Here is a 115,343-nt window from a genome sequence, read left to right on the forward strand (position 1 = left end):
ATCGCCGGCCGAGGGCCCGGCGAGTGCGGAACAGCCGAATCCCGCCGGGTCGGCCACCGCGGCCCGGCGGGCGGCGAGCAGCACGCCGCGACCGGACACCATCCCGCCGAGGTGCCCTCGGCCACCGCATTCGCAGGGCAGGGCGTCCTCCCGGGGGTCGACGCGCCAGTGCCCGATCTCGCCGCCGTGCCCGGAGTCCGAGATCAGCACCTCCCCGTTGCGGAACACCTTGTGCCCGATTCCCGAACTGACCGTGATCAGGCAGAAGGGCTCCGGCTCGGCGGCCGCGTAGCGCCAGGCGGCGGCGGTGAGGTCATTGGCCACGACGACCGGCACGCTCAGCCGCCGGGTCAGGATGTCCGCGATGGGCAGCGGGGCCGCGGCTCCGCCCCACAGCGTGGGCCCGGCCAGCACGGTGCCGCCCTTCGTCATCGGCCCGGCGAACGAGACGCCCACCGCGCTCGCCTCCGCTCCTTCGGGGGAGCCGAGGTAGTCCTCCAGTTCCCGGGTGAGCTGTCCCACCACCCGGTCCTGCAACGTCTGGGCGGGTAACTCCCGGTAGCGGTCCAGTCCTTCGGTCGCCACACGGCGGACCGACTCGGCCGATCCCGCCCCTTCGGCGATGCGGCCGATCCGCAGCGTCGTACCACCCAGATCGGCGACGACGTACGCGCGCCGGACACCGGCCGCCCCGGACACCGCGGTCATGAGGCGACACCTCCGAGTGCCGGATCCGGGTCGCACTGCTGCACGGTCCCGTCCTCCAGGACGATGGCCCCCTCCAGTCGGGCGCCCTCGGGGACCATCGTCCCGGGCAGCAGCACGCAGTCCCGCACGCTCGCCCCGGCCCCGACCGTGACGCCGGGATACACGACGCTCCGCTCCACGAGGCCGGCGTTGACCAGGTCGACGGGGACGATGCTGAAGCGGATGGCTCCCCCGTCCGCGACGTACCGCCGTGTCACCGCCGGACGAACGGTGAGCGGCAGCTCGGCGAGGGCCATGGTCGGATGCTCGCCCAGCAGGCCGCGATGGGCTCGGTGGTAGCGGTCGACGGTGCCGATGTCCTCCCAGTAGCCGGTGACCTCGTAGCCCCGGATCCGCTCTCCGGCGGCCAGCATCGCCGGGATGACGTCACGGCTGATGTCGTGCTGCCAGTCCGTGCCGTCCAGCTGCTCGAGGTAACGGCGCAGCGTGCGCGCGTCGAACACGCAGAAGGCGGCGAACACCAGGTCGCTGGTCGGCTCCGGCGGCTTCTCGACGAATCCGGTGAGGTTCCCGGCGGCGTCGAAGTCCACCATCCCGAACAGGTGCACGTAGCGGCGCTCGATGCGCTGGTACGACACGGTCAGCGCGGCCCGGTCGGCGCGGTGCCGGCGGAGCATGTCGCCGTAGTCGAACCGGTAGACGTGGTCGGCGTGCAGCACCAGCACCTCGGACGGGTCCTCGCCGAAGACGTGGTCGGCCTTCCTGATCAGCGCGTCGGCCGTGCCGCGCTCGCTCGGCCAGGTGCGGTCGGGCAGCGCTTCGGGTACCCCCGCCGGGGTCTGCCGGTAGACCTCGTCGTACGGCCCGAAGTGCACCCGGAAGTCCCGCGGGCTGCCGTTCCACACCGTGTGCAGGTCGTCCATGAGGTGCCGCTCCTCGTACTGCGACAGCAGCAGCGTCTCCCGGAAACCGGAGCGGCGGAGGTTGGCGAGACTGAAGTCGATCAGGCGGCTGGTGCCGCCGAAGGGGACCAGCGGCTTCAGCCGGCCGCGGCCGAGAGGACCCATGCGGCGGCCTTCACCGCCGGCCAGCAGAACCGCGCGGACGCCGTCCATGTCAGGCTCCTCGGTTTCCGGAGGCCATGGCCAGCGCATCGGCGCCCCCGCTGAGGTCGAGCAGCATTGCCAGCGCCTCGTCCAGCTCCGTACGGCTGACGTCATCGACGAAGCGGGCGTGGCCGATCCCGTCGGGCAGCGGGAGCAGTTGCTTGCCGTCGCGGTGCTTGACGGTGTCGGCGAGCCCCCGCGCCATGAGTTCCGGCGTGCAGACGGGGTGCCAGGTCGGCAGGATCAGGCTGTTCATGACGCGCACGATCCGCTCCAGGTCGCTACGGTCGAGCAGGCCCCGCTGGTGGGCGATGACGGCACTGAACGCCATGTCGATGCAGACGGCCTCGCCGTGCAGCAACTCCGGCAGCGCCGCCATCTCGATCGCTGGCGAGAAGGAGTGCCCGAAGTCGACCAGCCTGCGTAACTCGTGCTCCCAGAGATTGGGCTGGAGTTCTTCGAGCATGCTGTGGATCGCCCGGCCCACCACGTCCTCCGCGCCCCGTCCGCCGTCGGCGGAGCCGGCGGACTGCATGCGCTCGTCGACGAGGCGCGGGCCGTGCGCCGCGAGCTGCTCGAACAGCACCAGGTCCTTGACCATGGCCATCTTCAGGATCTCGGCGAGCCCGTTGCTCAGGTGCCGGGGGCCCAGGGTGGCCAGGAACTCCCGGTCGACCAGAGTGACGGCGGAGGGGTGGTACGTCCCCAGGCGGTTCTTGTGCTGGCGGAAGTTGACCCCGGTCTTGGCACCGATACCGGCGTCGACCATGCCGATGAGGGTGGTGGGCACCCGCGCGTAGGGAGTCGAGCGACGGTACAGGCTCGCGGCCAGTCCGACCAGGTCGGTCAGGACGCCGCCGCCGATGGCGATGACCGGCTCGCGCCGACGGGATATCCCGAAGGAGTCCATCGCGTCGACGATCTCGAAGACCGTTTCCATGCTCTTCACGGACTCGTGCGCGTCGACGACGTGTACCTCGTGCTCGACTCCCTGGTGAGCGAAGTACGCACCGATCCGCGCGCCGTACAGCGCGTGCACGGTGGCATCGACCACCAAGAGGCGGCGTCCGGGTCGTGCCTCCTCGGTGACGCCCGCCGTGGCCAGGGCCGGGTTCGACGGGTCGAGCAGCCCCGGGCTCACCATGACTTCGTAGGTCACGGCCTTGCTCGTGCTGACCTGCCAGGTGTGGTGCGGCGGCTCCGCAGTGCTGTGGAGGCGGGGGCGTACCGTCTGAGGCGTCGAATTGGGCTGGACTGTCATGTCGTCAAGCCTTTCCTCGCACCAGGACATGGCGATGCCGGTCCTGGTACCGGTGGGTTGGCCCGGCCCGCACCGCTCCACGGCGAACGGTGGCCGGCAGGGCCCGTGGCGAACTCGTTGACGCGTCCGGCGAAGCCGGTGAGGAGCTACCCGGCGTCGGTGTCCGCGGAAGGCGACCGGACCGCGCGCCTTCCGACGGGACGCCACCAGGACAGGGTGACGCTGTCGATGTCGAGGCACGTCGGCGTGGCCATCGACTTCCGCGCGTGCTGGAATGCCGTCATGGTGGCCCCGATGTCATCCGACGTGATGCTGAATACCGCGAGATGACTTCCGTCACCGAGAAACTGCGAACCCTCGCTGCCGATAAGGGCGAATCTCTGGGCGGTGACGAAGTCGGGGACCTGTAGCACCTCATCTAGGTGGAAATCGTCGTACCAACGATGGTATTCGGCCTCACTGCCCGGCTTGGGCCGGGTATAGACGGCCAGAAGATAGCTTGCCAATGTGCCTTCCACGGGATTTCCGGTAGTTCATTGCCCTCTACAATGAGTGGCGGACAATGCGTCAGCCGTGGGCCTTTCGCATTCCGGACGGCGGGTGTAACCGATGACGCTTGGATCTTTGACCCTGAATGATTCAAGACGGTACGAGAGCAGTCAGTCAAGGGACGGGGTGATACGTTTCAGTCAGACGATCGGGTCACACCAGTAACAGACGTCGCTCATCACCGCCGCGTACACCAACTCTGTGGGACGAAAGGCATGGCCGGCTCTCCGGGAGAATGGCCGACATGTTCCCTCCCGATGTCGGAGAGGCCGGAGTATGGCGCCGCTTTCCTGGGCGAAGCCGAGGTGGGCGCGCAGCGGTGTGAGTACTGTGGCCGCATTGCGGGTTAACGACGGAAGGACAAGGGATGCGACGGGCCGATGCGCGCCGTTTACGGCCCGAGCCGGAAGGGCGGGATGCCGGGGCACCGGAGCGGGTGGGCTCCAGAATGGCCTACCGGAATCCCTGGATGACGGTCCGTGAGGATGTGCTGCGCCGCCCGGACGGCTCCGACGGCATCTACGGAGTGGTGGACAAGCCAGACTTCGTCCTCGTCCTCCCGCTCGAACTGGACGGCTTTTATATCGTGGAGCAGTACCGGTATCCGGTGGGTGGCAGATTCTGGGAGTTCCCCCAGGGATCCCGGACGGAGCAGGACCCCGACCGGCCGGACGACGCCGCTGCCCTGGCCCGGGCCGAACTCCGTGAGGAGACCGGTCTGGTGGCTCGCTCGCTGACCTGGCTGGGTCGCTTGCACGTCGCACACGGCTACTCCTCCCAGGGCTGCAATGTCTTCCTCGCCGAGGACCTCACGCAGCGCTCCCCCGAGCGGGAGGCCACCGAGGCCGACATGATCCAACGCTGGGTGAGCGGGGCGGAGCTGGACGAGATGATCGCGGTAGGCGATTTCGTCGACGGGCCGTCGCTGGCCGCTCTGACCCTCCTGCGACGACACCTGGGGGGCACAGGGCACGGACGGTGACCGCACGGGCCTCCAGGCCCGGGGCCGCCCCCGGGCTGCGCCGGTTCACCGCCGCGTACACCGGCGTGCTGACCGCGCCGGGAGCGCCGCCTCTGGTCTTCTGGTCCCTCGTCGGACGGTTCGCGTTCGCCGGCTCCAACCTGGCCCTGCTGACCTATGTCGCGGCGGTCAGGCGTTCGTTCGTCGCCGGTGTCCTGGTGGCCGTGAGCCTGGCCGGTACCGCGGTCGCCGGGCTGGCACAGGGACGGCTCATCGACCGGTTCGGCCCAAGGCGCCCGCTCAACGCGGCCGGACAGGCACGGAGCGGGCCGCTGACGGTGCGGTACGGCTACCGCACGGCGTTCCTGGCCTGCACGGGTGTCCTGCTGCTCTGCGCCGCCGTGACGGCCGGCCGCCGATGGAGCAAGGCCGGATGAGCGGGCGGTGGCCATCGGCCGGGACCGGCTTCGACCTGTCAGGTGGTCCGCGAGCTCCGGGAGGCGTCCCGGACGGCACTGTACATGCCTCGCCGAGGCCGTCTCAGGGCTGCCGCGGTCGGGGCTGCCTGGCGGTCAAGCTTCGGGCACCCCATGTGAGAGGTGCCCCCGGAGCTCAGTGCAGGTCCGGGAGGGAGTCAGGCCGACTTGCGCATGACGAGACGCGTAGGCGTGACCACGGACGACCCGGTGCGGCCGCCGTCTGCCAGGAGCGGTGCGTCCGACGTCCGGTCGAACAGCAGTCGGGCCATCAACCGTCCCATCCCCTCGATGTCCTGGTGCACCGTCGTGTGCGCCGGATCAGCCGCCTCGGCGATGGGCGTCAGGTCGCGGAAACCGACGACGGCCACGTCGTCCGGTACGCGGCGCCCCCGCTCCCGGAGCACCCGCAGGGCACCGGGGGCCATCGTCCGAGGCGACGAACACCGCGTCCAGATCGGGGCACCGATCCATGAGGACGGCCACGGCCTCGGCCCCGCCCTGCACGTGAAGTCGCCCTCGGCGATGAGCCGGGGCGGGAACGCCGGTCCGCGGCCCGCGAGTCTCGGGGCAGCCTCAGCGGTCGAGGATGGCGTCGATCTCGCGCAGGTCGTCGGCGGTGAGCGGGCCGCAGTCGAGCGTGGCGGCGTTCTCCTCGACCTGTGCGACGGTACGGAAGCCGGGGATGGGGACGCTGTGCGGGCTGTGCGCCCAGATCCACGCCAGGGCGCCCTGGACCAGGGACCGACCGTCCGAGGTGAGGATGTCCCGGACGGCCTCGCGGCGCTTGAGCCACTCGTCGCCGGGGTGACCGTCGCCACCCGCCGCGCGATCACCGCACTCAACCAGCTCGGCTACACCGTCGCCCTCAACCTGCTGAAAGGCGCCGCCTGACCAGCCAGAGCCAGGACACCCGGCGACCACCACGACCACCGGGCACTCAGACCTGCCCACACTCGCACTGACCTGCTGCTATTGACGCGCAAGAGCCCGAATTCGCCACTCCAGGCCCGGCGAATTACGTCGAACCCGGGTTGTTCTGCGGGGTGTGATGCAGGGGCAGGTCACGCAAGCCGGTGGACCGGGCTACACCTGGGGCTGCGCCCGAAGCCCGTGACGGAGTTCGAGTTGGGCGATCGGCTGGCTGGCAGGGTGCTCATGAAGGTGATCCGCATGCCGCCCTCATCCGTGGTCCTCAACTGGATCCTGGGATGTGGTCGTTCCTTGCGGACGATGAGCCACATGCCTTTCGGTCAGCCGTCCAGCAGTTGGCGCTAGGAAGATGCGCGGGGCACCAGTTCCGTCCGCAGTACCACGTGCCGACGTTCCAATCCCCGGGAGGCGGCCGGGCGGCGGTCGGCGATCTCCGCGAGGAGGAGAGCGATCATCGCGCGGCCCATCTCATCGATGGGCTGGCGGACGCTGGTGAGCGGCGGTTCCATGTGGCGGGCGATAGCCGAGTCGTCGTACCCGACCAGCGCGACGTCGTCGGGGATACGCCGGCCCGCCTCGCGCAGCACCTGGCAGGCGGCCGCCGCCATCACGTCCGACCCGGCGAAGACCGCGTCGAGGCCGGGTTCGCGTTCAAGAAGTCTCGTCATCGCCCGGCGGCCGCCCTCCTCGGTGAAGTGGCCGGGCTCGACGAGGAGCTCGTCCGCGGTGCGGCCTGCATCGAGCAGGGCTTCGCGATAGCCGTCGAGACGGCGCTGGGCGCCATACACGTCCAGGCGACCGGTGATGTGCGCTATCTTCCGGCGGCCGCGGGCGAGCAGGTGCTCGACGGCCGAGCGACCGCCGCCGTAGTTATCGGAGTCCACCGAGGTCAGCGCCTCCGTCGCCGAACGCGGGCCGCTGATCACGGCCGGGATCCCCAACTGGGTCACCAGGTCGGGCAGCGGGTCGTCGGCGTGCACGGACACCAGCAGCACCCCGTCCACCAAGTGCGCGGCCAGATACTGGGCGAGCCGACGCCGTTCGCGGTCGCTTCCCGCGAAGATCAGCAGCAACTGCAACTCGGCGTCGGAGAGTTCGGCACCTACGCCGCTGAGCATCTCGGAGAAGTACGGCTCCGCGAAGAACCGGGTCTCCGGCTCGGGGACGACCAGGGCGATGGCACCGGCGCGGTTGGCGGCGAGGGCGCGCGCGGCCGTGTTCGGGACAAAGCCGAGCTCCGCTATCGCGGCCTCGACGGCGGCCCGGGTGCCGTCGCTGACCCGCGGTGACCCGTTGATCACCCGCGAGACCGTCCCCCGCCCAACCCCAGCCCGGGCGGCGACATCCCTGAGGGTGGGCCGACCACCACTACGCCCCCGCACTCCGTGGCTTGCCATGGGCTCCGCCCTTCTCACCGACGTTCCTGTGCCGACCTGGAATTTAACAGTGCGGAGTATCGGGGTGGCCCGGCTCTCGGGGCCGCCGCCCCGGGCCCGAACGGCCTCGTCTGCGGATGCAGGCACGTCGAAATCACCGAAGTGGCGCCCTCCGCGCGTTCCGGTCACCAACTCCGGTCAGCTAACAGCCGGATAACTGAACACACCCCTCCGCGCCCGCACCCTTGACACCCCGTCTCGAACCGACGAACCTTCAACACATCACCGGTGGGAGCGCTCCCACAGTACCTGACACATACACATCCCGCACGTTCCCCGCCCGAGCCGCAGCGAGAAACAGACGGACACAGCAGTGCAGTTGGCCGAGGGTCGGCACGTCAGGGCGCAACAGGAGGACGTAAATGCAAGCACGTACCCGAACCGCCACACGGAAGGCGGTCGTCCTGACGGCCATCATGTCGTTGGGCGGAGCGTTGCTGGCCGGCTGTGCCGACGACAGTGGTGGCGGCAGCGACGACACCAGCGGTGGCGGCAGCGGCAAGACGACGATCTCCATGGGCCTCTTCGGCACGCAGGGCTTCAAGGAAGCCGGCCTGTACGCCGAGTACGAGAAGCTCCACCCGAACATCACGATCACGGAGAACGTCACCGAGCGGAACGAGAACTACTACCCCGCGCTGGTCAACCACCTCACCACCAACAGCGGCCTGCAGGACGTGCAGGCCGTCGAGGTCGGCAACATCGCCGAGGTCGTGCAGACCCAGGCGAGCAAGCTGGAGGACCTCTCCAAGATCTCGGGCGTGGACCAGAACAACTGGCTGAGCTGGAAGTGGCAGCAGGCCACCACCAAGGACGGGCAGACCGTCGGGCTCGGCACCGACATCGGGCCGATGGCGATCTGCTACCGCAAGGACCTCTTCCAGAAGGCCGGTCTGCCCACCGACCGGACGGCGGTCGGCAAACTGTGGGCGGGCGACTGGAGTAAGCTGGTCACCGTGGGTGAGCAGTACAAGAAGAAGGCCCCCTCGGGCACCTACTTCATGGACTCCCCCGGCGGTCTGCTCAACGCGATCCTCTCCAGCCTCAAGGAGAAGTTCTACGACTCCTCCGGCAATGTCGTCTACAAGACGAACCCGGCCGTCAAGACGAGCTTCGACCTGACGGCCAAGGCCGCCGCGGAGGGGCTGGTCCAGTCGCAGACCCAGTTCCAGCCGTCATGGAACCAGACGATCGCTAACAGCAAGTTCGCCGCGATGGCCTGCCCGCCGTGGATGCTCGGCTACCTCAAGGGCCAGTCGAAGGCCGACGCGGCCGGCAAGTGGGACGTCGCGGTCGCGCCGCAGGCCGGCAACTGGGGCGGCACCTTCCTGACCGTGCCGAAGAGCGGCAAGCATGTGAAGGAGGCGGAGCAGCTGGTTGCCTGGCTCACCGCCCCGGCCCAGCAGGCCAAGCTCTTCAGCGTGCAGGGCAGCTTCCCGAGCGCACCGGCCGCCTACGATCTGTCCTCGGTCAAGAACGCCAAGAACGCCATGACCGGTGACGCTCCGATCGGCCAGATCTTCGCCGAGGCCGCCAAGTCCATCCCGCAGCAGCCCATCGGCCCGAAGGACCAGATCATCGGCGCCGGGCTGGGTGACAACGGCGTGATCCTCGTGACAAAGGGCAAGTCCGCGGCCGAGGCCTGGCAGACGGCCACCAAGACGATCGACAACAACCTGGAGAAGTGACCGGTATGTCCCGGCACGACACCGCCGCGTCCCCGGTTCAGGACCGGGGCGCGGCCCCCGGCCGCGGCCCTGCGGCACCCGCGCCACCGGCGGACGAGACGCACCGGACGAGACTGTCCCGGCGCTGGCAGCGGGACATGCGCTGGAGCCCGTACGCCTTCGTCTCCCCGTTCTTCCTGCTCTTCGCCGCGTTCGGCCTGTTCCCGCTGATCTACACCGGCTGGGCCTCGCTGCACACGGTGGAACTGACCGCGCCCACCGACATGCAGTGGGCGGGCCTGCACAACTACACCCGGATCTTCGACGACGACTTCTTCTGGAACGCGGCGAAGAACACCCTGACCATCGGCATCATCTCGACCGTCCCGCAATTGCTCATGGCGATGGGGCTCGCCCACCTCCTCAACTACAAACTGCGCGGCTCCACCTTCTTCCGGGTGGCCATGCTGGCGCCGTACGCCACCTCGATCGCCGCGGCCTCTCTGGTGTTCGTGCTGCTCTTCGGCCGTGACTACGGCGTGATCAACTGGGCGCTGCACTTCGTCGGCGTCGACAAGGTCGACTGGCAGAACGACAAGTGGTCCTCCCAGATCGCGGTGTCGTCGGTGGTCATCTGGCGCTGGACCGGCTACAACGCCCTGATCTACCTGGCGGCGATGCAGGCGATCCCGCAGGACCTCTACGAGTCGGCGGCGCTCGACGGCGCCAACCGCTGGCAGCAGTTCTTCCATGTGACGGTGCCGCAGCTGCGGCCGACCATCCTGTTCACCACCGTGGTGTCGACGATCGGCGCGAGCCAGCTGTTCGGCGAGCCGCTGATGTTCGACTCCATCAAGGGCGCCTCCGGCGGTACCGACCACCAGTTCCAGACGCTGGGCCTGTACCTGTACGAGCAGGGCTGGGTCAACCAGCACCTGGGCCGGGCCTCCGCGATCGCCTGGACGATGTTCCTGATTCTCATTCTGATCGGGGTCGTCAACTACGTCATCTCGCGCCGGCTGCGCGCCAGCAGTTAGGAGAAACAGCCGTGACGACGACCCTGACGAACTCCTCCGGTGACGCGCCGCCCAAGACCGCGCGTGTACGGCGGTCCAAGGCGGCGCGGGCCGGCGGGCAGCTGCACGCGGGGCCCGCCGCGTACGCGGTGCTGGTGCTGTTCACCCTCGGCTCACTGTTCCCACTGGTGTGGACGGCGATCGCCGCGTCCCGCGACAACAACCGGCTGGCGCAGACCCCGCCGCCGTTCTGGTTCGGCTCGAACCTGATGCACAACCTGCGGATCGCCTGGACCGACGCCAACCTGGGCAAGGCCTTCCTCAACACGACGATCGTGGCGGGGGTGTCGGCGACGACCATCGTGTTCCTGTCCACCGTCGCCGGGTTCGCCTTCGCCAAGCTGCGGTTCCGGGGCCGTAACGGCCTGATGCTGGTGGTGATCGGCACGATGATGGTGCCGCCGCAGCTCAGCATCATCCCGCTGTACATGATGGTGGCGAAGCTGAACTGGTCCGACCAGCTGCAGGCGGTGATCCTGCCGTCGCTGGTCAGCGCGTTCGGGGTGTTCTTCATGCGGCAGTACCTGCTGCAGGCGCTCCCGGACGAGCTGATCGAGGCGGCCCGGGTGGACGGCGCGAGCAGTTGGCGTGTGGTGTGGCACGTGGTGTTCCCGGCGGCGCGGCCGGCGATGGCCGTGCTCGGCATGCTGATGTTCGTGCAGTCGTGGAACGACTTCCTGTGGCCGTTCCTGGTGCTGTCCCAGAACGGCAATCCCACCGTGCAGGTCGCCATCGCGGGGCTGGGCCGCGGCTTCACCCCGGACCAGTCCCTGATCATGGCGGGCGCTCTGCTCGGTACACTGCCGCTGCTGCTGGTCTTCGCGATCTTCGGCAAGCAGATCGTCGGCGGCATCATGCAGGGCGCGGTCAAGGGCTGAGCCCGTTCCAGGGCCGGGGCAGTGTGGCCCCGGCCCTCTCCTTCGTCCACTTCCCCATCCCGTCCGTCGGTTTCCTCGACCCCTAATGGGAGCGCTTCCATGTCTGAGTCCGCACAGCCAGCGACCCCGGTGGCCTTTCCCCCCGCCTTCCTTTGGGGCGCCGCGACCTCGGCGTACCAGATCGAGGGGGCGGTACGGGAGGACGGCCGCACCCCCTCGATCTGGGACACCTTCAGCCATACGCCGGGCAAGACCGCCGACGGCGACCACGGTGACATCGCGGTCGACCACTACCACCGCTACCGCGAAGACGTGGCGCTGATGGCCGAACTCGGCCTGACCGCCTACCGGTTCTCGGTCTCCTGGCCGCGCGTCCAGCCGACCGGCCGCGGCCCGGCCGTCCAGGTCGGCCTGGACTTCTACCGCCGGCTGGTGGACGAACTGCTGGCGCACGGCGTCAAGCCCGCGGTCACCCTCTACCACTGGGACCTGCCGCAGGAGCTGGAGGACGCGGGCGGCTGGCCGGAGCGGGACACCGCCCTGCGCTTCGCCGAGTACGCGCGGATCGTCGGCGAGGCGCTGGGCGATCGGGTCGAGCAGTGGGTCACTCTCAACGAGCCCTGGTGCAGCGCCTTCCTGGGCTACGGATCCGGAGTGCACGCTCCGGGCCGTACCGACCCGGTGGCCGCGCTGCGCGCGGCACACCATCTCAACCTGGCGCACGGCCTGGGCACGGCGGCACTGCGCTCGGTGATGCCGACCCGCAACCAGGTGGCCGTCAGCCTAAACTCCTCGGTCATACGGCCCATTTCACAGCGCCCCGCCGACCTGGCCGCGGCCCGCCGGATCGACGACCTGGCCAACGGCGTCTTCCACGGCCCGCTGCTGCACGGGGCGTATCCGGCCACTCTGCTGACGGCGACCTCGGCGGTCACCGACTGGTCGTACGTCCTCGACGGTGATCTGCGCGCGATCAAGCAGCCACTGGATGCGCTCGGGCTCAACTACTACACACCAACGCTGGTGTCGGCGGTGGACGGGGCGCCGGACGGCCCGCGCGCCGACGGCCACGGGGCGAGCTCCTTCTCGCCGTGGCCGGGGGCGGACGACGTGGCGTTCCACCAGACGCCGGGTGAGCGGACCGAGATGGGCTGGACCGTCGACCCGACCGGCCTGCACGAACTGATCATGCGTTACACGCAGGAGGCTCCGGGGCTGCCGCTGTACATCACGGAGAACGGCGCGGCGTACGAGGACAAGGCGGACGCCGAAGGCCGGGTGCACGACCCGGAGCGCATCGCCTACCTGCACGGCCACCTGGCGGCGGTGCACCGGGCGATCACCGACGGGGCGGACGTCCGCGGGTACTACCTGTGGTCCCTGATGGACAACTTCGAGTGGGCGTACGGCTATGCCAAGCGGTTCGGCATGGTGCACGTGGACTACGGGACACTGGAGCGAACCCCCAAGTCGAGCGCCTACTGGTACGGGCAGGTGGCCCGCACGGGGACACTGTCGGGGGTGCCGGTGGCGCCAACGGTGTGATCCAGCGGCGTTCCGGGAGACGGCCGGGGGGCGCCTCCCGGAACGCCCCGCTGCCCAGGATGCCTGGGACACTGCGAGGAGCACCTGCACGGTGTGGTCGGTTGGGCTGCGCGGGTCGAGGAAGCGGTAGCGGTGGGCGCTCGGGCCTTGGCTGGTGAAGGCTAGTAGAGTGTCGCAGCTAATTTCTGATCTCGGCGATGTTGAGCCATGACCCGTGCTTGGGCGTGTGGTGGATCTCGAGGCGCTGAGCCAGGGCGAAGGCCTCTTCTGGTTCGAATGCCTCGTACAGTGAGGCGACGCCGTGGGTGTTCAGGTTGTCCATCACCAGCACAACGGTCTCGGCGTCGGGGTAGTCCACGCTCAGCAGCTGCTTGACCTGGCCGGCCCAGTCGATCCGGGTCCGCTGGAGCAGTGCCTGAACCCGACGCCAACCGCGTAAGGGTTCGACCCGCACGAAGATGGAACACGTGCCGCAGCGGATGTACTCGCTGTCCTGGCAGGCGTCGTGACCAGGGCGGGCCGGGAGCGGGTCGCGGGCATGGTCGAGGAGTTGGTAGGGCTTCTCGTCCATGCACACCACTGGACGTGCCGGGTCATAGGGCCGGCCATAGACGGCCAGCACGTCTTCCATCCGGGCCGCGAACTCCGCGTTCGCTCGTGGTGGGATGGTCCAGCACTTCTTCAGGTGAGGGCGCAGTTCCGTTTTTTTAAGATCCGCCCGATGGTGGAGTGGTCCAGATCGGGGATGTCCTCGGCCAGTGCGACGTGTTTCTCCAGCAGCCGCTGCGACCACCGGGCATACCCCTGGGGAGGCTGGGAGCACGCCATCGCGATCAGCCGGGCTTCGACCTCACCCGTCACCGGCGAGGGCACCGGCGGCAGGTCCCGCTTCTTCCGCGCGATCGTGGCGTAAACATCGCCACCGGTCTCGGCGAAACGCTTGGCGACCAGCCGCAACGTCTCGCCGGAGACGCCGAGCCGGGCCGCTATCACCTCCTTTGAATCCACCTCACCCACCGAGGTGTCCAACGCAAGCAGCACTCGCGCACGCATGATCATCGAGGCCCCGCGAACACCCGTCGTGGTCACCCGGACCAACTCCTCGCGGTCCTGCGCGGTCAACCTGACCGGCCTCTTCTTCTGCGAACCCACGACAACCGTCCTGTCTGGCCAAAGGGAAGGAATCTGCCAGACACCAGTTGCCCACTTCGGGTCGCTGCGTACCTTGCCGAGCACGCGCCAAGCCCCTCAACAGTCTCTGACTGCGGGTCAGGGGCGGTTGGGGGGGCGGCCTCGTAGCCGGTGATCACCGCCGGGTAGTCGTCCGGACCACTGTCCTCGATGCCGACGAAGCCCAGGTCGGCAGTCACGCCGAGCCCGGGCCTCGCACAGTTGAGTGGTGGGGCTGCCGTGCCGGCAAGCGGTGATCTCTGAGGCGGGTCCGGGCCGACACCGGCAGCAGAACCGGAGCCGCGGAACATGACGCCCACCCCGGCATCGGCCTCGAGATCGTCCAGTGCGGCGCGCCGACCCTCGTCCCGCCCCCCAGCGCGCCGCGGGCGGAGGCGGAGGCGGGAGGCGGGGGCGCGCACCAGCGCGGCTGTGCACGCCCGTCGCGGGACGGGTCAGGATTCAGGGGACGCTCCAGCCGATGTCGGCTACCTCCAGCAGGACCGTGCCCTCGGTGTACAGCATGAACGGCACGTCCACGTGCGCCAAGTCCATGCCGGCGGCGAACAGCGTGGTGAGCGGCGCCGACACGCTGGTCCACTCCCCCGGCGTCGCCTCGCGCAGCGACGGCGCCAGGTTCACGCCGGGCTGGGCCGGATAGTCGTCATGGCAGGCGAGGTAGAGCGGGGCCGAAGGCGGCTCCAGCACCCGTACGCGGAAGCGCACGTGCGCTCCGGCCTCCAGATGGCCGCGCAGGTCCTCCGGGGTGCCGGTGGGCGACTCCGCGTAGACGAAGGCCGGGTAGCCGGCGAAGCGCAGCCGCAGTCCGGTGCCCGTCTCGGCGGGTACCGGGTCCGCGTGCACGATCAGGCACCGTGTCGGCCCGCTCAACGCCAGGTCCACGCGCGACCACGTGTTGTGGCCGCCGATGCGCAGCCGGTACGGGCTGCCCGCCGCGTCCAGGATGCGCAGTGGACCGTCCGCCGGGGGCGGCGGCGGGGCCTGCCGGAGCACGTCCAACGGCAGCGGACCGGTGTCGGGCACCGGGTCGTGCAGGGAGAGTCCATGGCCGACGGGGAACAGCGGGGTGTGCCGGCCCTCCGGCGGCGTCTCCTGCTCGGGGACGCGGTAGTCGGGCAGGTGGGGCGGGACGCGGTTGACAGCCGCGGAGTCCCGGGTGCGCGGCCATGACGACGGCAGCCGGCCCTGGAAGTCGTACGCGGGCGCGCCCTCGGCCGGGGCGAACAGGACGTCGGTGATGCCCTCCGCGTACGGGCCGGGCAGCCAGGCCGCGACGAAGGCGTCCGAGAGGTTGATCTCCTCCGTGCAGTACAGGGGCCGGCCGGTGAAGAAGACGCCGACGGCGGGCAAACCGGCGCTCTTCAGCCGGCGCAGCACCTCCACGTCGCGGGCGTAGGACAGCTTGAGGTCGGCGTAGCCGAGGGAGCGCCACGGTTTGAGGGTGCCGCGCATCTCGGCGTAGGAGTCCTCGCCCATCACGACCACTGCCACGTCGAAGTCGGAGGGGTCGGCGTGGACCAGGGCCGGGTCGACGGTGCAGCGTTCGCTGCCGACGATCGCGCGGACCGCGTCCGCCAGCGTGACGCCGCCGGGCAGGTCGGCGTGGTCCAGACCATCGCCCTGCCAGGTCAGTGTCCAGCCGCCGCACTGCTTGCTGAGGTCGTCGGCGCCGCTGCCGGTGACCAGCACCCGCGCGGTGCGGGACAGCGGCAGCGTCCCCGGCGTGTTCTTCAGGAGTACCAGTGACTTGCGAGCCGCCTCCCGGGACAGCGTCCGGTGCTCGGCGCAGCCGACGACCGACGTCTCCGCGCGGGCGAGGGCACGTTCGCGCGGGCAGGGTTTCTCCCACAGCCCGGCGCGCATCTTCGCCCGCAGCACGCGCGAGACCGCGTCGTCGATGCGTGCCAGCGGGACGACCCCGTCCCGCACGTACTGGACGGTGGTGCGGTGCACGCTCTGCCAGGCGTCGCGGCCGGAGATCATCAGCACGTCGAGACCGGCGTTAATGGCATAGCCGGCGTCCCCGGCAGAACAGCCGGCCACCTCGGCGTGCGCGTCCCAGTCGCTGATGACGACGCCATCGAAGCCGAGGCCATCCTTGAGGACGTCGGTCAGCAGGTAACGGCTGCCGTGCACCTTGTCGTTGTACGGCTCGCCCGTGTGGGGGCTGTGGTCGTAGTTGGCCTCGTTCGACCAACTGCTGAAGGAGACCATCACGCTCTGCGCGCCGGCCGAGATGCCGGCCAGGAAGCCCTGGGCGTGGATGTCGCGCAGCACGTCCTCGGAGCAGCGGGCGGTGCCGCGGTCTCCTCCGTTCTCGGTGCCGCCGTCGGCGATCCAATGCTTGAGGGTGGCTAGCACCTTCTCGTCAGTGCGCAGCGCCGCGCCGTCGCCCTGAAGTCCCTCGACCATGGCACGGCCGTAGGCGTGCACGAGGGTGGGGTCCTCGCCGTAGCCCTCGTAGTAGCGTCCCCAGTGGCGGTCGCGCGGGGTGGTGACGGTGGGGGCGAAGATCCAGTCCATGCCGGTGGCGGCGACCTCGCGGGCGGTGGCTGCGCCGATCCGCCGGACCAGGTCGGGGTCGCCGGCCGCGCCGAGGCCGATGTTGTGCGGGAAGATGGTGGCGCCGTGCACGTTGTTGTGTCCGTGGACGGCGTCGGTGGCCCACATGAACGGGATGCGGAAGGGCCGGTCCTTCCAGTGCTCCTCGGCCGCCGTCCAGAAGCCGTCGATGGCGTCCACCCAGTCCTCGACGGTGGCGTGGCGTTTGTCGCCGGGCCAGATGCCGGCGCCGTTGAGCGCGGAGCCGATGCCGTACTCGCGCAGGTCCTCGTGGGTCAGCTCGGCCAGCTCCGGCTGGATCATCTGTCCGACCTTCTCCTCCAGCGTCAGCTGCGCAACGATCTCCGCCACGCGGCGCTCCACTTCGGGGTCGGCCGGGATCGCCGAGGTGAGCCGCGGCCACCGGGTCAGCGGCCGTAGGTCGGACAGCGCGGGGGCCACGGGGCCTGCGGCGCTGCCGGCCGCGGACGCCTCGGGGACTTCCGCCATGGATGCCCCGGAGGGGCCGGTCACGGTCGTCACGGTCGTCGTCACTCCCCGTCCCCGGTGCGGCGGCCGATGTCGCCGCCGCCCGGCTCGGTGATCCAGAATTCCTCGGTGCGCGCGGCGAACACCCGCTCCTGGAACGGCCACGGCACGACCGGCCGGGTCTGTCCCGGGGCGTAGAGTTCGACCTGGGTGCGGTGTTCGCGGAACGCGGCGTGCTTCTGCGGCACGTACGCCTCGATGTCGTAGGAGACGAGGCGTTCGGTGCCGGATCCGGGACCGGCGGCCGGCTTGCGGTTGACGAAGCCGAACTCCTCCTCGGTGCGCTCGTCCCACACCACGTACCGGTAGATGTCCGGCTCCAAGCCCAGTTCGGCCAGGCAGGACACCACCGTCTCGCCGGTCAGCCGATGGTCGGCGTTGAGTTCCCGGAACTCGTGCGGCACGTACACGTGGGTGACCGTGCGGCGTTCGCGCAGCAGTTCCAGGATGTCCCGCCGGAACTCCGGCAGGTGGTCGGCGAGCCGGGTGTCGGGGTAGTCCAGGAAACACACCGCCTCCTCACGCACGCCCATCGCCTTGCCCGCCATGAGAGCCTCCTGGCGGCGGATCTCACGCAGTTCCCCGGGGGCCGGGTTCTTGTGGATGTCCAGTACGGCCGAGTGGGACATCGCGCCGTCGGTGGCGAAGACCACGCCCACCTGCGCGCCCTCGGCGACGTGCCGGGCGGTGGTGCCGCCGCAGGCGATCACCTCGTCGTCCGGGTGCGGCGAGAACACCAGGACCCGGGGCGCATTGCGGCGTGCCTCGCGGTCCTTCCAGGTCCACATGCCGAGCAGGGGCGGGGTCATGGGCTTGCCTTCCGACTGTGTGGCGGCGACGCGTTCCGCGTCCATCTGGTCGATGGGGCGGACCTCCGAGCCGAACGCGGCGGTCACCTCGCCGTCGGCCAGCTGACGTGAGCGCAGGATGTCCTCGATCTCGTGGAAGTGGTTGCCGGGTACCAGCCGGGCGACCGGGGTGTCGAACTTGGCGGCGAAGTAGCGGTAGTTTCGAGCGGCCGAGCGCATGTTGGACTCGTAGCTCTTGGGGTGCGGCACGTGCAGCGCGGCGGCGTCGCGACGCAGCACGAAGCGCGCGCCGGCCGTGCGCAGCCGGTAGCCGAGGTCGACGTCCTCCGCGCCCCAGGAGCGGTACGCCTCGTCGAAGCCGCCGGTCTCCCGCAGCAGCGCGGTGGGGGCCGAGGCGTTGCAGGTCCACCACATCAGCCAGGGCGCCGTCAGGGCGTCCAGATCCTCGCCGTAACGCTCGTAGTAGTCCTCGCGGATGTCCGGCCAGCGACCCTCCGCGGTGAACCGCGCGAAGGAAGCGTCCGGGTCGGCGAAGTCAAGGGCGTCGAGGATCTCCTGGCCGTCCTCGTTGCCCTCGTTGAAGCACAGGACGTAGCCGACGACCGCGGTGGGGCCGTCCGCGTCCCGATGTGCGGTGAGGTGGGCGGCGAGCGCGCCGGAGTGCAGGATCACCCCGGAGTCGACGAACACGCAGAGGTCGGCGCGGGCGTGCTCGATGCCGACGTTGCGGGCCTTGGCGACGCGGTAGCCCTCGTCCGCCTGGTGGTACCAGCGGATGTCGAGCCGGTCGTGGTAGCCGGTGACGACGTTCTCGGTGTCGTCGGTGGAGCCGTCGTCCGCGACCACCACCTCGAAGCGGTCGCCGGCGGCGAGTTGCTGGCGGCACAGTGATTCCAGTGTGTGCCGCAGCAGTCCGCTGCGGTTGTAGGTGGGCACGATGACGGTGCAGGCGGGCTGTGACGTGGTCACGCGGCTCTCCGTTCGAGGGGGTGGGTGCCGTCGGTGGAGGGTCCGGATTCGGCGGAGGGGACAGGGGCAGGCGCAAAGCGCAGGAACAGCACCAGCAGCCCGGCCAGTGCGGTCAGGCCGGCGCACACCCAGAACACCTGGCCGTAGCCGGTCCAGGTGGCGACGGTGCCGACGGCCAGGCCGCCGAGGAACATGCCGGCCTTGAAGGCGCTGGAGTACAGAGCCGACGCGGTGCCCGGCCGGCCGGGCAGGCTGTCCTGGAGCGCCACCACGGGGACGTTGAAGGCGACGGCCACCCAGGCCGCGTTCAGGGGCTGCGCCGCCAGCAACAGTGGAAGGCTCCGGATGAACGGCAGCAGTCCGAAGAAGAGGGTGGCGCAGACGGTGGCCGTAATCATCAGCCGTCGTTTGCCGAGACGGTCCGCCCAGGCGCCGGCCAGCACCAGAAGCGGGATCTCCAAGACAGCACTCACCCCGAGCAGCAGGCCGGCGGTCTGCGCGTTCATGTGCAGTTCGTCGGTCACGTACAGCGGCAGGTTGATCTGGTACATCGCGTTGGCGCCGAGCAACAGAATGACGGAGCCCAGGAGGATCATCGTGTGCAGTCCGACGTCGGCGAACATGCCCAGCAGTCCGGGCGGCTGCTCCTCGTCGCCGGATCCGTCGGACGCCGGGGCGGCGGGCGGCGCCCCGGCAGCCTGTGTGTCGGGACGCGGCAGTCCCCACTGGCACAGCAGCGCGGCCACCACCGACAGGGCGGCCGTCGCGGAGTACAACGCGGTGAACGACCACTGGGCGATCACCCAGAAGGCGAGTGGCGGTCCCACCACCCAGGCCAGCGAGGTGACCGAGCGCAGGAAGCCGTTGAAGAACGGGGCGTCCACGCCCCGCGCGTCCGCCAGTTCACGGGTGTAGGCGAAGAGCTGGCCGAAGCAGGCGCCCCCCAGACCGAAGCAGACGATGCCGGTCAGCAGCAGCGCGTAGTAGTCGCGCAGGAACGTGTAGCCCAGTGCGCCGCCGGCGTTGAGCAGCGCGGTCGCCACCAGGATCGTCCGGCGGTCGCGCAGCCGGTCGGAGACCGCGCCCACCACCATGTCGGTGCCGATCTCGGCGATCGACCGGGCAGCGAAGAACAACCCGACCATCAGGGGCGTCGCGGCGGCCGCCTCGGTCAGAAAGAGGCTGGTGGTGGGCACTACGAAGGCACCGACGAGCCCGATCGCCCCGCTGACGGCGATGAGGTCGCGCACCGCGGGGTCGGTGACGAGCCGCCACCGGCTCACCGCCGTCCCCGGTTCTATCCCGGTCCGGTCCTTCACGCTGCCCAGCCTTTGGCGGACCCGGCGGTGCGGGTGGCGCGCTGCCGGTAGGGCAGCCACGGGGCGACTTCCCTGCCGGCGGGCACCCCGGCGGCGGCGGCGAGGTCGGCCCCGTCGACCTCGCCCCGGGCCAGCAGATCCCGCCGGGTGTCCTCGGGCAGCGAGGCCAGGACCCGGTGGCGCAGACCAATGAGGTCCAGGCGCCCGTCGTGCGCGGCGGGCACCACGCTCCCCTGGCCCGGGCGCAGGCAGGCGGGGTCGACCTGGCCGGAGACGAGCGTCCAGTAGGCGCGGAAGTGCACCGCCGGGTCGGGCAACGCGCCGCTGAGCAGGCCCAGGCGGATCGTCTCCAGCCAGCAGTCGAGGTAGCGCCGGTCGTGCAGCGCGGACATGTGGCGGGCGCACCACTCCGCGCGTTCGACGGGTCCGGGCAGTGTGGTCTTGCCGCCGAGCACGTTGAGTACCCAGCAGCCGACGGCCTCGAAGTACGGGCAGGCGGTGCCGAACGCCTCGGTGTCGACGGGGGTGTTGATCACGGCCAGGGTCGGGTCGTGCCGCCAGAAGTGGTGTTCGTACAGGTCCTCGCGGCGCAGTCCGTCGATGAAGCCGTAGTCCGGCGGCTCGTAGCCGAGACAGAGCACCACCGCGTCGTAGCGGTCGGTGGTCCCGTCGGCGAGGACCGCCAGCCCGTCGTCGGTGAACCGCTTGAAGGCGGCGACGGGGCGCACCCCTCCGGCGTGCACCGCGGGCACGATTTTCTCGTTGACGTGCACGGCGCCGTGGAAGCCCTGCTCCGGCAGCAGTCCGGTGGCCCGGTACATGCCCATGTAGTCGGGCAGCCACTCCGTCAGCCAGTCCAGGTATTCGGCGTAGGGCACCTCCTCGATGGCGACCCGGCCGGCGTAGGAGAACAGGGCGTCGTTGTAGACGCCGCCGATGTCGCGGGGCAGGAACAACTGCCTGCTGCGCACGGACCAGTCCACCCGGGCGGCGTGCGGGGCCAGGTCGGCGGCGATGTCGGCGCCGCTCACCCCGCCCCCCACGACCAGCACCCGCTGTCCGGTGAAGCCGGCGGCGCCGCGGTACTCGGGGGAGGTGAGCACCCGGCCCCCGGTGCCGGGCGCGGGCAGCCCTCCCTCCGGGAGCCGGGGCTGCCACAGCTCGCCGTTGGCGACCAGCACGGCGTCGACGTGAACCTGCTCCTCCTCGCCCGTCGCCCGGCGGGCCGTCACTTTCCAGTCGTCACCCTCCTTGGCGACCCCGACCACCTCGTGGCCGAACCGCACCGTTTCGAGCAGGCCGAATCTCGTCGCGTACGAGCGGAGGTACGCCTGCACCTCGGTGAGTTCGGGAAAGTCAGCGGCGAAGTTCGGAGGGTGGTCGGTGAACGGCATGCTCATCCGGGAGCTCTGCATCCGGACCCCCGCGTAGGCGCCGCCGGACCCCGGATTCCAGATGCCTCCGAGATCCGGGTGCTTCTCGAAGCAGACCACGTCGTGGCCGTCGGCGAGAGCCTGCTTGACGCAGGTCAGACCTGCGGCACCGGCTCCGATCACGGCTAAGCGCATACGGGCTCCTGGCCTTGTCGCTGGGGCGTTCGCGATGCCCGGGAGGGCGGGGACGGGTGGTGTGCGGCGGGTGAGGACAACCCGTCAGATGAAAGGGTCGAAGTCGTCGTCCAGGTCGTCCGGCGCGGGACGCTCCGGGAGCAGGGCGATCTCCTGGTTGCTTGCATGCCGGGCACAGACAAAGCGGCAGTCCTCGCTGGGGTCGATCACCGTCGTGTCGGCTGCGGACCACATCTCGGCGAAGGTCGTCTGCGAGATGTCGCCGATCCGGCCCTTGGGGTTCCCTCGGTGGTAGGGGCAGACGAAGACGCCGGTGGGCGTGATAGTGGTGCGCAGTTCGGTGACCGCGCAGGTCCGGTAGTCCTTGGGCTGCACCGGATCGGAACCGCGGCGCACCGCCTGCCAGTTGGAGGAGTGCAGGATGTGGAAGGAGTCGTCCTGGAGTTCCCGCAACCGGGCGACCTGCGTTTCGACCAGTTCGATGTCCTCGGCGGACTGGTTGACCGTGTAGTGGTCCTCGTCCAGCATCGCCTTGACCTCGAAGTAGTCGCAGCCGATCTCCCGGGCGAGCACGCCGGCCTGGTAGACCTCGTTGTAGTTGCTGGCGGTGACCTTCCCGGCCTCGTCGAAGCGCTGCATGAGCAGGAACGAGTAGCCGAGCCTGCCCTGCTTGCGTGAGGCGAGCAGCCGCATGTTGTCGATGACCTGCGGGAAAGCGCTGCGCTTGCCACGGCTGGGGCGGAAGGACTGGAAGGTTCCGGCGCTGCCGGCGTCCACCGAGACCCGAACCCAGGACAGCATGGTGGACAGCTGGTCGATGTGCCGGTGGATCTGGGTGCCGTTGGTGACCAGACCGAGCTGGATGCCGGCGCCGTGCAGCACCTCGATGATCTCGCCGATGGCGCGGTGCAGCAGCGGCTCCCCGCCGCCGATCAGGATCACCGCGCGGACGTCCGATTCGGCCAGCTCGTAGGCGAGTCGGACGATGCGGTCCTTGCCTATCTGGCCATGGTGCAGCACCTGGGAGCTGATGCACTCGGGGCAGGCGAGATCGCAGACGGTCGTCGGGTCGAGGTCGACGACGAGCGGCGAGGGCAGTCTTTTGCCGCTGGCGACGTCGAAGGCGCTGGGGTAGACGGAACGCTGGTAGAGCTTGCCGACGAGGTCGAGGTTGCGCTCCACGAAGAGGGTGCCGAGAGCGGGTCCAGGCTGAGCGACGGGCTGTGCGGATGTGCGATCGGGCATGCGTGCAGTCACTTTCCGGTGCGTACGGGCGAAGGACGGCGACGCACACGCGAGGGCGTGTGCGCAGGGCGCGGATCGACAAGGCGGCGAGGGCCGAGCGGATCGTTCAACTGGGGAAGTAGTTGCGCGAGTGACGTTGGGAGCGCTCCCAAGAGCCTCACCGAAGCGGCGCTGGCCTGTCAACAGCCACCTTTCAACTCGGCCACAGGGCAGGCCAGTTGACTTGAATTCGCGCTGTTTGGACACTTGACTGGCCGGGAATGCGGCACACGCGCTCTCACGGTGGTCATCTCTCTCGCGGGGTCGAGCGGGTCCGGCCGGACCGCATGGAGGGCCGGCGCGCCGCTCCGGGCGGGTGGTCCACGGGTAGCGGTCACCCGAAACCCGTGCCAGGTCAGCGGGCAGTACGGCCCTCCAGGTGAGGGGACCGCCGCCGCCTTGACCAACCCTCGCGCGGCGGTTCCGCCGTCCCACCACCGCCAAAGACGGCCAGGCCATGCTTTTCGGTCAGCCGGGAACGAGTGACGAGACAGAAAAGCAATCCGTCGTCAATGTCACGGACTTTTCGTGAGCGGTTCACCGGTTACTCTTCACTGCCGGACACGAAAAATCAGACATAATCGCTGCACGGCGGGGCATGTGTCGTACATCATGAAGTACAGGTTGGCCGAATTGCTACCGGCCTTGTCCGCGAAGGAAAGGCAAGGGGTCGGCATGAAAACCGCGGGCTGGCCGGAGGATTTGCTGCGCACTGCGCGATAGAGCGTCTCTGGAACTCTGTGTGTGCCTGAGGGTTTCAGGCTTCCGGACGCGGCGTGGCCATTCGCGGTCGCCTCCCGGCGCCCCGAACCTCGGGGTGAGGGTGTGGGCTTTGGTGGTGTGCGGGATGACGGAAGCCCGTCCGTTCGACGGCGTCAGTACGCCGTCAACAGGTTTCGCGTGAGGGCCGCCTGCACCGTGCCGGAGGAAGCTCCGGGGGTGCGGCGGCTACTCCATGACCTGACACCGGCGGGGGATCGGCTGGTGTCTTCGTGTCATCCCCCGCCGAACATTGGCCCCCGGCAAGGGTGGTGGCGGAGAAGGCACGCACATAGGGCATACGGCGGGAAGTCTTCACCCCCACCGCCACCGCGCCGGAGCCGGGCCCTGAGGGGTTGTCCGAGGGCGCGCGGGCTGCGCCGTTAGTGGTGGCCGACCGCTCTGCTGGGGGTGGGGCCGGCCTTGACCGAGGTGGTCTTGGGCCCGCGCGGGCGGGGTGGGACCGCGGTGCACGGCGGGCACGGCGCAGGTGGCGGTGGTCTTCTTCGACGGGCATACCGGGCGGACGGTTCCTCTACGGTGGGGCGTATGGTGCGGGTGCCGGTGGCGCGTTCGGTGACAGTATGGGACTGGGCGAGCAGGTCGCATGCGTCGATCCACGGCTGCCGGGCTGCCGCATGGCCGCGGTCCATGGACAGCCCGCAGCGGTGCGCTGCCCCCACTTTCAGCAGTGCTCATGAAGCCTGCCGGGGGTGGGATGGTGTCCGAGCGGGTCCAGGCATTCGGGGCAACTGATCACCTCATACACCTAGTGGAGCGCCGGTTCCGTCACTACAGGCAGGATCGGCCCGACGGCCACACCGGGAAGCTCCTCGGACCGCGGCACCAAACCGGGAAACGGAATCCGGCACAGCGACATTCACCGCCTTCCCCGGTTCCGTCCGCGCGCCACGGAAGGGTCCGAGAATCGGTGATTCGATACCGCGGTCGAAGGCCACCGGAAAGAACGAACGATTTCATGCCGGGCTAACAGCGCAAGAACTCGTCCGCCGGTGGTGGAAATTGTTCCTAATTTCCGTGACCGCCCGCCCCTGCCACTCGCTGCGGAGGAATACAACCGGCCTTTGGGAGCGGTCGATACGCGTCCGTGGGTGTCGGCGGCCCACCGGGCCTGCCGGGAAATAGCTTGCTGGTTCCGGGCTTGGCCTCACAGGCCGGCGAGTCACCCACCCACGTTTCGCACTTCTGCGGGCCACTGACCTGCGGCCCGTCAGACACTCTCGAACAAGCCAGTGACGGAGCCTTCCTGGAAGATCTCACGGATGGCGTGCGCGAGCATCGGGGCGATGGAAAGCACCGTCAGTTTGTCCAGGTCCAGGGCGCCCGGGTCGGGCAGGGTGTCAGTGAAGACGAACTCACCGACCCGCGAGTTCTTCAGCCGGTCGACGGCCGGCTCGGAGAGCACGCCGTGTGTGGCGGTCACGACGACGTCCTCGGCGCCATGCGCGAACAGCGCGTCCGCCGCGGCGCAGATCGTGCCGCCGGTGTCGACCATGTCGTCCACCAGCACGCAGATTCGGCCGCGCACCTCGCCCACCACCTCGTGCACCGTGACCTGGTGGGCCACCTCCTTGTCACGGCGTTTGTGCACGATCGCCAGCGGCGCCCCCAGCCGGTCGCACCACCGGTCCGCCACCCGCACCCGTCCGGCGTCCGGCGAGACCACGGTCAGCCGGGCCGGGTCGAAGCGCGCGGCGACGTGGTCGGCGAGGGTCGGCAGCGCGAAGAGATGGTCGACGGGGCCGTCGAAGAAGCCCTGGATCTGGTCGGTGTGCAGATCCACCGCGAGGATGCGGTCGGCACCCGCGGTGCGCACCAGGTCGGCGACGAGCCGCGCGGAGACCGGTTCACGGCCCATGTGCTTCTTGTCCTGCCGTGCGTAACCGTAGAAGGGGGTGATGAGCGTGACGGTGCGTGCCGACGCCCGCTTCAGGGCGTCCACCATGACGAGCTGCTCCATGATCCACTTGTTCACCGGACCGGTGTGGCTCTGAATCAGGAAGCAGTCGGCGCCACGGACGGACTCCTCGTAGCGGACGTAGATCTCGCCGTTGGCGAAGTCGCGGATGATGGTGGGGACGACGTGCACGCCAAGTTCGCGCGCGACGTCCTCAGCGAGGGCGGGGTGGGCGCGGCCGGAGAAGAGCATCAGCTTTCGCTGTCCGGTCGTGAAGCCGGTCACGGCAGAGGTCTCCTAGCGGTGCGGCACCGCGGTGACGCGGTACGGAGGGGGCGGTCGACACCGTGCGGGCGCATGGGCCCCGCCCCGCACCGCCCCGGAGGGGCACGGGCGCCGGGGGCGTCGATCGACCGGCGGGGTGAGAACGCACGGCGGTCACCCGCGCCGTCGGGGCGCCGGGTGTGTGGTCCGCAGCCCGCCGCCGGGCCCGGCCCACCGGCCGCACAACACCAGGTATCCCCCGGTGTCCCACGGGTTACTCCTCCGTCTGCGACCGGCTCGCACACCCCGGCGCCGAATCCACGGTCGCCAACGACCATACCGTTGCGCTACCGTGTCACCGCAGCGCGTCAACGCCCCCATTGTGGTGCCCGGTTGCGCGCCCCCGCCCCCCGCTCGGACCTGCCGAAATGAGGACACAGATCCAGCCTTCGTCATGGGAGCGCTCCCAGCACCTCAGGGGCACGCCTTGCCCAGAACCGCATCACCCCCGTCGCAGCCGGCCGGACCCTCATTCGGAGGGTGTTCCCAGGGCTTCCGCGTCAACGTATTCACGGATCGCGAATCCGGCCTGGAAACGTGTCTCGGATTCAAAGCGCTGCATAATCTCGGATATGTGCTTGCGGCAGGTGCGCAGTGATATCGCGAGGCGCCGCGCGATCATGTCGTCGCGCATACCGTCAGCCAGCATCCCGATGATCGACCGCTGAATACCCTCGGCCACAGCGCTGTTTTCCACGCTCGACCGGAAAGGCGTTCCGTGGGTCCACGCCACGTCGAACACGCGGCAGAGGAAACGCACCGTCAAAGGCTGTGTCACCACGGTCGCGCCGTCCGCCGCCCCCTCGTCCTCCAGGAAGGCGACAGAGCGGTCGAAGGCGATGAAACGGGGCGGCAGATCCGCCAGGGTGCGCACTTGTGCGCCGTGGCCCACCGCCTTCTCCACGTACGCCTGGGTGGGCCGGTCCCGCCGGGCCGCGTGCTGGTAGAGCACCTTCATGCGCACGCCCCGGCCCAGCATCGACAGGTCGCGGTCGACCGCCTCCTTCAGCAGTTCCGCCGGCCGCCCGCCACCGGGTTGACAGGTCAGCACCTCCTCCACGCAGGCTGAAGCGGCCTCCTCGATCAGCTCGTTGACCGTACCGGTGTCCGGGATGCGCAGCGGTCCGTCGCCGTTCCCTCCCTCCAAGGTGAGCGTCTGGAACACCGCCCGCAGCCCGGCCACACCCCGCCGTGCCGCCCCAAGGGAGTCGAGCGCCTCCCGCAGCGAGTGCTCCATGCCGCCGGAGAGCAGCCCGAAGGCCAGTTCGACGGGCACCGCCTCCATCCGTTCGTCCGGGGCATCGGCGGGGACACCCGCACCGCCGACGGCACGCAGCAGATGAAGAGATCGTAAATTTTTCAGTACTTCCTCCGCCTCCTCAACCGAAATACCGAGTTCCCGAGCCGCGTCCCGCCCGTCAATGCCTCCTCTCCGTCGGGCCCGCTCGTATACCTGCGCCTCGATGCGCTCCAGTTCCCCGTCCTGAAAATCGAGCATTGACATTTCTTTACCGTTCCGTGAGGGAATTTGCTGCATGCATCAAGATGCAGCCAGGATCACTGTACATTCACTTGGGACGGAAACAATGATCCGTAGGACATCCGTCGATCAAAGGGTCTCCACAATGTGTGTTCCCTGCCGTCTGAAGAGCGAATTCCCTGACTCACACGACACCGCCTGGGGCGGCCGGCCGGGAGGCAGTCCCCGGCCCGGTACCGCACCGGCCACCGGCCAGTAGTCCGGACCGCCCGCGCCGGAGCGCCCGTGCCGCGCTCCGTCCCGGCGCCGTCAGCGCACCCGGCGACTGACCGGTACACCGACCAGTGAACAGCGCGACACGGACGTGACCCGCGGACCCCCCGCCCGGGCCCCTCGCAACGATGCGAGCGCCGCCGCCCCGGGCAGGCCCCAGCCGGTCGGCGCGGGCAGACCCCCGCCGCGACGTCCGCCCTCTCCTGCGCGGCAGTCGCGAGGAGCACCCTCCCCCACGGCAACGAGGTCGTGCCTGCGCGAGGCTCCCGGACTGCCACTCCCCGCATACGACACACTCCCCACGAAGAGGTGTTGCATGTCCCGCTTGTGCGGTTCCCTGATCCCTGTCCGAAGCCGGCGGAGTGCCCCTCAGACCGCCAGACACCTGTCCACCACCCGCACCACCCCGGCCGGCGCGCGGTGAGCCGCGTCGTCGTGACCGGGGCCGCCGGGATGCTCGGCACCGCCCTGGTCGACCGCTTCGTCCGGGACGGCCGTCAGGTCGTCGGCCTGGACCTGCTCCCGCCCGCCGCCGCCCACCCGGACGTGGAGTGGATCGAGGGCGACATCCGCGACCCCGCCACCGTCGGCAAGGCGGTGCGGGGAGCCGACCTGGTCCTGCACAGCGCGACCGCGCTGCCCACCTACGCCGAGCACGAGATCCGCTCCATCAACGTGGACGGCGCCCGCACCCTGCTCACCGGGTGCCGAGACGCGGACGTGCCCCGCGTCATCCACCTGTCCTCCGCCGCCGTGTACGGCGTGCCCAGGACCGTGCCGACGCCGGAGGTGCACCCGCCGCAGCCCTGTGACCCCTACAGCCGCTCCAAGGCGGCAGCAGAGGAGGTCGTGGCCGAGTTCCGTGCGCAAGGCATGGTGATACCGGCGTTGCGCGCCAAGACCTTCGTCGGCCCGGGCAGGCTCGGCCTGTTCGCCATGCTCTTCGAATGGGCGGACGAAGGCCACCACTTCCCCATGCTTGGCGGGGGTGACGTGCGCTCCCAGATGCTCGACGTGGACGACCTGGTCGACGCGGTCGCCGCCGCCGCGACCCACCCCGACGACAACGCTGTCAACACCGCGTTCAACATCGCCGCCACCGAGTTCCGCACGCTGCGCCAGGATTTCCAGTCCGTGCTCGACGCGGCGGGCCACGGCAAGCGCGTGGTCGCCCTCCCGACCGCACCCGCCGTGGCCGTGCTCAAGGTGCTCAGCCGCACGGGGCTGTCCCCCGTCTACGGCAGGCTGCTGCAGAAGCTCCAGGTCGACAGTTACGTCTCCACCGAGCGCGCGGCCGAGGTGCTCGGCTTCCGTCCCCGGTACTCCAACCGCGAAGCGCTGCTGCGTACCTTCGACTGGTGGCGGCGCGAGCACGCCCGCAGCCACGGCGCCCCGACCGGGCGGACCAGCCGAGCGCCCTGGAAACAGGGCGCCCTCTCCTTCGGCAAGGCCCTGTTCTGATGGCACCCGGCCGCCGCGGGTGCCCGCCGGCGCCACGCCCGCCGACGCCTCCTCCCTCCCGGACCACCGTTCACGACGCGCCTCCCACTCCTAGGAGAGCCATGTCCGCTGCGGATTCCGCCCCCCGCCTCTCCCTCACCGAGGGCGCCGCACCCTCGCAGCTCACCGTCGACCCGCCGCCGGGCGGCGTGTCCGCGCCGCCCGCGCCGCACCTGCTGCCGCCCGATCCCCTGCCGTACCGGCGGGGACCGGTACGCGCCTTCGTCGCGCTCGCCCGGCCCAAGCACTGGGTGAAGAACATCTTCGTCATCGCCCTGCCGGTGCTGCTCACCGGGCAGGTGACCCCGTCGGCGCTGCGTGCCGTGGGCGTCGCAGTCGCCCTGTTCATCACTGCCTCGGTGAGCGTGTACGTGCTCAACGACCTGGTGGACCGCGAACGCGACCGGCTGCACCCCGTCAAGCGCCACCGGCCGCTCGCGGCAGGCGAGTTGAGCGCCAGGGCCGCCTGCGTGGCGCTCGGTGTGCTGGCCGCCGTGCAGACCGCCGGGGTACTGCTCGGCGGCGTGGACCGGTACTGGCCCGTGCCGGTCTACCTAGCCCTCAACGTCGCCTACAGCTTCCGCCTCAAGCACCTGCCGATCGTCGACGTGTTCGCCCTCGCCGGCGGGTTCGTGCTGCGGGCCATCGAGGGTTACCTGGCGCCCGGCCTTACGCCGTCCGCCTGGCTGCTGATGTGCGTCTTCACGCTCTGCCTGGTGCTCGCCCTGGGCAAGCGCCGACGCGAACTGAGCGAGAGCGGCAGCGCGCACCGCCCGGCGCTGACCGGCTACACAACCCAACTGCTCGACTACATGGTGGTGGTCAGCGCCAGTCTGTCGGTGATGATCTACGTCGTCCATCTGTTCGTCCCACCGTCCCACCCGGCGGCGGTCGCGCTGATCCTGGTGACGGTGCCGTGCGCGATCTTCGCGCTGTTCCGCTACCTCCAGGCCGTCCTCGTCCACGGCGGTGGCGGCGACCCGGTCCGACTGCTGCTCAGCGACCGGGTGCTGATGGCCGTGGGACTGCTATGGGCCGTAGTGATCGTGCTACTGCCCGCCCCGGCCTGACGCCGACAGGCCGTCCGCCCCGCACCGACCACCGCTTCTGAGAAAGGCACCGCCATGTCCGGCGCACCGCTGGTGTCCGTGATCATCCCGAACTACAACTACAGCCGCACTCTGGGCCTGTCCATCCGCTCCGCGCTCGAGCAGGACTATCCGGACAAGGAGATCATCGTCGTCGACGACTGCAGTACCGACGACTCCCTGGCCACCGCCCGGGCGATCTCCGGCATCACCGTGCTGAGCACGCCGGCCAACGGCGGCTCCGCGGTCGCCCGCAACCTCGGCGTCGAGCACGCCTCCGGCGAGATCCTGATGTTCCTCGACTCCGACGTCGCCCTCGCCCAGGGCGCGATCACCGAGGCCGTGGAGCAGCTGCTGGCCGACCCGGAGCTGGGCGCGGTCTGCGGCATGTACGAACCCGAACCGCTCATCCGCGACAGCCTCGTGGAAGAGGCCCGCTGCCTCCAGGCCTACTACTGGCGCTACGACTCCGAGGGTTCGGTCAGCTTCCTCATCTCCGCCATCTGCGCGATGCGCGCCGAGATCTTCCACGAGATCGGCGGCTTCAACCCGCAGCTGCGGCAGACCGAAGAGGTCGACTTCGGCGAGCGGCTGTCCCAACGCTACGAGATACGGCTGACCAACCGCATGCGCGGCGCGCACGACGACGACCACGAACTGTTCGCCCTGATTCGCAAGATGTTCGTGCGAGGCCGGTTGCGCGTCCCGCTGTACGCCCAGCGCAAGCGGCACGCCGAGGGGTTCGAGACCATGGCACGGTCCTGGGCCGCGCTGCTCGGCCTGGTCGCCGTCCTGCTGCTGTGCGCGCCGCTGCTGCTCGGGCCACTCGGCTGGCTGTTGCCTGCCGCAGCGTTCACCGCTGTCGTCCTCTGCGACCTGGGCATGTACGCCTTCGTCGCGCGGCGCAAGGGCCTGCTGTTCCTGCCCGCGTTCTTCGGCGTGCTGCTGGTCTTCAACGTCACCGTCGCCACCGCCGTCCTGTTCGGCACGGCGCACTGGCTCGTCTCGCCGCGGTTCCGCCGGCTGTACGAGCGGGAGACCGAGCCCGAAGAGTCCCGGGACGTGCCGTCGGCCCGGGACGGTTCCATAGGCGGGACGGGCGGGGTGGTGATGCCGTGACCGAGCCTCTCACCGACGGACCGGTCGTCCCCGGCGTGACCGGGCCGAGGATGCCCACGCGCGACGACCCGGCCGCGCCCGACGCCGTGTCCGGCGGCCCCGGGCCGGTCCGGCGCGCGGTCCGTCGGCTCCGCCGGGTGCACTGGTCCCAGACAGTCACCGTCCTGTGGCTCGTCGCGGTCCTGGTCCACACGGTGCTCTCCGGGCGCTGGTGGCCGATGCTCCTGCCGGATCTGGCGCCGCCGTTCCTCTACCTGACCGTGCCGCTGCTGCTGGCCGCCGTCGCGCTGGCCGGCCGGCTGCGGCGGTCCGCTCCGCCGCGCCGGGTCACCTGGACGGCCGTGGCCGCCGCCGCACTCTCCCTGGTGCTCGGCTGGAACTCGGGCGGGCTCCAGTGGCGGGTGCTGTTCCATGATCCGGCGTCCGGCACTCCGAACCTCCGGGTCGTCTCCTGGAACACCCAGTACTGGGGCAGCGGCTCCGACCGAGACCGCTTCTACCGCACCATCCGGGCGCAGCGGGCGGACGTGTACCTGTTGCAGGAGTACATCACCACGCACAACGACGGGGCGACCATCCTGCCCGTCGACGAACTCGCCGAACTTCGCCACTACTTCACGGGCTATCACATCGGCATACGCGGTGAACTGGTCACCCTCTCCCGCCTCCCGGTGGTCGCCGAACGCCTGGTGGGACCCGGCGCGGCCACCGAGAACAGGTCCACAAACTGGCAGACCGAGTTCCAGGAGGACAAGGTGCTGCGCACCGACGTTCGGGTGGCCGGCCGGACCGTGTCGCTGTACAACGTCCATGTCCCGGTCCAGGTGGACCTCGGCGTCAGCCCGCTCAGCGGCCGGCTGTACCGGTTGATGCACGCCAACGAACGTGCCCGGAAGGCCCAGTTCGCGGGGTTGACCGCCGAGCTGCGGGCCAACCATGGGCCGCTCCTGGTGGCCGGTGACTTCAACACCAGCCCGGCGATGGGAGACCTGCGAACCCTGCGCGGCATGCTGCACGACGCCGCCGACGCCGGGGACAGCCTCTACCCGGCCAGCTGGAACAACCAGGCCGTCGCCCTGTGGCGGCTCGACTGGGCCTTCACCGACGGCCCGATCACCACCGACCGCTACCGCATCGACCCGATGGGCGGGCTCTCCGACCACCGCGCCCAGGTCATGTCGTTCACCGTCGACCCCGCCGGTCAGTAGGCACCGAATCGAAAGGTCCAGCCTCGTGCAACCCACCGTCTCGGTCGTCATCCCCAACTACAACTACGCCAAGACCCTGCGGCTCTGTCTGGAGTCCGTCTTCGACCAGGAATATCCTCTGCACGAGGTGATCGTGGCCGACGACAACAGCACGGACGCCTCGCGGGAAATCGCCGCCGAGTTCCCCTGCACCGTGCTGCACCTCAACCCCAACGGCGGGGTGTCCGCCGCCCGCAACGCCGCCGTGGCGGCCAGCAGCGGCGACATCCTGTTCTTTCTCGACTCCGACGAGACCATCGCGCCGGATGCCGTGGCGGAGGCCGTGCGCCTCCTCACCGAGGACCCCGGACTCGGCTGTGTGCACGGCGTATTCGCCCCGGAACCGCTCATCGACGACGGCCCCGTCGAGTGGTATCGCACCCTGCACGCCCACCACTGGCGCACCAAAGCGCTGGGCGAGACCTCCACCGTCATCTTCGTCGCCACCGCGATGCCGCGCCGGGTCTTCGACGAGGTCGGCGGCTTCGACACGACCCTGCGCGACGCGGAGGATGTGGAGTACAGCGACCGGCTCTCCGCCAAGTACCGCATCCTGCTGACCGACCGGATCGTCGCCCGGCACGACGAGGAGTCGAGGATGGGCCGCATGCTGCGCGAGTCCTTCCGACGCTCGCAGTTCCTGGTGCCGTTCGGCGCCGCGCACCGCCGCAAGGAGGGCGCGCTGCGGGTCAACACCACCGGTGGTGTCGCCACGGCGATGCTCACCCTGGTGACGCTGCCGCTGGTCGCCGCGGGTCCCTGGTGGGCGCTGGCGCCGCTCGCGGCACTGACCGGCTTCGTCTTCTCCGATCCCGGGCTGCTCGGCGTGGTGCGCCGCCACCGCGGGTCCGGCTTCTTGCCGTTCTTCCTGCTGTGCCACCTGCTCGTCAACATGACCATCGGTCTGGGGGCGCTCTGGGGCGTCGTGCGGATGGTCTTCACCGACTTCGGCACCCCGACAGCACGCCGCCGGCCGGAACCGGCCAGGTTGGGCGGTGAGACCGGATGACCTCACTGTCCCGCCGCCGGGCCCTGCGGGCCGTCGTCATGACCGCGTTCGTCGTCGCCGCCGGCTACGGCATGTACCGGGCGCTGGGCGACTCCACCGACGGGGTCGCAGACTTCCTGGCCCGCGGCGACGCGCCCGCCGTACTCGCCGGCGCCGCCGCGCTCGACCTGGCCGGGCTGACCCTCGGCATGACGGCCTGGCGCAGTCTGCTCAGCGGTCTGGGCCATCCGCTCGGCGCCGGGCCCACGATGCGGATCTACGGCGCCGCGATGCTGGGCAAGTACCTGCCCGGCCCGTTCTGGAGCGGTCTGGCCAGCGTCCACACCGGGCGGGCCAGCGGTGTGCCCGCGGCCCGCATGATCGCCGCGTACGCGCTGAACTCGGCGCTGGTGCTGCTGACCGCGGGCGTGGTGGGCATCGCCGCGGCACCGGCCGTCTTGGACCACTCCGCTGTCGTGCTCGTCCTCGGGCTAGCGCTGCTCGGCGTGCTGCTGCACCGGCCCCGGCTGGTGCTGATGCTGGCCCGGGCGATCGCTCGGGTGCTGCGCAGGCCGCCGCCACAGGCTCTGTTCTCGGAGGGGCTGCTGCGTCGCTCGATCGCCGTGCAGGTGGTGTCCTGGGCGGTCGGCGGCCTCCATCTGGTGCTGATCGTGGCCGTCTTGAGCGGTCCGCTGGATGCCCACACCATACTGCTGTGCGTGGGCGGCTTCGCCCTGGCCTCCGCCGCCGGGATGCTCGTGCTGGTGGTCCCGGACGGCGCCGGGATCCGCGAGGTCGTGCTGACCCTGGCGCTCGCTCCTGTCCTGACCACCCAGCAGACCGTGACGGCCGTCGTCGTCAGCCGGCTGGCGTGCACCCTCGCCGAGGTCTCCGGTTCGCTCGCCGGACTCGCCGCCGCGGCGCTGCTGGCACGCCGCGGGCTGCGCCCGGTCCCGGACGGCCCTGAGCGCACCGCGGGCCTGACTCCCTCGGCCCCCTCCGAAGTCTGAGCCGGGCACGTCTCCCCCTCCCAGCCGCTCCCCTCCCCCACGAGAGAGGTACGCATGTTCGCGCATCCCCCCGTCACCAAGGCCGTCGTCCCCGCCGCCGGCCTCGGTACCCGGTTCCTGCCGATGACGAAGTCCACTCCGAAGGAGATGCTGCCGGTCGTCGACAAGCCGGCCATCCAGTACGTCGTCGAGGAGGCCGCCGCCGCGGGCCTCGCCGACGTGCTGATGATCACCGGCCGCAACAAACACTCCCTCGAGGACCACTTCGACCACAACTTCGAACTCGAGTCCGTCCTCGCGCAGCGCGGTGACCGTGACAAACTCGCCAAGGTCCGCGCCAGCAGCGAACTCGGCACCCTGCACTACGTCCGGCAGAAGTCGCCCCGCGGCCTGGGCCACGCGGTACTCTGCGCTCGCTCCCACATCGGTGACGAGCCCTTCGCGGTCCTCCTCGGCGACGACCTCATCGACCCCCGGGACGCCCTGCTGCGCCGGATGCTCGACGTGCGGCACGCCATGGGCGGCAGCGTCATCGCCCTCATGGAGGTCGATCCCGCCCAGACCCACCTGTACGGCTGCGCCCGGATCGCCGGGGCCGACGGCGGCGACGTCGTGCGCGTTACCGGCCTGGTGGAGAAGCCGCGGCCCGGCACCCAGCCCAGCAACTACGCGGTCATCGGCCGCTATGTGCTCCAGCCCGAGGTCTTCGGCGTACTGGAGCGGCTGGGCCCCGGGCACGGCGGCGAGATCCAGCTGACGGACGCCCTGGAGACGCTGGCGGCCGGCGGCTCCGTGCACGGCGTGGTCTTCTCCGGCCGCCGCTACGATACCGGCGACCGCCACAACTACCTGCGCTCGGTGGTGCAACTCGCATGCGATCACCCAGAGTTGGGGCCGGAGTTCAGTGAGTGGCTGACCGCCTACGTCACTTCCTGCATGATAGAGCCGAGCCTGGCCGGGGCGCTGCAGGGGGCCCTCGGACGGGCCCGGGCGCCGCGCCCGGGGCTGCCGGCCGGACCCCTCTCCGCCACCGGCCGTGGCCAATAACGGTCTCCGCTCGGCGTACTACCCCCCACACTGTGTTGCGCCCGTCCCACCGGCCAGGCTTCGCTGCCCACCAATCCGTCCGACGGCCCGTCCCACGTTCTTCCATGCTGCCCCGGTACCAGGGGTTTTCTCACCTGTTTGGAGCCAAGATGACGCAAGCGCACCGCCTGATCGGCGACACCGCCATTCCACCCCTGGGCATGGGGTGCTGGGCCATCGGCGGTCCATTCCAGGCCGGTGACACCCCGGTCGGCTGGGGCAAGGTGGACGACACGGAGTCCACCCGGGCGGTGCGCCGGGCCGTGGATCTGGGTATCCGCTTCTTCGACACCTCCGACGTCTACGGCACCGGGCACAGCGAGCGCATCCTGGGCGCGGCCCTGGCCGGCCACCGCGACGATGTGCTGATCGCCACCAAGTGGGGCAACGTCTTCGACGAGGGCAGCCGCCGGATCACGGGCGAGGATCCGGGCCCGGCTCATGTCCGGCACGCTCTCGAGGCGTCGTTGACCCGGCTCGGCACCGACCGCGTCGACCTCTACCAGTGGCATCTGGGCGGCGCCTCCGCCGAGCAAGCACAGGAGATGCAGGGCGCGCTGGAGGACCTGGTCGCGGCGGGCAAGATCCGCCACTACGGGTGGAGCACGGACGATCCGGCCCTGCCCACCGCGCTGGCCGGTCCCCATTTCGCCGCCGTCCAGCACGAGTTGAACGTGCTGAGCGACGCGCCGGACATGCTGCGCCTGGTCGCCGAGCACAACTGGGCCAGCGTCAACCGCAGTCCGCTGGCCATGGGGCTGCTCAGCGAGAAGTACACCGGTGACACCCGACTCGCCCAGGACGACGTACGGGGCGACGAGGCACCGCCATGGATGCGGTACTTCGCCGACGGCGCCCCGGCTGGCGAATGGCTCAAGCGCCGTGACGCCGTGCGCGAGATCCTGACCTCGGACGGACGCTCCCTGGTCCAGGGCGCCCTGGCGTGGATCTGGGCGCGCAGCCCGCACACGGTGCCCATCCCCGGCTTCCGCACCGTCGCACAGATCGAGGAGAACGCCGATGCCCTCGGCCGGGCCCCGCTGACCGCCGGTGAGCTGAGCGAGATCGACGCCTTGCTGGGCCGCTGAGCCGGGGCACCGGCCCGGTCACCGGGTGGCGGCCGTCGGGGTCTGCCGGACCGGCTCGGGATGCACCCGGATGCCGTGGGCCGGTGGGCGGCGGTGCGAGGTCGAACAGCACGGCGCTGGCCGGCAGCCGGGTGGTGAGGGTGATCGCCTCGGGCAGGTGGCGCAGGGCCCTGCCGTGGTAGGCGGCGTCCGCCACCACGTGCAGGGGCCGGTTCAGGCACACGGCCAGCAGTTTCACCATCGACGCGGCGAGTTCGACCTTCGACGGTCCGGTCTTCGGCCGCCACAGCCGGGCCATCACCGGCAGGCACACCGGCCGGGTGAGGAACGGCAGTTCCACGACGATCCCGACCACCACGAAGCACGTTCCACGCCCGACCGGCTTCGGGCCCCTGGCGGCACCATCGTGCTGCCACGCGACACCGAACACCTTCTTCCCGCTCCGCTTGAACAAGGTGTCGTCGACCGCGACCGTGATCGCCGCGCCCTGCGGCAGCAGCGTTCTGACGATCAGATGGGCCAGCACGATCCCCAGGATCTCGACGTTCCAGCGCGTCCGGGAGAAGAAGGCATGGGCCCGGTCGTGCGGCCAGGCGCGGGCCAGTCCCGCCCCGGTCAGCATCCCGGTCACCGTGCCGGCCCCGGTCTGCGCGACCAGCCCCGTCACCATCGCGGTGAACGTCGTGAACCCCGGCGCGGTGAACACGCGTAGTTTCCCCAGCACCGCCAGCAGCGACGCCGGCACCGTCGGACTCGCGGGCATCGGCTTCCCCTCCCCGGGCGCGGTCGCCACAACGCCGATGCTGTTGACGCACTGGCCCGCCGCGGGTGCGAACAGCCGGTCCGTCACCCGCCCGGGTGGGAACCGCCGTTCGGCTCCCGCGCGCCGACCGCTATCAGCGCGGCCCGAACAAGCGACGCCGCCGCGACGGCTACTCGGGGAAGGCGACCTCGAAGTGGAAACCGTCGTCGCCGACCGCGCGCCGCAGCGTCCGCAAGACCGCCTCGGGATCGTCGTAGGGGCCATTGACGAAGAGGGGCTTGCCCTCCCGGCCAAAGCCGATAGGGCTGGGACCCGCAGGCTCGCCAAGCAGCACGGCAGCCTCCGTGAACTCCTCAGCGACCTCTCCCTCGGGTGCAAACCCGAAGCCGCGCGCGTAGTCGGCAGCCCCGAACACCAGAGCACGGGCGAGGTCGGCCGGAACCTGCACATGCCCCTCGAAGGCGCTGAAGTACAACCCCCGATGCCCAGCCAGCCGACTCTCAGTGCGTTGTGGCAAAGGGAGTCCCTGTTCGATGAGCAGGGACTCCCTTTGCCACAACGCACTCACTCATCGGCTCCGGAGCGAGCGCATTTTTCACCCCCAGACACCACACGTCCAGGAGGAACCCCGCGACCTGCGCCTTCGTGGAGCGCGTGCTGTCCGCGGCGACGAGTACCGCCACCAGTCCGCGCACCTCCTCCGCGTCGGAAGCCCCGGGATCAAGGCCCGCCCACTGCGGCGCACTCTCAAGATCCACACTGCGGCTCCAGCCGGCGTTCACCCAGCAACGAGGCTCGCCACGACCCGGCCCCGAGGCCACGACCGCGCCATTCAGCACCCCGACAACGTCTCCCGCGCTCATCCCAGTCGCCCTGGCGATCGCCTTCACCGACCGACCCTGCTGATCAAGGAGCCGCACCCGCGCAACAAGCAACTCATCCACAACCGCACCCTACGGCCAGCGCCAAGCAACCAAGAGCCGAACGCCACCAGTCACACCCACCCGAGCGACCCTGCGAAAACTGCGAAAGTCGAGACGAATTACCGAATACTCAAATAATCGCCAATCCAATTCGACCCGGATTCGACCCGGACCCCCAACAAGGCACCCCATCCGGGCGTTGACCTGCGCATACGAGGCCCCTGGAGACCAAAGGCCGCGAACTCGTGGTAATTCCGACGCACCCCTCTGACCTGGGCTTACTGGGGCCGGAACGGCTGTGACCTGCTAGGTCGGGTTGCAGAGGCGATCGGAGGCAGTCAGAGGAATCCGCTCTGATTCGACCCCGGTTCGACCCGGGTCGCTCAGAGGCAGTCAGAGGCATCAGCCTCCCAAACTGCCCTTTGAGCGACCGGCGTTGACCGGTACGGATCCAGGGTGGCGACTCTGACAGGCCTCTCGGTCGTCTCCGGTCGAGCCGCGATGGGGACGCCTGCCTCCGACAGGTGCCAGAGCGTACGAAAGCCCCCAGGACGGCAATCCTGGAGGCTTCGCTGGCACCGATTGGAGGTCGGTTCCGGACGCCACCTCTGATTTAGAGGTCCGCGGTGGCATCCATGTCCTTGGGACGACCCCAGAATGCCACACCCCACAGCCCACCCGCACTACTCCCCGTCGGCTTCACGTCCGGATTTTTCCCCACCAGAGGCAACCACAGGCAGCCACACCACGCTGCAGGGACTCGCCTCCCTCCCCAAGCCCGCCGCCGACCTGGTCCTGCTCGGCGACCTCACCGGCCGCTACGCGGCCGGAAGTTACAGCAGGCTCAGCCCCGACGGCCGCACGGTGACCCTGCGCGGCGACCGCCAGGGCATATCGGAGCACGGTCACCGGATCACCGCAGCCATCGCCTGCCACGTGGCCCGCGCCGGCGGAAGCGTCGAGCAGCTGACCCGACTGCTGCTGCACCCCGACCACGAAGGCGGCCGCCACGCCCAGAACATCGCCCTGCGCTCCGGGCAGGCGCGTGCGCTGGACTACATCCACAGGGTATGGGCCAGCGCTGTGCAGACCGTGAGCACCAGCATGGTGCTCGGTTCCCGGGACCACGCCTACGAGGTACTGGCAGCCCTGCGGGACCGCATCGAGACCACACCGTGGCGCGGCGAGCGGGCCAGGACCGCGCTGCGGGTCCTGCGAGCACATCTGAACTTCGCCGAGACCGCCGGCGGCCCGCTGCACCACGCCAGCGAGCGGCAAGCCGCCGAGGAGGCCGGGATCTCCCGGACAACCCTACGGGTCGTCTACGAGACCATCCTCAGGCCCCAGGGCTGGCTGCGGCGTCTGCGGGTGGGACACGGCCGTGAAGGCTCCACCTGGTACCTGACCCTGGGCAGTCCCCACCGGCGCGTGGGCACCGCTGTGCTGTCCCGTTCCCGTACCACTCAGTACCCCCCCCGGCCTGGCACTTGAGGAGTGGCCCACCCCTGAGACAGGCGCGGCCGCCGACATCGACTCCTCCGTCCTGGCCCGCCTGATGGGCCACGACGCCTTCGCCCACCACGCCCTCGGCAGCGCCGCACTGATGATCATCAGTGCTCTGTACGCCCGACCCGCCCAGAGCGTCACCGATCTGATCGCGAGTTCCTCGGTCTCCCGCGCCACCGCTTACCGCACCCTGCAACGCCTGGCCCGCCACGGTCTCGTCCAGCACCACGGCGAGACCTGGACCCTCACCCCCCACGCCCTGCACGGCATCGACCAGTTGCCCACCACCGCCGAGACCGCTGCAGGAATACAAGCCGCCCAGAACTGGGACGAGATCGCCCAGCAGAGCGGGACAGCGGGCACGGCGGCCCGTCGCAAGACCCTGCACGCGGACGAACGCGCGGCCTACCGCCAGGCGCTGGAACGCCTGGCCGAGCACCGCAGCCGCGCCGTGGTGATCGTGCGCGACGGCCGCCAGGTCCTGGTGCCCGGAGTACGCGCGGACGAGATACCCCCGGCCTGGCGCGCCCCGGACGGACGCGTCCTCGACCCAGCCACCGGCCAGCCCGCCAAGGGGTGGCGGGTGGCCACGGACGGCCGGTTGATCCTCATCGGCCCAGCCGACCAGCGCACCTACGACGAGCTGGCCGCAGCCCACGCCCAAGCCCTCAGTGAATGGGAGTCCGCAGCATGAACCCACCATCCCCGACAACGCCCGAGGGTGAGCCGCCCAGCCCTCAGAAGCTGCGCAAGCAGTACGAAGCCGGAGCCACCGTGCAGGAGCTCGTGGCCACCAGCGGCCTGCCGTATGGGACGGTCCTGAACCGGCTGCGTGCGGCCGGGACGGTGATGCGGACATCGTGGCAGACCCGCCGGATGCGTGAGGACGTGGAGGCCCGCGCCCGTCTGGCTGCCAGGCTGCGCACCCTCTACGACCAACACGGCGCCACCCTCAACGACCTCGCGGCGGCCGCGGGCAAGTCCAAACCAGCCGCGCGGCGGCTGCTCGTCGAGGCCGGCGGACGCGTGCGCACTACCCGGCAAACGATCCAGATCCGCTCCGCGGCGTCGCGGGCGAAGCAGCACAAGCTCGCCCATTGGTTGCGGGTGCGGTACGAGGCCGGGGCGACGGTGCCCGCGCTGGCCAAGGACTGCAACTTCTCTACCGCCACCGTCTACCGGCTCCTGCGTCAGGCCGGTACACCCATGCGGCCCCAGCACCGTCATGGCCCCGCCCGCCAGCCCAAGGAGCCGTCATGACTACTTGGCTGTGGCAGCCGTGCGCGTCCCGCTGGGTTCCGCGCCGTGTTCGCGCTGGCCCGCCCGGCCGCATGCCTTCGGCCCGCGCGCCGCCGGATCCCGGCGCACCCCCGACTTACCAGTGGCGACCGCCATCGGCGATCAACACACGCCTTGCGATTGAGGAGAACAAGCACACGTGAACGAGACCACCCGTCAGAAGAACCTGGCCAAGACGACGGCAAGCGTCTGGGACGCGTTCGTCATCGTTGTCGGCATGCTCAAGGGCGGCACCGGCAAGACCACTTCCGCCTGGTTCATCGCCCTGTACTACGCCGTCGTCCTGGGCCTGCCCACCCTGCTCCTGGACGCCGACGCGAGCAGCCAGTCCGCCTACGACTGGTTCAAGGTCGCCCAGGCCGAAGGTTTCGAGATCCCCGCCAACCTGGTCATCGAGCGCTACCCGTTCGATGACTTGGCCGAGTACATCCGCGCCAAGCGCGCCGAGTTCGGCGCGATCGTCGTCGACGCCGGCGGCGGCAGCGCCCGCATCTTCCACGAGGCGGTCACCGAGGCAAACCTCCTGCTCGTCCCGGTCGCCCCGACCAAGATCGAGCGCCGCAAGCTCGTGGCCACCTTCGAGGAGGCCGAGCGCGCCGCCGCCCGCAACGAGCGCGGCGTCACCGCCCACGTGGTCCTGGTCAAGGCCGACGGCCGCACCAGCCTGCCCCGTACGGCCCAGGACAAGCTCCTCGACCCGCCCGAGGGCGAGGGCATCGGTCCGGACCGTAACGAGCCGTTCCCGCTCGCCGACACCGTCATCCACTCCTGGGTCCACTACATGGAGGCCTTCGGCGAGATTCCGACCGAGTTGAGCGAGTACGTCGAGCTGATGAAGGAGCTGACCTCGGCATGAGCGAACAGCGCACGAAGCCCCCCGCCCGCCGGACCGGACGCCCCCTCGGCGGCGGAGCCAAGAGTCCCGCAGCGTCCGCACCTCCCCCGACCGCCGAACTCACCCCCGAGCAGTACGCCGCCGAGCAGGAGGCAGCCCGGACGCCCCAGGCGACCGCCTCTCCCGAACCCGGCCCGGCCCAGACCGCTCCGGCGGAGCCTCAGCCCTCGCGGGCGGTCGCAGACGCCGCGCCTGCGGACGCCAGGAGCAACGCCGAACCGGTCACGGCTACCAGTACGCCGCTTCAGACTGGCAGCACGGCTGCAGAGACAGGATCGGCACACGCTCCGCAGAGCGATCCCGCCTTCGTCCAGGAGCCGTCCTCCGCTGACGGAGCTGCTGGCACGGTTGCGGCTGCCGCGATAGCCGTCCGCGGGGCGGCGCCCGTCGTGATCGGCAGCGCAGCGTTCCCCGTGCAGGCCAAGAGCCCAACGGCAGGGCACACCGGCAAAGCGCAATCGGTGGAGGCGCCCAGTACAGGTGTTTCGTGGACGCAGGGTCCGGGGCGCCCGGCGGACATTCCCGACGCCTCCGTCGTCCTCAACCAGCGCATCATCACCCGGGAGAATCTCGACTCGTCCGTGCCGGCTGCCCTTCGGCTCAAGAGGCGGATCAAGCGCTTCATGCTGGACAGCGAACTCGATCACCTGCCGCTCGGCGACATCATCGCCGTTGCGATGGATGAGTGGCTGTCCCACCGAGGCTTCTGAACAGCGAGCCGCCGCCTCGTACGGCCCGCGGCGGACGCAGACCCCCTGGGCCCGTGTCCGCCACCCCCACTATCGCAATAGCCCAATAGCCGACTAGCCGGATCACTATTCGACTAGTCGGAGCAACGGGAGCACCTCATGCCCGACCACGCCCACGAGCAATGCTCAATACCTGTGGATCAGCCTGACGGAAGGGGGCGTACCTTCCCGATGGATCGATCGATCGGTCATCGAGCAAGGCCGACGTTGCACCGTCGGCCGGGAAGGGTGAACGTGCTTACGGTAGTCACCGAGGACGGCACCACGCCAAGCGGCAGCTCGCTGCTGGATGAGATCGTCCGGGAAGGCGCCAGGCGGATGCTGGCCGCGGCGTTGGAAGCCGAAGTCAACGCCTATATAGCCGAGCTGTCTCACGAACGGGACGGTGACGGGCGTCGGCTGGTGGTCCGTAACGGCTACCACCAGCGCAGAAAGGTCACCACCTCGGCCGGAACCGTCCAGGTCAGGGCGCCGCGGGTCAACGACAAGCGCACCGACGAAGTCACCGGGGAGCGTAAGCGGTTCTCCTCGGCGATCCTGCCGTCGTGGTGCCGGAAGTCCCCGAAAATCAGCGAGGTGCTGCCGCTGCTCTATCTCCACGGCCTGTCCTCCGGTGACTTCGTGCCCGCGCTGGAACAGTTCCTCGGGTCCTCGGCCGGCCTCTCGCCCGCGACGGTGACCCGGCTGACTACGCAGTGGCAAGCCGACCACACCTCCTTCCAGGACCGTGATCTGTCCGCCACGGACTACGTGTACGTGTGGGCGGACGGCGTGCACCTGCGGATACGCCTGGAGGAAGCGAAAGCTGCGGTCCTGGTGCTGATGGGCGTGCGAGCGGACGGCACGAAGGAACTGATCGCGTTGACCGACGGCTACCGCGAATCGTCCGAAGCGTGGGCGGGCCTGCTGCGGGATTGCGCCCGCCGGGGCATGCGTGCACCGGTCCTGGCCGTCGGCGACGGCGCACTCGGCTTTTGGAACGCGCTGAACGAGGTGTTCCCCGACACCCGCCATCAGCGGTGCTGGGTGCATAAAGCTGCAAATGTGCTCGACGCCCTCCCGAAGTCCGCCCAGCCCGCGGCCAAGCGTGCGATCCAGGAGATCTACAACGCCGAGGACAAGGAGCACGCGGCCGGGGCAGTCCGCGACTTCGAGCGGGCCTACGGGGCGAAGTACCCCAAGGTCGTCAAGAGGATCACAGATGACGAGGATGAGCTGCTGGCGTTCTTCGACTTCCCCGCCGAGCACTTGGTCCACCTGCGGACCACCAACCCGATCGAGTCGACCTTCGCCACCGTGCGACTGCGGACCAAGGTCACCAAAGGCGCAGGCTCCCGGGCCGCCGCACTGGCCATGGTCTTCAAGCTCATCGAGTCCGCCCAGGTCCGGTGGCGGGCCGTGAACGCGCCCCATCTCGTTGCTCTGGTCCGCGCCGGGGCCCGCTTCGAGCGCGGCCACCTCGTCGAACGACCCGAGACCCTCGCGGCATGAACAAGTTCCACCGCAGAAGCACAGATCTGCCTGTGTGTTGAGTCGGGTCACCCGCTTGTGTCTAAAGGTCCGCTACGAGAAGTCGGTAGCCAACGTCCAGTGTTTCACGGTCGAGCAGGTCCGCGTGGCGTTCCTGCCACAGGCCGGAGGACAGGTCGCTGGACAGCCGGGTCAGACCCGGGCGGAGGACCTCCTCGCCAGTCTGGGCGAGCATCGAGATGCCGGCTCGCACGTGCGGATCGAGGTATGCCTCAGGTCGGCACCAGAAGGCGGCGCCGAATCCGTCGATGCAGTCATGCGGAACCGGGACCCTCTCGACGCGGGCGTCTCCCAGCAGCGCAATCAGCCGATCGATGGGGACGGCCTGTGTGTCGGTGAACGCGGCTACCTCGGGCAGGTACTCGTCCAGCAGCCAAAACCTGCGGAAGACGGCCTGGTCCCAAGTGAAGATGACGACGCGTTGCCGGGCGATCCGAAGGAGTTCCCCGATACCGGCTTCCAGGTCCGTCCAGTGGTGCACAGTCAGGATGGCCATCGCCGCGTCGGCCGAGTCGTCGGCGATGGGGATCGACTCTGCGGATGCCTGCAGGGCCCGCGCAGATCCGGCCGGACGTTGGGCGATCATCACTGCACTGGGTTCAACCGCCAGCATGGTCTGCGGTGGTTCGTAAGAGCCGGCGCCAGCGCCGACATTGATGACAGTGCCGACATCGCCAAGCGCCTCGTGGATCTTGACAGCGATCCGGTGGTCGGCGCGTCGCGTGTGATTGTAGGTCGCACCGATGCGGTCATACGTCGTCACGACTGGCAGTATGCCTCGTCACTCATCACCTACCGTTGCTGATGAGCCATCCACAAGTATTGATGCGATGAAGGGGCGGGGCCTCCGCCCCCGTGGGCTGCCGGGGTAGGTCCCGGGTACTCACGTTCGTCACGGCGAAGGAGGCCCTTGGTGAGCGAGTATGACGGACACCAATACGTCGGCATCGACCTGCACCGCAGGCGATCCGTCATCGTGCGGCAGACCGATCACGGCGAGCAGCTGAGCGCGGTACGAATCGTCAACGACCCGGTGGCGCTGGGCCTGCAGATCGAGCAGGCCGGGACCCGCCCGGACGTGGTCCTGGAGGCCACTTACGGCTGGTATTGGGCGGCCGACGTGCTCCAGGCGGCCGGAGCACAGGTTCACCTGGCGCACCCACTGGGCGTGAAGGGCTTCGCCTATCGGCGCGTCAAGAACGATGTCCGCGATGCCGCGGACCTGGCCGACCTACTGCGCATGGGGCGGCTGCCGGAGTCATGGATCGCCCCGGCCGAGACCCGGGAACTGCGCGAACTCGTGCGTTACCGGGCCAAGCTGGTCGCGCTCCGCTCCGGGCTGAAGGCTCAGGTACATGCCGTGCTTGCGAAGGTCGGCGTGCTCATCGCGGTGTCCGACCTGTTCGGGGTCGATGGCCGTGCCCAGCTCGAGCAGACCGCTCTGTCCGGCGCCTATGCCCAGCGCGTGGCGTCCCTGCTGAAGCTGATCGACATCCTCGACGCGGAGGAAGACCTCTTCAACCGCCGCATCGCCGAACGACTTCGCGGTCACGCCGGCTGCGGGGCCATCCAGTGGCTGCCCGGCATCGGGCCTGTACTGGCGGCCGTGCTGGTCGCCGAGATCGGCGACGTGCACCGCTTCCCCTCCGCCGACCGATTGTGTTCCTGGTCCGGACTGACCCCGCGCCACTACGAGTCCGACACCGTCGCACGCCGCGGACACGTCACCAAACAGGGCAGCAAGCTGGTCCGCTGGGCGGTCGTGGAGGCTATCCAGCGCAAGACCACCCCCAAGATCAAGGAGGATCGGGCCCGGATCGAGGCCCGCCGCGGCAAGAACATCGCGAAGATCGCCGCGGCCCGCAAACTGCTCACCCTGGTCTACTACGGGCTGCGCGACGGGCACATCCGCGCCCTGGCCCGCCAGGCCGCGTGAGCAGCTCGGTGGCGGCAGGCGCGCGGTCGGGCAATTGTCTGACCCCCACCCGGCGCGGTCGCGGTTTTGATTGACCCCGCCTGCCGCACGTCGCACCGCTCCATGCGGCCTCACGCCGCGAAGGAATGACCGGCAGCCGAGCCATGGCCCTGCCCTCCTGCATCACACAGCGGAGACGAGCGACACCCACAACCCCACAGAACACACGCACCCTCGCCGACCTCACCCGTTGCCCGCGAGCCGGTCAACGCTGCCCAGAACCATCAACAACCAGCAGATATACCGCCCTTGACCAAACCCACCCCTTCAGGAATGACAATTTCTCCACGCCCACCACGTCCGCCTTCTACGCGACCTCGCTGACGTTCTCGAAGCCCAGTCCGACCCCACCGACGACCCCTTCGCCCCGCACCCCGATACGCAAGCAATCATCGACTCACGCCACACCAGACGAGGCCAGCTCAACCACGCCGTTCCCAACGCGCTCCAACTGCAGCGACGCATCCGCCGCTACAACGCCGACAGCGGCATCCCTCACGGGGACATCGTCGCTCTCGCCCTCGATACGTTTCTCCGGGCCAGGGGCTATCCACCCGAACCGGCTGCCAATCCACCCAGGTCGGAAGACTGAGCCCAATGGGCTGATCTCCCAGGTACTTCAGTTGGCCGCCCCGAGCGGGGCGGCCACCCGGGACGACAGGTGACGTGGCGCTTGGACGCTCAAGACCATGCGCTTGTAGCTGTGCCGCATACCCAAGGGCGCTGCGGCGTCGCGGCGGTCGAGTACAGCGCTGACCTGAACGAACTCAACGACATCGCTTGCTGGTGTGCGGCGCTCCTGAGGGCCGCACCATCGCCGAGGTGGCCATCGAAGGCCCTGCCACTGGCGGGGCGCCTGGATTTGATCACAACCCGTCGTACCGAAATCGAAGAACCAGATCATCTCTTCAAGGAGCACAAGTGAAGCAAAAACCGGAGCTTGACCACTACAAATACTGGGGCGAGGTACCGACCGGCACGTACATGACGAAGACCCAGCTAAGGGATCTCGACCTGCCGCGGCAACCGGGCGGCCCGGCCCGTGCCACCGTGCAGGGCCGCGACGGGGCCAGTCGCCGCGCCACGTTCGACCTCTACCTGATCAGCGAGTCGGTGCCGACCTCCGCGAGCGCAGCTCAGCTGTCCGCGGCCGCCGCCCGCCGTAGGACCGGGCCCCGGGTGTGTGAGCAGTGCGGAGCCCGGCCTGAACTGCCGTGTACGAAGGTGGAGTCGTGGCGGCTGTGCCCGGCCTGCGCCCACGTCGAACGCCTTCGTGCTGCCCAGCGGAAGGCCGGTGAAGCCCGTGCCCACGCACAACAGGAAGCCACCCGGCTCCTGGGAGGCGGGGACCTCGCCGTCGTTCACGTCGCCTACACCGACCGCGGCACGACCGACTCCGGCAAGCGGCGCACGCCATCAGCCGCGGAAGTCACCGCGCTCGGCGCCGACGGCAGAGTCCTCGTCGGCGTACAGATGCGACTGGTTCCGCCCCGGTCGAAGGGCACCCCTGACGGAGCTGCCGACCCGCGCCAGGCCGCCGAAACCATCCGCACCACGCTCGGCGAAAAGACCGTCCTCGTGTGGGGCAACAACGTCCTCGCCGACCTCGGCCATGCCCTGCGCGCCCTTGACGTCGCGTGGCCCTTCCCCTCCGGCTACGACCGCCGTCACGAGCTGAAGCCCTTGGCCATGCACTGGCGGGCCGACCTTAACCCGTGGACGGCCACCCACCGCCTCCCCGTCGCTCCCGACCGCGCCGACCGGATGCTCTACCTCCTCCAGCGGATCGCTTCTTAGGCGACGTCGATGCCCAGTTCGGTGTCCGGCCGGCAGAAGGCGCATGGCACGACGTTCGGGTCGGTGAGTGAGGCCCGAGCGTCGTGGGCGCTGATCGAGTAGCGCATGCCCTCGATCAGCGTGCAGTCGTCCAGGTGGACCATGGCGGGCTCGGGCCCGTTCGGGGTGCGCTTCCGCTGGACGACGAAGCCGACCGAAGTGCCGGCCTGGGTCATGGCCGGGAGGTTGCTCCCGCCCTTGACGGGTCGCCCTCGACGGCGCTGGGGTGCGGGGGGATCTGGGGTTTCGGCGCGGGCGAGCGCGGCCTGGACGTTGTGGACCTGAAGCCGGAGGTATGTCAGCAGAGTCTCCTCGTCGGCGATCTGCTTCTCCAGGTACGCCAGGATTACCTTGAGGCGACGGGTATCGGGTGGCAGATCGTTCACACGTTCGATTCTAGGGAGTAGGCTGCCCTCTGGCACCCCACAGGACACATGAGCGGAGAGGCGGCATGCGCCCCGAGCTGGAAGTCCTCGCCGCCCTCGGCGTCGACTCCGCCGTCCTCGATGCCGCGCCGGGCGGCCCGCTGCGGTTCTCCGGCGGCATTGCCCGAGTCCATCCGACCTCCCCTGACCGCCGTTGCTGCTCCTCCTGCGGCGCGCTGCCCTATGCCACACAGCGGCTGGACCTGCGATGGCGGGACTCGTGTCGCGATTGCATGCTCATCGGGTTCGACCTGGCTTGGTCGTAGCGTGGACGCCATGGATGCCGCGCACCCCGAGGGCTTCCATTTGGTGCTCTCCATCGACAGCGGACCGATAATGCACGGCTGGTGGGTCTCGGAGGTGACTGCCCGCGAGAAGTTCTCAGCGTGGGTTGACGAGCGCGGCAGCATGCCAAGGGCGCGTGTCACTCTCGCCGACGAGGAGACAGGTGCCGTGTTGACGTCGTGGCCGGAAGAGCCGTAGCCCTCCGCCATCCTGGGGATCATGGCCTATCGCCTGTACCCGAGCCCGGAGCGTGCCCGCTGGCAGGTGGAGCGCCACCGGTTCGAGCACCCACCGGACACACGGTCCACCGCAGGCGAGGCCGGCGCGCGATTGGCCAGCAGCCTTCGCGGGCTTCCGCCGGTCGGCGACTATCGGTTGTCCACGCGCATACCGACTGGCTACTTGGCAGGGTCCTCCCCGGCGTGCCGCACCGCGCGCTTCACCGCCTGCTCCAGCTGGTACCGCGACATGGTCACGTCCTCGCGTGCCGCGTACTCGGTCACCGCGGCCTGGAAGGCGGCGCCCGCATCACGCCACCTCACGCGCTGCGCCTCGTACTCCTCCTTGTCCTTGAGGCCGGCGAGCTTCGCCCGCTCCTCTTCGGCGGATCGTTCCAGCTTGATCAACTCATCGGGTATTTCTGCCACGCCCATGGATCCTAAGCAGTGCCCGATGAAGGCGCCTGTCGGCGTGTGCTGTCCGCTGTGGTTGGGCATGTGGCCGGTTTGAGTGAGCCGGGTGGGAACGCGTGGAGGCCCCCAGCCCCTGGCTGCGGCGGTCAGGAGGAAGCGACATTCCCACCTGTTTAACAATCGTTGTACGCTCAAGACATGGGTGTGGGATTCAGGCCCACAGAGGCCGACGACCGGATTATCCAGGCGCACAAGCGCTCGGGCGAGACGACGTCCGATGTCATGCGTCGGGCGCTGCGCGCCCTTGAGCGTGAAGAATGGCAAGCCCAAGCCCGCCGCGATATGGAGCGAATCGCCGCAAGCGGCGAGGATCTATCCGAAGAGGCCGACGAGTGGGGTTACGACGACGAAGGCAAGGTCGTCGATCTTCGCCCCGTTACTCGGTCAGCGGCGAGCCCCTCGACTCCCGAGCCAACCCCTGCCCCCTCGGGACAGGTGCCCGTAGGCCGCCTTACCTATGAGGCGATGGGGGCAGTGCGACGCGCCAACGCCGAGATGATGGCGCCTCTCCGCCAGCATGCTGCCGTGATCTCCAAGACGATGCGGAGCGCAGCGTTCACTGAGGCGGCACGGAACGCAAACCTCGCGGGCGCGCTCGCCGCCCGCAGCAACCTCGCCTTTTCCTATCAGAAGGTGGGGCGCATCGATGAGGCGATCGCGCTACTGGAGCGTGTGGTGGCCGACAACGATCGGTTGCTGGGGAGCGATCACACTTACACGCTCACCGCTCGCGCCAACCTCGCCGCTTCCTACAAGGAGGCGGGGCGTACCGATCAGGCAATCGCGATCGAGGAGCAGGTGCTGACCGACCAGGAGCGGTTGCTGGGGGATGAGCATCCTTCTACGGTCGCCACCCGTACCAAGCTGGCCGATTCCTATCAGCGGGCGGGGCGCACCGGCGAGGCAATCGCGCTGCTGGAGCGGGTGGTGGCCGACCAGCACCGGTTCCTGGGGGATTCCGACACCGGTGCTCTGCTCGTCACGCACCCCGGAGGCGGCACCGCTGTGGTTGCACACGACCTAGCATCTGGGCTAGGAAGCCTCATGGCTGCGGCGCAGGATGCGGTAGGCCAGTCTGTCGACTCTCTACATTCGGACTGGGAGCACATTGGTCTGAGGAAGTTCACGGCCCACGGCGACCTCCGTCCCGCCAACGTACTACTGCGCCCCGCGGGTAGCGCCGTTCTCATCGACAGTGACTCACGACTCTCCCACGTAGCGCCTCGTCACCCGATGCGGCACTGGAAGATCAATCACTTGCGGTCCCTTGCCGCTCGGCGAGCAGGCAAGCGGTGATCCGGGGAGGCGTCTACCGCATCGACCTCGGAGATGCCAAGCGAGGTCACGAGCAGAAGGGGAAGCGGCTGGGCATCTTGATGAGCCACCCGTTTCCGGCCTGGTCGACGGCCACGGTCATCCCGACTTCAACGAGAGCCCAGGAAGCCATTTTCCGCCCCTTGTTGGTGATCGACGGCCGTGAGACGAGAGCTCTGGTGGACCAAATCCGTACGATCGATCTTCAATACTTCTTGGACGAGGACCCGGTGGACATCCTGACGGCGGTCAATCTGGCCCAAGTCGAGTACGCACTCGCCAACCTGATGGGGCTCTCGCAGGGCTTGAGCTACTGAGCCAGCCGTCGCGAACCGGCACCCCGCACGAAAGTGCGCACTCCGCCTACGACGGAGTGCGCTGGTCTCAGCCCTTCGCGGCCGGCCTCGCCGCCAGTCGGCGTACGGCGCGCTTGAGCGAGCCAAGTTCCTTCAGCACCTGGTCCATCGCGGAATCCAGTAGCATGACCGGATCGTCAGCGGACCAGAAACGCACGCTCTGCTCAACCTGATGTTCCCAGAACTCAGGTTCTTCGGCGGCTTCGAAGCCGAGCTGTGACGCAAGATCGGCAAAGCCGGCCCCGGGCCGACCGGTTGCCTTGCGAATGACAAGCGCCGACAGCAGCGGCCGACCGTGCTGGTGCTCGTAGGCGCTGATGTGGCCGAGCTTCGGGTACAGGCCCCGCATCTGACCCTGCGACGTGTATGGGTCCAAGCCGTGTGGGTCAACGCGCTGCACGAATTCCTTGTAGCCGATGCAGACTGAAAGCGGGTCGGCCGGGTCGCCAGCCTTCGCGAGGGAGCGCAGAAGGCGATGCATGTCGCGTTCGATTGGCGTGAGCGTAAGCACGCAAACTCCTCGTAGGGAGAGGGCCCGTAGGCCCAGATGTCCGTGGACGTAGCGCCCGTAGGCGTGCTTTGACCGTAACTCATCTGAACCTGGCACCGCTACGCCCTGTCTCCGCCCCTGGGCGTGCTGGTCTGAGCCCCGCTCGGCCGTGATCCGCCGCTAGAAGGAGCTGAGGCCCCTTCTAACGGCAGTCACACACCGATAGGAGGTTCGCGTCTCCGTCGTGAACCCCTTCAAGTATCGCTGAGTGATCGTCGTCAGCCGGTGGTCTCGACCAGAGTGGCCGCGAGTTCGTCGCGTTCGTCGGCGGTCATGCCGCCCCAGATGCCGTCTCACATGTTGTTGACGATGGCGTAGTCACCGCAGGCTTCGCTGATCGCGGACGGGGCAGGCACCGCGAGGTGGCGGGCCTCCCCCTACGTCTGGGATGTCGCCAGTTCCTCTGGGTGGTCAACGCGCGCGTTCGAGCAGCATCGCGTAAATGTGAAGGGGGGACGCTGACTCCCCTGTTCGAGCCGATGCTCGCCGAAGCTCGGCGCGCACTGCCTCCAGACGGGGCATTGCCGGGACGTCTGATCGCGGAGCAGAAGCTATGGACAGGATTGGAAGTTGTCCATCTGTCCATTGGTACGGCGGCCGGTGCCGAGGCCAGAGGGAGCGGGTCTCGTGCTCAGAGGCCTGCCCCCAGGGTTGATGTACCTGCCCCCACGCCCGCCGAGGCTGATGCGCGAACCGTAAAAGCCCCGATCAGGCCCGAACCGGCGGTGCCGACGGGATAATCAGGGCGTGACCAAGCATCGCTTCCTTGTTGCCCGGCAGGTTGGTGCGGAGCCGTTCAGCTACACGAGGACCTGCCTGGATACCAGCCGAGTCGAGCGCCTTCGCAGCACCTCGTTGGACGACGTGACCGACTTGGACGCGGCGTACGAGCTGACACGGCTTGCCATGGTCGATCTTGAAGCATTCGGCACGGGTGGAGGCCAGACTCTCGACGACGAGGAGATCGGAGTTCTCCTCCGGACCATCCGCTCGGTGCTGAAGCGCCTCGGCGTAGCCCTCAACCTGCCCTTCCGGGACTTCAAGAGCTTCAAGAGCTACTGGAAAGACCAGGGAATGAGCGACAGTTACGACGCACGCCGGAGCTACATCAACAGCGTGTTCGGTCTCGTCCTGAGCCAGCTGGATGAGTACCATCCCCATCTCCGGCAGAGCCGAGACCAACCGCGCCGCGTCACCGACGTCACTCGCCGCCGACTCCGCGACGGCCTCGCAGGCGGGTGGTGGGGCGGAACGCTCGACGAGGTGCAGTTCCTGAGCCGCCTGTACGACCTCGACAACCTGCCCAGCCACGACTCCCGGTTCGCCAACGCGGCCCGGGACATCTGGCAGCACTGCATCAACAACCCCGCAGACTGGGAAGACGACTGGATTTGGCGCGACGAGCGGTTCGGCCTGGCTAACAGCGACGAAGCCCTCCTGCGGTTCCTGGCCGAGATGTTGCACCCGGCAGTGCGCACCGACCCCGCCGAAGTCGAGCGCCTCCATGTCCTCTTCAACGAGACGCTGGCGCACGACGGCTACGAGCTCGTCGAAGTGGACAGCATCAGCGGCGCACCGGTTTTCGCCGCCCGCACGATCGGCGCCGGCGTGCCCGGCGCCATGAAGAACCTGATCTTTGCCGCGGATGGGCCGAAACCGGAGTTCGTGCTCGGCGACGCCATCAACAACGATGTCCTGGTAGTGAAGAACGAGCAGTTCTGCCTCGTGTATAGCCAGCCGCTCAGCGCATCCGGCCTGACCTGGGGCGAGATGATCACCTGGTGGCGGGCCCGGGAGTCCCTCCCCGAGACCATGCCGGACAACGAGGTCGGCCGTGCTCTCTACAAGCGGCTGTATGCGTGCCTGCATTGCGATCCCGAGCGGCCAAAGTGGCTCTCACCCGAGCAGACGGTGTTCCGCGCCTACTGCGAGCTGTACCCCATCAACGAGACGGCAGCCAACCACCCGGCGCTGCTGCCGCAGGTGTACCTGCACATGGACCCAAAGACGCGCAAGGAGCGTGCCGGCAAAGACAGTGTCCTGGGCCGCGAACGTATGGACTTCCTCCTGCTGCTCCCGCACGGAGTCCGTGTTGTGGTGGAAGTGGACGGCCAACACCATTACGCCGAGGGGAGCGAGGCGTCCCCGCGGCTGTATTCGAAGATGGGTGTAGCTCCTTTCAAGGGACGGCCCTACCTGCATGAACTGCGGCTTGGCGCGCGACCGGGTGATCGAACCGGGTCTCCAGGAGGGCATCGCCGCGATCCGTGACTTCCAGGCAGTCGATCTTGATCCGGCCCCGAGCGTGACCTGGCGGTTTCGAAACGATCTATGCGGTGCTCAGCCCGGCCGGTCAGGCAAATGCCCAGCTCAGCCTGTCCCTTGAAAGGAGCTACACCCTTCGAAGATGGTCGCCGAAGACCGTGCGCTACGGCTCAAGGGGTATGAGGTGTATCGATTCGGTGGGCACGAACTGTGCCTTAACAGTGCTCCAGCGATGCTTCGCCAGTTCTTCACCGAACTCCTTGGGAACCAGCCATAGTGAGGCTTTTCCAACCTGGTTGCGTAGCAAGTTGGTTGGCTGAGGGCGGCGTTGAGGAAAAGGTGAAGCTCCTGTTAGATGGGTTGTCGACCAAGATCAACCTGTCCGCCCGGAGCTTCGTGTGCTTGTCTACCCATCGGGGATCGATCTGTCCAACTCGACCCTGCGCTACCTGTCCGGCCTGCTGAGAGCCCGGCGTCGTGAGCGCGGCACGCGCTGGCGCCGCCTGACCGCGGACCGACAGGCTCTGCTCGCGCTGGCCCATCTGCGCTGCGGGCACACGTACGCCCAGCTCGCGGCCGGCTTCGGGATCGGGCTGGCCACCGTCTACCGGTACATCGTCGAGGCGGTTGAGGTCCTGGCCGCCCTCGCCCCCACCCTCCAGCAGGCTATGACCGTCGCCGCCAACAAGGCATTCGTGATCCTGGACGGCACCCTGCTGCACATCGACCGCATTGCCGCCGACCGCCCCTACTACTCCGGCTGTGAGGATGATGGCCGTGTCGTTCCGGCCGTGGCCTGACTCGTACTCTGGCTGGCTGCTGTGCCTTGTGTTTGATCTGTCGGCCCGGCCGGAGCGACGCGTACCAGTACCGGGCCGACGGAGCGTGTCCCGATAGGGGCCTTGGCCTAGAAGGCACCGTCACAGTCCTGACCGCTCCACCGACCGGCGCTGGACATCGGTACCGCGTCGTCGAACAGGAGCACCGTGACCACCCTCAGCATGCCCGCTGCCGTCCGTGCCGTCCAAGCTGCTGAGGCTCCGGCTGCTCCGCGTTCGGTGGTGCTCGGCATCGACACCCACAAGGACGTGCACGTCGCCGCCGTCCTTGACCACCTCGGCGCGCTGCTGGGCACGGGAGAGTTCCCGGCCACCGCGGCCGGCTACCGCCAACTTCTGGACTGGGCAGGCCAATCCGGGACCGTTCTTCGGGCCGGGGTAGAGTGCACCGGCTCCTACGGTGCCGGTCTGGCCCGCTACCTCGCGACCCAGCGGGTGGCGGTGGTTGAGGTCAACCAGCCCGACCGATCCACCCGGCGCCGCCGCGGCAAGACCGACGCCATCGACGCCGAGGCTGCCGCCCGGGCCGCGCTCTCGGGCACCGCCCGGGCACTGCCGAAGAGCGGCGACGGGCAGGTGGAAGCGCTGCGCATCCTCCGACTGGCGAAGAACTCCGCGGTCAAGGCGCGCACCCAGGCGCTCAACCAGCTCAAGGCAGTGCTGGTCAACGCTCCATCTACGCTGCGCGAGGAGTTGGAGCCGCTCTCGACTTGGCTCCTGGTCAGCCGCTGCGCGGAGCTGGTCGACCCCCGCGGTGACGATCCGGCTGCCAACACGGCGGTCTTCACGCTCCGGCTGCTCGCACAGCGCGTCTTGCGGCTTCGGCAGGAAGTCACCGAACTCGGGCAGCGAATGACCACTGCGGTCAAGGCCACCGCGCCCAGCCTGCTGGCCCGGTTCGGGATCGGGCCTGACAGCGCGGCGGCCCTGTTGATCGCAGCCGGCGACAACCCTGAGCGGCTGGGCAGCGAGGCATCCTTCGCCGCGCTCTGCGGCGTCAGTCCCGTCGAGCAATCCTCGGGCAAGAGCCGGCGTCGCCGGCTCAACCGGGGCGGGGACAGACAGGCCAACGCCGCCTTGCACCGCATCGTGGTCACCCGCATGCGACAGGACGAACGCACCCGCGTCTATTTGGAGCGGCGCACCGCCGAGGGAAAGGGGAAGCGCGAGGTAATGCGCTGTCTGAAACGCTACGCAGCCCGCGAGGTTTATGCCCTGATACGCGCCGACATGGTCACATGCCACCAGCGGTCTGATGATCCAGCGACCCTCACGACCGCAGCTTGACGAACATAGGGGCATCAAGCACAAGCGCCACGGCATGAACGTCCAGGTCATCGCCGATGCGTTCGGACGCCTGCTCTGGGCCTCATCTGCCCTGCCAGGTGCCGTCCACGACATCAAGGCCGCACGCATCCACGGCATCATCGAAGCGCTCACCCAAGCCGGCATCCGGACATGGGCCGACAAGGGATATCAGGGAGCGCAGGGGACGATCCGGGTGCCTTACCGGGGCCGCTGGAGCACGCTCCCAGCCGGGAAGCGAGCGGTGAACTCCTCCCACGCCAGGATCCGAGCCGTCGGAGAGCAGGCCAACGCCACCCTGAAGAGTTGGCGGCTCCTGCGCAAACTCCGTTGCAGCACCACCCGCATCACCGACATCGTCAAGGCCGTCCTGGCCCTGCACCTCGCCACGGCAGCCTGAGATCGCTGCAGCCGGAGGCATGCACAAGGACAGCGCCACCATCAACGACAGCAAGGGAGACCGCTCACCGTGACAGACGTCAGAGTCACCTACGACAAGACCGCCAACGCAGCGTACGTATACCTCACTCAACCGCAGGCCCGCGTGAAGTCCGCGCGCATGTATCCCTGCGATCCAGTGGACGTCGACGGCATGATCAACCTCGACTTCGACGAGCAGGGCCGCCTCATCGGCATCGAGGGGCGGCCAGTTCGAAACTGCCCGAGTACCTGCTCCAGTCCGCGGAGCGACTTGACACCGAAGGTGCATAACCAGCCGAGCACCACGCTCGCGGCGAACAGGTTGGAAAAGGCTCAGTGCATGCACCCGTCAAGCTCCTAGTGCGGGCGCGAACGCCCGCATGAGCGCCGGTGCCTCGCATGGCCGTGCCCGCTCCGGCGAGTAAGGTGCACTCGCCATCCCATGATCTACATGACGCCGGACAATATCTGCGGACAGCCCAACAGTGCATAAATCAAGCCGGACGGCTTCCGGACCGTGCTCTGCGCCCGCCCCGGCCTGGTCAAGGTCCAGTAGTCCCGCCACGGCGCAGACCTCACGCCCGCCTTCCCTGACATCGCTGCCGCGGGCGCACCGTGCTTCGCGAATCCCTCGTCCTCGACGGAGAACTCGTAGTTCCGCACGAGGGGCGATTGCACTTCGGTGAGCTGCAACACCGCGCGCGCCGCCGTGGTCGCAACGCCCTCAAGGCCGCCGCCGAACGCCCGGCCTACCTGATCGCTTTCGACGTCCTTGAGGCTGCGGGGGCCGAGCTGCTGGATCGGCCGTACCGCGAGCGGCGCGCGATCCTAGAGGACCTCTTCGCCGGAGACGTTCTCGGGGCCCCGTTCACCTTGTGTCCCGCTACTACGGACCGGGCGACCGCGCTCGACTGGCTCGATCCGGCCTGGGGCGCCGTCGGTGTCGAGGGGGTCGTGGTCAAGGGAAGTGAGCAACCGTATCTGTGTGGCCAGAGGGCTTGGATCAAGGTCCGTTCTCGTACGACAGCCGAGGAGCTCATCGGCGGAGTCACCGGCACGCTGTCGTCGCCCGTGTCGCTATTGCTGGCCCGGTACGACGGTGCCGGCCACCTGAGGCTGATCGCCCGCTCCACGCCCCTGGCCACCGCCGTACGGCGAGACCCCGCCGGGCGTCTCCGCGACGCCGGCTCCGATCATCCGTGGCACGGTCGGCGCTTCTCTGCCGGCTGGGGTATTCGCGGCGACTTGGAGTACCGCCCCGTGCGCCCCGAGCTGGTGGCGGAGTTCCAGGCCGATACCGCGATCGACGAGGGCCACTACCGGCATCCTGTGCGCTTCGTACGGCTCCGTGACGACCTGGGCGTGGAACAGGTTCCGCCGTTCGGCGCCTGATACCGGTCGGCCTCCGCTCTGGGGATACCTGACAGGAAAGCCGGTGCACGCACGCACAGGGACCTGGGATCCTCGATCACGTTCGTCGAGAGACCAGGAGTCGAGCGTTGATCATTCTGGACGCATGCATCCTCCGATCCTTCAGTCCGGAGAGCAGCAGCGCCGACCTTCTACGTGCGATCCGCACCCTCGACGCCGAACAGGTGGCCGTACCGTGGATGGTGCTGGAGGAGTTGGCCGCACAGCAGGCCATCAAGTACCGCGACAAGTTCGACAAGGCCGCTCAGGCCGTCGAAGCTCTCCAGCAGGTGAGCCCCTGGCCGCTGAAGGCCTCTCTCGGTGAGTGCGCGCTGGCGGATGTCCGGGCCCACTGGCGGAGCAAGTGGCGGACGGTCGTGAGCGAGGTCCCGACCAGTGAGGTGGCGTTGCGGGAGGCGGCTTTCCGCGAGGCGAACACCCTCGCCCCCTGCAAGACCGTGAAGGACGTCAAGACCGGCGCCAGAGACGCGGCCATCTGGCTGTCCGCCGTGGAGTACGCGCGTGAACACCCGGACGAGACGGTCTACTTCGTCAGCGCCAACACCAACGACTTCGGATCGGGCGCGCCTTACCCGTCACCCATGAGCGAGGACATCGCCGGCCTCGACGGACGGTTCGTTCACTTGACCAGCATGGACGAGGTAGCAGCCCGGTTCGCTGAACCGACCACGGTCGACGAGGAGTACGCGGTCGGCATCTTGGGGTCGCCTATGTTCCGGGACGAGGTCGCGCGCGTATCCCGTGAAACTCTCACGCTCCCCGTCGACGGGTCCTTTTCGTGCACTGTCGCCACCGGACTCGCCGGGGAACGCGTGATCGTTCCGGCGCTGGGATGGCAGACCCACCAGGTTGCCCTCGGCGGAGTCAACAACATTCAGACGTACCACATCGGGGATCACGCCTGGTGCACCGCCATCGTTCGGTGGAACCTCGGCGGAGCCGTCCTCACAAGTGCCCGGCCAGAACTAACTGCCTGGGGCGCCTGTAGCTGGACCACGTCGGTGCTCTTCACGCCGCGCGGCGCGGAGTCGCTCCTTACGGTGTTGCGCGGCGAGACTCCGCTCCCGCTCGCCGAAGAGGCATTCGATGAACTGAAGCTACCGCTGTCCGGGTCGACTCCACTGGAGCAGTCCCTGTTGGCGGCTCTTCGGTCGACAGTGCTCAACGTCAACATGCCCCGGTTCCAGGAAGTCGTGCGCCCCGCCGAGAGCGCCGAGCTGAGGAGGGCGCTCATCAGGCAGCTGCAGCGCAACGACCACTCCGAGGGATGACCCGGCCCTGAGCGTGGGGGCCTGCCGCTCGCGCTGGCCGGATTGTCAGTGCCGTACGGCACGATGCGGCACATGCCGACCCTTGATGACCTCCCCCCGTACCGCCGGGCGAAGTTGCTGTGGGAGTTGGCCCACTTCGGCGTGGCCGGGGTCGACCAGATGGTTCGGGAGCGGGCCGGGGTGCCGTGCCGCCTGTCCGGCGAGCCCAAACCGTCCTCGCCCCGGGTTGCCGTGCTCGGCGATGATGGCCGCTTCCATCTGATGAGCGACGGCAAGTTGCTCTGCGCTCAAGGCCGTACCGAGCAGAGGTGGGAACACACGCAGATCTGCTCGTGGACGGAGACCAGCGGCGGGCTCCTCCAGGGCTACCGCTCCGACGGAACACACGAGTCCGTCGCGCACACCTGGCTCGCCCAGGCCGCCGACGAAGGGGTGCCGTCGACGGCTCTGCGGCCCGAGCAGCGCTGCCAGAGCGACAACTACACCGTCACCATGCACTACTGGCCTCCGCTCCCGGCCAGGACCGCTCCTGTCAGGAGGATGCGCGCGGCCCTGGTCGAAGCCCTTGGGCCGGACTGCCACTTGTGCGACGCTCTGCCTGGGGCGATGGTTGATCACGACTACTCGACGGGTATGGTGCGCGGCCCGTTAACCGAACTAACTCGTGAGTTCTTGCAGGTCAGACAGCCTCTCCGCTAGCTTCTCGGGATGCTTCAAGGTGATGTCCCCGAGCGGGACTTGACAGCGTTTGTCCTGCCCGAGTTCGGGAGAACCTCACGCGGCGGATGCCGCTGCTGCGGCCTGACAGTCACTTGCCGATCCGCTTGCCGTACGCCTCCGCCCCGTCCGGCACCGCGCCCGTACTGGCCGGGCTGCGGGGCGGTCGGAAGCGGGGCGTGGACGATGGCCCCCTGGTCGATGTCCGGGACCACGCCGTACATGGGGAAGCATGAGGCATCGATCCGGCAGGGCTGTCGGCCGTCTGTTGACGCAGGGTGACCCCGGCCGGCGACCACCGGCCGTGAACGCGGTCGTGCGCCTTCACCGACTCCGCCTCGGCGTGGCCCTTGCACCGGTCGCCTAGTTCGCGCGGGTCCCCGATCTAGCGGTCAGGCAGATCACGGGACACGTGGTCGAGGGCTGTCAGAGCTGTGATGTGGTGGCAGTCACGCTCGACCGCGTCACGGCTGTCATGGCTGAGGACGATCTCGTAACTGGGCACCGTCAAAGGGGCCATGAAGGGGTCCGGGCTGGGGCGTATGTCGAGGCACCTGACCGTCGGCAGGGCTTGCAGGCGTCCAACGGGCACGGTGCTCAGTCCGGCTGGGCGCAGGACTTGCAGGCGGATACGTGTGATGCGCGGGCCTGCACTCCCGCTGTGCTCTGGCCGGTCAGGCCGTGTGCGTTCCAGAGCGGCGTCGAGCGGGTCCATGCCGGTGATCTTCCAGACCGTTTCGTCGGCGTGGGAGCGGTGGGTGGTGACGCGGGCGGAGAGCAGGAGGGGGCCGCGGTCGGGTTCGAAGACGAGGTGGCAGGTGATGGTGCCGTCTTCGACGCCGAGGGCATCGAGGGCGCGGCACACCTCGATGGACAGCCGGCGGGCCAGGAGATTGTGGCGGTGCAGGAGGTCGTATCGGTACGGTCGGCCGGGCGCGGAAGGGTGGTATGTCCAGATGCTGGTGACGGTGTGCTGGGGGCCGCCGGGGCCGGGGTGAGTGACGGAGTCGACCAGGTACTCGTGGCCGTGCACCAGTTCCTGGAGGACGAGGGTTGTCGTACCGGTGTGGCGGAAGGCGACGTGCTGGATCCGTGGCCAGGCCCGGGTGATCTGGCCGTGGCTGTGGCAGTGGGCCACTTCGGCGCCCGTGCCGAAGGCGGCGGGCATGAGCCGGTACGCCCGGGCCGGGACGCAGTTGGCCCAGGAAAGTGCTTCGGCGAGGCGGGCGGTGCGCAGGGTGTAGGGGGTCACGATCCCCGTTCGGGCCAGGGCCTTGGCCTGGACACCGGGGTCGGTGCGCAGGCTGGTCGAGCCGGGGACGCCGGTGCCGGGAAGGCGCAGGTGCCAGGCGATCCGTTCGGCGAGTCCGACGCCGGCCGGGCTTGCCGCCAGGACCGTCCCCACTCTGGCCGCCCGCAACTTGTTGAGCGTACGGCGCAGGTCACCGTCGTAGGTGATGACGGAGGCGTAGCCATCGCCCGCTGCAACGCCGCGGTGGGAGGGCGGCGTTGCGGCGGTGACCGGGTTGACCGCGATGGCGGTCAGGTTGCGGTCGTGGAGGGCATGGGCGTGCCGGGAGCCGGCCTGGGGGGCGATGACCACAACAGCGGGTGTCGACGGCTCGCACGGGCCCCTTCCAGGGACGGAGGAGGTGGTCTTCACGTGGTGCAGGTCGTGGTGTGGGCGGGGCGGGAGATGTGCACCGAGAGGTGGTCGGTGACCAGGGCGCGGCGGCGGGCGCAGGCTTCGGCGGTGGGGCCGGTGACGATCCAGTGCGCGAGGCGGTCGTCGATGCTGGCGTGGGGCGGTGCCGATACGTGGGTGCCGGTAGTGCGCGTCCACACGAACCGTTCCAGCCAGACCTGTTCGCGCAGGGTTCCGTGCAGGGCGAGGTGTTCGATGCGGCCGGGGTGTTCGGGGTAGAGGAAGCCGATCGCGGCCGCGTCGGCGCGGCTGGGGGTCAGATCGGGTGTGCCGCCCGCGGCGACGGCGGCGAGGGCCTTGGGGAGGTTGATGCCGGTGGCCTCCTCGACGAGGAGGGGGATGAGGTCGCCGGCAGGGCGTCCGTTGACCTCGATGATGCGGGGTCCGTCGGGGCTGAGCCGGAGTTCGATGTGCAGGACGGCCCGGGTGATGCCGAGGGCGCGTACGGCGGCGGTGACGACGAAGGCGAGGACCGGGTCGGTGAGCAGAGGGTCGGCCGCGTCGACGCTGTGGGCTACTTCCTGGAACTGTGGTTCGGGGCCCAGGGACTTGCGGGTCACCGCGGCGATCCGGACGTGTTCGGGGTTGTCGAGGACGACGGCCTCGACACTGATTTCGGGGCCGGGTATGTACTCCTCGACCAGGACGCCGGGCACGGCCCAGCCTTCGAGGCCGAGCACGCTGTCCGTCAGGGCCCGGCCGACCGCGGCGCGGACGTCCTCGTCGCTGTCGGCCCGCAGGACGCCGGCGCTTCCCGCGTGGCCGCGTGGCTTGACGACGACGGGGTAGCCCAGCTCGTCGGCGATCTTAACCGCTTGGTCCGTGTCCGCGGCCAGGTAGGACAGTGCCGAGGGGACACCGTGCTCGGCCAACAGGCGCCTCGTGGTCGCCTTGTCCCGGCAGGCGCCGGCCGCCGCCGGGGTCAGTCCGGGCAGGCCGAGCAGGTGGGCGGTGCCCGCCGCCAGCTGCACGAAATGTTCCATGTAGGTGGTGATGCCGACTGCGCGGTGGCGGGCCGCGAGCGTGGTGAGCTGCGCGCTGGCGGACTCGGTGTCGCGCAGGTTGATCCTGGCGTGCGCGTGCGTGTAGGGGATGGCCCAGCTCGGCGGGTTCTCGTCGACGAGCACCACGGGCCTGGCGCGCGTGATCTGCCGCAGCAGGTACTCCCGCGTCTCAGGAGCTCCGGCGCCCAGCAGGAGGAGGGGCAGGTGGGTCTTGGAGCTGGTGGGGGCGTGGTTGTCCAGTCGCGTCATGCCGGTCTGCCCTTTCAGTGAGCGGTGTAGGGGTTGAGGTGGGCCGGGATTGCGGGCGCCGGTGGGCCGGGGGCCGCGACGGCCGCACTGGAGATCGACGTCACGTTGCTGTCCCAGGTCGGCGCGTACTGCGCCTTGTAGCCGAGTTGTTCCGGGGTGGGGCGGGTGGGGCCGAGGTCGAGGTGGGTGTAGCCGTCGGCGGCGAGGTCGGCGGCGAGCCAGCGCAGCAGGGCGTGGCCGGGACCCAGGTGCCGGAAGGCGGGGTGCATCGCGGGCAGCAGTGAGTAGCAGTGCCGTGCGCGGTGGAGGCACAGCTGGGAGGCGATGACGGTGTTGTCGAGGGTCGCTTCGGCGATGAAGGCGCTGTCGGCGCAGCGGCGCAGAACGCCGGTCCAGGCGTGCAGTGTTGGCTGCGGTGCCGGATCGCCGGTGGGGTGCTGGGCGGCGTGCAGGGCCACAAGCGTCGGGAGTGCGCCGAGTAGGGCGTCCGCGGTGCCGGTCCTGCGGTAGGCGACGGCGGTGTGTGCCAGTTTCCGTTCACGCCGGGTGTGCTGCCGGCGGATGGTTTTCGCCAAGGCGGCCACGTCCAGCGGAAGCGGCACGACGGCGGTGGGGGATGTGGTGTGCTGCCAGCCCGGCTGGCCTTGTATCGCCTGTGCCAGCGGGGACCGGGCAGGCATCTGGGGCAGCGTGACGACCGAGGTTCGGGCCAGGCCGGCCAGTCGGCGTGCCAGGGCATACGCGACCCGCTGGTCTGCGGATCCGGGACCGACCACGGTCAGGTACTCGCAGGACGCAGACAGCGGACGGACAACCGCCGTGCCGTCGGAACGCTGCTCGCGTGCGAGAGCCAGCGCGCCCCGCGCCCCGGTGGAGTCCATCGCGATGAGGAGCAGAGGGGTGGCCGCTCGGGGCAGTTGGGATGCCCAGCCCGCGAGCCACCCGGGCGAACTGTAGGGGGTGGCCAGCGGATCCTGCTCGTACAGCGCGGGCCACTGCCGCTCCGCCCAGGCCACGGCGGCCCGGCCGTCCACCGTGTACACCGCGACGAGGTCACGGTGTACGCGGCTGGCCCGATCACCTGACTGGGGATGGCGCAGGCGCTGCGCGCCGGAGCTGCCGACGGGCTCCCGCAACTTGGTGCGATGCATGCTCTGTCTCCGGTATCCGTGGACGGCAAGAAAAAAAGGGGAGATCGTCGCCAGGCGGCTCGGCGCGGCCACGTCGCCGGCAGCCACAAGGCCAAGACCGCGCTCGGGCGCCTCCGGGCCCGCGCGGCAGCGGTGGTCGGCAGTCTCATGACGTGCCGGTATCGGTGGGGGACCGGCGCGGGCCGTAGGGGCGGGGCGTGATGATCTGCGCGTCGATGGGCTGCGCGAGGGCCAGTCCGTAGACGGGGCCGGCGGTCCACCACCGGGTCAGCTCCATCCCCGCCAGGGTGAGTTCGCGGCGGATGCCCTGCATGCGGAACTTGGCCGAGATCCCGGTGCGCAGGTCCTCGCCGGCGGCGAAGTCCACGGTGAGGCCGACCGCGGGGATCTTCACGCTCTGGTCGGTACGCGAACGCAGCAGCATCTCGACCCACTCGTTGGCCGGGTCCCACCGGGCGACGTGGTCGAAGGCGTCGAGGTCGAAGTCGGCGTCCAGGCTCTGGTTCAGTACGGAGAGCAGGTTCTTGTTGAACGCGGCGGTGACGCCTGCCGCGTCGTCGTAGGCGGCGACGAGCGCCTCCTCGTCCTTGACGAGGTCGGTGCCGAGCAGGAGGCAGTCGCCGGGTTCGAGCAGCGCGCGGATCGAGTAGAGGAAGGCGGCGCGTTCGACGGGCGGGAAGTTGCCGATGGTACTGCCCAGGAACGCGAACAGCCGCGGGCCCGGTGCCCCGGGGATGGCGAGTCCGGTGGTGAAGTCGGCGATCAGGGCGTGGACGTTCAGGGCGGGCCGCTCGCGGGTCAGGGTGTGCCCGGCCTGAGTGAGCGCGCTTTCACTCACGTCGATCGGGATGTAGGTGTCCAGGCTTGGCAGGGCGTCGAGCAGGTGCGCCGTCTTCTGCGAGGATCCGGAGCCGAGTTCGATGAGCGTGCGGGCGCCGGTGGCCGCGGCGATGTCGGGGGCGGTGGCGATCAGCAGGTCGTTTTCGGCGCGCGCGGGGTAGTACTCGGGCAACTCGGTGATCATTTCGAAGAGGCCGCTGCCGTGCGCGTCGTAGAACCACTTGGGCGGCAGTGCTTTGGGCCTGCGGGTCAGGCCGCGCAGGACATCGGCACGCAGGGCGGCATCGGTGGCCTCCTCGGACAGCGTGCGCGTGATCAGGAACTGGCTCACGGAAACGTGCTCCTTCGGATCGACAGACGGTCAGGACGAGCAGGAAGCAGCGCTCGGCGTCAGCCGCCGGCGGGCGGTGTGGCAGATCAGGGCAGCGGCAGCTGCGCCGGCGGGGAGGAGGAGCGGGGTGTGCACCGGTCCGGCGGCGGCCGTCCCTGTGGCACATCCGATGTCCAATGCGGCAACCAGCAGGGCGTGTGCCTCCGTGGTACGCCCGGGCGGCGCCAAGGCGCTGGTCGCGACGAACCCGGTACCCAACAGGGGGGCCATGGCCAGGCCAGGGACGAGGACCGCGCACAGCGCGGCCGCGGGAGTCGGCGCGATGGCCAGCAGGAGCCACCCGGCGGCGAACGCGGCCGACAGGACGCTCAGATGACGCCCGGTGCCGCCGCGCCACGGGCGAGCCCCGTAGAGGAGACCGCCGATCACGGCGCCTGCCGACAGGGCGGCGGGCAGGGCCCCGGTCAACGCCGGCGCCTCGCCTGCGCGCTGCCTGCACGGCCACGGGAGTCAGGGCCCCGATACTGAGCCCCGCACAGGCCATCGACGCATACAGCGCCCGAAGGCCCGGCACACGGGCAGGTCCGAGCCAATCACGGCTAACCGTGCGGGAGTTGGCGCCGAGGGTGCGCGGTTGGGGGGTGGTGACGAACAGGGTGGCGCCCACGGCACCGGCGACCGCGGTGACCAAGATCGCCCACGACGCGGATGCCGTCTGAACGACCACGGCCACCAGCAGCGGACCGGCGATGTAGATGAGCTCCTGCGAACCGGCCTCCAGGGCCAGCGCCACCCGGCGGTGGTCAGGCGAGGGCATCATCCCGTCACCCCACCGAGATCTGAGCGCTGCCTCCAGAGGCGGCCGTCCCGCCCCGGCGACCGCGACCGCGGCGACCGCCCACCAGACGCTGCCGTGCACGGCCACCAGCACCACGAACGCTCCGTTACTCACTGCGCAGCCCGCGCTCAGCACCCGGCGCTGCCCGCACCGGTCGACCAGGCGGGCGTTCAGCGGGCCGCCGGCGGCACTGGCCAGCGGATACACCGCGGCCAGAGACGCGCCGAAGGTAGGACGGTCGGTGGCCAGGAGGATGGCCAGCGGCGCCATCGCGCTGGGCATCCTGCCGATCAGCGTCCCGGCCAGCATCCGTGTCGCGCCCGGCACTCCCAGGACGTCCCGGTACCGAATCGGCCGCGCCGGTGTCCCGGCCGGCGACCGTGCGGCGTGCAGCAGCGTCATGGCTGCCGCCGAGGTGGAACGTATCCTCCCCGTTCCGCCAGCGGCGGAACGGGCGCGGTGGCAGCCGGGTGGAAGGCCTGCTCCCAACCGGGAGTGTTCCGCCAGGCGCTGTGAGCCAGGCATCGCAGCGCCCAGCCCATACCGCTGACCATGGCAAGCCCGCCATCCTGGTGGACGACCTGGGCAAGCGCGCGCTGCTGGTTCCACGCGGCCAACAGGTCAAGGACCCCAGCGGCGAGCTTGCGCTCAGCCAGACAGCCGGTCTCCTCCACCCCGGCCAGACGCCGAGCCCGGAAGTCAGCGAAACGCGCGTCACGCTCGCTCTCCCCGTCCCCCGCCGCGGGTGTAGGCAGGAGCTGACGCCGATGTGCGCGGCGAGGACCGCTCCCCCGTTGCGTGAAGGTCTGCGCCCTCACCGGGAGTCCACCATCCGGTACTCGACGCCGAGCACTGCCGGTTTACCGGAGGGCGTGAGGGCGGCGAGGGCCTGGCCCTGGAGTTCGTCCAGGATCGCCACGCGCGGGGTCTTGTTGTAGACGGCCTGCTGGGAGCCGGGGACGAGCTTGATATAGCCCTTGTAGATGTAGCCGTCCTTGAGCTGCTCCATACGGTTGTGCGCCGTGGGGAAGACCACCAACGCCCCGCCGTCCCGCAGGCGCAGGGCGTAGATCCTCGGCCTCGTGGGCTGGGCGGTTTCCCAGTGCAGCGTGGCGTACTTGGCGTTCTTGTAGGTGGTGCGCTCACGGTAGGTCTTGAGGACGGTCCGGGTGGCTGTGGTGCTGGCGAGCTGGGTACCGGCGTTCTTCCCGCCGGTCGCGTACAGGTCCTCGTACGCGCCGGCTATCTGGTCGGGAGCGAGGGCGCCGACACGGGTGGAAGGGGCCACGGCGGTCGCCAGGCCGTGGTTGCCGGTGTCGATGGCGGGGATCTGGCTCGTGGAGTCGCTGTAGATGGCAGCGACCATCTTGAAGCGCCGGTCGGTGGTCTTGTCGAAGACGAGGAGCGCCTGATCCTTCGAGCCGCTGGCAGTGGCCTTGACGGCGAACCAGCTCTGGCCCTCGGGGATGTAGTAGGAGCGGTCGCGGTAGGTGAAGGCCTTCTTGTAGTACGCCTGGTCCCTCTTCGGCCAGGTCGGGAAGAACCGGTAGTCGGCCTTGGACTGCTCGTAGAGCTGGCCGCCTTCCACCGTGCCGAGCAGTTCGGCGTTTTGAGTCTTGTTTGCCTGTGCGTTGACCTCTTCGTAGTGGTCGACGACGGCCGCTGCTTCGGAGCGGCTGACCACGCCCCGAGGGACGGGAGCAGTGCTCGTCGCTGTCGTGGTGTCTGCGGCCGGGTTGCCGGTGCCGCTGCATGCGCTGAGGGCGATCACCGCGTTGACACTGATGACGGTCACGGCCAGAGAGCGTCTGCGCGAAAACCGCTCTGCGGAGAAAGACATGACGGGGTTTCCTCCGGAAGGCTTCTGTGCAGGGATGTCGAGTCGTACGGGGACAGGGGCGGACCAAGCCGCCAAGGGCACGCAGGCACCTTGGATCCGCGCAGTCGGTGCCGGGCCTCAGCGACGTGCCGCCTGTCCGGCTCCGCGCCTCCAGGACCGCGGAGCCGAACTGCGCCGCCGAGGAACTTGGGTGTTAGGCACCCGGGCCCGGGAAGGTCCAGACGTAGGGCGTGCCGTCGTCAGGCGACCAGTGCACCTGCGCCTTCTTCGCGTCGGCCGGGATCAGGTACCACTCGCAGACCGTGTGGGACTGGCCCGTCGTCCACGAGCGGATGTCGTAGGGGTCGTCACAGCCGGGCGCTTTGGTGGGGGAACCGAGGAGGATCGCGCCGCGCTGCCCGTCCGCCCACACCGTGGTGCTGTCGTCGGCGTTCGTGGAGCTGGTCAGTGCGGGTCCGGCCTGATGCGTGTAACGGACGTGGGCGATGGCGATCACTTTGCCCGCGGCATCGGCCGGATCCTGCACGGTCGCCTTGGCCTGCGCCTCCGTACCGAAAGTGACCTCCAGCGCGGAGACACCGTAGGTGATCGTGCCAACATCCTCCGTGATTTTGCCACTCACGCTGTTCCCGGCGATGAGGGCTGTGGAGATGGTTTTGGACGGCGATGGCTTGGCCTCTGTAGAGGCTGGCTGCGCGGCGCCGGTGCCGCCGTCCTTGCCTCCGCAGGCGGTGAGGGTGAGGGCGACGACGGCGAACGGGGCGGTGAGACGCAGCGCGATCGACTGGCGCAGCACAACAACTCCTATGAGGTGGGCCCGGGACTCGAAGCCCCGGTGATGGGCAGGGTCAGGCGGCCGCAACTAGGCGGCGATGGGGAGTCAGCTGGCGCTGGGGCCGAGGACGACGGGCAGGCTCGCGTAGCCGTTGGAGATGAAACTGGACAAGGGCTTCAGGTCCACGGGCTCGACAGCGAGGCGCAGTTGGGGGAACCGGGCGAAGAGCTGCCGCAGCGCGATGCGGGCCTCGATGCGGGCCAGCTCGGCGCCGACACACATGTGCGCGCCGACGCCGAATGCCAAGTGCCGGTGGGCCGTGGGTCGGGTGACGTCGAAGTCGTCGGCGGTACCGCCGTGGACGATCCGGTCACGTCCGGCGGCCGCGTAGTTCACCACGATGACGTCGCCCTCCCCGAACGTCAGGCCGGTGGGCTCGTCGTGGATCGTCCGGACCGCGAATCGCGCGACGACGGTGGCAACGGGGGACTGGTGGCGGAGGATCTCCTCGATGACCCGCTCCCAGGGGACCCGCTCGCTTATGGCGAGGGCCAGCTGGTCGGGATGGGTGCTCAGGCCGACGACACCGTGACCCAGCGCATTGACGGTGGTCTCGTGGCCGGCACCGATGACCAGCAGGAAGGAGTCGATCAACTCCTGGCCGTTGAGTTCGCCGGCGTCGTTTGCGGCGATCAGGTCGGTGCTGAGGTCGTCGCCGGGGTGGGCGCGCTTGTAGTCGATCAGTTCGATGATGAGTGCGTTGATCCGCAGCCGGGCCGCGTTCATCTCCTCGGAGGACAGGCTGGTGGCGAACAGGTCGCCGCATGCGCCGCGGAAGGTGCTGCGGAGGTGGCCAGGCACGTGGAAAAGCTGGTCGATGACCAGGAGCGGGAGTCTCCAGGTGAAGGCTGCCTTCAGGTCGACTTCCTCGTCCGGGCCGGTCGCCTGGAGGTCGTCGAGGAGTTGTTCGGTGATGTTCTCCACGTGAGGGACGAGGGCGCGGACCCGGCGCGGGCGGAACGCTTGGGCGAGGGGGAGACGCAGCCGCTTGTGGTCGAGGCCGTGCGCAGTCAGGGCGTTCACGACGTCCGTCCACACGCGCAGTGGCCAGTCGGCCGGTATCTCACCGGCGATGTAGGCGGGCCAGTGCTGCCGGGCGTCCTTGGAGATGTCGTCCGTGCGGGTCAACAGCCGGCAGGCGAGGTCCTGGCTGGTCACCGCCCAAGCGGGGATGTCGCGGGGCAGCAGGACGCGCGTGGCCGGGCCGTATTCGCGCAGTGCGGCGGCCTCGCCCTGGATGTCGGTGCCGGTGGGGTCGAGGCGGTAGTGCGGCTGGCCGGTGGTGAGGGCATGGCGTGTCATGTCGTCGCCTTCTGCAAGAGGGAAGTAGGAGGGTTACGGGGCAGCTCAGGTGTGCCGGGGAGATCGGCAACTGGCTCTTGGGCCCGCGGCGAGGTGGTGGTGTGGGTAGGGGGAATGGCCGACGTTCACGAGCTCCGTCGTGCGGACGCTCGCGCTGAGGACTGCAGCAGCGCGGCCAAGGGCAGGCAGAAGGCCGCGCCGAGCAGGCCGGTCATGAAGGTGATCAGGGCGACGAGGTGGTGGCCGCCCAGGGCAAGAGCCCATCCGCCGAGGGCGGGGGCGCACACAACCGCGGCCGCGAGCGTCGTGCCCCAGATGCCCGCGTACACGCCCCGGCTCTGCTGCGGCGCGATCCGGTTGAGGATGTCGGTGGCGGCGACGAAGGCAATGATCTCCCCCGGTACCGCCAGTGCAGCGGCAACGCCGTAGCCGACGGTCGAAGAGGCCAGGCCGGCGGAGCCCATCCCCGCGCCGAGGATGATCCCGCTTGTACTGAGAAGACCCACCATCGGGGTGGGGTGCCTGGCTCGGCGTACGAGCAGGGGGTTGAGGAGAGGGGCCAGCACGATCACGGCGACGGCGCTGGCGGCTTGGGTCCACCCGTACGCCGTAGGCGGCAGGCCGTCCTGGGCCATCATCATCGGGAGAATGGAAAAGAGAGCGGCGACCGGGATCAGGATCAGTAGGCTCGTGAGCCACAGCAGCCACAGCAGCGGGTCGGTGAAGGCCTGCCGGTGCGTCCCGTCCCTGAGAGACGGTCCCGAACTAAGCGGCGGAACAACCCGAAGTGCGACGACGGCGAATGCGCCACACACCACTGCGTTGCACCAGAACAGCACCGAGATACCGACCGGCTCCGCGAGGGCTCCGCCGACAAGTCCCGTGGTGGCGGCCCCGAGGTTGACGGCGAAGTGCCGCCAGCCGGTGATGCGTGCGCGCCCCGGTTCGTCCGGGACGGTGTCGGCAACGAGGGCGGCCACGATCGGGCGGGGGGCGTCGTAGACAAGTCCGGACACAACAGCCGCGACGCCGAGGGCCTGTGGGGTGCGGGCTTCGGCGAGTAGAGGAAACGCTGCAGCTGCCGCCGTCATTGCGCCGACCAGAGTGGCCCGGCGGCCGACCCGGTCGGCCAGCCATCCGCACAGCAGTTGCCCGATGAACCAGCCGGCACCCCACAACGCAAGGACGGTGCTCACAACTGCCGTATCCAGGTGCAGCTCATCCAGGCGATAGGGCAGGTACGGATAAACAAAGCCTGCGGCGCGCACGACGAACGTCGCGACGAGCAGTGCCCAGATGATCGGAGGCCACCGATTCGAGGCCGGAGCCGAGGGCGACCTGGACAGTGATTGCGGGGATGAGACTGTTGTGGGCACCAAAACTCCAGGTAGCCGAAGAACTGCGGCGCCTCTCGGCGCCGGGGGCGGGAGACTGGAACCGGTCGGAAGGTCAGCGCCCTACGGCGAGTCCACGGCGCAGCTGAGCGGGACCTTCTGGCGAAGCGCAGCTGTTTGGCACGTCGGGCGCCGACTCACTTCGGTGCCCGACGACGGGTGTGCCCCTCACCGGCGGGTGATCGCCGGGGGGCCAGGCTCGACTGTCCGGAACCCACAGGGGCTCCGGACATCGGCGAGCTGGACGTCACCGAGAGAACCTTCAAACGAGTGGTGCGCCGTTGCTGAAGGGCGTCCATCGATATCTCCGCATGAAGAGGAAGCGGTGCCGCTCGGTAGCTGATGCCGGTCTTGCGCTACCGGCCGTGATTCCGCTCGGCGAGCACGCGGTTGCGATGCACCGTGATTCCGGGACCATGAGCCGGACGGCAGAGGGGCGCCGCCGCAGCCTGCGGCGGCGCCCCTCCAGGGAGTCGAGGACCATACGGGGGGGGTGGAGTCCTCGACTGGTCTGTGCGGCTGACGGCGCACGGGGCAGCTGCACCGGGGGCGAAGGTGTATGTGCCCCGGCGACGGGGGGATCGTGCCGCCCCAGTCTGAGCAGGTGGCACCGCCGACGGGGTTACGGACGCTTCGGATAGGCTGGGGGTGGGGAGACCTCGTAGGGATTGACGCAGTAGTAGATGGCGTAACCGCGCACGCGCTTGCCGTCAGATCGGCGTGTCACGGTCCCGCGGGAGTACTAGGTCTTCTCCTTGACCTTGTAGGCGAACTGGTCGACTCGGACCTTGTCGCCCCTGTATCCGATGCCGACGACCACGCTGGTCTTGCTCGGGCTCTTGTGGAACTTCACCGCGCTGCACGACACCTTCATGGTCGCCGTGTCGTAGGCCTGTGCTGCCGGCGCAGCGGCCAGGCCCCCACCGGCGAGCGCGAAGCCGAGTACCCCTGCCGCGATGCTGCGGCGGCTCAGGACGATCAAGATGGTCCCCTCCTGCTGCTCGGGCGGCATTCGTGGATCGTGTCCCTCGGCGTGGTGTTGGCGATCAGCGGCTGGGAGTGCGCGGGCGTCTGCCCGGGGCGCACTTCCACGGGTGAGTACCGCTCCCTGAACAGGAGGCGGGCCATCGCGTAACTCTCCTTGGTGAACGCCCAGTTCAACCACGAGGAGTGCACGATGGCCCTGTCCCAGTCTGAGCTGATACGGCTGCTTGAGTCACTACGCTCGACCGACGGAATCGAACTCATCCGCGCCATCGCCGAGCGGATGGTGCAGGAGCTGATCGAGGCCGAAGCGAGTGCCCACATCGGCGCGGAGTGGAACGAGCACACGCCGACACGGACCAACATCCGCAACGGGCACCGGGAGAAGGTACTGACCACGCTGGCCGGCGATCTCGACCTGGAGATCCCCAAAGTCCGCACCGGCAGCTTCTTCCCGTCCCTGCTGGAGCGCCGGCGCCGCATCGACCAGGCCCTCTACGCCGTCATCATGGAGGCATACGTGCACGGCGTCTCCACCCGCAGCGTGGATGACCTGGTCAAAGCCCTGGGCGGGGACAGCGGCATCTCGAAGTCGGAGGTCTCACGGATCTGCGCGACGCTGGATGAACCGCTGAGCGCGTTCCGCACCCGCCCGCTGGATCACGTCCGCTTCCCCTACGTCTACCTGGACGCGACCTACTGCAAGGCACGGGTGAACCACCAGATCGTCTCGCGGGCCGTCGTGGTCGCCACCGGCATCACCGAGGACGGCAACCGCGAGGTGCTGGGCCTGATGGTCGGAGACAGCGAGAGCGAGGCGTTCTGGAAGGAGTTCCTGCGCTCCCTGCGCGAACGCGGCCTGTCCGGGGTCCGCCTCGTCGTCACCGACCAGCACTCCGGTCTGGTCGCCGCGGTCCGCAAGGTCATGCTCGGCGCCGCCTGGCAGCGGTGCAGGGTTCATTTCCTGCGGAACGTCTTCAACGTGATCGACCGGGACTCCGGCGAAATGGTCGCCGCGACCATCCGCACCATCTTCACCCAGCCCACCGCCGAGCTGGTGCGCACCCAGCTCGACACCGTCGCCGACATGCTCGGCACCCAGTTTCCCAAGGTCAAAGCCATGCTGCTGGACGCGAAGGAGGATCTGACCGCGTTCGCGGACTTCCCGCCGAGGCACTGGAAGAAGATCCAGTCGACCAACCCGCTGGAACGGATCAACCGGGAGATCAAGCGCCGCACCGACGTCGTCCAGGTCTTCCCCAACGACGACGCGCTCTTGCGACTGGTCACCGCCGTGCTCTTCGAGATGCATGACGAATGGATCGCTTTCCCCCGCCGCTACCTGCCCGAAGGCAGCATGGACGAGCTCTACCGCGAACGCCCCGAAAGCGCCCCCGCGCTACCCAACAACCCGAACACGCCTACCGATTGATCGCCAACACCACGAAAAGGGACACCATCCATTCGTGGACGAGGACTCCTCGGAAGCGCGCTTCAACGTCGCTCACGCGCCTGGTGGCGGGCATACGGGCTTCCCGACACCAACATCCATAAACACCTGTAGATGACAGGCCTTGACTGTAGCCCTCAAGCGACGACAGGTCGACCCCTTTCCATAAACACATGTAGAGGCATTTGGATACGGGTACCATCTCGCGCCGCCAGGTCGCCCGAACCTGCGAGTGGTCGATACCCTCGAACCCGGGAGGGGGAGTCGCCGATTGGACCGGTATGCACTAGATTCGCGTAAACGCATGTGGAGAAAAGACCAAGGGTGACCTGCGCCCCCTCACTGCGTGAGAAGCTCACAGGAGGCGGCTCCTCTCCAGCAGGCTTGACCTACCCATATGGTCAGATCTGCATGGCGAGAGCGCTTCACGCGGCCTGCCCGCGTAGCAATATCCACGTGCGTGGATGACGATAAGGTCCGCGCATCTGCGCATGATGATCAAGCTGTACAGAGGGGGGGAGGGGCCGACGATGCCAGGAAGGGGCGATGACGGCACCAATGAGCCGCCGCGCACACTCGCGGAGAAACTGTCGAGCCTCCGTGACGCACGGGCGCCTGAAGGCGGGAGGCCGCCATCCTGGGAGAAGCTGGCGAAGCAGATCAGCGAAGAGACTGGCACTCCCATCTCGGGCGCGTACCTTTGGGAGCTGGGGGTTGGCAAACAGGAAGCCAGCCTGACCCTGCGTCACCTCAGGGCTCTCTCCTCGTTTTTCAAGAAGCACATCTCCTACTTCGCCGACGAGACAGCGGCCTTCGAGGACGACGTGCAGGCGCAGATGGCTCTCCTGGAGCAGCTGCGTCGCCAAGGCGTCCGCCACATCAGGCTCCAGAACATGGAGGGGGATGCCGCCCCCGAGACGGTCACTGATCTTCTCGGGCGACTGCAGACGATCGACCTCCTGAGCGATCCGGAAGTTCGGGCCATCGCACTGAAGATCGCCGGCCTGACGCCCGAACAGCGTGAGGCGCTCGGTGGTCTGGCCGGCGAGCCGCCACTGCTCGACGTCCTCCCCCGCGCGATCGGCCTTCTCGAAGCTGCAGCCGGGGCCACCGACGAGCAGATCGCTTCGGCCGCCGATGCCCTGGGCCGGGCCGACGTCCTCCAGTTGCTCCACGACGAGGAGGCCGTCGGGATCGCACGCCACTGCAGTAATTTGCTGCCGTCCAGCAGGAAGGCCGTCCTGGCGATGATCGGGCAGCTTGAGCGCCTGGAAAGCGGCAAGGCGTAAGAGCCGGACCGTCCGCTGAAGGGACGGCCCCGCACTCCCTCAACGAACTAGCCTCGCGCTTTCACGAACGAGCCTGTCCGAAGCGTGATCAACAAGCTGAGGAGTCCTCTGACCTGGGACGATGGGACTTGCCTAGGGTCCTGGCCGTCGTCAAGAAAGCTGCACTCCTCAGGTGAAGAGGCCTATCAGGTCGTATGCGTGTGTCCGTGTTGAGCGGCGGTCGTGGAGTGGTCAGCCAGGCCGGTGGCGTGCCGCTGGTCCGGAGTAACGCCGCTGCGGACGACGCCCTGGCTGGTATCAGTGGGTCAAGGCTGATGTTCTGCGAGGTGCCGCTGGAGGTCGATGTGGCGGAATTGGTACACGGCCCCCACCTGTCGCAGGACGCCTCGGCGCTCGTGGGCATCGGCCAGGAAACTCATGAAGCGCCAGGGTACGCGGCCCTTCACCGCCAGTTTGATACGCGCCACCAGGAACTGCATCCACACCGACCGGATGAGGCCGAGCACGAGGCCGATGGGGAACGTGAACGCGAAGGTGACGGCCATCTCCTCCCAGAAGTGCGCTAGTCCGGCGGCTTCCCCAAGAGGGGTGAGGAGCTTGTGCAGGAGTGCATGCACGAGCGCGCCTGTGAATGCGGCCGAGAGCGTAAGCGTCCAGAAGGTGCGCCGGTCCCGAGCCAGGACCGTACCTGGCCCAACCGCCTTGTCCAGGTCGGGGTGGACCGACCGGAGTCCGCCCAGGAGGGCAAAGGGAAGCCCGACGATGAGTCCGCCCGTGAGTCCGCCCATGATCCCGACGCCACGCCCGATGGTCAGCCCGATCAGGAACCCGAAGACGAGGCCGGTGGCCAGCCCGCAGGTGCGCAAGCCGGATCCTCCCTTCCAGCTCCAGCGGAATCCTGAGCTTGGGCTCCTCTCACCTGCTCTTGAGGTGATCAAGGCTGCCACTACTGCCAATGCAAGCCCAGTGCAGAGCAAGAAGCCAAGCACGGATGCAAAGCCATCGGGTACGAGCACGAGGCTCCCGGGGAGCGCGCCCAAGAGCCCGGCTGTGAGCCCCATCGCAAGAGGCTGTCCGGATGGGAAGGCTTTGTGGAGCTGCCACCAGGCCAGATTGGGGGTGCCGCCCAGGGCGTGTTGGAGATGGCTGGCGAGGAAGGCGTGTGTGCGCTGGGCTTGTTGAACGCTCCAACGTGCGGGATGGCGCGGGTGAGGGCGGTATGCGGCGGGGATGAAGGCAGCGTACAGATGGGTGTCGATGTGCTGGCGGGTGGGAAAGCGAGCCCGGTCGAGGAGTTCGTTGGGATCAGCCAGTTCGGTGATCTGTTCGTCGGGACCGGGGTTGTAGATGGTACGGGCCAGGAACAGACCGAGTGGGGTGCTCAGCGCCTCGGAGACCGGTGCGTTGGACTCGAGCGAGACGGAGACCGGTCTCCAGCGGGCTGCGGCCTGGCCGGCGGAGCCTCCTGCGTCGCGGGCCAGGTAGGCGGCCGCTTTCTCGGGCTCCAGAGGCAGAAGGCGGATGCCTGCTGCTCCATTCAGAAGCACGCTGATCCCGGACGGCGTGGTCAGGGCGCTGCGATACTCAGCGGTGCGGCTAGAGAGCACCAGCGGCTGCCCGGCTGGTAGAGCCTGATTAATGGATTGCAGGGCCCGGGCGCGCACGGCTTGGGGAAGTTCGTCCAGGCCATCGAGGATGGGCAGGATCAACCGCTGCTCAAGTAGGGCATACGCCTGCGTGCTGGTGCTGGGCTGCGAGGGATTGACGGGGGCGAGGGCACGCAGGGCGGAGTGTTCTTGCGCAAGTTCGTCGGCCATCCATCTGTAGAAGTCCTGCCGGTCCGGGTCCCACGAGGCCAAGGAGAACAGGACCGGGACGGCGGCGCCGGGCGAGCGGTGTTCGACCAGGGCCAGGAGGAGGCGGATCAGCAACATGGTCTTGCCGGCACCGGGCTCGCCGAGGACCACCAGCCGCCGGGTGGGCACGCGCCCGAAAACCTGGGCGATTTCACCCCCCTTGCCGGCCAGCCCCCTGGGGCTGACAGCCCATGAGGAGGCGGCTTCAGACGACTGGCCAGGCCAGTCTCCGGCCAGCTCTCTCAGGAAAGGCCACGACTCGACCAGGTCAGTGTCGGCCGCGGTCCATTCAACCGACAGCGGAAAAGGGTCGTTGAGGCGTTGTACCCGAGCTTCGGCCTCCCACTGCAGACGCACACCTTCGGCGAGTTGATCGGCCACGTCTTCCAGCCGGGTGGGCGCCAACCCGCTCCTGCCGAGGCGAAACACGGCCAGCACTGCGGCAGGCACGCCCAGCAGAGCCAAGAAGGCGGACACGGCAGTGCCCAGATCTTTGACTGAGTGGCCGCTCGCGACGTACCACGCCAGGAAAGTTCCCACCACGACTAGATACAGCGGTCCGACCCACTTCAGTGCACGTCTCACACTGTGATCATGCGGGACCGTGAACGGCGTTCCTGTGATTTCACGTCGCCGACACCGCCGGAAGGGATACCGAGCGTTGAGGGTCCAACTTAACCTCGGGCTTTCGCGAAGGGGGCTGTCCGAGGGTTGATCAAATAAGCGAGGAGTGCCTCTGAGCTGGGACGATAGGGCTTGTCGAAGGTCCTGTTCGTCGCCAAGAGAGAAGCACTCCCCCGGGTGAAGAAGCGTAGCGGGTCGTACCCGCCTGTCCGAGTCGAGGGCAACGGCCGTGCGGTGGTCTCGCAGGCCGGGGCGGTCCTGCTGGTGGAGACGGTCCGCAAGAGCGGCGTGGATGCCGCCTTGTCAGCGGCGCTCGCGCCGTGGTGCAAGCCGCGGGCGGTGCACGACCCTGGCAAGATCCTGCTGGACCTCGCGCTGGCGACCGCTCTGGGCGGGGACTGCCTGGCCGATGTCGCGATGCTGCGGGCCGAACCTGCCGTCTTCGGGCCGGTGGCCTCCGACCCGACCGTCTCCCGCCTGGTCGACACGCTCGCCGCAGCGGGCTCTCGGGCACTGGCCGCCATCCGCAGCGCACGAGCCGAAGTACGCGATCATGTCTGGCAGTTGGCCGGGCCCGGTGCTCCGCACGCCGACGGGCAGGTGATCGTCGACATCGACGGCGTGCTGGTGCTGGCCCACTCCGACAAGGAGGACGCCACGCGGACCTGGAAGAAGACCTACGGCCACCACCCGCTCATGGCCTTCGTCGATCACGGACGCGGCGGCACCGGAGAGCCGGTCGCGGGGCTGCTGCGGCCGGGCAGGGCGGGCAGCAACACCGCGGCCGACCACATCGAGACCACCCGCCTGGCGCTGGCCTAAGGGCTGTCCCGTAATCTCTGTGACCTGCTGCTCGACAACAGGTACGGTCTGCGGGTGATACCGACCGAACCGCACGAGTGTCCGCTGCATGGCGCGGGGGCGAACCCCGACCGCCTGACTGGACGCCGCGTGCAGCAGGTGGTGGCCGCCTGGCACCGGCACGACTCCGAGGATGCTGCCGGCCCGCTGGAGATCTGGCTCGTCGACGAACTTGGTGGCTACTTCCACATCACGACCGGCTCCGACTGGTGCCTGATCACGGATGAGGAGGCACCCCACGCGGGATACGACCTTGGTGAGAGCAGCCGGGTCGAGGTGGTGTCGAGTGAACGCGGGACACCGTTTGCCGACTACCTGGGAGAGGTCATCCTCGCGGTGGACCAGAGGTTTGACGCCCGCACCGGACGGGTCGGCCTGAAGGTCTGCTTCGCCACCGGCACTGTTGAATGCGGCAGTTGGGGCGGGGACCTGCAAGTGACCGGCTGACCGCCGATGGGATGATCTTGGATGTGGCTGGTGTGATCACGGCGGCCGAGCCGTCCTGGATAGCCCCCTTCACCGGGCTGAGCCCGCGTGCGTTCGGCAAGTTGGTGATCCAACTGCGTCGCGAGGGTGCCGACGCGTGCCGGCGGGGCCGACCGTGGAGGCTGCCGCTGGAGGACCGGGTGCTGCTGGTGGCCGCGTACTGGCGGACGAATCTGACCATGCGGCAGTTGGCCCCGTTGTTCGGCGTGTCGAAGTCGGCCGCCGACCGGATGATCGATGACCTCGGGCCGAGGCTGGCCCTGCAGCCGCGCCGGCGGTTCGCCAAAGACGCCGTGCTGATCGTGGACGGCACCCTGGTGCCCACCCGCGATCACAAGGTCGCCGAGCAGTCGAAGAACTACCGCTACTCCACCAACCACCAGGTAGTCATCGACGCCGACACTCGCCTGGTCGTGGTCGTCGGCCGACCACTGCCGGGCAATCGCAATGACTGCCGGGCCTGGGCGGAATCCGGCGCGAAGACCGCGGTCGGCAACACCACGACGATTGCCGACGGCGGTTACCCGGGCACCGGACTGGTGATGCCGCACCGTCGCCGCAAGGGCGAGGAACTGCCTGAGTGGAAGCAGGCTCACAATAAGTCACACAAGCAGGTCCGCGCCCGCGTCGAGCACTGCTTCGCCCGCATGAAGACCTACAAGATCCTCCGCGACTGCCGCCTCCGCGGTGACGGTGTCCACCACGCCATGCTCGGCATCGCCCGCCTGCACAACCTCACCCTCGCCGGATAGGCGAGCCCGACCGTTCCGAGGTCGAGCACGTCCCGACCAGCCGGAAGATCATTTACGGGACAGCCCTTAGCTGCCGGGAAAGTTCCGGCGCGGCCGGCGCACCCTGATCCGCACCGACTCCGCCGGCGGCACCCACAAGTTCCTCGACTGGCTCACCACACGCGGGCGGTGGCTGTCCTACTCGGTAGGCATGACCATCACCGAACAGATCCACCAGGCGGTACTGAAGGCTCCCGCCTCGGCGTGGACGCCAGCCCTCGAGCCCGACGGTGAGATCCGTGACGGTGCCTGGGTCGCCGAACTCGCCGGAGATGTGCTGGACGGCTGGCCCAAGGGCATGCGGCTGATCGTCCGCAAGGAACGCCCGCACCCCGGCGCCCAGTTGCGTTTCACCGATGCCGACGGCATGCGGCTCACGGCGTTCGCCACCAACACCAAGAACGTTCCGATCGCGGCGCTGGAACTGCGGCACCGCAAGCGGGCCCGCGCCGAGGACCGCATCCGCGCCGCCCGCGCAACCGGCCTGCGCAACCTGCCCCTCCACGACGCCACACAGAACCAGATCTGGCTGGAGATCATCCAGATCGCCCTCGACCTGCTGGCCTGGCTGCCCATGCTCGCCCTCACCGGCCCCGCGCGGCTCTGGGAGCCCCGACGGCTCCGCCTGCGGCTGTTCTCCGCCGCCGCCCAGCTCGTCACCACCGGACGGCGCCGCATCCTCCGCCTCGCGAAGCACTGGCCCTGGGCCCATGTGATCACTGCCGCACTGCAACGGCTCGAAGCCCTTCCGAACCCCCGCTGACCAGCAGCATCCCGTCCCTACGAGCAGCACCACCCGACCGGAGCCGTGGAACCCGACGCCCACCCGACGCGAGAGCCGGGCCATCAACCTGCCCCCAAACAGAATTCTCCGCTCCAAACGAGCAGAAAGGGTCCATCAGCAAGCTGACGGACCCTCATGCAAGATCGAGGCTAAGGGCTGTCCCGTAAATGATCTTCCGGCTGGTCGGGACGTGCTCGACCTCGGAACGGTCGGGCTCGCCTATCCGGCGAGGGTGAGGTTGTGCAGGCGGGCGATGCCGAGCATGGCGTGGTGGACACCGTCACCGCGGAGGCGGCAGTCGCGGAGGATCTTGTAGGTCTTCATGCGGGCGAAGCAGTGCTCGACGCGGGCGCGGACCTGCTTGTGTGACTTATTGTGAGCCTGCTTCCACTCAGGCAGTTCCTCGCCCTTGCGGCGACGGTGCGGCATCACCAGTCCGGTGCCCGGGTAACCGCCGTCGGCAATCGTCGTGGTGTTGCCGACCGCGGTCTTCGCGCCGGATTCCGCCCAGGCCCGGCAGTCATTGCGATTGCCCGGCAGTGGTCGGCCGACGACCACGACCAGGCGAGTGTCGGCGTCGATGACTACCTGGTGGTTGGTGGAGTAGCGGTAGTTCTTCGACTGCTCGGCGACCTTGTGATCGCGGGTGGGCACCAGGGTGCCGTCCACGATCAGCACGGCGTCTTTGGCGAACCGCCGGCGCGGCTGCAGGGCCAGCCTCGGCCCGAGGTCATCGATCATCCGGTCGGCGGCCGACTTCGACACGCCGAACAACGGGGCCAACTGCCGCATGGTCAGATTCGTCCGCCAGTACGCGGCCACCAGCAGCACCCGGTCCTCCAGCGGCAGCCTCCACGGTCGGCCCCGCCGGCACGCGTCGGCACCCTCGCGACGCAGTTGGATCACCAACTTGCCGAACGCACGCGGGCTCAGCCCGGTGAAGGGGGCTATCCAGGACGGCTCGGCCGCCGTGATCACACCAGCCACATCCAAGATCATCCCATCGGCGGTCAGCCGGTCACTTGCAGGTCCCCGCCCCAACTGCCGCATTCAACAGTGCCGGTGGCGAAGCAGACCTTCAGGCCGACCCGTCCGGTGCGGGCGTCAAACCTCTGGTCCACCGCGAGGATGACCTCTCCCAGGTAGTCGGCAAACGGTGTCCCGCGTTCACTCGACACCACCTCGACCCGGCTGCTCTCACCAAGGTCGTATCCCGCGTGGGGTGCCTCCTCATCCGTGATCAGGCACCAGTCGGAGCCGGTCGTGATGTGGAAGTAGCCACCAAGTTCGTCGACGAGCCAGATCTCCAGCGGGCCGGCAGCATCCTCGGAGTCGTGCCGGTGCCAGGCGGCCACCACCTGCTGCACGCGGCGTCCAGTCAGGCGGTCGGGGTTCGCCCCCGCGCCATGCAGCGGACACTCGTGCGGTTCGGTCGGTATCACCCGCAGACCGTACCTGTTGTCGAGCAGCAGGTCACAGAGATTACGGGACAGCCCTTAGACGGCGTCGCCGCCGTCACGGTACGAGCCCAGCTGAAGGTATTCGGCGATAAGTTCACGCGGAAGCAGGGGCATCAGCCGGCTTGCAGCATCGAGCGTCATTTGATCCGCCTCCTCCACGGAGGCAGCTTCTGACGCCTCCCACCGAAGGCGCCCCCCAGTGCCTGTGGAGACAGGATGGAACAGCATGGTTCCGTCCCTGGCCGAGAGCCACACACCGCTAGGAGGTTCAGGCTTGTTCGCCTCGTCACGGTGAACGAAGCCGTCTCCCTCATTCCCCTCACGACGAACCTCGCCGTTGGCGGATGAATCCGCAAATTCAGGGGATTCCGAGGATGCCGTGCCTCGTGAAACCCTACCCAGGGCTCCGTGCCGTTTTTCCCGCCGGCTCCCGCCCGGCACCGTCATCGCTATCGCTCCCACGGTCCGTTTCCGCTTTTCCGTTCATTGCGCGACTGCGGCTCATTCCCCGATAAGTACACGCGCTTCGCCTCCCTGCCGATAAGGGTGAACCTCGCTCAGTCCGAGGCCCAACTGCCCACCCCGGTACACGATCCGAGGCACGGCAGCGTCCAGTGACCCGGCGCGCGGCAGCCCGACCGATGCGGACGCTCACCCTCCCCACGCCCTGATTCCTACCCTCGCAAATATGTCTACGTCAACGAGGAAACGCGGAGAGCCGTATGAGGCATTACGTTTCTCGCCTGGCGAGAAACTGATCCGCCTGAACACATCCCATGCGGCGAGAATACTGTTTCGTTTCTCACTGTATGAGAAATGGATGGTGATCCCAGGCACTCTGCAGAAGCGTCACCTTCGTGGCATAGCCTGACGGCAGATCGCCCGCCCGCAGCGATCATCACCCTCGTTGGCGCCACCACACCCAAACGGGTCGAGCGAACACCAAAGCCCTAAGTTACCGGTATTGAGGTTAGGCTCCGCCGATCTGGCTGAGTCGCGCCGCAGCACTAATGGTGGCGTGGATGTAGTGCTGCGGCGCTTCCGGCATGACGTCCATGGGCTTGAGCAGCAATGTAGCCCCCCAGATCGCGCCGTCCCAGATGATTGGCGCCGCTATGGAGTTCCACCCCGCCATGCACTCCTGGTACCCCAGCGCGTAGCCCTGGTCCCGGATGTCGATGAGGGAGTGGAGAAATTCGACCCCGTCCTCGATGACGCCGGGCCCGGCCTCCTCGGGGGCCGGGCTATCGGCGATCTTCTTCTGTACCTCTTCGGGGAGGTAGGCGAGGATCGTGCGGCCCGAAGCACCGGTTCGCAGGGAGCGGGTGATCGTGAGGACGTCACGCGGCGCCATCCCCAACTCCTGGAGGTCGGAGTCCCCGACCGCGAAGTCCAGGCACTGCCTCCCAGCTATGCCGAACGGGGCCCTCATGTACAGGAAGACCAGGCCATCGCTGGTGGACTTCCGGAGCCCTTGCAGAACCCGTGCGGCCTCGCCTCCCGAGAGGTTGTCTTCGGTGAGCGCATGGAGCCCTAAGTCGGCCACGGCAGTGCCGAGTTGGTACAGGCCTCGGTCGACACGGACGAAAAATGCGCCAGCGGCCAGTATGCGGCCGGTGGTCGAGTCGTCCAGTTCTGCTGTCTTCGCAATCTCTGACAGCCTGTGGGCACCGGGGCCAAGGCTGACAAAAGTCTGCTGCACTCGCATCAGGCGGTCTGCGTAGCTCATTCCAGCCCCTCGCTGTCCGCTCATCGACCGCTCCCCCACGTGAGCCGGCTGCCCATGCCGCCGGCGTACTGCCCTATGTCTGCGGTAACTCGATGCACGGGGTATAGGCCCGGCTCCTCAGCTGGCGTGTGCAGTGAACAGTCGATGCCCCCCACACGCTCCATCCCCTCAGGGGAAGAAAGTTCGGATCCTATTGAAAAGCCGAGCGAACTCTCGACGCCAGGAAGGGGCGGCACGGCAGCCGCGCTGCCGGACCGGGTGGGGCGCGGTGGTCGGTTGTGTGGTGCAGCGTCGGATGTTGTCACTGTCTGTCTCCATCCCGGTGGGCGTACGCATACGAACCTCCGCGAGGGAGGCCGTGGGCAGTGAGAATGACTGTGCCTGTCCGGATTGGGCGCTTCCGCCCGCCTCGCCGGATGTAACTGTTCAGTATCGCAACTTCTGCTCGGATCCTGCTAGGTCGACCCGACGTGTGTCAACGAACGTTCCGGTTGTGAAACGTTCGTTCGTTGAGTCTAGGCTGTGCCGATCACGACGACTACGTTGGCTACCGACTCGCATCTCGCCCCAAGGAAGACGCCTGTGAATGAGCCTTACCCTCCACTTTCGGAGACTCTGGCCCGTGTCGACGAGCTGTGTCGTCTGCTTCGTGCTTCGCGCGATAACGTGCTGGACGTCACGCGCCTCTCCCGTGCAACCGGACTGACGGGCGGCGTCGTTGAGCTCCTGCTCGCCGGTGGATCTGTCGACCCGGTCGATCCGGAGACCATGGTCCGCGAACGCGTGCGTTTCCTCTTCGAGCACTACGACCGCGGTGACCTGAACCAGGTACCGGCCCTCGCCGCCGCGATCAAACAGACCCCCACCTGGACGAAGAAGCTGGTTCTCGGGCAGGCCAAGCCGAACATCTTCGTTGGGGCGGCGCTGTGCAAGCACTACGGAATCGACAGCGAATTCCTGACGGATTTTCCGGAAGACGCCCTCAATCGTGAACTGAGGAAGATCCTGTTCGACCTCGAACTGAAGGCGGATCCGGGCAAGACCCTGGCGGACCTTGGCGTTGCCCACGTCTCTCGCAGAAATCCGTTCGGCGATCCGGACCTCACCGCCCTCGCCAGAATGGTCGCCGAGATAGTCAAGGAAGAACTAAGGCCAGTGACGCATCGTCTCGACCGCCTCGAACTGCCGGAGAGTGACCGATGAGCTGGGGCGCTTTACGCGGCGTCGGACGGGACCAGCGCAAGCTCATGGCCGACCTGAGCACTGCGGTGTCCCGCAGAATTGACATTCCGGCGGATCCTCCGCTCGTCTTCCAAGCGCTCTGCCTGGCCATGAGCGAAAGGCGCAGCGGTCGTCCGATCGTCCTCGTGGAGCGCGCCTTCCCCGAGGAAGCCAGCGGCACGACTGGCCTGTGGCTGGACACGAAGGAACAGGACATCATCGTCCTGGAGGAAAGCCTTGAGCCTGATCACAAACTTGTGGTTCTCGGACATGAGCTATGGCACGTGGAGGCCGGCCACCGCCACGATCTCGGCGGGGCTGCGGTCGCCGCGCGCGCGGCACTCGCCGGCCATCAGGACTGGCCCGAGATAGCCCGCACCATCGCAGCCCGCTCCCACTCCCATCAGGCCGACGAGGTGGATGCCGAGCGGTTCGGCATCCTGATGGGCAGCAGCATGGGAAGGTGGCTCGCCACCCCCGGCACCCGCCGTCTGGACGACGTCGCCCGGCGCATCGGCGAGTCCCTGGGCTACTCCGGACCACAGGGGAACTGACATGTTGATGAGCTACTCATTCTGGCTCATCGCCGTCGTGCTCGGCGTCGGTGCATGCTACAAATTACCGGCCATCGTGCGAGTCGGGGGCAATCCTCTTGCACGCCAGGTCGGTGGCCTTCTGATCCTGGCAACTGCCGTCTTCTTCTTCGCCGCGCCGACTGTCATCGCGAAGATGAACGACCTGACGGGAATCGTCAACTTCTCTGCGCCGTGGGTCTACAGCCTGATCACGCTGTTCAGCGCATCGTGCCTCCTACTGATCATCAAGTGGCGCGGAGGCGACGAGGTGAGCATCCGCCGGGCCACCTGGTGGGTGTACGGCAGCTACGGCACTCTGGTCCTCGGGCTGTGGCTGTGCTTCTCCATGGGCGATCATCACGTCGAGCGGGTGAGGGATCTCGACACCTTCTACGCCACCACGCCGTGGATGCGCGAGATGATCCTGCTCTACCTGGCTGCTCAGACCTCAGCCGCCCTCGTCACGTCCGCTCTGCTGTGGAGCTGGGAGCGCACCGTCCGAAGGACCGGCTGGCTGCACACCGGTGTCGTGCTGCTGACCGTCGGCTACGCCCTGAACATTGTCTTCAACGCGCTCAAGTTGACGGCCGTCATTGCACGATGGAACGGGCACAACCTCGACTACCTGAGCACCAATGTGGCCCCACTCATCGCTTTTTTGGTGGGCTTGCTCATCAGCCTCGGTTTCGTCGTCCCCCACACCGGGAACCGGGTGAGCCAGTACGTGGCAGCGCGCCGCGAATACCAGGCCCTCGCCCCCCTGGCCCGCACGTTGCAGCACGTGCCGACAGCATCGGCACCGGTCTTCCTCGGCCGGACTGCTCCACTGAGACTGCGGCTGACGCACCGCCGCACATTCGTCCGGGACGCTCTACGGCACCTGTATCCCTTCATGAACACCGAACTTCACGAAAAGACCGTGCAGGGCCTCATCGCCGAGGGCAAAAAGCCTCACCGGGCCCAGGCCCTCGCCGACGCCGCAGCCATCAGCGCCGCAGTCGAACGCATACATGCAGGTGGCAGTCCCGTTCCCGGCCAACCGCACATCGATCTGAGCAACCCGGTCGTCATCTCGCGCGCACTGCGCAGACTTCCCAGCCTGCATGCGGTCCGCCGGACCTCCTCAACAGAGAGCCTGACCTCATGAGCGACCTCGCCAGTCCCGCCGCACCCGGACACCGCGCCGTCATCATCGGCGGCGGCCTCGCCGCCATGCTCACCGCCCACGTGCTTTCGAAGGTGACAGATGTCCTCGTCATCGAGCGGGACACCCTGCCCACGGTGCCCAAAGCCCGAACCGGCCTGCCCCAGGCCCGTCACACACACGTGCTCTGGTCCGGCGGCGCCGACGCGATAGAGGCACTGCTGCCCGGCACAGCCAAGGAGCTCGACTCGGCCGGCGCGCGCCGCATTCCTCTGACTACCGGCATGGTCGCCCTCAGCCCCCAGGGCTGGTACCGCCGTTGGCCGGAGAGCCACTACGCCATCACCTGCAGCCGTGACCTCCTCGACTGGGTGATCCGTCAGCGCGTACTGCGGGAGGCCGGCACCCGCATCACCGTCATGGAACGTACCTCCGTCGTTGGGCTGACGGGCAGCAGCTCGACAGTGACCGGCGTGGCCACCCGCCGCGAAGACACCGGCGAGGAGGACACCCTGCTCGCGGACCTGGTCATCGACGCCAGCGGCCGCGCTTCCCGCACCCCGCAGTGGCTCGCGGCCCTCGGCGTGCAGGCCTCGGCCGTCCGTGAAGTCGACTCCGGTCTGGTGTACGCCAGCCGCATCTACCAGGCCCCCGACGGCCTCCCCGAAGACTGGCCCATCATCAACGTCCAGGCCAACCCCCGCGGCAACGGACCAGGACAGGGCGGCGTCATCACACCTCTCGAAGGCGGCCGCTGGCTCGTCACCCTCCACGGCACCCACGGCGGCCAGCCCACCAAGGAAGCCGACGAGTTCCAGCACTTCGCCCGAAAGCTGCGGCACCCCATCATCGGCGAGCTGATCAGCAAGGCCACACCAGTCAGCCCCGTCAGCGTGACGCACATGACGGCGAATCGACGTCACTTCTACGAAAAAGCCGCACTGCCGGACAATCTGCTCACCATCGGGGACTCCGTCGCCTCCTACAACCCGACCTACGGACACGGCATGTCCGTCATCGCACAGGGTGCCGTGATCTTGCGCAACACGATCCAACGTCATGGCTGGAACTCCCCCGGCCTTGCCCGTCACGCACAGAAAGCCATCGCGAAGCCGGTCAACACCGCCTGGACCTTCGCCACCGGAACAGACGTGTTCTACCCCGGCGCCACCGGGACCGGGCCCACGGCCAGCGAGCGCCTGGCTGCCGCTTTCGTCGACCGTCTCAGCTATACAGCTACCGGCTCCGGCCCCACCGCACGGGCCCTCACCGACGTGATGACCCTGCGGAAGGGGCCGGAGCGGCTGGCATGGCCCGACGTCCTCATCCGCGCCCTGGTCGGCCCGGTGAAACCTCCACTCGACCAGCCACCGCTGACCGCGAAGGAACGAGCGGCCGTCGACTACAACTGACCGGCGTTATACGTGCAGTTGGCCCCGCTCCTCCGGCTTGTCGCGGCCCCAGGACAAACCGGGCGCAGCCACTTCCGGTCAGGACTGGCCTCGCTGGTGAACAGGGTGAACGGCTTCTCTCGGGGTCGATTCAAAGCGGAATCGGACACTTACATGGTTCTAAGTCGGACCGATTCCGGTGGGGCCAGCCCCCCCCTCCGGACGGTCCTGGCCGGGTTCCGTGAACGTGGCGAGCGATCCCTCCCCCTGCTGCTCGGCGAGCGGGAGGGGGCGAGCCGGAGGCCGCCATCCTGCCTTACGACCTCTTCGTGGAGTTCTGCCGAATACTGCAGCGTGGAGAGGACCTCGCCCTCGGCAATCTCGCAGCCAATCGGCTGTCCGACGCTCCCGCCCCCGGACAAGGGCTAGATGCGGCGGCCCTAGGGCGTGTATCGAATGTGCTGGTCACAGCCACTCGTTGATGGCTGCTACGAGGACGGTCGCCTCGTAGCGGACCGCGAGCTTGTCGTAGCGAGTCGCCACGGCGCGGTTCCTTTTCAGGCGATTTATGCCGCACTCGACTGCGTGTCGAGCCTTGTAGTCCTCGGCGTCGAACTTGGGCGGCCTGCCGCCGCGAGAGCCAAGCTTCTTGCGGTTGCGGGCCTGGTCGACCTTGTCCGGGATGGTGCAGCGGATACCGCGGCGTCGCAGGTAGGCGCGGTTCTTCCGGGACGCGTAGGCCTTGTCGGCGCGGACCCGGTCGGGCCGGGTGCGCGGACGCCCCGAGCCCAGGCGGGCGACGCGGACCTTCTTCAGCACGGGCTCGAACTGCGGGGAGTCGCCTCGCTGTCCGGCGGTGATCACGATGGACATGGGCTTTTGCCCCTGCTCGACGGCCAGGTGGAGCTTTGTGGTCAGGCCGCCGCGTGAGCGTCCGAGGCCGTGGTCGTCCGGCTCGACGGCGATGCCCCCGGGCGGCTCGGCCTGCAGATCTCCTTTTTCCGCGCCCCGGCGGCGTGCTGGTGGGCCCGGCACACGGTGGAGTCGATGTTGAGGTCCCAGGTGATGAGCTCCTTGGCGTCGGCCTGGGCCTGCAGTTCGGCGAAGATCCGTTGCCAGGTGCCGTCCCGCTGCCAGCGTCGGAAGAGGTCGTACCCGCGGGCCCAGGGCCCGTACCGCTCCGGCACGTCCCGCCACGGGACGCCGGTGCGGGTGCGGAACCGTATGCCGTCGATCAGCTGCTGCCTGGTCCATATCGGCGGACGCCCCGACTTCTTGCCTCTGGGCAACAGCGGCTCCAGGCAGGCCCACTGCGCATCCGTCAGATCTCCACGTGCCACGAAGCAAGATCATCTCACCTCAAGATCCACTTCCGATACACGCCCTAGCTCGCTTGGTCACCGAAGCGCAGCCCGAGGACACCGAGGATCTCCTCCAGGCCGGCGGCGCATCGTCCCGCGAGGACCGACGACAGCAGGACGGAGAACTCGTGGCGGCGTCCGACCCTTTCCACGGAGACCACCTACCGCAGGTCGGCGCCGACATCCTGCAGTTGAAGAACCTTCAGCTGCAGAACTGGCGCTCATCCACGTCGCGCAACTGACCACCGGAGAAGTCCAAGACACTCGCCTGAAACGCATGCCGGACTCCTGGCCTGCGGAACTGAGGAACTGCTGGAAGCTGCACTTCGATGTGCAGGAGTACGCTGCCGGCCAGCGCCTCAACCGTTCAGCGCCGCGCTATCGCTTTGTCTACCGATTTCTCGACCCGGTGCCCGACAGTACAGACCGCGACCGGCGGCCACGGCTCCAAGTCCTCGCAGTCGGCCCGCGCTACCTGGCCGAGGCGTACGAGCGAGCCGTCTCCAGGCTGGCCCGCCCGGAGATACCAGGGGAACACTCAGTCCAGCCAGCACGCCCCTCTGCCCAACCCACCGTGCATCAACGCGGACAGCGCACGGGTGGACGAAGCCGACAAGCCCGGGACGAGCAGCGCCAGCCTCGACAAGGCTCTCCCCGTCCCGGACATCATCGGCAAGCATGCCCTGGCCTTGCGGCCCGCACATGCTACGGCTGGATGAGTGTCTTGGAGATGGCGCGACCGCCGACGCGTAAAAAGACGCAGCCGAGTCGAGCACACGCCGGTGTCGTTACGGTCTTCCCCCATGCGCAGCTCCCTGTACGAGCCAGTGGCCTGCCCGATCGGCAGGCCGCCGAAGCAGTCCTCCAACCCCACCCATCAACATAAACGCACGTTGACAGACTCAGTCCTACGCGATCGGAGCTCGAGCGAGAAGCGACGTCTACAATAAACACTTGTAGATGAGTATGGCTTCCCGCCGCCGAAGCCCCGACGTCTCAAAGAAGGAGTCCTGGATCATGACCGTGCTCCGTCGAGCCGCCGCCCTGGCTGTATCCACCGTCCTCCTCGCCGGAGGCACGTGAGCGAGAGCTCCCGCGCGCCGGAAGCGTGTGAGGTGGCGCTCCTGGTGGCCGACCTCCCTCCGGAGACCTACCAGTCGCGCGGGCTCGGCACGCGACTGGCCGATCTCATCGCCGACCTCGCCCGCGACGCGGGATTCGCGTCCCTCACCGTGACGTCGCTGTGGACGAACTGGCGGATGCTGCTCATCGTCGAGCACCTCGGCGGCCCGGTCCTGCCCCAGACCTCGTATGTGCGCAACATGGCATTGCTCGGCCTCCTGCCGAACTCCGGCCTGGACGTGGCCGACGAGATCGAACTGCGGATCGTGCTGTGAGGGCGGCTACTCCGTCGGGGACCGAGCGGTCCACCGTTGTCACCGACGACGGCGCCCGGCTGACCGTGTACACCGACGGTCCGTCGTATGCCGGAGTGACGGTGATCCTGAGCCACGGCTTCCTGATGACGGCGGACGTGTGGCGTCTCCAGGCACGCGCGTTGTCTGCCGGCGGGATCCGGGTCGTCCGCTACGACCAACGGGCCCACGGCAACTCGGCTCAAGGCCGCGGGGCCATGACCGTCGACCGGCTCGGCGCCGACCTCGTCCACGTCATCGACGCGACAACGCCTCACGGACCGGTCGTCCTCGCCGGGCACAGCATGGGCGGCATGGCAGCCCTCACCGTCGCTGCCCGACACCCAGAACTCATCCGCCACCGACGTCCACACGTAGCCCTGATCTCGACGTCCTGCAGCCGGGCCCAGCTGGTGCCGGGCACCCACCCGCTCCACTGGATCAAGGCAGCAGCCCGTGCGAGCTACTCCTATCCCCTCTGCTGGCTTCCGCCCGCCGCCGACGTCGCACGGCGCCGGCTGCCGAGCCGCCACCCGCGGGCCTTCCGCCCCGAGACGCAGCACCACGGCGACAACCCGCCTCCGAGCCGACAAGCCATCCGCCGTACGCCCACCGCGCAGATCGCCCAGCTGTGGAAGTCCCTGCGCACCTACACCACCGCCGAGATGCTCCACGCTCTCGACGCACTCGCCGACCGCGTCGAAATCGTCACGGGCGAACTGGACGACTGGATTCCGCTGTCCCAGACCCATGAGCTGGCCCGACAGCTGCCCAACGCACGTATGCACGAGCCCGTCATGGGCGCCGGGCATCGACTGCCCACCGACAGGGTCGGCCACGCCGCCGTGACCCAGGTCCTGAACTGGATGGCCCAGGAGGGGCTCCGCGAACCCGCCTCCACAGCAGCACCCCTGAGGTGAACCCACATGAGTCGAGACCATCAACAGCCGCCGCCCACGCGCCTTTGGCCATCCGGCTCGACCCGGACACCACTATGACGCTGCGGTTCATCGCCGAGCCGACCGGGCGCCGCCGCCGGCACCGGCGCTCCCTTCAGTCTCCCCATCGCCCCACTGAATCCTGGCCGCGGGAAACACCCGCCGGCTCGCGGTCCCCCTCCGCGTAGAGGCCCGGGCCCGCAGCACCCACCAGCCCGGTGGCGAGCCAGCTGATCGGGCCCCGCCTGCACCGCGTTGTACCACTTCACACCTTGGCCTTCTCGATCGTGACGGATCGGAGAGCCCATGCAGCCGCATGCCCGCCATGCCCTTGAGAATTGGCACACAGCCTGGACCGCCCAGCAGGATGCCGCCCTGGCCGCCTTTGCCACAGCCTTTCCCGGCCTTGCACGCATGGATCGCCCAACGGGCTGCTGCGATCCGCGTATGAAGGTCGAACGGCACGGCGAGGCGACCGGCTTCGTGTGCTTCGACGATCACGGCCGTGCCACGGTGGATTTCGCCGGGATCCCGCAGACCACCCTCGGCAGAACCCTCGAAGTCATCTTCGGGTGCGGCTGGTTCGAAGAGGGACCCGAGGGGATCGCAGCCGCGCCGCCTGGCACCTACAACTGGGACGACGAGGCCACGTACACGGAATTCGAGATCAAGGTTGAGGCCGATGCCACCGCCTCGATCTGCATGTCGTACGTGACCGTAGAGGACGCCGTCGTCCTCCTCGACGAGCTGCAGCACCAACTGGTCGAGCACTCGGCAACGGCCGAAGAACCTTGACGTCTTCCGGCTGTGTCATCTGCCCCGTGCAATGGCGATGCCAGCGAGCTCCCTTCAACGTTTCCAGGTTGCTGTGAGCTGCTGCGGCACGGGCGTGCGCGCCCTCGCGTTCGCTCGCCACATCGCCGTGAACGGAAAGTCGTTGTCCACCCAGAGGACGCCGGCCAGCTCCGAAGGCATCGCCCATCGTGGAGGGTTGTCCGGCTGGAACTCGATGGGGTTATGGATGTACGTGTCGCCGTAGTCGAACTGCACCGTCACCGTGGGCGTGCCGTTCAAAAGACAGTCGAGCTGTTCGATACCGAGCCCCGTGAACTTGTCGGCACCGGCGGCGACGATAAGAGGCAGGCCAGCCTCCTCTGCCAGGGTTCGGTACTTGCTGACCTTCTCCTCAATTCCCGCCACCAGCGGCTGCGCCGAGACGACTCCGGCCCTGCCACTGGGCGGTACGAGGATCGCCCGCATCCCGGGCGCCTGCATCGTCGCGCCCGTCTTCCGGTCGGCCATGACCAGAAATCTGTAGCCCTGGCTCGGCAGCTCCGCCTGGAGAAGGGGGGACAGAAGGTAGCGCCGCAGGTCTTGGGCGATCTTCTTCGCCGTGCGCGCATCCGGCGCATCCAATGGACGGTCTCTGAAGCCGGCCACGGTCAGCACTACCGGCACGGGGATCTGCTTCACTCGCTCGACCAGGTCGTGCCATGCTTTCATACGCCCGAAGAGCTCCTTCGACGGGCTGTGCGTAAGCACCTCGACCAGGGCGATAGGCCGCCCCTCGGCATCAAGCACGGTCCAATCCGGCGTCTGAGTTCCCCACAGTCGTTCGTACTCCACACGGAGACCCGACGCCCGGAGCGCTTCGCCGGCGGCAAGTTCGATGTGATCGCTCCAGAAGTTCTGATCACGCCAGAGGTTCCTCGCGTAGGTGTCAGCGTGCTTGTCTGGCAGGAGGGCCAGCTGCGCGTCGAGCCACGCCCGCCACGGCCCGTACTCGTCTTCTACGGCGAGGTCGTACGAGAGGGGTCGCCCCTCAGGGCGACGGTGGCCGTATCGGCGTTTCTGCTCGGCCACAAATTCGGGGCCGAACCGGCGATTCGGCTGATCGGTCTTCATAGGAGCGGATTATGAATCCTCTCGCGGCTCTGCTGCACGCGAGTTGACATCCGGTACAGCCCTGGCCATCCCCCGACTGGCGTTGTCGTGCCCATGCACCTTTGTGCGTCCAGCTCTCCGGCCAGCCGCCACAGAAACAGGCACCACTTCGCCGCGGGACAGGCGTACCCCATCGTGGTTGAGGTACTCGGCCAGGTGCGGGTGGTGTCCCTCCCGGCTATCGAGTATGGGAGGCCGCAGCGAACTCCGCGCAAGGTCGGCCGCCCAAATCTCACTTCGCCGGGAGGGGCCGGGGGCCGATCTCCACGGCAACGCATCCCCCGGGGCCAAGTCCGCCACCCGGCCGCAGCACTCGGGGCACACCAGCCTCAGACAACACCGCCAAAACCTGCATTTGCTCAGCCCAGAGCCCCTTTTCGCATTGACCACCCCACCCGATAAAGATAGATTTACCTATGTCAACACGGGGCAGGGCAAAGCCCCCGGAACCCACTCAGGATCAGGAGATCCGATGGACCTGAACGACTTCACGAAGCCGCTCCAGCTCAACGACACCACGCAACTCCAGGCGATCTTCGACCCGGCCTTGCGGTGCTTCCGCGCGCAACTGTGGAAGGCCGGCGCCCCGGCCGGACTGCTCGGGCTGGCCGAAGTGTTCACCCACCCCGACGACGTGCTGGACGCGGTCGACGAGTTCCACACCGCGCACGGTGAGAGCCCGCTGACGAAGGAGCAGACGGGCCGCTTCGCCGGAATGCTGATCATGGCGAAGGGGGGACCGGATGCCGAGATGCTCCGGCTCGCCATCGAGGAGCCCGACAAGTTCCTCTTCTTCTGATCCACCGCTCCTGTCGGGGGCCAGGGTTGTCGACCTCACCCTGCCCCCGGCTGTGGAGCCTGGCCGTCGGCTTCTACCGCCTGCGAGACGCGGGTGCCGACGGCGCCTTCTCGTCCCGCGTTCCCGCCTGAAATGAAGGACCCAGACAGACCTTGAATACTCCCGCAGCCATCGCGCAGCTCGCCGCCGGGATCCTCGGCAGCGGCTGGAAGGCCGAACGCTCCCCCTGGGAGGTTCGCGGCAGCCTGACCGCACCCGAGACCGACGAGTTCACCCTCCATGTCGACGACCTCCATCACCTCGTCCTGGAAGCCGCCTTGGCGGGCGAGATCGCCCGGTTCACCGGACATCCCGCCCAGAGCAGCGGCGAGGATCTCGCCCGGGCCGTCGCCGAGGCCATCCGCCACTACCTGTCCACGCTCGAAGACGACGAGACACAAGGCACCGCGCTCTACCAGGAGCTGAACCTGGGAGCGCACTTCTCCGGCGCGGACTACAGCGACCCGGAGACTCCCTGCCACCCCTCCGTCACCATCGCAGGGGGAACTTGCTCCTTCTACATCGACGAAGCCCGCGTCGCGCAGGTAGTCGTCGAGCTGGACTGGCTCACCGCGAGCGGCCTCCGGATCTGGCCTGGAGGCGTACCCGTTCGGATCACACTCGACGGAGGAGTCGTGTTCTCCTCCACCGGCACGTGGGTGGTCGAGCTCCAGCACCCCGAAGACGGCGGGGACGACAGCGTGTGGGAATACGAGATAGCCGCCGAGGATGCTCCGACCGAGGCGGACGCCCGTACGGTCGCTGCGAAGCGGTTGCTGGCTGACCTCAAGTCCCGCGACAACGCCGACGCCTGGAACGGCATTACGATCCGCAGCGTACGACTCGCGGATCACCCGCCGACGGCCTGAGCTTCGCATTCCTGACGGCCATCGGTCGGCCGGGAAGATCTCGGCGGCCCCGTTCCGACGTCGCCGGGTCTCCACGACGCCGCCCGCCTCCCGCGCGGGCGGCGCCTCCCGTACGCAACAGCGCTTCCTCGGGCGGCAGTTCGGCCCCATCCCGCGGAGATGCACGCCGACCTCGCTGGGGCCGCGCTCGGCAGAGCACAGATTCACCTACGTCGCAGCAGGGGGCAGGGCAAGGCCCCCTGGAACCCACCATCGGCACGAGGTCCACACATGGGTACCAACAGCCCGCAAATACAACTCGATCTTTGGCAGGAGCCGCCCCCCGCCGCGGCCAGCGTGAAGCCGATGACCGTGCTTTCGTACGGCCTGGGGGCGGATTCGACGCTCGTCCTGATAGAAATGCTGCGCGACCCGGCCGGCTACGGCCTGGAGCCGGACCTCTCCGACCTGATCGTGATCACGGCGACGGTCGGTTCGGAGTGGAGGGAAACCGTCAGGCTCGTCGAGGACCATATCTTCCCCCTTCTCCGTCGCCACCAGGTCAGGTACATTCAGGTCGCTCGGTGCGGCCCATACGAAGCGGACGGCTGGGAAATCCTTGCCGACTCCCGTAGTCCACAGCGCTTCATTCCACGAGGCCGCTGGACCCTCATGGACGAACTCTCACTGAATGGCACGGTCGTCCAGGCCGCGGGCGGGAATTCGTGCTCGCTGAAATACAAGGGCTGGCCGCTGGACCAATGGGCGCTGGCCGAGTTCCCCGACAGGCCGTTCCGGAAAGTCGTCGGCTACCACGCCCGTGAACAAAAGCGTGCCCGTACGTACGACGGATGCCAGCAGGAGGAAAACCTCAAGGCGCGCCGGACCATCTGCACCGTGGAATATCCGCTCATTGAGCAGAGCTGGGACCGTGACATCGTGGAGGCTCGGTTGTTCACCGAATTCGGTTTCCTGTGGCCCAAGTCCTACTGCACGTTCTGTGTCTATTCAGGTTCCTGTTCTGCCCGGCCCGCGCATATGGCGCTTGCGAGACCACCTTGAGCAGGCTGTCGAAGTGCTGGCCCTGGAGTACACGTCGATGGCGCTGAACGAGAACGGCTCGTTCTACCCGAAGGAGACGCTGTACACGCGTGTCGCCGAGGACAGCAACACCGCGGCGCTGCGGGCGCTGGAGGACCGCCTCGCCTCCTCGGAGTGGGCGCTGTACCGAATACGCCGCGTGTTCCGTCCGGCCCGCACCGGCAGCTGCAAGCAACGGCACGGCGACTCTTGCCGCTCCCCGTGGCCCGGCTGCATCGACCCGGACACGGGCAAGCGGACACCCCCGTGCGCACAGTGGCACGGACCCGCCTGCCGCGAACCGCAGCCCGCATGCCGGGACTCTTCCCGCAAGGGGCAGGCGAGCCGGTCTGTCAAGGTCGTGATCACCGGAACCCGAGCGCAGGTCACCCGCCTGATGCGCCGTCGCGCCGAGGAGGCCGGCGAGCACGTCGAGGAAGACTTTCAGCACCCGCTCGGCCACGTGCGCAGCCAGACGCTCTCGCGCGGTGCACGCTTTCCCGCTGTGGAGGAGTTCCATGTCGTCGCACCCAGCGGTGTGATCGAGAAGCAGAGGAAGAACTTCGAGGAGGTGTGGCGGGAGACCTGCCGACAGCTTCTGCTCCCCGCCTGATCTCGCAGACCCCTCCCCTCCGCTTCACCGCTCGGCGTCACGGCGAGCCAGAACATCTCCTCTTCCCGGCTTTCCGAGTGTGGGGCCCTCGGCGGGAGGGGTGCAAGAACGGGCTTCGCCGCGTTCTTGCACCCCTCCCGTTCGGGCCCCTTTTTATTTTTGCCGGGAAGGGGGAGGGGGCCACTCCACGGCACCGCGCCGCGTTCCGTGCCGCCCGGCAGCCGACCGCGGGCTTCACGCGCTTAAATCCTGTCGCGGCGGTCTGACTGACACTCCGAAATTACTTCCAATCTCCCATCCGAAACCCGGGTTGCGAGGTTGACCCACCCCCTTAGGGAACATAGATTTACCTATGTCGAAGGGGGGCGGAAATGAAAATCGGAAAGCCGCCCACCAGGAACATCGACAGCAAATAGACCAACACGGTCGCCGATCTTTTAAAACTCCACAGAGCGCTTCATTGGAATCCGCAGAACATTGACGTGACATCAAGAATCGGAATTCCAGAGGGGGCAGGGCAAAGCCCCCAGGAACCCACACAGCTGAATGGAGTCACTCAGGTGACCAACCCCGAGATTCCCATTTCCATGACCGACCTTGCCGTTGCCATCCGTGAAGGCGCGCAGGTCGAGTCGAACCACAACTACGGCAAATCCGTCACGTTCACCCTGCCCAGCTCCGGAGACCAGGTGACGGTGTGGCCCGGGCACCAGCCCCAGCCCACCTCTCCTCTCGTCCTGCTCTGGCAGCGCCGGACACCGCAAGGCGCGAACATCGCCCACGGTGAACTCCCCTGGCCCAGCGACCCGAAGCCGCTCGTGCACTGGGCGATCGGAATGGCCTACTCGACCGACGAGATCGGCCCACAGTACGCGCCCGTCCTCGCCACCCTGCGCGAACACAACGTGAACGCTGACATCGTTCCCGTCCAGGGGGTCGGCCACCTCATCCACGTCCGCCTCCCGGACTCCACCTACCTGACCATCGGGGGAGACGAGGGCCTGCCCAGCCGGGCCGACCAGGTCAAGAACTGGCACGTGCAACACGAGGGCCCCGACGAGCACATCGGGGTCATCTACCACGGCTCCGAGCTCCTCAGGATGGTCGGCGCGATCCAGCGCTACCTCCAGGCGACAGCCACCCGCTACGGCAGCCACCACCCGCTCGGCGCCCCGGTCGACAGCGAGGAGCCGGACGGCCCGGACAAGCTCTACGGCCTCATCTCCGACCTGTCCGAACTGCGCCGCACCCGCTACTCGGTTCCGGGTGGGGCCCTCCTGACCGTCATGGACGCCGACGGCAACAACGGCGCCACCATCGACGTCCCGGCCGAGGTCGTGACCCGCCTCTGCCGCCTCCTCACCGTCGAGAAGCGGGTCATCGAGACCTACGGCGGCTAGCAGCCGACGCACTCCCAACCTGCCGGGCCCGGAGGGCAACCGGGCCCGGCGCCCTCGAACCCACAACCACGGATGGACACATGGCCGACCGAATTCCCCCGGCACACAACCACTGGCCTCTGGCACTCGCCCGCTACTCCAGCGACCCCGAGCCGCTCGAACTCCCCGACCACCACCGGCCGATGCCGTTGCTGTGGGTGTCCCCGCCCTGCCCGCCGACCAGGAGCACATCGGGCCTGTGCCACTCCGCGCGGGCCGAGGACCCCCGTTCCCGCATCGCCCGTCGCCTGGCAGTCGAACTCGGCACCTCCTCCACCTGGGACCTGATCCGCGAAGCGCAGACCAGCCGCCTTCAGGTGGTCACGGTCGAGAACGTCATCGAAACCGCAGTCTGGCTCACGTCCCACATCTACGGCGAGTAACCGCCCCGCAGTCTTTTCCCCGCTTCGGGCCCGGAGGGCAAACCGGGCCCGAAGCGCTCAGGAACCCGTAAGCAGGAAGAGCACTTGAGTATCACCTTCACCGATATGTACGCGGGCGCGGGCGGTTCCAGTACCGGCCTGGTCAATGCAGGACTCGAACTCAAACTCGCCGCCAATCATTGGCAAGTCGCGGTGGATACACACTGCGCCAATCATCCCGACGCCGAGCATCTCTGCGCCGAGATGGAGTATTACGACATGAGGCGTCTCCCCAGGACAGACATCCTTTGGGCGAGCCCCATCTGTACGGAGATAAGTCCCGCCGGGGGACGGCCCCGGACCAAGGGTCAAGTGGATGACGAAGAGTGGAAGGCGCTTCCGGACAAGGCATTCCAGCGGACCCGGGCCACGGCTTTCGAAGTCATCCGCGCCGTGACCATCCATCGCTACAAGGCCGTATTGGTCGAGAACGTCATCGAGTTCGCGACCGACTGGGAATTGTTTGACTGGTGGCTAGCCGGAATGGTCCAGCTCGGCTATAACTACCAGATCGTCTGTGTCTCGTCGGCGCACATCGGGGACGAGTTCAATATTCCCGCTCCGCAGTGGCGCGATCGGCTGTACATCGTTTTCACCAAGGTCGGAATCCGTCTCCCGGACGTGAAGCCGACGCCGCTGGCGTTCTGCGAGGTCTGCGACGAGGACGTGCAGGCGGTGCAGACCTGGCGCAAGCCCCGTAAGCCCCGCAAGGGCCAGAAGCCCCGGCGGAGCGGAGTCGGCAAGTACGGCGTGCAGTACGACTACACGTGCCCCTGCGGTCACGGGATCGTCGAGCCGTACGTTCAGCCCGCGTCCTCCATCATCAACTGGGAGGACCAGGGCGTTCGGATCGCCGACCGTCACGAGCACGGGCTTGATCCGCTGGCCGAGAGCACCATTGCTCGCATTGAGGCGGGGCTGGAGATGTTCCCCGCGAGCCCCTCGCTGGTGACCGTGAACCACAGCGGTCACGATGGCCGCGCGTTCCGGCCGGACTTGGCCCCACTGCCGTCCCGGTGCGCGAAGATCGGGGAAGGCCTGCTCCTTCCGCCCGGGGTCTCCCCGTACGCCACGTCGTCACCGGATCTCGCGGCTCCGCCGTTCGTCATCGAGCTCCGCAACCACGGCAAGGCGCGGAAGATCGACCGGCCGCTGGCCTCGGTCGTGGCAGGTGGCAACCACCATGGGCTGGTCATCCCGTACCGCAAGGGTGCGAAGGCCAAGCCGACGTCCGAGCCGCTGCACACCCTCTCCACGCACGACTCGGCCGGTCTGCTGCGGCAGGCCGCAACGGTCGAGGACTGCTACTTCCGGATGCTGAAGTGGCGCGAACAGATGAACGCCCAAAGGTTCCCGCGCGCCTACATCGTCAAGGGCCCCAGCGAAGCCGCCCGGACGGTCCAGGCGGGAAACGCGGTGAGCTGCAACGTCGCCCAGTGGCTCGGCGTGCGCGTGGCCGCCGTTCTGTAAATACCCGTGGGGCCGCCCCAGCGGCGGCCCCACCTCCCCTTTCAGCCGGGCCCGGAGGGCAAACCGGGCCCGGCGCCCACAAGCCGAAGGAGCACCGCATGGTCTTCCCGGACCCCCAGCACGACGCCCGCGAACGCATCGCTCGTACTGCCCGCACCGTCCAGCACGCCCGCACGGCCCAAATGGCGGTCCGGCTCCTGCTCACCCGGGGCATCCGCCCCCAGGTGACCCGTTGCCGCCCCACCGAGTCGCCGTGGGTGGACGTCACGTTCACCCACGCCGCCACCTCCGTCAGGTGGTCGAACGCCTACTACCGCAACGGGCACAACCTCCGGTTCACGCTCCTGCCGCTCGCCTTGGCGCCCATCGTCCTCGCCGCCGTGAGCAGCGCCCCGGACAGCGAGTTGGCCGCCTTCCACGACCCGAGCGACTTCAAGGGCGACGCCGCCCGGTGGCTGGATGAGCAGACCGCGGGTCTGCTCGGCGTGGCCGACAGCCGCCCGATGCCGGGTTACGACGAGGAGGCGTCCGACACGCCGGTCTACAGCTCGGAGTTGTCCGGGCGCTGGCAGGTGGAGGGGATCGCCCTGGTGGAACTGTCCGGCCCGGACATGACCGCCGTGTGCAACCTGGAGATTCTGCGCCTCAGCGAAGCGGCGGCGCACGCAGTCATCACCGCGTACGCGGGCCAGATCCCGCCGCGCTGACCCGAGCCGGATGCCCCTGGCCCGGCGTACTGGCCAGGGCATCCGTGCAGTTCCCCTTTCACCCCCCGGGCATGCGGCGAGACAGCGCTCCACCCATGCCGGGGCTCTCTACCGAACCCCTTCACCCTTGGGAGACCTCAGGTGACACAGCCCCTCACGCCCACCCGGCCGTGCGGCAGCGGATGTGCACAGCTCGAACTGTTCACCCCGCCAGCCGAGGCATCACCCGCAGAGCCGGCCGAGTTCGACTGGGACCGGCACGACGTCGTGGTCGTCGGCGACAGCGGCGGGAAGGACAGCGGCGTCCTCGTGCACACGGTGTGCACAGAGGCCGACCAGGCGGGCCAACTGCACAAGGTCAAAGTGCTTCACTGCGACCTCGGCCGTACGCCGAACGGACACCTGATCGAGTGGCCGGGCGCCCTTGAGGTGGCCCGCGACCATGCCGCCCTGTACGACGTGCCGTTTGCCGTCCGCCGCAGCCAGCGATGGCCGTCCCTGTGGGACCGGATCATGGACCACGGGAACTGGCCCGGTTACTTTGCGCGATTCTGTACGAGTGACACGAAGACCGCCGTCGGGCGGGTCTTCGTCGACGAACTCGCCGCCGACATGCGACTCGGCCGCCCGATTCGGGCCGGGTACGCGATGGGCATGCGGGCCGAGGAATCCCGTGCCCGCGCAGCGAAGCCGGTCATCGAGCAGCACCGGATGACCGCGAAGACGCTGCGCGAGGTCACGACCTGGCTGCCGATCCATCACCTCAAGATCGATGAGGTCTGGAAGGTCCACGTCGACCACGGCATCCCCTGCCACCCTGCCTACGAGCGGGTGGGGCGGCTCAGCTGCCGGGCTTGCCCGTTGGCGAGCCGTCAGGACCTGATCGAGTCCGCGCGGGTCAACGGTGACATCTTCGACGAATACGCGGGAGCGGAGGAGCACATGGGCAAGCCGTTCAAGAAGAACCTCACCCTGAAGCGGATCATCGAATTGGCGCGGAGCTGACCGGACCGGCATCAACACCCGGCCGCGGCGAGACTGCGCCCGGAGCCAACGGGACCGGGTCGGCCACCCGGCATCGGCGCCGCCCGCAATTCCGGGGCCCAGCGAGCCGAAACACCATTGACCACACCCCCCAAGAAACATAGATTTACCCATGTCGAAACGGGGCGCCTTCTTCCCGGTGTGGCCTCTCCAGGCCGTCAATCGGTGACGGGCGAACGCCCCGGCTCCCGGCCGGCGCCTGACAACACACCCAGGCACCGGCACCGGATCCACCATCGCGAAAGGCCACCAGCCATGGACTTCACGGGACCGCTCCCGATCGAGGCACCCACCGACTACTCCGCCCTGGTCAAGTCGACGGCGGCGGAGCGCGGACGTGCCCTGCTCGCCTACACGCTCCGCTGGGTCGGCGAGGACGGCACCAAGATCGACGGCACGGGCAACGTCATAGCGCCGGGGTGGGCCGACTCGCCCGACGGCTGGGCCACGTTCAACGCCTCACGCGCCCCCGAACTGGCCGGAGACACCTGCGCCGACCTCTTCATGTACGTGAAAGAAGCCGCCGGAGCCGAGGGCCTGCGGCGCACGCTGCGACAGCTCCTCGGCCCGCTGACCGAGGAACTGGAAGCCACTGAAGACGAGGATCAGCGGCAGACGCTGCAACACCTCCTTGCCTCGCTGGCCGACGTCATCGACTGACGGACCGACCCCAGCCCCCTCCGGTGCGCGGCAGGGCAAGCCGCGCACCGCAGTTGGAACCACCTCATGACTCTGGGGCGCGGACACCTGCGCACCCCGGTCTCAGACCACCACATCCCCCAGCCGGCGAGCTGCCATCCGGCCGCACTCGAAAGGCAATCGATCATGGACACCAGTTCCCGCATCAAGACCCGCACCCACCGCGGCGAAGCCGCTGTGCGGGAATACCTCGACACCTCGTGTGTCGGCGCTGTCTTCAACCAGGACCCCGCAGTCCGTGGCATGCGCGCCGTCTTGGTCTTCGGCCGAATCAAGTGGTCGGCCGGGTGGGAGGAACTTCGCACCAATCCCATCTACCGCAGCGAGTTGAAATTCGCCATCTCCGCCGTGATCGTCGACGTCCTGCACTACTGGAACCTCCGGAACCTCTACAACTTCGACCTCCTGCAGCGCCGTATCTGGGATCTGCGCGGGGATTTCGAGCCATTCGACTTCGGCCGGTTCATCAACACGGACGAACTTGCCGCCATGGCCCCCTCCGACGTAAGCGAGGTCATCGCCCGTTTCCTGGCCGATCTGCTGCTGTGCTCCGAGCGGCTGAACCTCAGCTCCAGCGACGTCTTCGCCAACGGAGTGCGCTTCTTCGTGGCCGACTGGAACCAGCTGAAGTTCGAGCAGCTCCCGCGCGCCGAACAGGAGGCGCGCATCGTCCTGGCCACCCTGGAAGAGCAGAAGCTCATCGTCGGCTTCCGGCCGCACGGTGACGAAGGTGACGGCATGTGGCACGTACAGGAGAACCAGCTCGACCGTACGGTCCTGCACACCGAGGACGTCGCCGCCTACGCCGAGCGACGCAACGAGCTCCTCCGGCCCCGCCCGGAGCGCCCCGGAAGCGCCTGGAGCGATTCCTCCCCGCGCTGACCGAACCCTTCTCGTCCACCGTCCGGCAGGGCAAGCCGAACGGCGGACCCCGGAACCCACGCCGTTCCTGGTGGGCGGGCGAAACATCCCGCCCACCAGGAACGGCCCCGAGCGGAGTCTTCCCATGACCATCACCGCGAGCACTCCAGCCGACTCGGGCGCGGACTTCGAGCGGGCGGCACGCCAGGCCATTCGTCTGGTCGCCCCGGCCGGGTTGCGCCTGGTCGCCTCCCGGCCCAGGCGCCAAGCCAAGGCAGGTCCCTCTACGGACGCCGACGTGGAGGCTCTCGCGATCAGCATCGGCGTCCTCTGCCCCGCTGACACCGGACCCCGCTGACCGCTCCCGACCGGTCAAGCCGGACGGCGTGACCGCTGCCTTCCCTCTCGGCACGCAATCCCTCCCACTTCGAAAGGCATGCCTCCCATGAACGACCTTGCCGCCATTCCCGTCGCCGCCGTGCTGCTGCACGCCCTGGCCGTCCTTGAAGTCCCTGGGTTCGTGGATCTCGGAGAGGGCTTCGTCGTCGCCCACCCGCCGCATCTTTCCCAGGACAAAGCACTGGACAGCGAGCACATCATTCTCTGCGCCCCCGGCTACGTCAGCGGCCCGGTTGCCCAGTACTCGGGCGGCTTGTACGCCAGGGCGTACGAGGGTTACGACGGCTCGGACTACTGCGAAATCGAGATGGTCTATGAGGCACAGCCCGGAGGGGACCTCACGGCCCACGCCGCCGCGTGCGCGAAGGCCGTCGCCGACTGGTTCGCCTCGCGCCAGACAACCGCCGAGGCCCCCGGAGGCGAAAGCGGGGCCGACGACACGGACGAAGTCCGTACCAGCACCACCGAAGTGTGCTGACTTGGGCAAAGCCGCCGGCCCCTGGAACCCACAAGCGCAGCACCAAGGCACCACCCCTGAGGTATCCGACAGTGTAGGGCCTTGCATGAGACAGGATGAGCCACGATGACCACGACCAGAGAACAGTTCGAGCAGCGCCTCGCGCAGCTGCGGCGCGAGGCGCCGGAGCTCACGCGCAAGGACTTCGCGCACCTCGCCGGCGTCGCTGAGAAGACGGTCCGGAACTGGCTGGACGCCGACCCGAAGTTCGCTGACACAGCTCGGACCGGTGCGCGGCGAGTCCAGCTCTTTCCCTTTGACGAGGGCGCGCAGTGGGTGCGCAAGCAGCTCTTCGGTGCCGACGAGCGGGCGCCGGAAGCGAGCCCCGGTCCTCGGCTCGCCGCGGAACCCCATCGCATGCCGCACGCACCCGGGGAACGGTGGCGCTGGGTTGACATGGCGCGTCTTCGCGGCGTGACGCCGACCGCCGTGCGGGTGCTCGCCGCCGACTACCGAGAGCACCCCGAGCGCCCGTTTCCACCGCGCGACGAGTTCGACCACATGTGTGACGCCGGAGAGGTCTCCGCCTGGTTCCTCTGGTACGACACCACCCGTCCGGGATACACCGGCCCCCGGCCCGCCGAGATCGCGGCCGAGTCCGGCATCAAAGACACCCGCCGCAAGGAGGTCGTCAGGCGCCTGAACACAGCGCTCGACGACGGCGAGTCCCTGACCAGCCGTACGCTGGCCGAGGAACTCGGGGTGAGCGCCGACGTCGCGGCCCGCTACCTGCGGCAGGCCGCTGAGAAGGTTCTCCCCGAGCGTGGCCTGATCTCTCGCAGCCAGATCGCCGAACGGCTGCCCACGGCGCCCGCCGTGCTCACGCCCGAGCAACGCCGCGAGAGGGTGAAGACCTTCCTCAAACGCAAGAGCGCCCCCGCCCCCGTCATCACGGTGGCCGATACGCCGTACTACAGCGAAACGGCCATCGCCGAGTTCCTCGCCCCTCCCGCTTGACCCCGCCGACCATCGCGTCCCCGATCGGACAGACCGCGGTCGGCATTCTCGCCTTCGCATCCCGGCGATCGAGTGTGGGGCCCTCGGCGGGAGGGGTGCAAGGACGGGCTTCGCCGCGTCCTTGCACCCCTCCCGTTCGGGCCCCGTTTTTTCTTTGCCGGGATGGGAGGGGGGCATCCACCGGCACCGGACCGGGGGCGGCTCGGCGCCGTAGCCGTGTGCGGCAACACGAGCTTCCGCACACCCCAACGGCGCTGCACCCCCGGGTCGAAATCCGCAGAGAATGACCCCTGTTGGGCCGGGCTTTCGCGTTGACCACCTCACCCAAGAAAGATAGATTTACCTATATCGAGAGGGGGCGGGGCAAGGCCCCCGGAACCCACGACCACCGAGGAGATCACCTTGGCCGAGGACACCGAAGACGCCGAGCAGACCGAGTTCCTGTTGGTGTGCGAGAACGGCGACATCCAGCCGTTCGACGACTACCACGACGCCTACGAGGCGCTGACCGCCGCCGTCAAGCGTGACGTCGAGAAGTACGGCGAGGAGACGGCCCGCGAGGGTGTGATCCACCCGTACGGCATGTCGATCAACGTCATGCGCGACGGCCGTGACGTCACAGAGGACTGGGAGCGGAACGAGCCGCACAAGCCGCTGAGCATGGACTGAGCGGCGCCCGGCCAGCGAGCCGGGATCCCTCGAATCGCCGGGATGCGCGGCTGCTCCCACGCGCGAGCTCGCTCGTGAACGTCGTCGACGCACGAGCCGGCCGGAACACCGCGCGCCCGGCGCCCTTCCCCCCTCTTCCGCTCTTCAGAGCGTCCGTCACGCGCCCCACTGCTTCGGGCCGGGGAGTAACCGGCCTGCTTCGAAAGGACTCCATCATGCGAATCACCACCGCCCCGCACGCCATCGAGGCGCGCGCCGCGTTCAGCGGATACTCCGCCTTCCCCAGACGGGTGGCCCCCCTGCTCGCCATGCGCCTCACCGTCATGCGGGAGTACGCGGCGAACCGCAACCACGTCGCGATCTGGGCCGACACCGCCAAGCAGGTTCACGAGGCCATCACCGCCGTGTGCTTCGCCCAGGTCACCCGTCGCCGTAAGTACCGCCGGATCGCGAGCCATGTCGCCCTGGACGCCATCGTGGCGTACGAGAAGGCGTACGTCGTCACCCTCTTGCGCGACGAAGCGGGCCACTACCACCCCGCGCCCGGAACCGAGTTCCCGTTCGCCGTCTCCGACATCGGCCGCGCCGCCGCCGATCTCCTCGGCGACGAGTGGTCCGTAGATTCCGGCTTCTGGGGCGTGCGCGCCTTCCTCCAAGCAGGCGACGAGCGCGACTGGTACACCCTTACCGTCTCCGACAGCGGAGTCCTGCGCGTCGAGGCCCTCCCCGAGGCACACCGCACCGACATCTACGGCGTGTGGCCCAGCGACGGTCTCGCCGACATCGCCGCCCGCGTCGCCGACATCATCCGCGAACTCCGCAAGGGCGACTGACCCGCCCTGCGGCGGCCGTGCCCCGGCCACGAAACCGGCCGGGGCACGGCCGCCGCACCCGGTCTCCACCACCCGCCCGGAGACCGACCGGACAGTCCCCCGAGTGAGAGGAACCCGCACGATGACCAGCAAGACCAAGCCCAACGGCTACACCGTCCACGCATTCAACGCGGCCGGTGACGTCCTCGGACTCGACGGCCCCCACTCGGCCGGAAAGGCGCGTGAGGGCGTGGACGGCCAAACCGCCGGACAGTCCCTGTTCATCGAGACCGGTCACCGGCTGGAGGGCAACGGCCTTCCGGTGCGTGACCGGATCCGCTGGTACGTCGTCACCGATCACAAAGCCCGCCGCCACACGTGCCACGGACGGCCCGAAGGTGTCGAGCCGGGCACCCTGGGCGCCCTGGTGCGCTACCTCGAATTCTCACCGGCTGACTGGGTGGCGCTCGCGATGCTCGAACACGCCACGGAGGGCACCCCGTTCTGCGGCTCGTGCGAGGACACCGGCACCGTGACCCTGTACGACGGTTCCACCGACGGGATCACCGGCAGCCTGGCGTGTGAGGACAAGGCATGCATCCAGCGGGGCCGGGCGCGGGCCCGGATCGCTGAACAGCGCCACACGGGCGAGCTGTTCATCGGGCATGAGGTGTTCACGCCGCACATCTGCTCCGAGTGCCACTACGGCGGTTACACGCCCGTGCCCGGCCTGTACGCGAGCACAGGCCCGGTCTACGTGTGCACGGCGTGGGGGTGCGGTCACACCGTCGACCGGAGCGCGTTCGAGGTCGCGGACGGCGAGAGGTTGGCCGAGGCGAACAACCGGCTTCACACCGCCCGTGCCCGCAGCCATGACGAACCCCCCTTCTAGGCACCGCAGCCCCCACCACAGATGGTGTGCGGCCCGATCGAGTCGGGCTGGGGAGCACCGGGCCACCCCATCCGGAGCACGGCCCCAACCCCACGGAGAGGAACACCACGACATGACCACGCAGGACGAACACCCCGCGGCTCACCGACCCGCCACGGACGACACCGGCCGGCGGGAGTGGACGGAGGCTGAGGCACTGGAGCGCGACCGGCGGGCGGAGGAGCGCACGCGGCCGGTGACAGCGGAGCTGGTACGGAACCGGGGCACCCGGGAAACGGTGGTGTGACTGCTCGACGAGTCCGGCACTTTGTGCGCCACGGCGCACGTAATCCGGCTGGACATCCGCCACGACGTCCGCCAGGACGACGCGGAGGCAGCGGCAGCCCGTGCGCTGGTGAAGACAGGTTTTCGTCCCGTGCTCGGCTGGACGTGGACGGAGGTAGGGGCGGACGCCTCCCGGCGCCGGTGGCGTATCGCGATCGAGCCGACGGCCGACTACCTGTCGTACGTAGAGCGCCGCTACGGTCCGCGTCCGGAGATTCCGGCTATCGACGGCGCCACCGTCACGGCGCGCACGCAGCGCGGATGGTGGGACGTCACCACGTCCGACGGTGAACGGTACGCGCTCACGTGGTCACCGCAGATCGGCGGCGACCGGTGGACGGTGTGGGGCGGGGAGAACTTCACCCGGCTCGTTCGCTCCACCACCGACCAGGCGAAGGCCCTGTTCGTGCTCCGCCACCCGAGCCACGCTCGCGGTTGACGCGGTGTGGCCCCGGGGCGGTGCAGGACACCCGCCGAGGACTTGGCCGCCCGTAACGGCCTCACCCCGATACCCCTCCGCTACTGACCATGCCCGCCCGGCCCGGGGCCGCACGCCCCGGGTCCCGGGCCCGCCCCGAACGGAGCACATCCCATGCGACTGCGTATCCCGAAGTTCCACCCCCTCTCCGACATGCCGCTGTTCGAGTCGCAGCGCACCCTGCGCGGCCACCCCTTCTACCCCGGCGCGAGCGTGCTGCGCTCCCTCGCCCCCCCGCGAACCCCGCCTCCCGGCCGAACAGGCGCCGTGCGTCGTCTACCACTCGCCATGGGGCCACCTGGTCGTCACCGAGATCCACCCGGAGAACCTGAACGGCTACGGCTGGACGTGCCTGTCGAACTACCCGGACGGTGCCGAGTGGGGAGACCTCGGATACATGGGCGAGTTCGAGCGACGGCGCGGCACGCCGTACGAGTTCTGGGAGCGAGACTTGCACTCCCAGGACCGCAACGCGGCTGCCGCTATCGCCCGCATCCTCACGCGCTACGACGACCCTCCTGCACAGCGCAGCGCGCCAGAAGGGCCCGAGCAGGCGCCCGCCGTCCCAGCCGAACCAGCACCCCACCCAACCGCCGCCCCCGTTGCTCGCATGCCCCGTACTCCCAAGGGCGCCCTGCGCGTCCGCCGCTGACCCGAGGCAGCCAGCCCGGGCACGCACCAGGGCATGCACGCCCAGGGGCGCAGCGCGAAGCCGCGGGCCCCCGCACCGACGTCCTCTGAGTCGGTGCGGGGGCCCGCGGCTTTGTTCGTTCGCTGCCTGTGCCGACGCTGCCTATGGGCGCGGCGGCTGGTTCACCCAGGACTGCGGGCTTCGAACAGTCGGCCCCGGCGGAGCTGATACGGGGTACTGGGGTACCTGCGGTGCGGGGTGGGCGGCCGGTACCGGCTGCTGCGGGTACGGGCCGGTCTGGCTCCCGGGAGCGGGTGCCGGGGGTACACAGCGGAGCTTGGTCCCCGCGTACAGGGTGACGCTCCAGGCGGGTTGGTCACTGTAGAGGCGCCACATGGGTTTGCCGTCGGCCGTGGTCCTCTCGTAGCGGCCGAGGCGGAAGCCGATCGTCGTTCCTCCTTCGTCCTCCACCTCCATCAGGAGACCGATCCACTCGGGGCTGATGTCCTCGATCGGCTGTTCGGCCACCGCGTTGGGTGTCATCCCTTCTCCTCTCGCGTCGAGGCCGCGCGTTCCTCGGCCGGCCCGGACAGGGGCGGCTCATGCGGTGTATCCGTGTGCATGGCCGAGGCGGTAACAGGCTGGCCGGTCGGTGTCTCGCGCGCGGTAGTCGCGGCCGGTGCGGAGCTCTGATCCGGCGCAGGGTCTTCCTGCGTGCTGGCGGATTCGGCGGCGGCGACCTTGCGGATGGTCTCCACGGACTCGCCGAGCCGGTCGGCGACGGAACGGACGCCGTCGAGCTGAAGCATCTGTCCGACGCTCCGGGCCTGCCGGTCCCGCAGCTCCTCCTCCGCGGTCCTGGCCTGGCCGCGCAGCCGGGCGGCGTACGCGGCGATCTTCTCCTCGGCCTCCGTAGTGACGTCCTCGATCTCCTGCGCTGCCAGTTCGTAGTCGGTGGCCAGGTCCTCCAGTCGCCGTTCCCGCTCCCAGTGCGCCGCCCGGCGTGCGCGCACTCGCTCGCGGGCGTCAACCTCCCGCGCTGATTTCCGCGGACTCCGTTGAGCCATCCAACTCGCCTCCCCTGAACGATGGGTTCTGGGTCATTGTGGCCGATGAATCCACGCTTCCCGCATGGGGAATTTGAGGTCTTCTCTGAATGACGCATCCAGAGGCATTCAGAGGCAATCTGAATCACTTGATCTTGCCTGTGGATAACGCGAACTGCGGGTTTTCCGCAGGTCCACTCAGGAGAGCGGACCTGCGGAAAACCGGGAGCGCTTCGCGGTCCGTGAAGAAGGACGGTGCAGGTCGGCTCGTTGGCTCGGCTCGTTCCTCGCTCGCCAACTCCCCTTCCCTGCACCCCCCTTCTTCACGGTCAAAGCTCTTGCATTCACAATGACACAAGGTAATCTGAGTGCATGATGACCATCCACAAGCTCTCAGCTGGGGATGGCTATCGCTATTACATGAGCGAGACGGTCACCGGAGATGTGCGCCGTTCCGTAGACCGTGACCTGGGCGATTACTACACGGCGGAGGGAAATCCGCCGGGCGTATGGGTGGGCGGCGGAATCGCGGAACTCGGCGTCTTCGGCACGGTGACCGAGCCGCAGATGGAAGCCCTGTACGGCGAGGGACTGCACCCGAACGCGGACGAGATCATCAAGACGGCCGTGGCCGAAGGACTCTCACCTGCCGAGGCCACCCGCCGGGCACGGCTGGGACGCCGCTTCTACCGCTACGACCAAACCGCCGGCCCCCTCGCAGCGAAGATCCAGGACGAGATCGAGGCCCTCGAAGCCCGCAAGGGAGGGGAGTCCACCGCCGATGAGCGCAGGAAGGTGCGCGCCAAGGTCGGCGCCATCGCCTTCCGGGCGGACTTCGGCCGCTCACCCAAGAATGCCGAGGAACTCGCCCGCTACATCAGCGCCAACACCGCCTCGAAGCAGCAGGCGGTCGTGGGATACGACCTGGTCCTGCGTCCTCCGGAGGAGATCGGCAAGGGGCTGTTCGGTGAGGGTGACGAAGACGTCTGCCGGATCACGATGGAGTGCGACGAGGAAGCGGTCCTTGAGACGATCGGCTGGATCGAGGAGCACGCGCTCGCCACCCGCACGGGCATCAACGGCATTGCCCAGGAGGACGTGCGGGGCGGACTCGTCGCTTCCCTCTTCAAGCACTACGACAACCGGCTCGGCGAACCCCTTCTCCACCATCACCTGGTCGTGGCGAACAAGGTCCTCGGGGCCGACGGCAAGTGGCGCTCGATCGACGGGAAGCTGCTGTACGCGATGGGAGTTGCCGCCTCCGAGTTCTACAACCAGGTCGTGGTCGAGAAGGTGTGCGCGCGTCTCGGCCTGGAGGCCGAGGAGCGTGAGGTCACCCCGGGCAAGCGCCCGGTCATAGGGATCAAGGGTTTCGACCGCGGGGTGCTGGAGCCGCATTCGAAGCGCACGCGGGACATCGGCACGCGGCTGGAGGAACTGCTTCAGGCCTACCGCCAGAAGCACGGCAAGGAGCCGGGGACTGCGGCCCGGATGGCCCTCATCCAGCAGGCCACGCTGGAGACCAGACCGGCCAAGAAGAAGGGGCGGTCCCTGGCGCAGTTGCGGGCGGCATGGCGCAGGCAGGCCATCGCCGCCGTCGGCCGCGAGCGGGTTGACGCGCTGCTGCGTACGGCGCAGGTCGCGGCGTCCGAACCCGGTGACCTGACGGAGATCGACGTGGTGCAGGCCGCTGAGGAAGTCCTTGCCGTGGTGTCCGATGCACGAGCGGTATGGGGCGAGCGGCATGTGCTGGCCGAGTCGCGACGCCACGTCGTGCGGCTCACCCGAGGTCGCAGCTCAGCGGCCGACAGGCTCGCCGAGCGCATCACCGAACGCGTGCTGGCGCATGGTTCGCTGAGCATCACGCCGCCCGACCTGCACCGGCCGTTCGCGCCTCTTCTGCGGGCAGACGGCACGAGCATCTACCGGCGCCGCGAGTCCGTCCTGTACACCTCGCGTGAGGTCCTGGCCGCAGAAGACCGGGTCTTGAACGCCGCGCGCACCGTGGTGGTCCCCGCGCTCGCCGGGGACCGGTTCGCGGAGGTCGCCGACCACTTCCAGGGCCATGAGCTCGATGCCGGACAGCGCCGGCTCGCGAAGGTGTTCGCCTGCTCCGACCGCCTCGTCGTCGGCGGCATCGGCCCCGCCGGCGCGGGCAAGACCACTGCACTCCAGCTCGTCCGCGACGCGGTGGCCGCCGGGGGCGGACGGCTCATACTTCTTGCCCCCTCCTCACGCGCGATGAAGGTCATCGAAGGCGATCTCGACACCACGGCGTACACGCTGCACGGCTGGCTCGCCCAGCGCGATCAGCTGACCGAAGGCAGCATCGTCCACCGCGTGTTGAAACGCCGCAGCAGCAAGCGCCGGAAGACCGTCTCGGAGGAATACGCGCTGCGCCCGGGCGACGTGATCGTGGTCGACGAGGCGGGCATGGCCGGTACACGGAACCTCGCGCGCGTGGTGGCCGAGGCCGAGTCCGCCGGCGCCCTGGTCCGGCTCATCGGAGACCCCGCGCAGCTCGGTTCGATCGAGTCGGGAGGCCTGCTGCGCCAACTCGCCCGCGCTGTGGGCGTGGTAGAGCTGGAAGAGCTCCACCGCTTCCAGACCGAGGGCGAGGGGGCGGCCACCCTTGTCCTGCGCGATGGTGATCCGGCTGATGCCTGGAGCTGGCACCTGGACCAGGGCCGGATCGTGGGCGGCAGCCGCGAGGAAATGCTCAGTGCTGTCTTCGCCGGGTGGCAACGAGACGTCGAGGCCGGTCTGAACGCACTGATGATGGCCGACGACGCGGAGATGGTCCGCGAACTCAACCTGCGGGCCCAGGCCTTCCAACTCGCGTCGGGCCGACTCGACTTGAGCCGGACCACGCGGTTGCGCGACGAGCTCCAAGCCGCGGTCGGCGACGTCATCGTGACCCGGAAGAACCAGCGCAAACTCTCCCTGCTCGGGGGCCGCGACTATGTCAAGAACGGCGACCAGTGGCTGATCGAGCGGATCGACCGGCGCGGAAACGTCCACGTCCGACACACCGGCCACGGCGGACGGATCGTTCTGCAGCGCGGCTACCTGCGCCGGCACGCCGAACTCGGGTACGCGTACACCACACACCGCGCTCAGGGCATCACGGTGGCAGCCGCCCACGGCCTCATCAGCGCGCGCACCTCGCGGGAAGCTGCGTACGTCGAGGCGACCCGAGGGAGCCAGTCCAACCACATCTATGTCGTCACCGACGACGCACAGAACATGCGCGACGTGCTGGACACCGTGGCCCACAGCAGCCAGGCCTCCATCTCCGCTCACGAGATGATCGAGGCCGAGCAGGAACGCGCCTACAGCATCAGCCAGTTCGTCGCCGAATACACCGACGTCTACGCCCGCGCCACCAGCCAGCGCCTGCAGAGCCTTACCCGCCGTGTCCTTGGACCCGAGGCCGAGATGTTCATTGCCGCGGACGCCTGGGAGGTCGCCGAGCGCTCACTGCGGGCCGCCGAAGCCGAAGGGTGGGACCTCGGTCGGCTCATCCGGGTCGCCTTCGACGAAAGGGACTTCGCGGACGCGGACGACCCGGCTGCCGTGCTCGCCTGGCGCATCGACTACCGCGTCGAAGCGGGACAGCAGGCAATCGAACGCGTCGCCCGCACGGAGGCCCAGCCCGGCGGCAGCCGCCCGCTGAAGACGCTCAGCACGGAGCAGCTCCAGCGTCTTCTGGAACTCGCCGAGCAGCACCGGCGGACCGCCCTGGAGGAACTGCTGCGTGCGGACGCCGCCGTCGACGGCCAGCCCCGGCCCATCGTGGCAAACGGACTTCCCTATCCCGCCTGGCCCGACCGGGCACACGGGCACCTCACCCGGGCCCAACTCGCAGCGGCCGTTGCCCAGGTACGGGCCCGAATCCGCCGCGCGGAACACAAAGGGGACCACGAAGCCGAACGCACCGCTGCTGCGGAACACGCCCTGCTGCGGCGCGAGCAGCGGCTGCGTAGGGCGATGCCCGCACGCGAACGGCTGCGCGAAGACTGGCAGCGCGAACCCGGTCGTGGCGGCGACCACACCTCCCGCCGGCCCGTGGCAGCCACGCGCGCCGAGCGCACTGCCAACCTCCACCGCCAGGACACGGCCCGGGAACGACTCAAGCGCGCCCAGCTCATCGCCGCCAGGATCCGAGCCGAACAACGGCTGCGCGACGCGCTCCCGCACGGTCCAGCACCGGTCCTGGACAACAGCGGTCACCTGCCCGACTGGATCGCTCCCTCGGCCGCCGTCAGGGACATGGACACACCGGAGGGCTGGCGTCAACACCTTGTCGAGCGGCGCTTCGTGCTCTCCAACCGGCTGGAGCAGATGGGGCTTGCCCTGGCCAAGTCCCCGCCGCCGTGGGCCCAAGTCCTCGGCCCGGTCCCCGTCGCGGGAACCGACCTTCGCGAACAGTGGGAGCGCACGGCCGCGGTGGCCGATGTGTGGCGCATCCGTCACGCTCTGGCCGACGACGTTCCCGCCATTGGCGAGCAGCCGACTGATCCCCGCGACGCCCATGCCTGGGAAATCTTCCAGCAGCGCATCGCCGAGGTCGGCCGCCGCGCCCGCGCGTCCGCCGCCGCGCGCCATCGACCCAACGAACCGTCCGGCGGGATGCGGATCGCCGCCCGCACCGCCGAGAACTTCCAGTACCGGCTGCTCGACACACTCATGACCGAGCCGGAAGACCGGGAGGCGGTATCGGCCGCCGCCGCAGCATTCGCCGAACTCGCCC

102 protein-coding genes and 9 pseudogenes (2 of these 111 cut by a window edge) are annotated in these 115,343 nt (G+C 68.6%); 67 read left to right on the forward strand and 44 right to left on the reverse strand.

The annotated features are described in order from the left end of the window. The 4 genes from EDD90_RS09515 to EDD90_RS09530 all read right to left on the reverse strand — a co-directional run. On the reverse strand, nucleotides 1–708 hold the 5' portion of the coding sequence (locus EDD90_RS09515; RefSeq protein ID WP_123972644.1) for an ROK family protein. 357 nt of this gene lie to the left of the window's left edge; only the first 708 of its 1,065 coding nucleotides appear in the window; its start codon is at nucleotides 706–708; its stop codon lies off the left edge, out of view. After that, complete coding sequence (locus tag EDD90_RS09520) at nucleotides 705–1,823, reverse strand: sugar phosphate nucleotidyltransferase (protein WP_123972645.1); 1,119 nt, start codon at nucleotides 1,821–1,823, stop codon at nucleotides 705–707. The genes EDD90_RS09515 and EDD90_RS09520 overlap by 4 nt, the downstream gene beginning before the upstream one ends. A 1-nt stretch (nucleotide 1,824) precedes the next feature. Then, nucleotides 1,825–3,075 carry a sedoheptulose 7-phosphate cyclase gene (locus EDD90_RS09525; RefSeq protein ID WP_123972646.1) on the reverse strand — a complete coding sequence of 417 codons (1,251 nt, stop codon included), beginning with the start codon at nucleotides 3,073–3,075 and terminating at the stop codon, nucleotides 1,825–1,827. A gap of 146 nt (nucleotides 3,076–3,221) precedes the next feature. Beyond that, nucleotides 3,222–3,593 (reverse strand): hypothetical protein, encoded by a 372-nt coding sequence (locus EDD90_RS09530; protein ID WP_123972647.1) that lies wholly within the window; start codon nucleotides 3,591–3,593, stop codon nucleotides 3,222–3,224. 500 nt (nucleotides 3,594–4,093) lie between these two features. On the opposite strand from EDD90_RS09530, the gene EDD90_RS09535 reads away from it, so the two are divergent. Beyond that, complete coding sequence (locus EDD90_RS09535; RefSeq protein WP_221305082.1) at nucleotides 4,094–4,606, forward strand: NUDIX hydrolase; 513 nt, start codon at nucleotides 4,094–4,096, stop codon at nucleotides 4,604–4,606. Further along, nucleotides 4,603–5,022: a hypothetical protein gene (locus EDD90_RS09540; protein ID WP_123972648.1), complete on the forward strand. Its 420-nt coding sequence runs from the start codon at nucleotides 4,603–4,605 to the stop codon at nucleotides 5,020–5,022. The genes EDD90_RS09535 and EDD90_RS09540 overlap by 4 nt, the downstream gene beginning before the upstream one ends. A 197-nt stretch (nucleotides 5,023–5,219) precedes the next feature. Here the strand turns inward: EDD90_RS09540 and EDD90_RS09545 are convergent. The 4 genes and pseudogenes from EDD90_RS09545 to EDD90_RS09555 all read right to left on the reverse strand — a co-directional run. Then, a pseudogene (locus tag EDD90_RS09545) lies at nucleotides 5,220–5,636 on the reverse strand (LacI family DNA-binding transcriptional regulator); the annotation flags it as partial. Nucleotide 5,637: 1 nt separating this feature from the next. After that, nucleotides 5,638–5,880 (reverse strand): annotated as a pseudogene (locus tag EDD90_RS57050) (aldo/keto reductase); the annotation flags it as partial. Between the two features lie 217 nt (nucleotides 5,881–6,097). After that, nucleotides 6,098–6,314, reverse strand: a pseudogene (locus EDD90_RS57055) (IS1380 family transposase); the annotation flags it as partial. 21 nt (nucleotides 6,315–6,335) lie between these two features. Beyond that, complete coding sequence (locus tag EDD90_RS09555) at nucleotides 6,336–7,391, reverse strand: LacI family DNA-binding transcriptional regulator (protein ID WP_123972650.1); 1,056 nt, start codon at nucleotides 7,389–7,391, stop codon at nucleotides 6,336–6,338. A 401-nt stretch (nucleotides 7,392–7,792) separates the two neighbouring features. Here EDD90_RS09555 and EDD90_RS09560 point away from each other — a divergent pair, with 401 nt between their 5' ends. The 4 genes from EDD90_RS09560 to EDD90_RS09575 all read left to right on the forward strand — a co-directional run bounded on the left by EDD90_RS09560 (nucleotide 7,793) and on the right by EDD90_RS09575 (nucleotide 12,596). Further along, nucleotides 7,793–9,118 carry an ABC transporter substrate-binding protein gene (locus tag EDD90_RS09560; RefSeq protein ID WP_123972651.1) on the forward strand — a complete coding sequence of 442 codons (1,326 nt, stop codon included), beginning with the start codon at nucleotides 7,793–7,795 and terminating at the stop codon, nucleotides 9,116–9,118. Between the two features lie 5 nt (nucleotides 9,119–9,123). Further along, a complete protein-coding gene (locus tag EDD90_RS09565; protein ID WP_123981076.1) occupies nucleotides 9,124–10,134 on the forward strand; it encodes a carbohydrate ABC transporter permease in 1,011 nt (336 codons plus the stop codon). An 11-nt stretch (nucleotides 10,135–10,145) separates the two neighbouring features. Next, entirely contained in the window at nucleotides 10,146–11,051 is a 906-nt protein-coding gene (locus EDD90_RS09570; protein ID WP_123972652.1) for a carbohydrate ABC transporter permease, read from the forward strand. A gap of 99 nt (nucleotides 11,052–11,150) precedes the next feature. After that, nucleotides 11,151–12,596, forward strand: coding sequence for a GH1 family beta-glucosidase (locus tag EDD90_RS09575; RefSeq protein ID WP_123972653.1), 1,446 nt, complete (start codon nucleotides 11,151–11,153; stop codon nucleotides 12,594–12,596). A 178-nt stretch (nucleotides 12,597–12,774) separates the two neighbouring features. Here EDD90_RS09575 and EDD90_RS56320 read toward each other — a convergent pair whose 3' ends face one another. The 9 genes from EDD90_RS56320 to EDD90_RS09615 all read right to left on the reverse strand — a co-directional run bounded on the left by EDD90_RS56320 (nucleotide 12,775) and on the right by EDD90_RS09615 (nucleotide 27,325). Then, a complete protein-coding gene (locus tag EDD90_RS56320; RefSeq protein WP_221305083.1) occupies nucleotides 12,775–13,389 on the reverse strand; it encodes an IS630 family transposase in 615 nt (204 codons plus the stop codon). After that, on the reverse strand, nucleotides 13,278–13,832 hold the full coding sequence (locus tag EDD90_RS56325; RefSeq protein ID WP_221305084.1) for a helix-turn-helix domain-containing protein: 555 nt from the start codon (nucleotides 13,830–13,832) through the stop codon (nucleotides 13,278–13,280). Before EDD90_RS56325 ends, EDD90_RS56320 begins: the two co-directional genes overlap by 112 nt. Nucleotides 13,833–14,228: 396 nt before the next feature. Then, on the reverse strand, nucleotides 14,229–16,871 hold the full coding sequence (locus EDD90_RS09585) for a glycoside hydrolase family 3 protein (protein ID WP_123972654.1): 2,643 nt from the start codon (nucleotides 16,869–16,871) through the stop codon (nucleotides 14,229–14,231). An 8-nt stretch (nucleotides 16,872–16,879) separates the two neighbouring features. Beyond that, on the reverse strand, nucleotides 16,880–18,655 hold the full coding sequence (locus EDD90_RS09590; protein WP_123972655.1) for a PIG-L family deacetylase: 1,776 nt from the start codon (nucleotides 18,653–18,655) through the stop codon (nucleotides 16,880–16,882). After that, nucleotides 18,652–19,974 (reverse strand): sugar efflux transporter, encoded by a 1,323-nt coding sequence (locus EDD90_RS09595; RefSeq protein WP_185149004.1) that lies wholly within the window; start codon nucleotides 19,972–19,974, stop codon nucleotides 18,652–18,654. Before EDD90_RS09595 ends, EDD90_RS09590 begins: the two co-directional genes overlap by 4 nt. Next, the gene (locus EDD90_RS09600; protein WP_123972657.1) at nucleotides 19,971–21,542 is read right to left on the reverse strand and encodes an FAD-dependent oxidoreductase; all 1,572 of its coding nucleotides are present in this window, start codon (nucleotides 21,540–21,542) and stop codon (nucleotides 19,971–19,973) included. The genes EDD90_RS09595 and EDD90_RS09600 overlap by 4 nt, the downstream gene beginning before the upstream one ends. A gap of 84 nt (nucleotides 21,543–21,626) precedes the next feature. Further along, complete coding sequence (locus EDD90_RS09605) at nucleotides 21,627–22,787, reverse strand: radical SAM protein (RefSeq protein ID WP_123972658.1); 1,161 nt, start codon at nucleotides 22,785–22,787, stop codon at nucleotides 21,627–21,629. Nucleotides 22,788–24,816: 2,029 nt separating this feature from the next. Further along, nucleotides 24,817–25,788: a ribose-phosphate diphosphokinase gene (locus EDD90_RS09610; protein ID WP_123972659.1), complete on the reverse strand. Its 972-nt coding sequence runs from the start codon at nucleotides 25,786–25,788 to the stop codon at nucleotides 24,817–24,819. Between the two features lie 508 nt (nucleotides 25,789–26,296). After that, nucleotides 26,297–27,325, reverse strand: coding sequence for a helix-turn-helix transcriptional regulator (locus tag EDD90_RS09615; protein WP_185149005.1), 1,029 nt, complete (start codon nucleotides 27,323–27,325; stop codon nucleotides 26,297–26,299). A gap of 690 nt (nucleotides 27,326–28,015) precedes the next feature. Here EDD90_RS09615 and EDD90_RS09620 point away from each other — a divergent pair. From EDD90_RS09620 to EDD90_RS09655, 8 genes are all read left to right on the forward strand, one after another. Next, on the forward strand, nucleotides 28,016–29,041 hold the full coding sequence (locus EDD90_RS09620; protein WP_260327760.1) for an NAD(P)-dependent oxidoreductase: 1,026 nt from the start codon (nucleotides 28,016–28,018) through the stop codon (nucleotides 29,039–29,041). A 101-nt stretch (nucleotides 29,042–29,142) separates the two neighbouring features. Beyond that, complete coding sequence (locus EDD90_RS09625) at nucleotides 29,143–30,150, forward strand: UbiA prenyltransferase family protein (protein WP_185149006.1); 1,008 nt, start codon at nucleotides 29,143–29,145, stop codon at nucleotides 30,148–30,150. Nucleotides 30,151–30,204: 54 nt separating this feature from the next. Further along, complete coding sequence (locus tag EDD90_RS09630; RefSeq protein WP_123972662.1) at nucleotides 30,205–31,287, forward strand: glycosyltransferase family 2 protein; 1,083 nt, start codon at nucleotides 30,205–30,207, stop codon at nucleotides 31,285–31,287. After that, nucleotides 31,284–32,495, forward strand: coding sequence for an endonuclease/exonuclease/phosphatase family protein (locus tag EDD90_RS09635; RefSeq protein WP_123972663.1), 1,212 nt, complete (start codon nucleotides 31,284–31,286; stop codon nucleotides 32,493–32,495). The genes EDD90_RS09630 and EDD90_RS09635 overlap by 4 nt, the downstream gene beginning before the upstream one ends. Before the next feature lie 25 nt (nucleotides 32,496–32,520). Further along, a complete protein-coding gene (locus EDD90_RS09640; RefSeq protein ID WP_123972664.1) occupies nucleotides 32,521–33,543 on the forward strand; it encodes a glycosyltransferase in 1,023 nt (340 codons plus the stop codon). Next, a complete protein-coding gene (locus EDD90_RS09645) occupies nucleotides 33,540–34,532 on the forward strand; it encodes a lysylphosphatidylglycerol synthase domain-containing protein (protein ID WP_123972665.1) in 993 nt (330 codons plus the stop codon). Before EDD90_RS09640 ends, EDD90_RS09645 begins: the two co-directional genes overlap by 4 nt. Nucleotides 34,533–34,586: 54 nt before the next feature. Then, on the forward strand, nucleotides 34,587–35,579 hold the full coding sequence (locus EDD90_RS09650; RefSeq protein WP_123972666.1) for a UTP--glucose-1-phosphate uridylyltransferase: 993 nt from the start codon (nucleotides 34,587–34,589) through the stop codon (nucleotides 35,577–35,579). A gap of 149 nt (nucleotides 35,580–35,728) precedes the next feature. Then, nucleotides 35,729–36,706, forward strand: coding sequence for an aldo/keto reductase (locus tag EDD90_RS09655; protein WP_185149007.1), 978 nt, complete (start codon nucleotides 35,729–35,731; stop codon nucleotides 36,704–36,706). 43 nt (nucleotides 36,707–36,749) lie between these two features. Here EDD90_RS09655 and EDD90_RS58940 read toward each other — a convergent pair. From EDD90_RS58940 to EDD90_RS09665, 3 genes and pseudogenes are all read right to left on the reverse strand, one after another. After that, nucleotides 36,750–37,733 (reverse strand): annotated as a pseudogene (locus tag EDD90_RS58940) (transposase); the annotation flags it as partial. Continuing rightward, entirely contained in the window at nucleotides 37,639–37,944 is a 306-nt protein-coding gene (locus tag EDD90_RS55230) for a hypothetical protein (protein WP_185149008.1), read from the reverse strand. The pseudogene EDD90_RS58940 and the gene EDD90_RS55230, both read right to left, overlap by 95 nt. 25 nt (nucleotides 37,945–37,969) lie before the next feature. Beyond that, nucleotides 37,970–38,413, reverse strand: a complete 444-nt coding sequence (locus tag EDD90_RS09665; RefSeq protein ID WP_123972668.1) for a hypothetical protein — start codon at nucleotides 38,411–38,413, stop codon at nucleotides 37,970–37,972. Between the two features lie 636 nt (nucleotides 38,414–39,049). Between EDD90_RS09665 and EDD90_RS57060 the strand changes: the two genes are divergently transcribed. From EDD90_RS57060 to EDD90_RS09690, 6 genes are all read left to right on the forward strand, one after another. Further along, nucleotides 39,050–39,883, forward strand: coding sequence for a hypothetical protein (locus tag EDD90_RS57060; protein WP_260327761.1), 834 nt, complete (start codon nucleotides 39,050–39,052; stop codon nucleotides 39,881–39,883). Nucleotides 39,884–39,947: 64 nt separating this feature from the next. Then, nucleotides 39,948–40,592 (forward strand): helix-turn-helix domain-containing protein, encoded by a 645-nt coding sequence (locus EDD90_RS57065; RefSeq protein WP_260327762.1) that lies wholly within the window; start codon nucleotides 39,948–39,950, stop codon nucleotides 40,590–40,592. Continuing rightward, nucleotides 40,589–41,158, forward strand: coding sequence for a helix-turn-helix domain containing protein (locus EDD90_RS09675; protein ID WP_260327763.1), 570 nt, complete (start codon nucleotides 40,589–40,591; stop codon nucleotides 41,156–41,158). The genes EDD90_RS57065 and EDD90_RS09675 overlap by 4 nt, the downstream gene beginning before the upstream one ends. A 178-nt stretch (nucleotides 41,159–41,336) precedes the next feature. Beyond that, entirely contained in the window at nucleotides 41,337–42,053 is a 717-nt protein-coding gene (locus tag EDD90_RS09680) for a ParA family protein (protein ID WP_123972670.1), read from the forward strand. 428 nt (nucleotides 42,054–42,481) lie between these two features. Continuing rightward, nucleotides 42,482–42,802 (forward strand): hypothetical protein, encoded by a 321-nt coding sequence (locus EDD90_RS09685; RefSeq protein WP_123972671.1) that lies wholly within the window; start codon nucleotides 42,482–42,484, stop codon nucleotides 42,800–42,802. 273 nt (nucleotides 42,803–43,075) lie between these two features. Further along, the gene (locus EDD90_RS09690) at nucleotides 43,076–44,332 is read left to right on the forward strand and encodes an IS256 family transposase (RefSeq protein WP_123972672.1); all 1,257 of its coding nucleotides are present in this window, start codon (nucleotides 43,076–43,078) and stop codon (nucleotides 44,330–44,332) included. A 61-nt stretch (nucleotides 44,333–44,393) separates the two neighbouring features. On the opposite strand, the gene EDD90_RS09695 is transcribed toward EDD90_RS09690, so the two are convergent. After that, nucleotides 44,394–45,134 (reverse strand): methyltransferase domain-containing protein, encoded by a 741-nt coding sequence (locus EDD90_RS09695; protein WP_123972673.1) that lies wholly within the window; start codon nucleotides 45,132–45,134, stop codon nucleotides 44,394–44,396. 150 nt (nucleotides 45,135–45,284) lie between these two features. Between EDD90_RS09695 and EDD90_RS09700 the strand changes: the two genes are divergently transcribed. Both EDD90_RS09700 and EDD90_RS09710 read left to right on the forward strand, forming a co-directional pair. Next, the gene (locus EDD90_RS09700; protein WP_123972389.1) at nucleotides 45,285–46,307 is read left to right on the forward strand and encodes an IS110 family transposase; all 1,023 of its coding nucleotides are present in this window, start codon (nucleotides 45,285–45,287) and stop codon (nucleotides 46,305–46,307) included. 960 nt (nucleotides 46,308–47,267) lie between these two features. Continuing rightward, nucleotides 47,268–48,143 (forward strand): hypothetical protein, encoded by an 876-nt coding sequence (locus EDD90_RS09710; protein ID WP_123972674.1) that lies wholly within the window; start codon nucleotides 47,268–47,270, stop codon nucleotides 48,141–48,143. On the opposite strand, the gene EDD90_RS09715 is transcribed toward EDD90_RS09710, so the two are convergent. Continuing rightward, a complete protein-coding gene (locus tag EDD90_RS09715; RefSeq protein ID WP_123972675.1) occupies nucleotides 48,140–48,568 on the reverse strand; it encodes a DUF6233 domain-containing protein in 429 nt (142 codons plus the stop codon). The genes EDD90_RS09710 and EDD90_RS09715 overlap by 4 nt on opposite strands. A gap of 65 nt (nucleotides 48,569–48,633) precedes the next feature. Here EDD90_RS09715 and EDD90_RS09720 point away from each other — a divergent pair, with 65 nt between their 5' ends. Together EDD90_RS09720 and EDD90_RS09725 are read left to right on the forward strand one after the other, a co-directional pair. After that, complete coding sequence (locus EDD90_RS09720) at nucleotides 48,634–48,873, forward strand: hypothetical protein (protein WP_123972676.1); 240 nt, start codon at nucleotides 48,634–48,636, stop codon at nucleotides 48,871–48,873. Between the two features lie 10 nt (nucleotides 48,874–48,883). Further along, nucleotides 48,884–49,090 carry a hypothetical protein gene (locus EDD90_RS09725; protein WP_123972677.1) on the forward strand — a complete coding sequence of 69 codons (207 nt, stop codon included), beginning with the start codon at nucleotides 48,884–48,886 and terminating at the stop codon, nucleotides 49,088–49,090. A 200-nt stretch (nucleotides 49,091–49,290) separates the two neighbouring features. Here EDD90_RS09725 and EDD90_RS09730 read toward each other — a convergent pair whose 3' ends face one another. Then, complete coding sequence (locus tag EDD90_RS09730; RefSeq protein WP_260327764.1) at nucleotides 49,291–49,539, reverse strand: hypothetical protein; 249 nt, start codon at nucleotides 49,537–49,539, stop codon at nucleotides 49,291–49,293. Between the two features lie 183 nt (nucleotides 49,540–49,722). Here EDD90_RS09730 and EDD90_RS09735 point away from each other — a divergent pair, with 183 nt between their 5' ends. Both EDD90_RS09735 and EDD90_RS09740 read left to right on the forward strand, forming a co-directional pair. Then, nucleotides 49,723–50,880 (forward strand): tetratricopeptide repeat protein, encoded by a 1,158-nt coding sequence (locus EDD90_RS09735; RefSeq protein ID WP_260327765.1) that lies wholly within the window; start codon nucleotides 49,723–49,725, stop codon nucleotides 50,878–50,880. Further along, a complete protein-coding gene (locus tag EDD90_RS09740; RefSeq protein ID WP_123972678.1) occupies nucleotides 50,877–51,215 on the forward strand; it encodes a type II toxin-antitoxin system PemK/MazF family toxin in 339 nt (112 codons plus the stop codon). The genes EDD90_RS09735 and EDD90_RS09740 overlap by 4 nt, the downstream gene beginning before the upstream one ends. 67 nt (nucleotides 51,216–51,282) lie before the next feature. Here the strand turns inward: EDD90_RS09740 and EDD90_RS09745 are convergent, their stop codons facing one another. Then, nucleotides 51,283–51,765, reverse strand: coding sequence for a hypothetical protein (locus EDD90_RS09745; RefSeq protein WP_123972679.1), 483 nt, complete (start codon nucleotides 51,763–51,765; stop codon nucleotides 51,283–51,285). A gap of 786 nt (nucleotides 51,766–52,551) precedes the next feature. Between EDD90_RS09745 and EDD90_RS09755 the strand changes: the two genes are divergently transcribed. From EDD90_RS09755 to EDD90_RS09790, 8 genes and pseudogenes are all read left to right on the forward strand, one after another. Beyond that, on the forward strand, nucleotides 52,552–54,075 hold the full coding sequence (locus EDD90_RS09755; RefSeq protein WP_185149009.1) for a hypothetical protein: 1,524 nt from the start codon (nucleotides 52,552–52,554) through the stop codon (nucleotides 54,073–54,075). A 392-nt stretch (nucleotides 54,076–54,467) separates the two neighbouring features. Then, nucleotides 54,468–54,830 (forward strand): annotated as a pseudogene (locus EDD90_RS09760) (transposase family protein); the annotation flags it as partial. A 240-nt stretch (nucleotides 54,831–55,070) separates the two neighbouring features. After that, nucleotides 55,071–56,195 carry an IS110 family transposase gene (locus tag EDD90_RS09765; RefSeq protein ID WP_123981086.1) on the forward strand — a complete coding sequence of 375 codons (1,125 nt, stop codon included), beginning with the start codon at nucleotides 55,071–55,073 and terminating at the stop codon, nucleotides 56,193–56,195. Between the two features lie 16 nt (nucleotides 56,196–56,211). After that, nucleotides 56,212–56,613: pseudogene (locus tag EDD90_RS09770) on the forward strand (IS5-like element ISSav6 family transposase); the annotation flags it as partial. 69 nt (nucleotides 56,614–56,682) lie between these two features. Next, a complete protein-coding gene (locus tag EDD90_RS09775; protein ID WP_260327766.1) occupies nucleotides 56,683–56,994 on the forward strand; it encodes a DUF2283 domain-containing protein in 312 nt (103 codons plus the stop codon). A 254-nt stretch (nucleotides 56,995–57,248) separates the two neighbouring features. After that, a complete protein-coding gene (locus EDD90_RS09780) occupies nucleotides 57,249–58,025 on the forward strand; it encodes an ATP-dependent DNA ligase (RefSeq protein WP_260327768.1) in 777 nt (258 codons plus the stop codon). Between the two features lie 107 nt (nucleotides 58,026–58,132). Next, complete coding sequence (locus tag EDD90_RS09785) at nucleotides 58,133–59,335, forward strand: PIN domain-containing protein (RefSeq protein WP_185149010.1); 1,203 nt, start codon at nucleotides 58,133–58,135, stop codon at nucleotides 59,333–59,335. A gap of 72 nt (nucleotides 59,336–59,407) precedes the next feature. Beyond that, nucleotides 59,408–60,034, forward strand: a complete 627-nt coding sequence (locus tag EDD90_RS09790) for an endonuclease domain-containing protein (protein WP_185149011.1) — start codon at nucleotides 59,408–59,410, stop codon at nucleotides 60,032–60,034. 403 nt (nucleotides 60,035–60,437) lie between these two features. Here the strand turns inward: EDD90_RS09790 and EDD90_RS09795 are convergent, their stop codons facing one another. The 11 genes and pseudogenes from EDD90_RS09795 to EDD90_RS09845 form a co-directional block, all read right to left on the reverse strand. After that, a complete protein-coding gene (locus EDD90_RS09795; RefSeq protein WP_123972683.1) occupies nucleotides 60,438–61,655 on the reverse strand; it encodes a hypothetical protein in 1,218 nt (405 codons plus the stop codon). Nucleotides 61,656–61,711: 56 nt separating this feature from the next. Further along, entirely contained in the window at nucleotides 61,712–63,010 is a 1,299-nt protein-coding gene (locus EDD90_RS09800) for an ATP-grasp domain-containing protein (RefSeq protein WP_123972684.1), read from the reverse strand. Between the two features lie 14 nt (nucleotides 63,011–63,024). Further along, nucleotides 63,025–64,161 (reverse strand): GNAT family N-acetyltransferase, encoded by a 1,137-nt coding sequence (locus EDD90_RS09805; RefSeq protein ID WP_123972685.1) that lies wholly within the window; start codon nucleotides 64,159–64,161, stop codon nucleotides 63,025–63,027. Nucleotides 64,162–64,306: 145 nt separating this feature from the next. Beyond that, entirely contained in the window at nucleotides 64,307–65,332 is a 1,026-nt protein-coding gene (gene egtD / locus EDD90_RS09810) for an L-histidine N(alpha)-methyltransferase (RefSeq protein ID WP_123972686.1), read from the reverse strand. Between the two features lie 30 nt (nucleotides 65,333–65,362). Then, nucleotides 65,363–65,800, reverse strand: a complete 438-nt coding sequence (locus tag EDD90_RS09815) for a hypothetical protein (protein ID WP_123972687.1) — start codon at nucleotides 65,798–65,800, stop codon at nucleotides 65,363–65,365. A gap of 94 nt (nucleotides 65,801–65,894) precedes the next feature. Then, nucleotides 65,895–66,695: pseudogene (locus tag EDD90_RS58945) on the reverse strand (MFS transporter); the annotation flags it as partial. A 289-nt stretch (nucleotides 66,696–66,984) separates the two neighbouring features. Further along, nucleotides 66,985–67,965 (reverse strand): hypothetical protein, encoded by a 981-nt coding sequence (locus EDD90_RS09825; protein WP_123972688.1) that lies wholly within the window; start codon nucleotides 67,963–67,965, stop codon nucleotides 66,985–66,987. 238 nt (nucleotides 67,966–68,203) lie between these two features. Continuing rightward, the gene (locus EDD90_RS09830; protein ID WP_123972689.1) at nucleotides 68,204–68,806 is read right to left on the reverse strand and encodes a hypothetical protein; all 603 of its coding nucleotides are present in this window, start codon (nucleotides 68,804–68,806) and stop codon (nucleotides 68,204–68,206) included. An 84-nt stretch (nucleotides 68,807–68,890) separates the two neighbouring features. Then, nucleotides 68,891–70,147 (reverse strand): cytochrome P450, encoded by a 1,257-nt coding sequence (locus tag EDD90_RS09835; protein WP_123972690.1) that lies wholly within the window; start codon nucleotides 70,145–70,147, stop codon nucleotides 68,891–68,893. A 125-nt stretch (nucleotides 70,148–70,272) separates the two neighbouring features. Next, entirely contained in the window at nucleotides 70,273–71,523 is a 1,251-nt protein-coding gene (locus EDD90_RS09840) for an MFS transporter (protein WP_123972691.1), read from the reverse strand. 760 nt (nucleotides 71,524–72,283) lie between these two features. After that, the gene (locus tag EDD90_RS09845; protein WP_260327770.1) at nucleotides 72,284–72,553 is read right to left on the reverse strand and encodes a hypothetical protein; all 270 of its coding nucleotides are present in this window, start codon (nucleotides 72,551–72,553) and stop codon (nucleotides 72,284–72,286) included. Nucleotides 72,554–72,718: 165 nt separating this feature from the next. On the opposite strand from EDD90_RS09845, the gene EDD90_RS09850 reads away from it, so the two are divergent. Together EDD90_RS09850 and EDD90_RS09855 are read left to right on the forward strand one after the other, a co-directional pair. Continuing rightward, complete coding sequence (locus tag EDD90_RS09850) at nucleotides 72,719–73,957, forward strand: IS256 family transposase (protein WP_123980733.1); 1,239 nt, start codon at nucleotides 72,719–72,721, stop codon at nucleotides 73,955–73,957. Nucleotides 73,958–74,466: 509 nt separating this feature from the next. Next, nucleotides 74,467–75,264 carry a hypothetical protein gene (locus EDD90_RS09855; protein ID WP_123972692.1) on the forward strand — a complete coding sequence of 266 codons (798 nt, stop codon included), beginning with the start codon at nucleotides 74,467–74,469 and terminating at the stop codon, nucleotides 75,262–75,264. Between the two features lie 305 nt (nucleotides 75,265–75,569). Here EDD90_RS09855 and EDD90_RS09860 read toward each other — a convergent pair whose 3' ends face one another. Continuing rightward, nucleotides 75,570–77,660, reverse strand: coding sequence for an NACHT domain-containing protein (locus tag EDD90_RS09860; RefSeq protein ID WP_123972693.1), 2,091 nt, complete (start codon nucleotides 77,658–77,660; stop codon nucleotides 75,570–75,572). A 261-nt stretch (nucleotides 77,661–77,921) separates the two neighbouring features. Between EDD90_RS09860 and EDD90_RS09865 the strand changes: the two are divergent. From EDD90_RS09865 to EDD90_RS09880, 4 genes and pseudogenes are all read left to right on the forward strand, one after another. Beyond that, nucleotides 77,922–78,563: pseudogene (locus EDD90_RS09865) on the forward strand (transposase); the annotation flags it as partial. 57 nt (nucleotides 78,564–78,620) lie between these two features. Beyond that, complete coding sequence (locus EDD90_RS09870) at nucleotides 78,621–79,052, forward strand: hypothetical protein (protein ID WP_123972612.1); 432 nt, start codon at nucleotides 78,621–78,623, stop codon at nucleotides 79,050–79,052. Nucleotides 79,053–79,075: 23 nt separating this feature from the next. Next, nucleotides 79,076–79,843: a transposase gene (locus tag EDD90_RS09875; protein ID WP_123972613.1), complete on the forward strand. Its 768-nt coding sequence runs from the start codon at nucleotides 79,076–79,078 to the stop codon at nucleotides 79,841–79,843. Between the two features lie 70 nt (nucleotides 79,844–79,913). Beyond that, nucleotides 79,914–80,645, forward strand: a pseudogene (locus EDD90_RS09880) (transposase); the annotation flags it as partial. A gap of 240 nt (nucleotides 80,646–80,885) precedes the next feature. On the opposite strand, the gene EDD90_RS09885 reads toward EDD90_RS09880, so the two are convergent. The 3 genes from EDD90_RS09885 to EDD90_RS09895 form a co-directional block, all read right to left on the reverse strand. Beyond that, the gene (locus tag EDD90_RS09885; protein WP_123972613.1) at nucleotides 80,886–81,653 is read right to left on the reverse strand and encodes a transposase; all 768 of its coding nucleotides are present in this window, start codon (nucleotides 81,651–81,653) and stop codon (nucleotides 80,886–80,888) included. Nucleotides 81,654–81,676: 23 nt separating this feature from the next. Then, a complete protein-coding gene (locus tag EDD90_RS09890) occupies nucleotides 81,677–82,108 on the reverse strand; it encodes a hypothetical protein (protein WP_123972612.1) in 432 nt (143 codons plus the stop codon). A gap of 988 nt (nucleotides 82,109–83,096) precedes the next feature. Next, a complete protein-coding gene (locus tag EDD90_RS09895; RefSeq protein ID WP_260327771.1) occupies nucleotides 83,097–83,855 on the reverse strand; it encodes an IclR family transcriptional regulator C-terminal domain-containing protein in 759 nt (252 codons plus the stop codon). A 582-nt stretch (nucleotides 83,856–84,437) separates the two neighbouring features. Between EDD90_RS09895 and EDD90_RS09900 the strand changes: the two genes are divergently transcribed. Genes EDD90_RS09900 through EDD90_RS09915 form a run of 4 tightly spaced genes read left to right on the forward strand, consistent with a single transcriptional unit; the run spans nucleotide 84,438 to nucleotide 88,207 of the window. Beyond that, a complete protein-coding gene (locus tag EDD90_RS09900; RefSeq protein WP_123972695.1) occupies nucleotides 84,438–85,058 on the forward strand; it encodes a hypothetical protein in 621 nt (206 codons plus the stop codon). Between the two features lie 44 nt (nucleotides 85,059–85,102). Next, nucleotides 85,103–85,630 carry a toxin-antitoxin system, toxin component gene (locus EDD90_RS09905; RefSeq protein ID WP_123972696.1) on the forward strand — a complete coding sequence of 176 codons (528 nt, stop codon included), beginning with the start codon at nucleotides 85,103–85,105 and terminating at the stop codon, nucleotides 85,628–85,630. Nucleotide 85,631: 1 nt separating this feature from the next. Continuing rightward, the gene (locus EDD90_RS09910; RefSeq protein ID WP_123972697.1) at nucleotides 85,632–86,798 is read left to right on the forward strand and encodes a DUF6545 domain-containing protein; all 1,167 of its coding nucleotides are present in this window, start codon (nucleotides 85,632–85,634) and stop codon (nucleotides 86,796–86,798) included. Then, complete coding sequence (locus EDD90_RS09915) at nucleotides 86,795–88,207, forward strand: FAD-dependent monooxygenase (protein WP_123972698.1); 1,413 nt, start codon at nucleotides 86,795–86,797, stop codon at nucleotides 88,205–88,207. The genes EDD90_RS09910 and EDD90_RS09915 overlap by 4 nt, the downstream gene beginning before the upstream one ends. Nucleotides 88,208–88,651: 444 nt before the next feature. Here EDD90_RS09915 and EDD90_RS09920 read toward each other — a convergent pair. Together EDD90_RS09920 and EDD90_RS57070 are read right to left on the reverse strand one after the other, a co-directional pair. After that, nucleotides 88,652–89,526 (reverse strand): IS5 family transposase gene (locus EDD90_RS09920; RefSeq protein ID WP_398924272.1). Its coding sequence is split into 2 segments (ribosomal slippage): nucleotides 88,652–89,187 and nucleotides 89,187–89,526, totalling 876 coding nucleotides; the frame shifts between segments, so codons are not numbered across the junction. Between the two features lie 44 nt (nucleotides 89,527–89,570). Then, nucleotides 89,571–89,699 (reverse strand): hypothetical protein, encoded by a 129-nt coding sequence (locus tag EDD90_RS57070; RefSeq protein WP_260327774.1) that lies wholly within the window; start codon nucleotides 89,697–89,699, stop codon nucleotides 89,571–89,573. A gap of 927 nt (nucleotides 89,700–90,626) precedes the next feature. Between EDD90_RS57070 and EDD90_RS09925 the strand changes: the two genes are divergently transcribed. The 3 genes from EDD90_RS09925 (at nucleotide 90,627) to EDD90_RS09935 (ending at nucleotide 92,695) form a co-directional block, all read left to right on the forward strand. After that, nucleotides 90,627–90,944 carry a hypothetical protein gene (locus EDD90_RS09925; protein WP_123972699.1) on the forward strand — a complete coding sequence of 106 codons (318 nt, stop codon included), beginning with the start codon at nucleotides 90,627–90,629 and terminating at the stop codon, nucleotides 90,942–90,944. Continuing rightward, nucleotides 90,941–91,882, forward strand: coding sequence for an alpha/beta fold hydrolase (locus tag EDD90_RS09930; protein ID WP_123972700.1), 942 nt, complete (start codon nucleotides 90,941–90,943; stop codon nucleotides 91,880–91,882). Before EDD90_RS09925 ends, EDD90_RS09930 begins: the two co-directional genes overlap by 4 nt. Nucleotides 91,883–92,206: 324 nt before the next feature. Further along, complete coding sequence (locus tag EDD90_RS09935) at nucleotides 92,207–92,695, forward strand: hypothetical protein (protein ID WP_123972701.1); 489 nt, start codon at nucleotides 92,207–92,209, stop codon at nucleotides 92,693–92,695. Between the two features lie 54 nt (nucleotides 92,696–92,749). Here the strand turns inward: EDD90_RS09935 and EDD90_RS09940 are convergent, their stop codons facing one another. After that, a complete protein-coding gene (locus EDD90_RS09940; protein ID WP_123972702.1) occupies nucleotides 92,750–93,805 on the reverse strand; it encodes a hypothetical protein in 1,056 nt (351 codons plus the stop codon). A gap of 511 nt (nucleotides 93,806–94,316) precedes the next feature. Here EDD90_RS09940 and EDD90_RS09945 point away from each other — a divergent pair. The 19 genes from EDD90_RS09945 to EDD90_RS10030 all read left to right on the forward strand — a co-directional run bounded on the left by EDD90_RS09945 (nucleotide 94,317) and on the right by EDD90_RS10030 (nucleotide 108,874). Next, nucleotides 94,317–94,643, forward strand: coding sequence for a hypothetical protein (locus tag EDD90_RS09945; RefSeq protein ID WP_123972703.1), 327 nt, complete (start codon nucleotides 94,317–94,319; stop codon nucleotides 94,641–94,643). Nucleotides 94,644–94,795: 152 nt separating this feature from the next. After that, nucleotides 94,796–95,551: a hypothetical protein gene (locus tag EDD90_RS09950; RefSeq protein ID WP_123972704.1), complete on the forward strand. Its 756-nt coding sequence runs from the start codon at nucleotides 94,796–94,798 to the stop codon at nucleotides 95,549–95,551. A gap of 270 nt (nucleotides 95,552–95,821) precedes the next feature. Further along, nucleotides 95,822–96,592 (forward strand): hypothetical protein, encoded by a 771-nt coding sequence (locus tag EDD90_RS09955; RefSeq protein ID WP_123972705.1) that lies wholly within the window; start codon nucleotides 95,822–95,824, stop codon nucleotides 96,590–96,592. Further along, entirely contained in the window at nucleotides 96,576–97,223 is a 648-nt protein-coding gene (locus EDD90_RS09960; protein WP_123972706.1) for a hypothetical protein, read from the forward strand. The genes EDD90_RS09955 and EDD90_RS09960 overlap by 17 nt, the downstream gene beginning before the upstream one ends. Before the next feature lie 560 nt (nucleotides 97,224–97,783). Next, complete coding sequence (locus EDD90_RS09965; protein WP_123972707.1) at nucleotides 97,784–98,623, forward strand: hypothetical protein; 840 nt, start codon at nucleotides 97,784–97,786, stop codon at nucleotides 98,621–98,623. A gap of 80 nt (nucleotides 98,624–98,703) precedes the next feature. Continuing rightward, nucleotides 98,704–99,045, forward strand: coding sequence for a hypothetical protein (locus EDD90_RS09970; protein WP_123972708.1), 342 nt, complete (start codon nucleotides 98,704–98,706; stop codon nucleotides 99,043–99,045). Nucleotides 99,046–99,129: 84 nt separating this feature from the next. Continuing rightward, the gene (locus EDD90_RS09975) at nucleotides 99,130–100,554 is read left to right on the forward strand and encodes a DNA cytosine methyltransferase (protein ID WP_123972709.1); all 1,425 of its coding nucleotides are present in this window, start codon (nucleotides 99,130–99,132) and stop codon (nucleotides 100,552–100,554) included. A 98-nt stretch (nucleotides 100,555–100,652) separates the two neighbouring features. Further along, complete coding sequence (locus tag EDD90_RS09980; protein ID WP_123972710.1) at nucleotides 100,653–101,261, forward strand: hypothetical protein; 609 nt, start codon at nucleotides 100,653–100,655, stop codon at nucleotides 101,259–101,261. Nucleotides 101,262–101,402: 141 nt separating this feature from the next. After that, nucleotides 101,403–102,266 (forward strand): phosphoadenosine phosphosulfate reductase family protein, encoded by an 864-nt coding sequence (locus EDD90_RS09985; RefSeq protein ID WP_123972711.1) that lies wholly within the window; start codon nucleotides 101,403–101,405, stop codon nucleotides 102,264–102,266. A gap of 294 nt (nucleotides 102,267–102,560) precedes the next feature. Continuing rightward, entirely contained in the window at nucleotides 102,561–102,965 is a 405-nt protein-coding gene (locus tag EDD90_RS09990; RefSeq protein ID WP_123972712.1) for a hypothetical protein, read from the forward strand. A 165-nt stretch (nucleotides 102,966–103,130) separates the two neighbouring features. Further along, the gene (locus EDD90_RS09995) at nucleotides 103,131–103,886 is read left to right on the forward strand and encodes a hypothetical protein (protein WP_123972713.1); all 756 of its coding nucleotides are present in this window, start codon (nucleotides 103,131–103,133) and stop codon (nucleotides 103,884–103,886) included. A gap of 124 nt (nucleotides 103,887–104,010) precedes the next feature. After that, nucleotides 104,011–104,223, forward strand: a complete 213-nt coding sequence (locus tag EDD90_RS10000) for a hypothetical protein (RefSeq protein ID WP_123972714.1) — start codon at nucleotides 104,011–104,013, stop codon at nucleotides 104,221–104,223. 87 nt (nucleotides 104,224–104,310) lie between these two features. Beyond that, nucleotides 104,311–104,742, forward strand: a complete 432-nt coding sequence (locus EDD90_RS10005) for a hypothetical protein (protein WP_123972715.1) — start codon at nucleotides 104,311–104,313, stop codon at nucleotides 104,740–104,742. Between the two features lie 105 nt (nucleotides 104,743–104,847). Further along, entirely contained in the window at nucleotides 104,848–105,738 is an 891-nt protein-coding gene (locus EDD90_RS10010) for a hypothetical protein (protein ID WP_123972716.1), read from the forward strand. 402 nt (nucleotides 105,739–106,140) lie between these two features. After that, nucleotides 106,141–106,407, forward strand: coding sequence for a hypothetical protein (locus tag EDD90_RS10015; RefSeq protein WP_123972717.1), 267 nt, complete (start codon nucleotides 106,141–106,143; stop codon nucleotides 106,405–106,407). Between the two features lie 215 nt (nucleotides 106,408–106,622). Then, a complete protein-coding gene (locus tag EDD90_RS10020; RefSeq protein WP_123972718.1) occupies nucleotides 106,623–107,240 on the forward strand; it encodes a hypothetical protein in 618 nt (205 codons plus the stop codon). Nucleotides 107,241–107,361: 121 nt separating this feature from the next. Further along, a complete protein-coding gene (locus tag EDD90_RS10025; protein WP_123972719.1) occupies nucleotides 107,362–108,111 on the forward strand; it encodes a hypothetical protein in 750 nt (249 codons plus the stop codon). A gap of 112 nt (nucleotides 108,112–108,223) precedes the next feature. Beyond that, a complete protein-coding gene (locus EDD90_RS55235) occupies nucleotides 108,224–108,397 on the forward strand; it encodes a hypothetical protein (protein ID WP_185149012.1) in 174 nt (57 codons plus the stop codon). Nucleotides 108,398–108,526: 129 nt separating this feature from the next. Continuing rightward, on the forward strand, nucleotides 108,527–108,874 hold the full coding sequence (locus EDD90_RS10030; protein ID WP_123972720.1) for a hypothetical protein: 348 nt from the start codon (nucleotides 108,527–108,529) through the stop codon (nucleotides 108,872–108,874). Between the two features lie 832 nt (nucleotides 108,875–109,706). On the opposite strand, the gene EDD90_RS10035 is transcribed toward EDD90_RS10030, so the two are convergent. Both EDD90_RS10035 and EDD90_RS10040 read right to left on the reverse strand, forming a co-directional pair. Further along, nucleotides 109,707–110,087 carry a hypothetical protein gene (locus EDD90_RS10035; protein ID WP_123972721.1) on the reverse strand — a complete coding sequence of 127 codons (381 nt, stop codon included), beginning with the start codon at nucleotides 110,085–110,087 and terminating at the stop codon, nucleotides 109,707–109,709. Further along, complete coding sequence (locus EDD90_RS10040; RefSeq protein ID WP_123972722.1) at nucleotides 110,084–110,557, reverse strand: hypothetical protein; 474 nt, start codon at nucleotides 110,555–110,557, stop codon at nucleotides 110,084–110,086. Before EDD90_RS10040 ends, EDD90_RS10035 begins: the two co-directional genes overlap by 4 nt. Nucleotides 110,558–110,965: 408 nt before the next feature. Between EDD90_RS10040 and mobF the strand changes: the two genes are divergently transcribed. Next, nucleotides 110,966–115,343 carry the 5' portion of a MobF family relaxase gene (gene mobF, locus EDD90_RS10045; RefSeq protein ID WP_260328704.1) on the forward strand. 437 nt of this gene lie beyond the right edge of the window, so 4,378 of the gene's 4,815 nt are visible here — the first part of the coding sequence; its start codon is at nucleotides 110,966–110,968; the stop codon falls past the right edge of the window.

This window comes from Streptomyces sp. Ag109_O5-1, from assembly GCF_003814875.1.
Classification (GTDB): Bacteria; Actinomycetota; Actinomycetes; order Streptomycetales; family Streptomycetaceae; genus Streptomyces; species Streptomyces sasae.

What these genes read in the sequence shown, in the direction of transcription:
- EDD90_RS09520 (WP_123972645.1), bottom strand. Translation starts at nt 1,823, where the DNA reads ATGGACGGCGTCCGCGCGGTTCTGCTGGCCGGCGGTGAAGGCCGCCGC.
- EDD90_RS09525 (WP_123972646.1), bottom strand. Translation starts at nt 3,075, where the DNA reads ATGACAGTCCAGCCCAATTCGACGCCTCAGACGGTACGCCCCCGCCTC.
- EDD90_RS09535 (WP_221305082.1), top strand. Translation starts at nt 4,094, where the DNA reads ATGACGGTCCGTGAGGATGTGCTGCGCCGCCCGGACGGCTCCGACGGC.
- EDD90_RS09555 (WP_123972650.1), bottom strand. Translation starts at nt 7,391, where the DNA reads ATGGCAAGCCACGGAGTGCGGGGGCGTAGTGGTGGTCGGCCCACCCTC.
- EDD90_RS09560 (WP_123972651.1), top strand. Translation starts at nt 7,793, where the DNA reads ATGCAAGCACGTACCCGAACCGCCACACGGAAGGCGGTCGTCCTGACG.
- EDD90_RS09565 (WP_123981076.1), top strand. Translation starts at nt 9,124, where the DNA reads ATGTCCCGGCACGACACCGCCGCGTCCCCGGTTCAGGACCGGGGCGCG.
- EDD90_RS09575 (WP_123972653.1), top strand. Translation starts at nt 11,151, where the DNA reads ATGTCTGAGTCCGCACAGCCAGCGACCCCGGTGGCCTTTCCCCCCGCC.
- EDD90_RS09600 (WP_123972657.1), bottom strand. Translation starts at nt 21,542, where the DNA reads ATGCGCTTAGCCGTGATCGGAGCCGGTGCCGCAGGTCTGACCTGCGTC.
- EDD90_RS09605 (WP_123972658.1), bottom strand. Translation starts at nt 22,787, where the DNA reads ATGCCCGATCGCACATCCGCACAGCCCGTCGCTCAGCCTGGACCCGCT.
- EDD90_RS09615 (WP_185149005.1), bottom strand. Translation starts at nt 27,325, where the DNA reads ATGCTCGATTTTCAGGACGGGGAACTGGAGCGCATCGAGGCGCAGGTA.
- EDD90_RS09625 (WP_185149006.1), top strand. Translation starts at nt 29,143, where the DNA reads ATGTCCGCTGCGGATTCCGCCCCCCGCCTCTCCCTCACCGAGGGCGCC.
- EDD90_RS09630 (WP_123972662.1), top strand. Translation starts at nt 30,205, where the DNA reads ATGTCCGGCGCACCGCTGGTGTCCGTGATCATCCCGAACTACAACTAC.
- EDD90_RS09645 (WP_123972665.1), top strand. Translation starts at nt 33,540, where the DNA reads ATGACCTCACTGTCCCGCCGCCGGGCCCTGCGGGCCGTCGTCATGACC.
- EDD90_RS09650 (WP_123972666.1), top strand. Translation starts at nt 34,587, where the DNA reads ATGTTCGCGCATCCCCCCGTCACCAAGGCCGTCGTCCCCGCCGCCGGC.
- EDD90_RS09655 (WP_185149007.1), top strand. Translation starts at nt 35,729, where the DNA reads ATGACGCAAGCGCACCGCCTGATCGGCGACACCGCCATTCCACCCCTG.
- EDD90_RS57060 (WP_260327761.1), top strand. Translation starts at nt 39,050, where the DNA reads ATGCCACACCCCACAGCCCACCCGCACTACTCCCCGTCGGCTTCACGT.
- EDD90_RS57065 (WP_260327762.1), top strand. Translation starts at nt 39,948, where the DNA reads ATGGGCCACGACGCCTTCGCCCACCACGCCCTCGGCAGCGCCGCACTG.
- EDD90_RS09675 (WP_260327763.1), top strand. Translation starts at nt 40,589, where the DNA reads ATGAACCCACCATCCCCGACAACGCCCGAGGGTGAGCCGCCCAGCCCT.
- EDD90_RS09720 (WP_123972676.1), top strand. Translation starts at nt 48,634, where the DNA reads ATGCGCCCCGAGCTGGAAGTCCTCGCCGCCCTCGGCGTCGACTCCGCC.
- EDD90_RS09725 (WP_123972677.1), top strand. Translation starts at nt 48,884, where the DNA reads ATGGATGCCGCGCACCCCGAGGGCTTCCATTTGGTGCTCTCCATCGAC.
- EDD90_RS09735 (WP_260327765.1), top strand. Translation starts at nt 49,723, where the DNA reads ATGGGTGTGGGATTCAGGCCCACAGAGGCCGACGACCGGATTATCCAG.
- EDD90_RS09765 (WP_123981086.1), top strand. Translation starts at nt 55,071, where the DNA reads ATGCCCGCTGCCGTCCGTGCCGTCCAAGCTGCTGAGGCTCCGGCTGCT.
- EDD90_RS09790 (WP_185149011.1), top strand. Translation starts at nt 59,408, where the DNA reads ATGCCGACCCTTGATGACCTCCCCCCGTACCGCCGGGCGAAGTTGCTG.
- EDD90_RS09800 (WP_123972684.1), bottom strand. Translation starts at nt 63,010, where the DNA reads ATGACGCGACTGGACAACCACGCCCCCACCAGCTCCAAGACCCACCTG.
- EDD90_RS09805 (WP_123972685.1), bottom strand. Translation starts at nt 64,161, where the DNA reads ATGCATCGCACCAAGTTGCGGGAGCCCGTCGGCAGCTCCGGCGCGCAG.
- EDD90_RS09835 (WP_123972690.1), bottom strand. Translation starts at nt 70,147, where the DNA reads ATGACACGCCATGCCCTCACCACCGGCCAGCCGCACTACCGCCTCGAC.
- EDD90_RS09845 (WP_260327770.1), bottom strand. Translation starts at nt 72,553, where the DNA reads ATGCCGCCCGAGCAGCAGGAGGGGACCATCTTGATCGTCCTGAGCCGC.
- EDD90_RS09850 (WP_123980733.1), top strand. Translation starts at nt 72,719, where the DNA reads ATGGCCCTGTCCCAGTCTGAGCTGATACGGCTGCTTGAGTCACTACGC.
- EDD90_RS09855 (WP_123972692.1), top strand. Translation starts at nt 74,467, where the DNA reads ATGATGATCAAGCTGTACAGAGGGGGGGAGGGGCCGACGATGCCAGGA.
- EDD90_RS09895 (WP_260327771.1), bottom strand. Translation starts at nt 83,855, where the DNA reads ATGAGCTACGCAGACCGCCTGATGCGAGTGCAGCAGACTTTTGTCAGC.
- EDD90_RS09905 (WP_123972696.1), top strand. Translation starts at nt 85,103, where the DNA reads ATGGCCGACCTGAGCACTGCGGTGTCCCGCAGAATTGACATTCCGGCG.
- EDD90_RS09910 (WP_123972697.1), top strand. Translation starts at nt 85,632, where the DNA reads ATGTTGATGAGCTACTCATTCTGGCTCATCGCCGTCGTGCTCGGCGTC.
- EDD90_RS09915 (WP_123972698.1), top strand. Translation starts at nt 86,795, where the DNA reads ATGAGCGACCTCGCCAGTCCCGCCGCACCCGGACACCGCGCCGTCATC.
- EDD90_RS09935 (WP_123972701.1), top strand. Translation starts at nt 92,207, where the DNA reads ATGCAGCCGCATGCCCGCCATGCCCTTGAGAATTGGCACACAGCCTGG.
- EDD90_RS09940 (WP_123972702.1), bottom strand. Translation starts at nt 93,805, where the DNA reads ATGAAGACCGATCAGCCGAATCGCCGGTTCGGCCCCGAATTTGTGGCC.
- EDD90_RS09945 (WP_123972703.1), top strand. Translation starts at nt 94,317, where the DNA reads ATGGACCTGAACGACTTCACGAAGCCGCTCCAGCTCAACGACACCACG.
- EDD90_RS09955 (WP_123972705.1), top strand. Translation starts at nt 95,822, where the DNA reads ATGGGTACCAACAGCCCGCAAATACAACTCGATCTTTGGCAGGAGCCG.
- EDD90_RS09970 (WP_123972708.1), top strand. Translation starts at nt 98,704, where the DNA reads ATGGCCGACCGAATTCCCCCGGCACACAACCACTGGCCTCTGGCACTC.
- EDD90_RS09980 (WP_123972710.1), top strand. Translation starts at nt 100,653, where the DNA reads ATGGTCTTCCCGGACCCCCAGCACGACGCCCGCGAACGCATCGCTCGT.
- EDD90_RS09990 (WP_123972712.1), top strand. Translation starts at nt 102,561, where the DNA reads ATGGACTTCACGGGACCGCTCCCGATCGAGGCACCCACCGACTACTCC.
- EDD90_RS09995 (WP_123972713.1), top strand. Translation starts at nt 103,131, where the DNA reads ATGGACACCAGTTCCCGCATCAAGACCCGCACCCACCGCGGCGAAGCC.
- EDD90_RS10000 (WP_123972714.1), top strand. Translation starts at nt 104,011, where the DNA reads ATGACCATCACCGCGAGCACTCCAGCCGACTCGGGCGCGGACTTCGAG.
- EDD90_RS10005 (WP_123972715.1), top strand. Translation starts at nt 104,311, where the DNA reads ATGAACGACCTTGCCGCCATTCCCGTCGCCGCCGTGCTGCTGCACGCC.
- EDD90_RS10010 (WP_123972716.1), top strand. Translation starts at nt 104,848, where the DNA reads ATGACCACGACCAGAGAACAGTTCGAGCAGCGCCTCGCGCAGCTGCGG.
- EDD90_RS10020 (WP_123972718.1), top strand. Translation starts at nt 106,623, where the DNA reads ATGCGAATCACCACCGCCCCGCACGCCATCGAGGCGCGCGCCGCGTTC.
- EDD90_RS10025 (WP_123972719.1), top strand. Translation starts at nt 107,362, where the DNA reads ATGACCAGCAAGACCAAGCCCAACGGCTACACCGTCCACGCATTCAAC.
- EDD90_RS55235 (WP_185149012.1), top strand. Translation starts at nt 108,224, where the DNA reads ATGACCACGCAGGACGAACACCCCGCGGCTCACCGACCCGCCACGGAC.
- EDD90_RS10035 (WP_123972721.1), bottom strand. Translation starts at nt 110,087, where the DNA reads ATGACACCCAACGCGGTGGCCGAACAGCCGATCGAGGACATCAGCCCC.